Origin of the sequence: Streptomyces sp. NPDC047853, from assembly GCF_043204535.1 — a bacterium.
Classification (GTDB): Bacteria; Actinomycetota; Actinomycetes; order Streptomycetales; family Streptomycetaceae; genus Streptomyces.
This window is the reverse complement of sequence record NZ_JBIDCI010000005.1, coordinates 282,497-397,839: the sequence shown is the minus strand read 5'-3', so window position 1 is coordinate 397,839 and position 115,343 is coordinate 282,497. Positions and strand designations below refer to the sequence as shown.

At 72.6% G+C, this 115,343-nt stretch carries 95 protein-coding genes and 2 tRNA genes (1 of these 97 cut by a window edge); 68 read left to right on the top strand and 29 right to left on the bottom strand.

The features are described from left to right. From ACGF5T_RS13185 to ACGF5T_RS13115, 15 genes are all read left to right on the top strand, one after another. Positions 1-354 carry the 3' end of a rod shape-determining protein gene (locus ACGF5T_RS13185; protein ID WP_030381728.1) on the top strand. Its footprint begins 666 nt before the window's first position, so only the last 354 of its 1,020 coding nucleotides appear in the window; its start codon lies off the left edge, out of view; it ends in the stop codon at positions 352-354. 200 nt (positions 355-554) lie between these two features. Continuing rightward, on the top strand, positions 555-1,607 hold the full coding sequence (mreC, locus tag ACGF5T_RS13180) for a rod shape-determining protein MreC (protein WP_366767800.1): 1,053 nt from the start codon (positions 555-557) through the stop codon (positions 1,605-1,607). A gap of 13 nt (positions 1,608-1,620) precedes the next feature. Then, entirely contained in the window at positions 1,621-2,292 is a 672-nt protein-coding gene (gene mreD, locus ACGF5T_RS13175; protein ID WP_356603385.1) for a rod shape-determining protein MreD, read from the top strand. A 105-nt stretch (positions 2,293-2,397) separates the two neighbouring features. Continuing rightward, positions 2,398-4,689, top strand: coding sequence for a penicillin-binding protein 2 (gene mrdA, locus ACGF5T_RS13170; RefSeq protein ID WP_356603383.1), 2,292 nt, complete (start codon positions 2,398-2,400; stop codon positions 4,687-4,689). After that, positions 4,686-5,885, top strand: a complete 1,200-nt coding sequence (gene rodA, locus ACGF5T_RS13165) for a rod shape-determining protein RodA (protein WP_366767799.1) — start codon at positions 4,686-4,688, stop codon at positions 5,883-5,885. The genes mrdA and rodA overlap by 4 nt, the downstream gene beginning before the upstream one ends. A 108-nt stretch (positions 5,886-5,993) precedes the next feature. Next, complete coding sequence (locus tag ACGF5T_RS13160) at positions 5,994-7,934, top strand: TIGR03960 family B12-binding radical SAM protein (RefSeq protein ID WP_361016432.1); 1,941 nt, start codon at positions 5,994-5,996, stop codon at positions 7,932-7,934. Between the two features lie 228 nt (positions 7,935-8,162). Then, positions 8,163-9,866, top strand: coding sequence for a trypsin-like serine protease (locus tag ACGF5T_RS13155; RefSeq protein ID WP_392887807.1), 1,704 nt, complete (start codon positions 8,163-8,165; stop codon positions 9,864-9,866). Between the two features lie 37 nt (positions 9,867-9,903). Beyond that, positions 9,904-10,980 carry a hypothetical protein gene (locus tag ACGF5T_RS13150; protein ID WP_366767797.1) on the top strand — a complete coding sequence of 359 codons (1,077 nt, stop codon included), beginning with the start codon at positions 9,904-9,906 and terminating at the stop codon, positions 10,978-10,980. 48 nt (positions 10,981-11,028) lie between these two features. After that, the gene (locus ACGF5T_RS13145) at positions 11,029-11,805 is read left to right on the top strand and encodes a TIGR03936 family radical SAM-associated protein (protein ID WP_366767796.1); all 777 of its coding nucleotides are present in this window, start codon (positions 11,029-11,031) and stop codon (positions 11,803-11,805) included. Between the two features lie 274 nt (positions 11,806-12,079). Further along, positions 12,080-16,153: an Rne/Rng family ribonuclease gene (locus ACGF5T_RS13140; RefSeq protein WP_392887804.1), complete on the top strand. Its 4,074-nt coding sequence runs from the start codon at positions 12,080-12,082 to the stop codon at positions 16,151-16,153. Positions 16,154-16,329: 176 nt separating this feature from the next. After that, complete coding sequence (locus ACGF5T_RS13135; protein ID WP_366767794.1) at positions 16,330-17,391, top strand: iron-containing alcohol dehydrogenase family protein; 1,062 nt, start codon at positions 16,330-16,332, stop codon at positions 17,389-17,391. 201 nt (positions 17,392-17,592) lie between these two features. After that, positions 17,593-17,913, top strand: a complete 321-nt coding sequence (gene rplU / locus ACGF5T_RS13130) for a 50S ribosomal protein L21 (protein WP_004931419.1) — start codon at positions 17,593-17,595, stop codon at positions 17,911-17,913. Positions 17,914-17,927: 14 nt separating this feature from the next. Further along, on the top strand, positions 17,928-18,182 hold the full coding sequence (gene rpmA, locus ACGF5T_RS13125) for a 50S ribosomal protein L27 (RefSeq protein WP_003976205.1): 255 nt from the start codon (positions 17,928-17,930) through the stop codon (positions 18,180-18,182). 116 nt (positions 18,183-18,298) lie between these two features. Further along, complete coding sequence (gene obgE, locus ACGF5T_RS13120; protein ID WP_356603356.1) at positions 18,299-19,735, top strand: GTPase ObgE; 1,437 nt, start codon at positions 18,299-18,301, stop codon at positions 19,733-19,735. A gap of 214 nt (positions 19,736-19,949) precedes the next feature. Beyond that, positions 19,950-21,986: a glycosyltransferase family 4 protein gene (locus ACGF5T_RS13115; protein WP_366767793.1), complete on the top strand. Its 2,037-nt coding sequence runs from the start codon at positions 19,950-19,952 to the stop codon at positions 21,984-21,986. A gap of 79 nt (positions 21,987-22,065) precedes the next feature. On the opposite strand, the gene ACGF5T_RS13110 is transcribed toward ACGF5T_RS13115, so the two are convergent. Both ACGF5T_RS13110 and ACGF5T_RS13105 read right to left on the bottom strand, forming a co-directional pair. Further along, positions 22,066-25,629 carry a CDP-glycerol glycerophosphotransferase family protein gene (locus ACGF5T_RS13110; RefSeq protein WP_366767792.1) on the bottom strand — a complete coding sequence of 1,188 codons (3,564 nt, stop codon included), beginning with the start codon at positions 25,627-25,629 and terminating at the stop codon, positions 22,066-22,068. 23 nt (positions 25,630-25,652) lie between these two features. Beyond that, entirely contained in the window at positions 25,653-27,884 is a 2,232-nt protein-coding gene (locus tag ACGF5T_RS13105) for a CDP-glycerol glycerophosphotransferase family protein (protein WP_356603350.1), read from the bottom strand. A 350-nt stretch (positions 27,885-28,234) separates the two neighbouring features. Between ACGF5T_RS13105 and galE the strand changes: the two genes are divergently transcribed. Beyond that, entirely contained in the window at positions 28,235-29,206 is a 972-nt protein-coding gene (gene galE / locus ACGF5T_RS13100) for a UDP-glucose 4-epimerase GalE (protein ID WP_366767791.1), read from the top strand. A gap of 187 nt (positions 29,207-29,393) precedes the next feature. Here galE and ACGF5T_RS13095 read toward each other — a convergent pair whose 3' ends face one another. Then, positions 29,394-31,601: a hypothetical protein gene (locus ACGF5T_RS13095; RefSeq protein WP_366767790.1), complete on the bottom strand. Its 2,208-nt coding sequence runs from the start codon at positions 31,599-31,601 to the stop codon at positions 29,394-29,396. A gap of 207 nt (positions 31,602-31,808) precedes the next feature. Here ACGF5T_RS13095 and proB point away from each other — a divergent pair, with 207 nt between their 5' ends. The 5 genes from proB to ACGF5T_RS13070 all read left to right on the top strand — a co-directional run bounded on the left by proB (position 31,809) and on the right by ACGF5T_RS13070 (position 36,882). Beyond that, the gene (proB, locus tag ACGF5T_RS13090) at positions 31,809-32,915 is read left to right on the top strand and encodes a glutamate 5-kinase (RefSeq protein ID WP_366767809.1); all 1,107 of its coding nucleotides are present in this window, start codon (positions 31,809-31,811) and stop codon (positions 32,913-32,915) included. A gap of 135 nt (positions 32,916-33,050) precedes the next feature. Further along, the gene (locus ACGF5T_RS13085; RefSeq protein ID WP_356603344.1) at positions 33,051-33,596 is read left to right on the top strand and encodes a hypothetical protein; all 546 of its coding nucleotides are present in this window, start codon (positions 33,051-33,053) and stop codon (positions 33,594-33,596) included. Between the two features lie 72 nt (positions 33,597-33,668). Next, positions 33,669-34,955: a glutamate-5-semialdehyde dehydrogenase gene (locus tag ACGF5T_RS13080; protein ID WP_356603342.1), complete on the top strand. Its 1,287-nt coding sequence runs from the start codon at positions 33,669-33,671 to the stop codon at positions 34,953-34,955. A 199-nt stretch (positions 34,956-35,154) separates the two neighbouring features. Beyond that, positions 35,155-35,724 carry a hypothetical protein gene (locus ACGF5T_RS13075; RefSeq protein WP_356603340.1) on the top strand — a complete coding sequence of 190 codons (570 nt, stop codon included), beginning with the start codon at positions 35,155-35,157 and terminating at the stop codon, positions 35,722-35,724. Between the two features lie 87 nt (positions 35,725-35,811). Beyond that, positions 35,812-36,882 (top strand): hypothetical protein, encoded by a 1,071-nt coding sequence (locus ACGF5T_RS13070; protein ID WP_366767788.1) that lies wholly within the window; start codon positions 35,812-35,814, stop codon positions 36,880-36,882. A gap of 28 nt (positions 36,883-36,910) precedes the next feature. Here ACGF5T_RS13070 and ACGF5T_RS13065 read toward each other — a convergent pair whose 3' ends face one another. Next, on the bottom strand, positions 36,911-38,056 hold the full coding sequence (locus ACGF5T_RS13065; protein WP_366767787.1) for a M48 family metallopeptidase: 1,146 nt from the start codon (positions 38,054-38,056) through the stop codon (positions 36,911-36,913). 142 nt (positions 38,057-38,198) lie between these two features. Here ACGF5T_RS13065 and ACGF5T_RS13060 point away from each other — a divergent pair, with 142 nt between their 5' ends. The 9 genes from ACGF5T_RS13060 (at position 38,199) to ACGF5T_RS13020 (ending at position 43,425) form a co-directional block, all read left to right on the top strand. Further along, on the top strand, positions 38,199-38,360 hold the full coding sequence (locus ACGF5T_RS13060) for a hypothetical protein (RefSeq protein ID WP_167355229.1): 162 nt from the start codon (positions 38,199-38,201) through the stop codon (positions 38,358-38,360). A 131-nt stretch (positions 38,361-38,491) separates the two neighbouring features. Further along, positions 38,492-38,659, top strand: a complete 168-nt coding sequence (locus ACGF5T_RS13055; RefSeq protein ID WP_356603334.1) for a hypothetical protein — start codon at positions 38,492-38,494, stop codon at positions 38,657-38,659. 70 nt (positions 38,660-38,729) lie between these two features. Next, on the top strand, positions 38,730-39,440 hold the full coding sequence (gene nadD, locus ACGF5T_RS13050) for a nicotinate-nucleotide adenylyltransferase (protein WP_356603332.1): 711 nt from the start codon (positions 38,730-38,732) through the stop codon (positions 39,438-39,440). Between the two features lie 16 nt (positions 39,441-39,456). Further along, on the top strand, positions 39,457-41,223 hold the full coding sequence (locus ACGF5T_RS13045) for an LCP family protein (protein WP_366767786.1): 1,767 nt from the start codon (positions 39,457-39,459) through the stop codon (positions 41,221-41,223). Positions 41,224-41,307: 84 nt separating this feature from the next. Then, positions 41,308-41,754, top strand: coding sequence for a ribosome silencing factor (rsfS, locus tag ACGF5T_RS13040; RefSeq protein ID WP_356603328.1), 447 nt, complete (start codon positions 41,308-41,310; stop codon positions 41,752-41,754). Then, on the top strand, positions 41,751-42,422 hold the full coding sequence (locus ACGF5T_RS13035) for a histidine phosphatase family protein (protein ID WP_391967974.1): 672 nt from the start codon (positions 41,751-41,753) through the stop codon (positions 42,420-42,422). Before rsfS ends, ACGF5T_RS13035 begins: the two co-directional genes overlap by 4 nt. A gap of 121 nt (positions 42,423-42,543) precedes the next feature. After that, positions 42,544-42,616: transfer RNA gene (locus ACGF5T_RS13030), tRNA-Ala, on the top strand. Positions 42,617-43,053: 437 nt separating this feature from the next. Next, complete coding sequence (locus ACGF5T_RS13025) at positions 43,054-43,227, top strand: hypothetical protein (RefSeq protein WP_004001335.1); 174 nt, start codon at positions 43,054-43,056, stop codon at positions 43,225-43,227. A gap of 125 nt (positions 43,228-43,352) precedes the next feature. Next, positions 43,353-43,425 (top strand) — tRNA-Ala (locus ACGF5T_RS13020). Positions 43,426-43,477: 52 nt separating this feature from the next. Here the strand turns inward: ACGF5T_RS13020 and ACGF5T_RS13015 are convergent. Next, positions 43,478-45,091 (bottom strand): NADH-ubiquinone oxidoreductase-F iron-sulfur binding region domain-containing protein, encoded by a 1,614-nt coding sequence (locus tag ACGF5T_RS13015; protein ID WP_366767785.1) that lies wholly within the window; start codon positions 45,089-45,091, stop codon positions 43,478-43,480. Next, positions 45,088-46,344 (bottom strand): cytochrome b/b6 domain-containing protein, encoded by a 1,257-nt coding sequence (locus ACGF5T_RS13010; protein WP_366767784.1) that lies wholly within the window; start codon positions 46,342-46,344, stop codon positions 45,088-45,090. Before ACGF5T_RS13010 ends, ACGF5T_RS13015 begins: the two co-directional genes overlap by 4 nt. 516 nt (positions 46,345-46,860) lie before the next feature. On the opposite strand from ACGF5T_RS13010, the gene leuS reads away from it, so the two are divergent. The 9 genes from leuS to holA all read left to right on the top strand — a co-directional run bounded on the left by leuS (position 46,861) and on the right by holA (position 58,983). Continuing rightward, positions 46,861-49,761, top strand: coding sequence for a leucine--tRNA ligase (leuS, locus tag ACGF5T_RS13005; RefSeq protein WP_356603322.1), 2,901 nt, complete (start codon positions 46,861-46,863; stop codon positions 49,759-49,761). Positions 49,762-50,013: 252 nt separating this feature from the next. Beyond that, positions 50,014-50,745, top strand: a complete 732-nt coding sequence (locus ACGF5T_RS13000) for a hypothetical protein (RefSeq protein WP_356603320.1) — start codon at positions 50,014-50,016, stop codon at positions 50,743-50,745. Positions 50,746-50,817: 72 nt separating this feature from the next. Continuing rightward, positions 50,818-51,663 (top strand): DegV family protein, encoded by an 846-nt coding sequence (locus ACGF5T_RS12995; protein WP_356603318.1) that lies wholly within the window; start codon positions 50,818-50,820, stop codon positions 51,661-51,663. Between the two features lie 111 nt (positions 51,664-51,774). After that, the gene (locus ACGF5T_RS12990) at positions 51,775-52,953 is read left to right on the top strand and encodes a ComEA family DNA-binding protein (protein WP_366767783.1); all 1,179 of its coding nucleotides are present in this window, start codon (positions 51,775-51,777) and stop codon (positions 52,951-52,953) included. Then, positions 52,950-55,655 (top strand): ComEC/Rec2 family competence protein, encoded by a 2,706-nt coding sequence (locus ACGF5T_RS12985; RefSeq protein WP_366767782.1) that lies wholly within the window; start codon positions 52,950-52,952, stop codon positions 55,653-55,655. Before ACGF5T_RS12990 ends, ACGF5T_RS12985 begins: the two co-directional genes overlap by 4 nt. 4 nt (positions 55,656-55,659) lie before the next feature. Then, positions 55,660-56,487, top strand: coding sequence for an arylamine N-acetyltransferase (locus ACGF5T_RS12980; RefSeq protein WP_366767781.1), 828 nt, complete (start codon positions 55,660-55,662; stop codon positions 56,485-56,487). 249 nt (positions 56,488-56,736) lie between these two features. Continuing rightward, positions 56,737-57,618, top strand: coding sequence for a YceI family protein (locus tag ACGF5T_RS12975; RefSeq protein ID WP_356603310.1), 882 nt, complete (start codon positions 56,737-56,739; stop codon positions 57,616-57,618). A gap of 42 nt (positions 57,619-57,660) precedes the next feature. Beyond that, positions 57,661-57,906 carry a hypothetical protein gene (locus ACGF5T_RS12970; RefSeq protein WP_356603308.1) on the top strand — a complete coding sequence of 82 codons (246 nt, stop codon included), beginning with the start codon at positions 57,661-57,663 and terminating at the stop codon, positions 57,904-57,906. Between the two features lie 87 nt (positions 57,907-57,993). After that, positions 57,994-58,983 carry a DNA polymerase III subunit delta gene (gene holA / locus ACGF5T_RS12965; RefSeq protein ID WP_356603306.1) on the top strand — a complete coding sequence of 330 codons (990 nt, stop codon included), beginning with the start codon at positions 57,994-57,996 and terminating at the stop codon, positions 58,981-58,983. 335 nt (positions 58,984-59,318) lie between these two features. Here holA and rpsT read toward each other — a convergent pair whose 3' ends face one another. Continuing rightward, on the bottom strand, positions 59,319-59,585 hold the full coding sequence (gene rpsT / locus ACGF5T_RS12960; protein WP_356603304.1) for a 30S ribosomal protein S20: 267 nt from the start codon (positions 59,583-59,585) through the stop codon (positions 59,319-59,321). Positions 59,586-59,905: 320 nt separating this feature from the next. On the opposite strand from rpsT, the gene lepA reads away from it, so the two are divergent. The 4 genes from lepA to hemW all read left to right on the top strand — a co-directional run bounded on the left by lepA (position 59,906) and on the right by hemW (position 67,981). Beyond that, positions 59,906-61,774 carry a translation elongation factor 4 gene (gene lepA / locus ACGF5T_RS12955; RefSeq protein ID WP_356603303.1) on the top strand — a complete coding sequence of 623 codons (1,869 nt, stop codon included), beginning with the start codon at positions 59,906-59,908 and terminating at the stop codon, positions 61,772-61,774. A gap of 297 nt (positions 61,775-62,071) precedes the next feature. Further along, positions 62,072-63,949, top strand: coding sequence for an AMP-dependent synthetase/ligase (locus tag ACGF5T_RS12950; RefSeq protein ID WP_356603301.1), 1,878 nt, complete (start codon positions 62,072-62,074; stop codon positions 63,947-63,949). Between the two features lie 284 nt (positions 63,950-64,233). Beyond that, complete coding sequence (locus tag ACGF5T_RS12945) at positions 64,234-66,708, top strand: SpoIIE family protein phosphatase (RefSeq protein WP_366767780.1); 2,475 nt, start codon at positions 64,234-64,236, stop codon at positions 66,706-66,708. 40 nt (positions 66,709-66,748) lie between these two features. Further along, positions 66,749-67,981, top strand: coding sequence for a radical SAM family heme chaperone HemW (gene hemW / locus ACGF5T_RS12940; protein WP_356603297.1), 1,233 nt, complete (start codon positions 66,749-66,751; stop codon positions 67,979-67,981). 57 nt (positions 67,982-68,038) lie between these two features. Here the strand turns inward: hemW and ACGF5T_RS12935 are convergent, their stop codons facing one another. Continuing rightward, positions 68,039-68,839: a DUF3097 domain-containing protein gene (locus tag ACGF5T_RS12935; RefSeq protein WP_356603295.1), complete on the bottom strand. Its 801-nt coding sequence runs from the start codon at positions 68,837-68,839 to the stop codon at positions 68,039-68,041. Between the two features lie 34 nt (positions 68,840-68,873). Beyond that, positions 68,874-69,608, bottom strand: coding sequence for an MBL fold metallo-hydrolase (locus tag ACGF5T_RS12930; protein ID WP_366767779.1), 735 nt, complete (start codon positions 69,606-69,608; stop codon positions 68,874-68,876). Positions 69,609-69,770: 162 nt separating this feature from the next. Between ACGF5T_RS12930 and hrcA the strand changes: the two genes are divergently transcribed. The 4 genes from hrcA (at position 69,771) to ACGF5T_RS12910 (ending at position 73,864) form a co-directional block, all read left to right on the top strand. Then, positions 69,771-70,787, top strand: a complete 1,017-nt coding sequence (gene hrcA / locus ACGF5T_RS12925; protein WP_356603291.1) for a heat-inducible transcriptional repressor HrcA — start codon at positions 69,771-69,773, stop codon at positions 70,785-70,787. Next, positions 70,788-71,924, top strand: coding sequence for a molecular chaperone DnaJ (dnaJ, locus tag ACGF5T_RS12920; protein WP_356603290.1), 1,137 nt, complete (start codon positions 70,788-70,790; stop codon positions 71,922-71,924). A gap of 99 nt (positions 71,925-72,023) precedes the next feature. After that, positions 72,024-73,118, top strand: coding sequence for a nitronate monooxygenase (locus tag ACGF5T_RS12915; RefSeq protein ID WP_356603288.1), 1,095 nt, complete (start codon positions 72,024-72,026; stop codon positions 73,116-73,118). Beyond that, positions 73,115-73,864 (top strand): 16S rRNA (uracil(1498)-N(3))-methyltransferase, encoded by a 750-nt coding sequence (locus tag ACGF5T_RS12910; protein WP_366767778.1) that lies wholly within the window; start codon positions 73,115-73,117, stop codon positions 73,862-73,864. The genes ACGF5T_RS12915 and ACGF5T_RS12910 overlap by 4 nt, the downstream gene beginning before the upstream one ends. A 37-nt stretch (positions 73,865-73,901) precedes the next feature. On the opposite strand, the gene ACGF5T_RS12905 is transcribed toward ACGF5T_RS12910, so the two are convergent. After that, complete coding sequence (locus tag ACGF5T_RS12905) at positions 73,902-74,258, bottom strand: hypothetical protein (RefSeq protein ID WP_356603284.1); 357 nt, start codon at positions 74,256-74,258, stop codon at positions 73,902-73,904. Between the two features lie 73 nt (positions 74,259-74,331). Here ACGF5T_RS12905 and ACGF5T_RS12900 point away from each other — a divergent pair, with 73 nt between their 5' ends. The 5 genes from ACGF5T_RS12900 (at position 74,332) to ACGF5T_RS12880 (ending at position 80,513) form a co-directional block, all read left to right on the top strand. Then, positions 74,332-74,847, top strand: coding sequence for a hypothetical protein (locus ACGF5T_RS12900; RefSeq protein ID WP_356603282.1), 516 nt, complete (start codon positions 74,332-74,334; stop codon positions 74,845-74,847). Positions 74,848-74,920: 73 nt separating this feature from the next. Continuing rightward, complete coding sequence (locus ACGF5T_RS12895) at positions 74,921-78,121, top strand: S41 family peptidase (protein ID WP_366767777.1); 3,201 nt, start codon at positions 74,921-74,923, stop codon at positions 78,119-78,121. A gap of 107 nt (positions 78,122-78,228) precedes the next feature. After that, positions 78,229-78,582, top strand: a complete 354-nt coding sequence (locus ACGF5T_RS12890; protein WP_361014464.1) for a histidine triad nucleotide-binding protein — start codon at positions 78,229-78,231, stop codon at positions 78,580-78,582. 6 nt (positions 78,583-78,588) lie between these two features. Then, positions 78,589-79,494, top strand: a complete 906-nt coding sequence (locus ACGF5T_RS12885; RefSeq protein ID WP_361014467.1) for a ribonuclease Z — start codon at positions 78,589-78,591, stop codon at positions 79,492-79,494. Positions 79,495-79,514: 20 nt separating this feature from the next. Continuing rightward, positions 79,515-80,513 (top strand): adenosine deaminase, encoded by a 999-nt coding sequence (locus tag ACGF5T_RS12880; RefSeq protein WP_361014470.1) that lies wholly within the window; start codon positions 79,515-79,517, stop codon positions 80,511-80,513. Between the two features lie 3 nt (positions 80,514-80,516). Here ACGF5T_RS12880 and ACGF5T_RS12875 read toward each other — a convergent pair whose 3' ends face one another. Further along, positions 80,517-81,866 carry an MFS transporter gene (locus tag ACGF5T_RS12875; RefSeq protein WP_356603272.1) on the bottom strand — a complete coding sequence of 450 codons (1,350 nt, stop codon included), beginning with the start codon at positions 81,864-81,866 and terminating at the stop codon, positions 80,517-80,519. 465 nt (positions 81,867-82,331) lie between these two features. On the opposite strand from ACGF5T_RS12875, the gene ACGF5T_RS12870 reads away from it, so the two are divergent. Next, the gene (locus tag ACGF5T_RS12870) at positions 82,332-83,462 is read left to right on the top strand and encodes a PfkB family carbohydrate kinase (RefSeq protein ID WP_366767808.1); all 1,131 of its coding nucleotides are present in this window, start codon (positions 82,332-82,334) and stop codon (positions 83,460-83,462) included. A 22-nt stretch (positions 83,463-83,484) separates the two neighbouring features. Here ACGF5T_RS12870 and era read toward each other — a convergent pair whose 3' ends face one another. The 9 genes from era to ACGF5T_RS12825 form a co-directional block, all read right to left on the bottom strand. Beyond that, positions 83,485-84,438, bottom strand: a complete 954-nt coding sequence (gene era, locus ACGF5T_RS12865) for a GTPase Era (protein WP_361014476.1) — start codon at positions 84,436-84,438, stop codon at positions 83,485-83,487. A gap of 65 nt (positions 84,439-84,503) precedes the next feature. Next, positions 84,504-84,857: a cytidine deaminase gene (locus tag ACGF5T_RS12860; protein ID WP_356603268.1), complete on the bottom strand. Its 354-nt coding sequence runs from the start codon at positions 84,855-84,857 to the stop codon at positions 84,504-84,506. Between the two features lie 80 nt (positions 84,858-84,937). Further along, positions 84,938-85,297, bottom strand: a complete 360-nt coding sequence (locus ACGF5T_RS12855) for an MmcQ/YjbR family DNA-binding protein (protein WP_366767776.1) — start codon at positions 85,295-85,297, stop codon at positions 84,938-84,940. Next, entirely contained in the window at positions 85,294-86,598 is a 1,305-nt protein-coding gene (locus tag ACGF5T_RS12850; protein WP_361014481.1) for a hemolysin family protein, read from the bottom strand. Before ACGF5T_RS12850 ends, ACGF5T_RS12855 begins: the two co-directional genes overlap by 4 nt. Next, complete coding sequence (gene ybeY / locus ACGF5T_RS12845) at positions 86,595-87,092, bottom strand: rRNA maturation RNase YbeY (protein ID WP_356603262.1); 498 nt, start codon at positions 87,090-87,092, stop codon at positions 86,595-86,597. The genes ACGF5T_RS12850 and ybeY overlap by 4 nt, the downstream gene beginning before the upstream one ends. A 12-nt stretch (positions 87,093-87,104) precedes the next feature. Beyond that, positions 87,105-88,184, bottom strand: a complete 1,080-nt coding sequence (locus tag ACGF5T_RS12840) for a PhoH family protein (protein WP_356603260.1) — start codon at positions 88,182-88,184, stop codon at positions 87,105-87,107. 106 nt (positions 88,185-88,290) lie between these two features. Next, positions 88,291-89,616 (bottom strand): GH1 family beta-glucosidase, encoded by a 1,326-nt coding sequence (locus ACGF5T_RS12835; protein WP_356603258.1) that lies wholly within the window; start codon positions 89,614-89,616, stop codon positions 88,291-88,293. Positions 89,617-89,661: 45 nt separating this feature from the next. Beyond that, positions 89,662-89,928: a protealysin inhibitor emfourin gene (locus ACGF5T_RS12830; RefSeq protein WP_356603256.1), complete on the bottom strand. Its 267-nt coding sequence runs from the start codon at positions 89,926-89,928 to the stop codon at positions 89,662-89,664. A gap of 21 nt (positions 89,929-89,949) precedes the next feature. Continuing rightward, entirely contained in the window at positions 89,950-91,020 is a 1,071-nt protein-coding gene (locus ACGF5T_RS12825; protein WP_356603254.1) for a M4 family metallopeptidase, read from the bottom strand. Positions 91,021-91,365: 345 nt separating this feature from the next. Here ACGF5T_RS12825 and leuA point away from each other — a divergent pair, with 345 nt between their 5' ends. Then, positions 91,366-93,087, top strand: a complete 1,722-nt coding sequence (leuA, locus tag ACGF5T_RS12820; RefSeq protein ID WP_356603252.1) for a 2-isopropylmalate synthase — start codon at positions 91,366-91,368, stop codon at positions 93,085-93,087. A gap of 184 nt (positions 93,088-93,271) precedes the next feature. Next, positions 93,272-93,967 (top strand): TerB family tellurite resistance protein, encoded by a 696-nt coding sequence (locus ACGF5T_RS12815; protein WP_356603250.1) that lies wholly within the window; start codon positions 93,272-93,274, stop codon positions 93,965-93,967. A 58-nt stretch (positions 93,968-94,025) separates the two neighbouring features. Here the strand turns inward: ACGF5T_RS12815 and ACGF5T_RS12810 are convergent, their stop codons facing one another. Further along, positions 94,026-94,571: a GNAT family N-acetyltransferase gene (locus tag ACGF5T_RS12810; protein ID WP_356603949.1), complete on the bottom strand. Its 546-nt coding sequence runs from the start codon at positions 94,569-94,571 to the stop codon at positions 94,026-94,028. 257 nt (positions 94,572-94,828) lie between these two features. Here ACGF5T_RS12810 and ACGF5T_RS12805 point away from each other — a divergent pair, with 257 nt between their 5' ends. The 9 genes from ACGF5T_RS12805 (at position 94,829) to ACGF5T_RS12765 (ending at position 105,858) form a co-directional block, all read left to right on the top strand. Then, positions 94,829-95,599 (top strand): SCO2525 family SAM-dependent methyltransferase, encoded by a 771-nt coding sequence (locus ACGF5T_RS12805; protein ID WP_356603248.1) that lies wholly within the window; start codon positions 94,829-94,831, stop codon positions 95,597-95,599. Between the two features lie 55 nt (positions 95,600-95,654). Then, a complete protein-coding gene (locus ACGF5T_RS12800) occupies positions 95,655-97,499 on the top strand; it encodes an SCO2524 family protein (protein ID WP_356603246.1) in 1,845 nt (614 codons plus the stop codon). A 2-nt stretch (positions 97,500-97,501) separates the two neighbouring features. Continuing rightward, positions 97,502-98,419 carry an SCO2523 family variant P-loop protein gene (locus ACGF5T_RS12795; RefSeq protein ID WP_361014654.1) on the top strand — a complete coding sequence of 306 codons (918 nt, stop codon included), beginning with the start codon at positions 97,502-97,504 and terminating at the stop codon, positions 98,417-98,419. Then, positions 98,416-99,381, top strand: coding sequence for an SCO2522 family protein (locus ACGF5T_RS12790; protein WP_366769291.1), 966 nt, complete (start codon positions 98,416-98,418; stop codon positions 99,379-99,381). The genes ACGF5T_RS12795 and ACGF5T_RS12790 overlap by 4 nt, the downstream gene beginning before the upstream one ends. A 1-nt stretch (position 99,382) precedes the next feature. Next, a complete protein-coding gene (locus ACGF5T_RS12785; protein ID WP_356603243.1) occupies positions 99,383-100,363 on the top strand; it encodes an SCO2521 family protein in 981 nt (326 codons plus the stop codon). Between the two features lie 70 nt (positions 100,364-100,433). After that, the gene (locus tag ACGF5T_RS12780; protein WP_356603242.1) at positions 100,434-101,549 is read left to right on the top strand and encodes a hypothetical protein; all 1,116 of its coding nucleotides are present in this window, start codon (positions 100,434-100,436) and stop codon (positions 101,547-101,549) included. A gap of 235 nt (positions 101,550-101,784) precedes the next feature. Then, entirely contained in the window at positions 101,785-103,824 is a 2,040-nt protein-coding gene (locus tag ACGF5T_RS12775; protein ID WP_361014495.1) for an MMPL family transporter, read from the top strand. Positions 103,825-103,942: 118 nt separating this feature from the next. After that, entirely contained in the window at positions 103,943-105,184 is a 1,242-nt protein-coding gene (locus ACGF5T_RS12770; protein ID WP_356603945.1) for a histidine kinase, read from the top strand. Further along, positions 105,181-105,858: a response regulator transcription factor gene (locus ACGF5T_RS12765; RefSeq protein WP_356603238.1), complete on the top strand. Its 678-nt coding sequence runs from the start codon at positions 105,181-105,183 to the stop codon at positions 105,856-105,858. Before ACGF5T_RS12770 ends, ACGF5T_RS12765 begins: the two co-directional genes overlap by 4 nt. Here ACGF5T_RS12765 and ACGF5T_RS12760 read toward each other — a convergent pair. The 4 genes from ACGF5T_RS12760 to ACGF5T_RS12745 form a co-directional block, all read right to left on the bottom strand. Next, positions 105,846-107,336 (bottom strand): alpha/beta hydrolase, encoded by a 1,491-nt coding sequence (locus tag ACGF5T_RS12760; protein WP_356603236.1) that lies wholly within the window; start codon positions 107,334-107,336, stop codon positions 105,846-105,848. The genes ACGF5T_RS12765 and ACGF5T_RS12760 overlap by 13 nt on opposite strands. Positions 107,337-107,438: 102 nt before the next feature. Then, entirely contained in the window at positions 107,439-107,918 is a 480-nt protein-coding gene (locus tag ACGF5T_RS12755) for a cupin domain-containing protein (protein WP_356603234.1), read from the bottom strand. 806 nt (positions 107,919-108,724) lie between these two features. Then, positions 108,725-109,036, bottom strand: coding sequence for a DUF397 domain-containing protein (locus ACGF5T_RS12750; protein ID WP_356603232.1), 312 nt, complete (start codon positions 109,034-109,036; stop codon positions 108,725-108,727). Beyond that, entirely contained in the window at positions 109,018-109,851 is an 834-nt protein-coding gene (locus ACGF5T_RS12745; RefSeq protein ID WP_356603230.1) for a helix-turn-helix transcriptional regulator, read from the bottom strand. Before ACGF5T_RS12745 ends, ACGF5T_RS12750 begins: the two co-directional genes overlap by 19 nt. A gap of 115 nt (positions 109,852-109,966) precedes the next feature. On the opposite strand from ACGF5T_RS12745, the gene ACGF5T_RS12740 reads away from it, so the two are divergent. The 4 genes from ACGF5T_RS12740 to ACGF5T_RS12725 are packed head-to-tail and all read left to right on the top strand — an operon-like array spanning position 109,967 to position 112,062. Beyond that, positions 109,967-110,173, top strand: a complete 207-nt coding sequence (locus ACGF5T_RS12740; RefSeq protein ID WP_356603228.1) for a hypothetical protein — start codon at positions 109,967-109,969, stop codon at positions 110,171-110,173. Then, positions 110,170-110,388 (top strand): hypothetical protein, encoded by a 219-nt coding sequence (locus tag ACGF5T_RS12735; RefSeq protein ID WP_356603226.1) that lies wholly within the window; start codon positions 110,170-110,172, stop codon positions 110,386-110,388. Before ACGF5T_RS12740 ends, ACGF5T_RS12735 begins: the two co-directional genes overlap by 4 nt. A gap of 22 nt (positions 110,389-110,410) precedes the next feature. Then, complete coding sequence (gene recO / locus ACGF5T_RS12730) at positions 110,411-111,160, top strand: DNA repair protein RecO (RefSeq protein ID WP_356603224.1); 750 nt, start codon at positions 110,411-110,413, stop codon at positions 111,158-111,160. A 32-nt stretch (positions 111,161-111,192) separates the two neighbouring features. Beyond that, positions 111,193-112,062: an isoprenyl transferase gene (locus ACGF5T_RS12725; protein WP_356603222.1), complete on the top strand. Its 870-nt coding sequence runs from the start codon at positions 111,193-111,195 to the stop codon at positions 112,060-112,062. Between the two features lie 60 nt (positions 112,063-112,122). On the opposite strand, the gene ACGF5T_RS12720 is transcribed toward ACGF5T_RS12725, so the two are convergent. Genes ACGF5T_RS12720 through ACGF5T_RS12705 form a run of 4 tightly spaced genes read right to left on the bottom strand, consistent with a single transcriptional unit; the run spans position 112,123 to position 115,329 of the window. Further along, positions 112,123-112,542, bottom strand: a complete 420-nt coding sequence (locus ACGF5T_RS12720) for a Fur family transcriptional regulator (protein ID WP_356603220.1) — start codon at positions 112,540-112,542, stop codon at positions 112,123-112,125. Between the two features lie 59 nt (positions 112,543-112,601). Beyond that, the gene (locus tag ACGF5T_RS12715; RefSeq protein ID WP_356603218.1) at positions 112,602-113,504 is read right to left on the bottom strand and encodes a metal ABC transporter permease; all 903 of its coding nucleotides are present in this window, start codon (positions 113,502-113,504) and stop codon (positions 112,602-112,604) included. Beyond that, on the bottom strand, positions 113,504-114,271 hold the full coding sequence (locus tag ACGF5T_RS12710) for a metal ABC transporter ATP-binding protein (protein ID WP_356603216.1): 768 nt from the start codon (positions 114,269-114,271) through the stop codon (positions 113,504-113,506). Before ACGF5T_RS12710 ends, ACGF5T_RS12715 begins: the two co-directional genes overlap by 1 nt. A gap of 38 nt (positions 114,272-114,309) precedes the next feature. Next, positions 114,310-115,329 carry a metal ABC transporter substrate-binding protein gene (locus ACGF5T_RS12705; protein ID WP_361014512.1) on the bottom strand — a complete coding sequence of 340 codons (1,020 nt, stop codon included), beginning with the start codon at positions 115,327-115,329 and terminating at the stop codon, positions 114,310-114,312. Positions 115,330-115,343 lie beyond the last annotated feature (14 nt).

Sequence of the window (115,343 nt, the reverse complement as noted above, 5' to 3'; positions counted from 1 at the left end):
CACACCGAAATCCGCGGCCGGGACCTCGTCTCCGGGCTGCCCAAGACCGTCGTCATCTCCGCCGCCGAAGTGCGCAAGGCGATCGAGGAGCCGGTCAACGCGATCGTCGACGCCGTCAAGACCACCCTCGACAAGTGTCCGCCGGAGCTGTCCGGCGACATCATGGACCGGGGCATCGTCCTGACCGGCGGCGGCGCGCTGCTGCGCGGGCTCGACGAGCGGCTGCGCCGGGAGACCGGGATGCCGATCCACATCGCCGAGGACCCGCTGGACAGCGTGGCGCTCGGCTCCGGCAAGTGCGTCGAGGAGTTCGAGGCGCTCCAGCAGGTGCTGGACGCCCAGCCCCGCAGATGACGTAACGCTTCGGTTCCGCCGTACGAGACGATCTCCTCTCGTGCGGCGGATCGTTGATATAGAGGCTTCAGTACACAAGCACGGCGAGTGCGGCGCGACCGCCCCGAGCACCGCACCCACCGAGACATCTGAATTCCTGAACACCGCCACGTAAATTCGGAGATTCCCGAATTTCGACGAGGAAGGCACGGCCGCCGCACGTGAGGGACACGAAAGAGAGCCGGCTGCTCCTGGTGCTGCTGATCGCCATCGCGTTCGCACTGATCACGGTGGACATCCGCGGCGGGGAGGACTCACCGGTCGACGGTGCCCGGCAGGCCGCGGCCTCGGTCTTCGGCCCGATCGAGAACGGGGTCTCCTCAGCCGTCGACCCGGTCGGCAACGCGGTCTCCGCGGTCCGCGACTCCGGCGACCGCCACGACCGGCTCGCCGCGCTGGAGACGCAGAACGCGGCCCTGAAGGCGAAACTCGGCAGCGACGAGCGCGGCCGCAGCCGTCTGAAGCAGTTCGACAAGATGCTCGGACTCGCCGGCGCCGGCCAGTACGGCATCAAGGGCGCCCAGGTCATCGCCATAGGAGCCGCCCAGGGCTTCTCCTGGACCGTCACCATCGACGTCGGCGCGAACGACGGCATCAAGCGCGACATGACCGTCCTCAACGGCGACGGTCTGGTGGGGCGGGTGACCACCGTCGGCCCCAACAGCGCCACCGTGCTGCTCGCCAACGACCCCGACTTCACCGTCGGCACCCGCATGGAGGCCGGCGACGAACTCGGCTTCGCCTCGGGCCAGGGCGGGCGCCCGCTGCGCGTCGAACTCCTCAACGGCAAGGCCGACGTCAAGAAGGGCGACCGGCTGGTGACCTTCGGGTCCCAGGCCGACAAGCCGTTCGTGCCGGGCGTCCCCGTCGGCATCGTCTCCCGCGTCGACCCCTCCGGCGGCGACCTGACCCGCATCCTCGACGTCACGCCGTTCGTCAGCTTCACCAAGCTCGACATCGTCGGCGTCGTCGTCCAGGCCCCCCAGAAGGACCCGCGCGACACGGTGCTCCCGGAGAAGAAGCAGCCGAAGCCCACGCCGACCGTCACGGTGACCGTGACCCCCGGAGCCGACCCCGAAGGCCAGGCCCAGGACGGTCAGGCCCCAGACGGCCAGACGCAGGACGGCCAGACGCAGGACGGCCAGACGCAGGACGGCCAGGCCCAAGACGGCGGGACCGGGCAGAACCAGCAGTCCGAGCAGACCGAGCAGTAGGAGTTCTCACCCCATGCGCGTCAACCGGATCCTGCTGTCCGCCTCCCTGGTCGTCGTCGCCCTGGTGCTCCAGGTGAGCGTCCTCGCCCGCCTGCACCTGCCCGGCGCCGTCCCCGACCTGCTCCTGCTCACCGTCCTCGGCCTCGCCCTGGTCTACGGCCACGTCGGCGGCGCCCTCGTCGGCTTCGGCGCCGGACTCCTCGCCGACCTCGCCCCGCCCGCCGACCACGCCGCCGGCCGCTACGCCCTGGTGCTCTGCGTCATCGGCTACCTCGCCGGCCTCGCCAAGCCGGAGAACGGCCGGCTCAGGTCCGCCACCGGGCCCATGGTCGTCGTGGTCGTCGCCGCCCTCGGCACCACCCTGCTCTACGCCGGCGTCGGCGCCCTCGTCGGTGACACCGCCGCCCGCCACGTCGGCCTGCCCAGCCTGCTGTTCACGGCGGCCCTCTACGACCTGCTGCTCGCGCCCTTCGTCGTCCCCGGCATCATGGCCCTCGCCAGACGCGCCGAGAACGACCCGCTGGCCGAGGCCGGCTCCGCAGGCCAGAAGCCCGACATCTCCTCCGGCTGGCTCTCCGGAGGCACCGGGCTGCGCATCGGCAACCAGCGCAACGGACTGCGGGTGAAGGCGGCCCGGGCCCGGGTGGCCCGCGCCGGACGCATCAAGGGGGTCAAGCGACTGTGAGGACGCGGCAGCACACGACCAGCACACGGGGCCAGGGGGAGGCGGCAGCAGTGACGAACGCCCACCCGTCGCCCACCGCCACCCCGAACGGAACGGGCCGCGCCCATGACTAACATCCCCGAGACCGGCCGCAGCACCCGCGTCCAGATCCGGCTCGTCGTCATCCAGGTCCTGGTCCTCTCCCTCCTCGGCACCCTCGGCGGCCGGCTCTGGTACCTCCAGATCCGCCAGGGCGACGAGTACGCCAAGGAGGCCTCCGGCAACCACGTCCAGCAGGTCGTCCAGCCCGCGCCCCGCGGCTCCATCCTGGACGCGCGTGGCGTGGCGCTCGCCGACAACGAGACCCGGCTCGTGGTCTCCGCCTCCCGCACCGACCTGCTGAAGATGAAGGACGACGGCGAGGCCGTCCTCACCAAGCTCGCCGGCGTCCTCGGCATGAAGCCCAAGGACGTCATGGACAAGGTCCGGCTCTGCGACGCCGAGACCCCCCAGCCCTGCTGGAACGGTTCGCCCTACCAGCCCATCCCCGTCACCGACGAGGCCACCGCCAAGCAGGCCCTCCAGATCCGCGAGCGCGCCGAGGACTTCCCCGGCATCACCGCCGAACCCATGGCCGTACGCCGCTACGCGAGCCCCGGCAAGGCCAACACCGGACAGGTCCTCGGCTACCTCTCCCCGGTCACCGACGAGGAGATCGAGAAGGCCAAGGACACCGACTCGCCCTTCCTCCGCTCCGACCAGGTCGGCCGCTCCGGCATCGAGCGCCAGTACGACAAGGCGCTGCGCGGCAAGGCCGGCGTCACCCGCTACGAGGTCGACAACCTCGGCCGCGTCATCGGCGAGGCCGAGTCCGACCCCGGCGTGCCCGGCTCCAACCTCGTCACCAGCATCGACGCCCGCGTCCAGCGCGTCGCCGAGTACGAGCTGAACGAGGCGATGAAGGCCGCGCGCAAGGAGATGGACCGCAACACCAACCGGCTCTACGAGGCCGACGCCGGCGCCGTCGTGGTGATGGAGGCCAAGACCGGCCGCGTCGTCGCCATGGCCTCCAACCCGACGTACGACCCCAACGCCTGGGTCGGCGGCATCTCCGCCAAGGACTACAAGAAGCTCACCGGCAAGGAGTCCAACTACCCGCTGCTCAACCGGGCCACCCAGGGCCAGGCGGCCCCCGGCTCGATCTTCAAGGTGGTCTCCTCGTCCGCCGCCGTGGAGGCCGGCTACGACTTCGACGGCGGTTACGACTGCTCCAGCTCGTACTCCGTCGGCGGCCAGGTCTTCAAGAACTTCGAGTCCGCCAGCTACGGCTCCATCAGCATCGGCCGCGCCCTGGAACTCTCCTGCGACACCGTCTACTACCGCCTCGCCCACGAGGAGTGGAAGAAGGACGGCGGCACCAACCCCAAGAAGCCGAACGACTACTTCTACAAGGCCGCCCACCAGTTCGGCCTCGGCAAGGAGACCGGCATCGACCTCCCCAACGAGGTCACCGGCCGCGTCCCCGACCGCCAGTGGAAGCAGGACTACTGGGAGGCCAACAAGGACGCCTGGTGCAAGACGGGCAAGAAGGACGGCTCCTACGTCGAGAAGCTCGCCTACGAAGGCTGCCTCGAAGGCAACAAGATGCGCGCCGGTGACGCCATCAACTACTCCATCGGCCAGGGCGACACCCTCGTCACCCCCATCCAGATGGCCACCATCTACGGAGCCATCGCCAACGGCGGCACGCTGTACGACCCCACCATCGGCAAGGCGGTCATCAGCCCCGACGGCAAGCACGTCGACGAGATCGAGCCCAAGGCGCACGGCAAGCTGCCCATAAGCAAGACCACGCTCGCCAAGATGGACGACGCCCTCGAAGGCGTCGCCACCCGCGGCACCGCCGCCTGGCGGTTCGGCGGCTGGCCCCAGGACAAGATCCCGATGCACGCCAAGACCGGCACCGCCGAGGTCCACGGCAAGCAGACCACCTCCTGGTTCGCCACCTACACCGACGACTACGCGATCGTCATGACGATCTCCCAGGGCGGCACCGGCTCCGGCGCCTCGGGCCCCGCCGTCCGCAACATCTACGACGCGCTCTACGGCGTCTCGGACGAGGGCGACATCGACCAGAAGAAGGCGCTGCTGCCCCGGCCGCAGGCGAAGCTGCCGACGATCAAGGCGGACGGCACCATCCCCGCCCCGAAGATGTCCAAGGACGCCGTCAAGGACCTGCTGCCGGAGAAGAAGGCCTCCCCCGAGGACGAGTACGCCCCCGTCGAGGAACAGCAGCAGGGAACGACCCCGCCGACGCAGACCGGCGACAACCGCGCCACCCGCCGCCACCGGCGGCGCGGCGGCGGTGGCCGGCGCGGCGGGACGGGCGCCAGCGGAAGTCGGAGGACGCGCGCATGACCGGAGCCAACAGCTTCCAGGTCTCCGGGTACGGACCCAAGAAGGCCGGATGGACCCGGCTCTTCGCCCGGGACTCCCTCGCCCGGCGACTCGACTGGCCGATACTGCTGGCCGCCGTCGCCCTCTCCCTGATGGGCTCCCTGCTCGTCTACTCGGCCACCCGCAACCGCACCGAGCTGAACCAGGGCGACCCGTACTACTTCCTCACCCGGCACCTGCTGAACACCGGCATCGGGCTCGCCCTGATGGTCGGCGTCGTCTGGATCGGACACCGTGCCCTGCGCACCGCCGTACCGCTGCTGTACGGCGCGTCCGTCTTCCTGATCCTGCTGGTGCTCACCCCGCTCGGCTCCACGATCAACGGCGCCCACTCCTGGATCAAGCTCCCCGGCGGCTTCTCCCTCCAGCCCTCGGAGTTCGTGAAGATCACGATCATCCTGGGCATGGCGATGCTGCTGGCCGCCCGCGTCGACGCGGGGGACCGGCCGCACCCGGACCAGCGGACCGTGCTCCAGGCTCTCGGCCTCGCCACCGTGCCGATGCTGATCGTGATGCTCATGCCGGACCTCGGGTCGGTCATGGTCATGGTCATCATCGTGCTGGGCGTGCTGCTCGCCTCCGGAGCCAGCAACCGGTGGATCTTCGGCCTGCTCGGCGCCGGGACCGCCGGCGCGCTCGCGGTCTGGCAGCTCGGCATCCTGGACGACTACCAGATCGCCCGCTTCGCCGCCTTCGCCAACCCGGAACTCGACCCCGCCGGCGTCGGCTACAACACCAACCAGGCACGCATCGCCATCGGCTCCGGCGGCCTGACCGGCTCCGGCCTCTTCCACGGCTCGCAGACCACCGGCCAGTTCGTACCGGAACAGCAGACCGACTTCGTCTTCACCGTCGCCGGTGAGGAACTGGGCTTCCTCGGCGCCGGGCTCATCGTCGTCCTGCTCGGCGTGGTCCTGTGGCGCGCCTGCCGGATCGCCCGCGACACCACCGACCTGTACGGGACGGTCGTCGCCGCCGGGATCGTCGCCTGGTTCGCCTTCCAGACCTTCGAGAACATCGGCATGACGCTCGGCATCATGCCGGTCACCGGCCTGCCCCTGCCCTTCGTCTCCTACGGCGGCTCCTCCATGTTCGCCGTGTGGATAGCGGTGGGGCTCCTCCAGTCGATCACCGTGCAGAGACCCATGTCCGCCTAGCCGGGGAGACCCGGGGGACGGGCGGTGCGGGCAACGAGCGGTAAGGGGGACCGTCCAGCCGGGTTAGGCTGGATGGTCCCCCTTGTCAGCACACGAAGGTTCCGTGAGATGCCTGCCGAAGCCGCCGAGTCTGTGTCTTCCGTGTTTCCGCAGCTCGAAGCGCTGCTCCCGCATGTGCAGAAGCCGATCCAGTACGTCGGCGGAGAGCTCAACTCCACGGTCAAGGACTGGGAATCCTGCGACGTCCGCTGGGCTCTGATGTACCCGGACGCCTACGAGGTCGGTCTGCCCAACCAGGGCGTCATGATCCTCTACGAGGTACTCAACGAGCAGCAGGGCGTCCTCGCCGAGCGCACGTACAGCGTGTGGCCGGACCTGGAGGCGCTGATGCGGGAGCACTCCGTCCCGCAGTTCACCGTGGACGGTCACCGCCCCGTGGGCGCCTTCGACGTGTTCGGCCTCTCCTTCTCCACGGAGCTGGGCTACACGAACATGCTGACCGCCCTCGACCTGGCCGGCATCCCGCTGGAGGCCAAGGACCGCGGCATCGACGACCCGGTCGTCCTGGCCGGCGGCCACGCGGCCTTCAACCCCGAGCCGATCGCCGACTTCATCGACTGCGCGGTCATCGGCGACGGCGAGCAGGCCGTCCTGGAGATCACCGCCATCATCCGCGCCTGGAAGGCCGAGGGCCGCCCCGGCGGCCGCGAGGAGCTCCTCCTGCGCCTGGCGAGGACCGGCGGGGTGTACGTCCCCGGTTTCTACGACGTCGAGTACCTCCCCGACGGCCGTATCGCCCGCGTCGTCCCCAACCGCTCGGGCGTGCCGTGGCGTGTCTCCAAGCACACCGTCATGGACCTCGACGAGTGGCCCTACCCCAAGCAGCCCCTCGTGCCGCTGGCCGAGACCGTCCACGAGCGCATGTCGGTGGAGATCTTCCGCGGCTGCACCCGCGGCTGCCGCTTCTGCCAGGCCGGCATGATCACCCGCCCGGTGCGCGAGCGCTCCATCACCGGCATCGGCGACATGGTCGAGAAGGGCCTGAAGGCCACCGGCTTCGAGGAGGTCGGCCTCCTCTCCCTCTCCTCCGCGGACCACTCGGAGATCGCCGACGTCGCCAAGGGCCTCGCGGACCGGTACGAGGAGGACAAGATCGGCCTGTCCCTCCCCTCCACCCGCGTCGACGCCTTCAACATCGACCTGGCCAACGAGCTGACCCGCAACGGCCGCCGCTCGGGCCTCACCTTCGCCCCCGAGGGCGGCTCCGAGCGCATCCGCAAGGTCATCAACAAGATGGTCTCGGAGGAGGACCTGATCCGCACCGTCGCCACCGCCTACGGCAACGGCTGGCGCCAGGTGAAGCTGTACTTCATGTGCGGCCTGCCGACCGAGACCGACGACGACGTCCTCCAGATCGCCGACATGGCCACCCGCGTGATCCAGAAGGGCCGCGAGGTCTCCGGCTCCAACGACATCCGCTGCACCGTCTCGATCGGCGGCTTCGTCCCCAAGCCCCACACCCCCTTCCAGTGGGCCCCGCAGCTCTCCTCCGAGGAGACCGACGCCCGCCTGCAGAAGCTCCGCGACAAGATCCGCGGCGACAAGAAGTACGGCCGTTCCATCGGCTTCCGCTACCACGACGGCAAGCCCGGCATCATCGAGGGCCTCCTCTCCCGCGGCGACCGCCGCATGAGCGCCGTCATCCGCGCCGTCTACGAGGACGGCGGCCGCTTCGACGGCTGGCGCGAGCACTTCTCCTACGACCGCTGGACGGCCTGCGCCGACAAGGCCCTGGAGCCCTTCGGCGTCGACGTCGACTGGTACACCACCCGTGAGCGCGGCTACGAGGAGGTCCTGCCCTGGGACCACCTCGACTCCGGCCTCGACAAGGAGTGGCTCTGGGAGGACTGGCAGGACGCCCTCGACGAGACCGAGGTCGACGACTGCCGCTGGACCCCGTGCTTCGACTGCGGGGTGTGCCCCGCGATGGACACGGAGATCCAGATCGGTCCGACCGGCAAGAAGCTGCTGCCGTTGACGGTCAAGTAACGGCGGGTGGAGTGCAGGTGACGTACGTCATGCCCCGGGTGTGACGTACTGTCAGTTTGGGTGGTTCGTCCCGTGGACGGATCATGAAGCACGGTCTTAGATGGCCGCGGGGGCGGGTATCGGGTGTTCTTCGCCGACGTGGGGCGAAGAACACGGCCCGGCATGTGAAGAGCACTCGGCGTACCGCAACCTTCGAGCCAGTTCCCGAGACCGACTCCTAGGATCGCCATGAACGTACGCACGACCGCTTCACGCCCGCGCCGGCTCAGACGGGCAGCCGTGCTGCTCGGCGCGGTGCCGCTGTTCCTGAGCCTCACGCCTGCGCAGGCTCTGGTCGGCCGGCCCTCGACCGACGCCGACCTGGGCTTCACCGCCCGGCTGGTGGTCGGTGACCACCAGCGGGGCTGCTCGGGCTCGCTGGTCTCGCCCGAGTGGGTGCTCACGACCGCCAGTTGCTTCGCCGAGAACCCGGCCGCCGACCTCTCCGTCCCGGCCGGTGCGCCCCGGCTGAAGACCGTCGCGACCGTGGGCGGGGTGCAGAGGGCCGTCCTGGAGCTCCGCCCGCACGGCGAGCGCGACCTGGTGCTGGCCCGCCTGGCGCAGCCCGTGCGCGGGGTGGCCCCCGTCGCCCTCGCCACCGCGGCGCCCGTCGCCGGGCAGGACCTCACCGTCGCCGGTCATGGTCGCACCGCGACCGAGTGGGTGCCGCTCGACCGGCACACCGGCACCTTCGCCGTCACCGCCGTCGACGGCGCCGACCTGGCCCTGAGCGGCAAGGACGGCGCCTCGGTCTGCCAGGGCGACGCGGGCGGCCCCGTCCTGCGGACCGTCGACGGCCGCCCCGCGCTCGTCGCGGTCAGCAGCCGTTCGAACCAGGTGGGCTGCTTCGGTGTCGACTCCGCGGAGGGCACCTCCGCCGGCGCGGTCGCCGCGCGCGTCGACGACGTCCGCGACTGGGTCGCCCGGAACGCCGTGAGGACCCCCGCCGCCGACTTCGACGGAGACGGCCGGGGCGACGTGGGTGTGCTCTACGACTACGGTCAGGGCACCGACGGGACCAACCGCACCGCCCTGTGGACGCTGACCAGCAACGGCACCGGCTTCGGCAGCCCCGTGCGCGTGTGGGACAGCGCCACGGGAGGCAGCTGGAACTGGAGCCGGTCCAAGGCGTTCACCGGCGACTTCGACGGTGACGGCGACGGCGACGTCGGCGTGCTCTACGACTACGGCCGCCAGAGCGACGGGACCAACCGCACCGCGCTGTGGACGTTGACCAGCAGCGGCACCGGCTTCGGCAGGCCCGTGAAGGTCTGGGACAGCGCGGGGTCGATCAGCTGGGAGTGGAGCCGGTCCAAGGTGGTCACCGGCGACTTCGACGGGGACGGCCGGGACGACGTGGGCGTGCTGTACGGCAACGGCGCGGGGAGCGACGGGACCAACCGCACCGCGCTGTGGACGTTGACCAGCAGCGGCACCGGCTTCGGCAGGCCCGAGAAGGTCTGGGACAGCGCCGGCACCATCAGCTGGGACTGGGAGCGGTCCAAGGTGACGTCGGGTGACTTCGACGGTGACGGTCGCACTGATGTGGGCGTGCTGTACGGCAACGGTCAGGGCACCGACGGGTCGAACCGGACGGCGCTGTGGACGCTGACGAGCAGCGGTGCCGGGTTCGGTGCGCCGGTGCGCCGGTGGGACAGTGCGGGGTCGATCAGCTGGGACTGGGAGCGGTCCAAGGTGACGTCGGGTGACTTCGACGGTGACGGCCGCACTGACGTGGGCGTGCTGTACGACAACGGTCAGGGCACCGACGGTGCCAACCGGACGGCGCTGTGGACGCTGACGAGCAGCGGTGCCGGATTCGGTGCGCCGGTGCGCCGGTGGGACAGCGCCGCCGGCGGCAGCTGGACCTGGTCCCGCAGCGAACTCACCTGACCGCATCCGGACGGCGCGTTCCGGCGTCTGTTCCGGTATGGACCTCGAGAAGCGGCCGCAGGGCCGCCCGCAGGAGCCGCCGCGGCGATCGGACCCGGAAGGGTGCGTCGCCGCGGCGATCCGCGTTCCGGTGCGGATCGTGGCCCTCGTGCTGGTCGTGCCGGTGCGGCTGGTGTGGGACGCGCTCGTCGTCGCCGGGCGGGTCCTGCGGGACACGGTGCTGCGTCCCGTCGGGCGGGCGTTGGCGTGGCTGGGGTGGGCCGTCTTCGTGTGGCCGCTGGTCGGGCTGTGGCGCCATGTCCTCGTGCCGCTCGCCACGGGCGTGGGACGGCTGGGCAACGTACTCCTCGTGGTGCCCGCGGTGTGGCTGTACCGGCGGGTGCTGACGCCGGTCGGGCAGGCGCTCGCCTGGTTCTTCACCCGGGTGGGCGCGGTGCTCGCGGCGATCGGGCGCGGTCTGTACGCCGGTCTGGCATGGCTCGCGCGGTACCTGGTCGCCGTTCCGGCGGTGTGGCTGTACCGGTGGGTGCTCACCCCGGTCGGGCAGGCGCTCGCCTGGTGCGGCAAGGGGCTGCTCTGGTGCGGCAGGCAGGTGGCGCGGGGCGTGGGGCTGGCCGCCACCGGGGTCGGGTTCCTCCTGTACTGGACCGTACGGGTGCTGCTGGTGCTGCCGGCCCTCGCCGTGTGGCGGTGGGTGCTCGCACCGGTCGGCCGGGTGCTGGCGGTCGTCGGCAGGGAGGTCCGGGACGCCCTCGGCCATGCCTGGCGGATCGCGGGGTACGTGTCCCTCGCCGTCGGGCGGTTCCTCGCCGCCCTCGTGCGGTGGACCGTCGTCGCTCCGGCGCGCTGGGCGTACCGGAGCGTCCTGACCCCGGTGGGGCACGCGGTGCGGGACGCCGTCCTGCGGCCCCTCGCCGAGGCCTCGCGCGGCGCCGGGCGGGCGACCCGGCGGGCGCTCGCCTCCGCCCGGCTGACCGTACGGCAGGCCAGGGCCGACGTGCGGCGGGCGCTCTTCGGGGAGCCCACGCGGGCTCGGCCGGTGGCCCGGCGGGAACCATCCGTCGCCGAGGCACGTACTCTTGGTAGTAGTACGACCGCTCTCACGAAGGACTGAACGACACTGGGCAAGCGACAGCCCGAAGGCCCGCCGCCCGTACCCGCGGTGCAGCGCATCCGACTGCGTTACACCAAGCGCGGCCGCCTCCGGTTCACCAGCCACCGTGACTTCCAGCGCGCCTTCGAGCGTGCGCTGCGCCGAGCCGAGGTGCCCATGGCGTACTCGGCGGGGTTCACGCCGCATCCGAAGGTGTCGTACGCCAATGCCGCACCCACCGGCACGGGCAGCGAGGCGGAGTACCTGGAGATCGCGCTCACCGCAGCGCGTGACCCGGAGCAGCTCAGACTGCTCCTCGACGAGTCGCTCCCCACCGGGCTCGACATCGTCGAGGCGGTCGAGGCCCGGACCTCCGGGCTCGCCGACCGGCTGACGGCTTCCGTGTGGGAGCTGCGGCTGGACGGTGTGGAGGCCGCGGACGCCGATCGCGCCGTGGCGGCTTTCAACTCGGCCGAGGCCGTCGAGGTCCAGCGCAGGACGAAGAACGGCGTCCGTACCTTCGACGCCCGTTCCGCCGTCGTGCACCTCGAGACCGCCACCACGCACGGTTCACCGGCTGATAGGCCGACCGACCAGCCCTGTGCGATACTGCGGCTGGTTGTTCGGCACGTGACGCCTGCCGTACGACCCGACGACGTCCTGTCCGGTCTTCGCGCCGTGGCCGACCTGGCGCCGCCGGTCCCCGCAGCGGTGACCAGGCTGGCGCAGGGGCTGCTCGATGAAGAGACCGGTGCGGTGACCGACCCGCTCGCGCCCGACCGCGAGGCAGAAGTGCCCGAGCCGCAACCGGCCGCCGCTTCCGCCGCCGCGACGGCGTCGGCGTAAGGAAGGTTCCGCGTAGGGACGGGCGTCGTAGCGCCGCCCTGGAACTCGGGAGCCACCTGGGTCGGGCAGCGCACCCACCACAAGACTTTCGCCAGGCCGTGCACGACAAGGGGTACGGAACCGGCGAGACAAGACACGGAGAGCTCCCGAGTGGCGCCCGCGCCCCGGACGGCGGCGACCGCGCATCGCGCGAGCCGCGGACGTCACCGGCGGTCGACGAGGTCGATGCCGGTCCAGGCGCGGCGCCCGGGAGCCTGACGGGAGAAACCCCCGCATGCTCGAACCGACCGAACCCACCGGGTCCGCGACCACCTCGACGGACACCGAGTCGAACACCCCCAGCGACACCCTGCCGCCGCGTCGACGGCGCAGGGCCGCCTCCCGGCCGGCGGGGCCGCCGTCCGGTGCCGAGGCGCCGGCGGAGACCGTCACCGCGACCGCGGTGACCGGCCCGGCCGACGAGGCCGAGGAGACGGACGAGACGGTGGCCGAGGAGACCCCGGCTGCCGAGACGGCCCCCGAGCCCGCGCCCGCGGCTCGCCCGCGACGCCGTGCCGTGCGCCGTGCCTCCGCGCCCGCCGGAACTCCGGCGGCGGAGGAGGCGGCCGAGACCGTCGTTCCGGCCTCCCCCGTGGCCGAGGCTCCCGTGCGGGCCGAGGCCGCCGCCGAGCCGGTCGAGGAGGCCGCGCCGCGTCGTGGTCGTCGCCGTGCCACGCGCAGTGTGACCTCGTCCGGTGACTCGGCCGTGGCGGAGGTGTCGGCCGCCGGGGCCGCCGAGGCTCCCGTGCAGGCCGAGCCCGCCGCCGAGCCCGTCGAGGACGCCGCGCCGCGTCGTGGTCGTCGCCGTGCCACGCGCAGTGTGACCTCGCCCAGTGAGCCGGCCGCGGCGGAGGTGTCCTCCGCTCAGGTGTCGGACGCCGGGGCCGCCGAGGCTCCCGTGCAGGCCGAGCCCGCCGCCGAGCCCGTCGAGGACGCCGCGCCGCGTCGCGGTCGTCGTCGTGCCACGCGCCGCGAGGCCGCCGCGACCGTCGATGCCGGTACCGAGACCGTCGAGTCCGCCCCGGCCGCCGAGACGCCGGCCGAGGCCGCCGCGCCCGCCGAGCCCGTCGAGGACGCCGCGCCGCGCCGAGCGCGCCGCCGGTCTACCCGCAAGGCCGCCTCCGGTTTCGCCGCGCCCGCGCAGAGCACCGGGGCGTCCGACGAGGACGACGCTCCCAAGCGTCCGTCGCGTCCCGCCGTGGCCGTGTTCCAGGCGCCCGTCTTCGCCGAACCCAGGTTCCAGACGCCCGAGCGGGCCGCGGCCGAGGCCGCCGCCGAGGCGGCCGGATCCGTTCCGGCGCAGGCGCCCGAGGAGACCGAGGAGTTCCCGGAGGAGCAGTCCGCCGGGTCGCGTCGCCGCCGCAAGCGTCGGGGCGCCGCCGCCGAGGAGGCCGCCGAGGAGCGGGCCACCGCCGCCGTCACGCAGGACGAGCCGGAGGCCGAGACTGAGACGGACGCCGACTCCGACGCCGACGAGTCGGACGAGGACCACGACGACGCCGACGGCTCCGAGGAGTCCGGCTCCCGCCGTCGCAGGCGCCGGGGCGGCCGTCGCCGTCGCCGGGGCGACTCCGCCGACGGTGACGCCGGCGAGTCCGACGACGCCGAGCACACCGGCGGTGAGCAGGCCGTCCAGGACGCCGAGGACACCGAGGAGCAGGTCGAGGAGGACGCCGAGGAGGACGAGGACGTCTCCGGGGAGAGCGGCGGCTCCAGCAGCAGCCGTCGTCGCCGTCGGCGCCGCCGCCGTGCCGGGGACGCCTCCGGCGAGGGTGACGCGTCGACCGACGACCCCGAGCGCACCGTCGTCAAGGTCCGCGAGCCCCGGCCCCCGCGGGAGAAGAGCGAGCCGTCCGACGAGGTGCAGTCCATCAAGGGCTCCACCCGCCTGGAGGCCAAGAAGCAGCGCCGCCGGGAAGGCCGCGAGCAGGGCCGCCGACGCGTTCCGATCATCACCGAGGCCGAGTTCCTGGCCCGCCGCGAGGCCGTCGAGCGCGTCATGGTCGTCCGCCAGCACGGCGAGCGCACCCAGATCGGCGTCCTGGAGGACGGCGTGCTCGTCGAGCACTACGTCAACAAGGAGCAGGCCACCTCGTACGTCGGCAACGTCTACCTCGGCAAGGTGCAGAACGTGCTGCCGTCGATGGAGGCCGCCTTCATCGACATCGGCAAGGGCCGCAACGCCGTGCTGTACGCCGGCGAGGTCAACTTCGAGGCGCTGGGCATGGCCAACGGCCCGCGCCGCATCGAGTCCGCCCTCAAGTCCGGCCAGTCGGTCCTCGTGCAGGTCACCAAGGACCCGATCGGCCACAAGGGCGCCCGTCTGACAAGCCAGGTCTCGCTGCCCGGCCGCTACCTGGTGTACGTGCCCGAGGGCTCGATGACCGGCATCAGCCGCAAGCTGCCCGACACCGAGCGGTCCCGGCTGAAGACCATCCTCAAGAAGATCGTCCCCGAGGACGCGGGCGTCATCGTGCGCACCGCCGCCGAGGGCGCGAGCGAGGAGGAGCTGCGCCGCGACGTCGAGCGGCTCCAGGGCCAGTGGGAGGACATCCAGAAGAAGGCCAAGGGCGGCGGCAGCTCCAACGCCCCCACGCTGCTCTACGGCGAGCCGGACATGACCGTCCGGGTCGTGCGCGACATCTTCAACGAGGACTTCTCCAAGGTCGTCGTCAGCGGTGACGACGCCTGGCAGACCATCCACGGCTACGTGTCGCACGTGGCGCCGGACCTCGCCGACCGGCTGTCCAAGTGGACCAGTGAGGTCGACGTCTTCGCCACCTACCGGATCGACGAGCAGCTCGCCAAGGCGCTGGACCGCAAGGTCTGGCTGCCCAGCGGCGGTTCGCTGGTGATCGACCGGACCGAGGCGATGATCGTCGTCGACGTCAACACCGGCAAGTTCACCGGTCAGGGCGGCAACCTCGAGGAGACGGTCACCAGGAACAACCTGGAGGCGGCCGAGGAGATCGTGCGCCAGCTCAGGCTGCGCGACCTCGGCGGCATCATCGTCATCGACTTCATCGACATGGTGCTGGAGTCCAACCGGGACCTGGTGCTGCGGCGCCTGCTGGAGTGCCTGGGCCGGGACCGTACGAAGCACCAGGTCGCCGAGGTGACCTCGCTGGGCCTGGTGCAGATGACCCGCAAGCGGGTCGGCCAGGGGCTGCTGGAGTCGTTCTCGGAGACCTGCGTCCACTGCAACGGCCGCGGTGTCATCGTCCACCTGGACCAGCCGACCTCGGCCGCCGGCGGCGGAGGCGGCAGCAAGCGCCGCAAGCGGGCGCGGGCCGGAGCCGACCAGCCGCACGAGCACGAGCACCTGGCCGGCGTCGAGACCGGCCCCACGGCGGAGCAGGAGGCGGACGCCGAGTCGGAGGCCGAGGTCGCCGCCGAGGTGGCCGAGCCGGTCGCGCTCCCCGCCCCCGAGTTCGTCCCGGACGAGGAGCTGTACAGCAGCGCCGCCGAGGCCGAGGCCGCCGCCACACGCGGTCGTGGCCGGCGTCGCGCGAGCCGGCGGGCGTCGGCTCCCGCGGGTGCCCCGAAGGCGAAGGGCGAGGCCCGGCGCGCCGAGGCACCGACGGCGCAGGACGTCACGGCCGAGGAGGAGGCCGAGCGTCCCGTCGTCCAGGAGCCGGCCGCCGAGATCCTGGCCGAGCCCGCGGCCGTCGAGGACGCGGTCTCGGGTGCTCCGGCCCCGGCCGCCACCGAGGCCCCGGCCGCCGAGGAGGCCGCGCCCAAGGGCCGTACCCGTCGTCGGGCCACCCGGAAGGTGTCCGCGCCGGCCGGTTCGCCCGCGGGTGCCGAGGCCGCCGTGGTGACGGTGTCCGAGGCCGTCCCCGTCGAGCAGGTTCCGCAGCCGGAGCCGGCGGCGGAGGCCCCGGTGGCCGCCGAGGCGGACGCGGAGAGTGCCGCCCCGGCCCGTCCGCGGCGTCGGGCCGTGCGCAAGCCCACCACGTCCACCGCGTCCGAGGAGACGGCCGTCATGGTCGTCCCGTCGGGCCCGGCGGAGGAGTCGGCGGAGCAGGCACCGGCGGAGCAGGCCCCGGAGGCGGAGGCCGCCGACGAGGCCGCCCCCGCCAAGAAGGCGGCGGCCCGCAAGACGGCCAAGAAGACGACGGCGAAGAAGGCCGCCACCAAGAAGACCGCGGCCAAGAAGACGACGACGGCGAAGAAGGCCACGGCCAAGAAGGCGGCCAAGACGACGACCGCCAAGAAGGCCACGGCCAAGAAGGCGACGTCGAAGAAGACCGCGGCCGCCGCCCAGCAGGCGCCGTCCTCGGTCACGGCCGCCACCGACGAGGGCTGATCCGGCCCCTGTCGCCGAGCGTCTGGTCCCGTCCGTCCGGAATCCGCCAGGATTCCGGTGCGGGCGGGACCACACGTTTCTCCGGGCCCGTCCGGGCGCATCATCACCGGACAGCCGTGCCACGGCCCGGCCCGCCCCGACCCGCCCCTACTCGTCCCCGCGAGGAGCGCGATCACGTGCCGGTACTGACGAGGCTCATCCCCTCGCCGCTCGTCGTGGACATCCGGCCGGGCGCCCTGGACGACCTGGCGGGTGTCCTCGCGGACCAGCGGATCTCCCAGTCCGGGAGGCTCGCCGTGGCGATCAGCGACGGCTCGGGCGCCCGTCTGCGCCGGCGGCTGGCGCCGTCCCTTCCGGGCGCCGACTGGTTCGAGGTCGGCGGCGGCACGATCGACGACGCCGTGCGGCTGGCCGACGGGATGAAGTCCGGCCGCTACGACGCCGTCGTCGGTCTGGGCGGCGGCAAGGTCATCGACTGCGCCAAGTTCGCCGCCGCGCGCGTGGGCCTGCCCATGGTCGCCGTGGCCACCAACCTCTCCCACGACGGCATCTGTTCGCCGGTGTCGATACTCGACAACGACGCCGGCCGCGGTTCCTACGGGGTGCCGACGCCGATCGCGCTCGTCGTCGACCTCGCGGTGATCCGCGAGGCGCCGATCCGGTTCGTGCGCTCGGGGATCGGCGACGCCGTGTCCAACATCTCCGCGGTCGCCGACTGGGAGCTGGCCCACCGGGTGAACGGTGAGAAGGTCGACGGCCTCGCCGCCGCCCTGGCCCGCCAGGCCGGCGAGGCCGTGCTGCGGCACCCCGGCGGTTGCGGGGACGACGGGTTCCTGACGGTGCTGACCGAGGGACTCGTGCTGTCCGGGCTCGCCATGACCATCGCCGGGCACACCCGCCCCTCCTCCGGCGCCTGCCACGAGATCAGCCACGCGCTCGACCTGCTGTACCCGAGGCGTGCGGCGAGCCACGGTGAGCAGGTCGGCATCGGCGCCGCCTTCGCGACGTACCTGCGGGGCGACCACGAGGGGGCCCTGCTGATGGCCGGGACGCTGCGCCGCCACGGGCTGCCGGTGGTGGCCCGGGAGATCGGGTTCGGCGACGACGAGTTCGTACGGGCCGTGGAGTTCGCCCCGCAGACCCGGCCCGGGCGGTTCACGGTCCTGGAGCACCTGGACCTGTCGGCGGCGCGGGCCGGGGAGGCGTACGCGGAGTACGTCGCGGCGGTCGCCGGGTGAGGCGCGGAGCCCGGTTTGACCCCTGTCGTGCGGCCCCGTAATCTTGACCGTCGGCGTGTCGACTGACGCGTCACATCCCCGTAAACCTCATTCCTTCCGGATGCGGGCCCCCTCGGGCCCCGACCGGGAGAGGCCGTCCGCGTGTGTCACCGGGTGGCTGGACTGCGGGGGTGCCGTTCTGAGCGAGAGAGTGAGATCCGCGTGTACGCCATCGTGCGCAGCGGTGGCCGCCAGCACAAGGTTGCTGTCGGTGACATCGTTGAGGTTGACAAGATTTCCACCGCCAAGGTCGGCGACACGGTCGAGCTCTCGACCCTGCTCGTCGTCGACGGCGACGCTGTGACCAGCGACCCGTGGGTGCTGGCCGGCATCAAGGTCCAGGCCGAGGTCGTGGACCACCACAAGGGCCAGAAGATCGACATTCTGCGCTACAAGAACAAGACCGGCTACCGCCGTCGTCAGGGCCACCGCCAGCAGTACACGGCGATCAAGGTCACTGAGATCCCCGCGGCTGCGAAGTAAGGGACTGAGGAGACATGGCACACAAGAAGGGCGCATCGTCCACCCGGAACGGTCGCGACTCGAATGCCCAGCGGCTCGGCGTGAAGCGCTTCGGCGGTCAGGCCGTCAACGCGGGTGAGATCCTGGTCCGCCAGCGCGGCACCCACTTCCACCCGGGTGCGGGCGTCGGCCGCGGCGGCGACGACACGCTGTTCGCCCTGCAGGCCGGTGCGGTGCAGTTCGGCACCCACCGTGGCCGCAAGGTCGTGAACATCGTTCCGGTCGCCTGATCGGAAACTTTCGCGAGGCGGGCCTCACTTCCCCCAGGGGAAGCGGGTCCGCCTTTCGCGTGTTACGCAAGAGACAATCCGTAGTAAGCAGTAACTGGTAACTGGAGGCACATCCCATGACCACCTTCGTGGACCGCGTCGAGCTGCATGTCGCCGCGGGTAACGGAGGCCACGGCTGTGCCTCCGTCCACCGTGAGAAGTTCAAGCCGCTCGGCGGCCCGGACGGCGGCAACGGCGGCCGTGGCGGCGACGTGATCCTCACCGTCGACCAGTCGGTGACCACGCTCCTCGAGTACCACCACTCCCCGCACCGCAAGGCCACCAACGGCAAGCCCGGCGAGGGCGGCAGCCGCTCCGGAAAGGACGGCCAGGACCTCGTCCTCCCCGTGCCCGACGGCACCGTGGTCCTCGACGGGGCGGGCAACGTGCTGGCCGACCTGGTCGGGCAGGGCACCTCGTACGTCGCCGCGCAGGGCGGCCGGGGCGGCCTCGGCAACGCGGCGCTCGCCTCCGCGCGGCGCAAGGCGCCCGGCTTCGCGCTCCTCGGCGTCCCCGGTGACGTCCTGGACATCCAGCTGGAGCTGAAGACCGTCGCCGACGTGGCGCTGGTCGGCTACCCGAGCGCCGGCAAGTCCTCGCTGATCTCCGTGCTGAGCGCGGCCAAGCCGAAGATCGCCGACTACCCCTTCACGACGCTCGTGCCGAACCTGGGCGTGGTGACGGCCGGCGCGACCGTCTACACCGTCGCCGACGTCCCCGGCCTGATCCCCGGCGCCAGCCAGGGCAAGGGCCTCGGCCTGGAGTTCCTGCGGCACGTGGAGCGGTGCAGCGTGCTGGTGCACGTCCTGGACACGGCGACGCTGGAGTCCGACCGCGACCCGGTCTCCGACCTGGACATCATCGAGGCGGAGCTGCGCGAGTACGGCGGGCTGGAGAACCGGCCCCGCATCGTCGTCCTCAACAAGATCGACGTGCCCGACGGCAAGGACCTCGCCGAGATGGTCCGGCCGGACCTGGAGGCGCGCGGCTACCGCGTCTTCGAGGTGTCGGCGGTGGCCCACATGGGTCTGAAGGAGCTGTCCTTCGCGCTGGCCGAGCTGGTGGCCGGGGCGCGCGCCGCCCGGCCCAAGGAGGAGGCGACCCGGATCGTCATCCGGCCCAAGGCCGTGGACGACGCCGGTTTCACCGTCACCCGCGAGGAGGACGGCCTGTTCCGGGTGCGCGGCGAGAAGCCCGAACGCTGGGTGCGCCAGACCGACTTCAGCAACGACGAGGCCGTCGGCTACCTCGCCGACCGGCTCAACCGCCTCGGTGTCGAGGACCGGCTGATGAAGGCGGGCGCCCGCAGCGGCGACGGCGTGGCCATCGGCCCCGAGGACAACGCGGTCGTCTTCGACTGGGAGCCGTCGGTGACGGCCGGCGCCGAGATGCTCGGCCGCCGCGGCGAGGACCACCGCTTCGAGGCACCCCGCCCGGCCGCCCAGCGCCGCCGGGACCGGGACGCCGAACGGGACGAGGCACAGCAGGAGTTCGACGGTTTCGAGCCGTTCTGACCCCACCGCGGCAGCACCGCGCACCGCCGCCCGTGGAACCGCGGTTCCGCGGGCGGCATCTTGCTGTGCACAGGGTTACACGGGTGTGTCGGGGCCGTGATCTGCTCTACAACAACCATGTGTACGTTGTGAGAAGGATGTGGCCACCCGTGCGTGGCCAGGGGCGGGGGGACGGCCCGACCAGCCGCTCCCGGGAGCAGAGAGAAGCCGCAAAGTGAAGATCGCATTCCTCGTTCGGGACCTGTGCCACATGGGGGGCGTGGTCAGCGCCACGCAGAACCTCGCGGGGGCGCTGGCCGAGCGGCACGACGTCGAGATCGTGGCGCTGCGCAAGGTGCGCGACGAGTCGTACTTCCCGCTGGACCCGCGGGTGAAGGTGCGGGCGCTCACCGACATGCGGCCGCACTCCCCGGTGTCCGACGTGGACAACCCGCTGTCCGACAAGTTCCCGCTGATCTACCCGCTCAACGACGGTGCGAAGACGCCGGTGGTGAGCCGGCTCGCGGAGCTGCGGCTGCTGGAGTACTTCGACACCACCGACGCCGACGTCGTCGTCAGCTCCAGCCCGCGCAACACGATCATGCTGGCGCAGGCGCCCGGTGACTTCCTGAAGGTCACCCAGGAGCACTCGATGCCCGCCATCTACGCCACGGACATCAAACAGCGCCTCTTCCCGGCCTACCGGCACCTGCACGCCCTCACGGCGCTCACCCCGGAAGAGGTCGCCTCGCTCGCCCGGCAGGTGCCCGCGGTGCGCAACCGCCTGGCGGTGATGCCCAACTGCGTGCCCGCCTCCACGATCCGCTCCAGCGGCACCAACAAGGTGGTGGTCTCCGCCGGCCACCTGACCGACAACAAGAACCACGCCCTGCTGATCGAGGCCTTCGCCAAGGTCCACGCCGTCGCCCCGGAGTGGACCCTGCGCATCTACGGACACGGCGCCGAGAAGAAGAAGCTGCGGGCCCGCATCGAGGAACTGGGGCTGTCCAACAGCATCCTGCTGATGGGCCAGACCTCGCCCGTCACCCCGGAGTTCGGCAAGGCCTCGATCTTCGTCCTGCCCTCCAAGCGGGAGGCGTTCGGCAACGTCCTCGTCGAGGCGATGGCCGCCGGACTGCCCGTCGTCGCCACGGACGCCGACCACGGGCCGCGCAACATCCTCACCCACGGCGAGGACGGGCTGATCGTCCCGCGCGGCGACGTGGAGGCGATGGCCGACGCGATCCGACGCCTGGTCCAGGACGACGAACTGCGCCTGAAGATGGCCGCCGCCGGCATCCGCAACGCCGAGCGCTTCCACGAGCGGGCCAGCCGGGAACGTTTCGAGGCCATCCTCGAGGAGGCCTTCGCCCGCAAGGAGCTGCCCCGCCACGCCACCGCCCGGGTGGACCGGCAGGGCTCGGTCCACGTCGCCGTGGGCACGCTGCCGCCGAGCGCCGGGCAGGCCGAGCTGGTCCTGCGCAAGGGCGCCGGCGGCGCGGAGCACCGCTTCCCGTTCTCCGCCGAGGGCGACGCCGTCGTGCCCTGGGACGCCGGGGTGCCCCACGGCACCTGGGAGCTGGCCCTGGCCGCCCGCGGGGGAGAGCGCGAGGTGGCGCTGACCACCGACGGCTACGGGTGCGACACCCGGGACCTGCTCGCCGTGGAACTGCCGCGCGCGCAGGGGCCGTCCCTCGCGCTGCTGCTGCCGCACCTGCACGAGGACGGCGGGCTGCGGCTGCGCAGCGCGCTGCGTGACGTCCACGCCGAGGTCGGCCCGGTCAGGGTCGACGAGCGGACCATCGCCGTACGGGCCGAACTGTGGGGCGCGCGGCCCGCCGCGGGCGCTGTGGTGGAGGCCGTGCACCGCCGGGACAAGGAGCGGGTGCTGACCTTCCCGCTGCGCGACGAGGGCGACGGCTGGGTGGCCGTGGACCTGGACTGCGCCACGCTGGTGCGCGAGCACGGCGAAGGCGACGAGCAGGAAGTCATCTGGGACCTGTCGCTGCGCACGGCGCCCGACGCGCCCCGGGTGCAACTGGCCAAGCTGGGCACCGACGTGCTCGCGCCGATCGACGTGTTCACCTTCCCCCGTCCGGTGATCAGCGAGTCGGTGGCCGCCCCGCCGACCGTGCTCACCCGCGCGATGCGCAAGTCCCGCCGGGCGCTGGGCCAGACGCCCGTCCCGCTGCCGCCCACCCGCCGGCGCACCGAGCTGCGGCCCTACTTCACGGCCGCCTGCCAGCTCGCGGTGAAGACCGTGCGCCTCTGAGCAGCCGACGGCGGAAGGGGGCGGGCCCGGAGGAAGATGTTCCTCCGGGCCCGCCCCCTTGTGCCGTCACCGCAGCGGGTCAGCCCTCCCGGGCCTGCTCCAGCATCCGGTCCACGACCCGCGCGGACGCGTTGCCGTCGTCCAGGTCGCAGAACAGGTGGTGGAAGCGGTCGAACCGCTCCTGGTACTCCACCCGCACCTGATTGATGTCCCGGATCGCGTCGACCAGCTCCTTGGAGTTGTCGATCAGCGGGCCGGGGGAGTCCTGCTCGAAGTCGAAGTAGAACCCGCGCAGCGTGTCCCGGTAGTGCTCCAGGTCGTACGTGAAGAACAGCATCGGCCGCTTGAGGTGCGCGTAGTCGAACATCACCGACGAGTAGTCCGTGATCATGATGTCCGCCGCGATGTAGAGGTCGACGATGTCCGGGTACTCCGAGGCGTCCCACACGAACCCGTTGCCCGCGCCCGGCACCGCGTCCACCACGTTGGAGTGGCGGCGGATCAGCAGCACGTGGTCGTCGCCCAGGCGCCGCTGGGCGTCCTCGAGGTCGATGCGCAGGTCGAACAGGTACTGCCCGGCGCTGTGCGACTGGTCGTCGCGCCAGGTCGGCGCGTACAGCACGACCTTCTTGCCCTCGGGCAGGCCGAGCGCCTTCCTCACCCGCGCCGTGATCGCGTCCCGGTCGGCGGTGTACAGGTAGTCGTTGCGGGGGTAGCCCGCCTCCTGGATCTCACCGTCGTAGGAGAACGCCCGCTTCAGGATCGGCGTGCTGAAGCGGTTGGAGGACACCAGCAGGCTCCACTGCTTGGCCTCCAGCGCCAGCTTCTCCTGGTAGCGCCGGTCGAAGTGGAGCGTGTCGATGTCGTGCCCGATCTTCTTCAGCATCGTGCCGTGCCAGGTCTGCACGATCGACTGGCCGGGGCGGCGCACGATCCAGTCGGGAAGGTGGCCGTTGGTGACGATGTAGCGGCTGGAGGCCAGCGCCTCGTACCACTCCCTGCCCCACATCCGGACCGTCTCGATCCCGTCCGGCAGGTTGACCTGGCCGTCACGGACCGCCCACAGGTGCTTCAGGTCCGCGCCGCGCCGCACCAGCTCCTCGTACATCGCACGCGGGCTGTCCGAGAACTGCTTGCCGTTGTAGCTCAGGTAGAAGACCTGGTCCTTGAGCGGCTGCTGGAACAGCGGCTCGTACACCGTCCGGCGCAGCTCCTTCTGGCGGTACGGGCCGCGCTCCAGGTCGCTCAGCTCGGAGCGGGCGTTGAGCTGCGGGAAGTCGCCCCAGCGGTTCTCCAGCCAGTAGCGGCGGCCGCCGAGTTCGGCCTGGACCGGGAACGAGTCGGCGGCCAGCCGGTCGGTGACGAAGGGCACGTCGGGCACGCCCTCCTCGTCGGGACGCAGGAAGAGGTTCCAGCGGCCGGCCCGCAGCGGGACGTCGCCCGCGCCGCCGAGGCGGGAGGGGTCGAAGGACACCTCGAAGCGCCCGCCGTCGAGCCACCGGGTCTCGACGAAGCGCTCCTCGTAGCGGTTGCGCGGCTTGAGCAGGAAGCGGGAACCGGACAGCCGCGGGTCGGCATGGCCGGTGAGGGCGATCCTGCCGTCGCGCACCGTGGCGGTGTCGATCACCGCGCGGCGGGTGCGGCCGGAGAACTTCAGGAACCCGGTGTGGCCCGCCACCACGGCCAGCTCCACCAGGTGCGACTGGGTGCCGAGGGAGGACGGCAGCGCGAACTCCGCGTCGGCCAGGCCCTCCTGCATCACGGTGCCGAAGCGGCGCTCCGTGCCCGTCGGGCCGGTCGCGACCAGCACCGTGGACCAGGTCCGCTTCTCCGGCTGCGCCTTCTCGTCGACGCCCTCGTGGAAGACCAGCGCCACGTCCGCGACCGGCACCTCGACCGAGAAGGCCTGCCCGGAGCCCGCGCGGTCCACGGTGACGGGGTACTCGAGGGTCTCGGCGCCCTTCTGGTTCTTGACCCGCAGGACCACCTGCTCGTCCGCCGCGAGGGGCTCGCGGATCTCACCGGTGACCTTGATCCGGTCGCCCTCCAGGGAGCGGCCGGTGATCAGGGCGCGGACCTTCTCGATCCGCAGCTTCAGCGCGCCGCGCTCCACGGCGGGCAGCATCCGGAAGTCCGGGCTCAGCCACTGGTACGGCGGGAAGTTGCAGGCCGCGCCGCCGCTGGAGTGGACCGCGTGGCGTCGCACCAGACCGGAGGCGAAGATGCCCAGGCCCACGTGCCACACGGCCTCCTGCCACTCACCGCCCTTGCGGAACCGGGCGGGGTCGATGGTGACCTCCCAGCCGGCCCAGTCGTAGTTGTAGCGGTCCTGGCCGGAGTCGGTGGTGACCTCGGGGCGCGGCAGGTTGCGGGCCGGCAGCAGGATGCGGCGGCGGGAGCGGTCCTTGCGCAGCTGGAGGACCTTGACCGAGGCCTTGCGGGTCGGCAGGTCGATCTTGTCGATCCACGCGTTGCCGGACAGCACGAGCTTGCCGCCGACCCAGCTCACCTCCTGCAGCGGCGCCCGCATGTTCAGGTGCTGGTCGATGCGGAGCGCCTCCTTGGGCAGGTGCAGGTCGGCACCTTCCAGGGAGGGCCAGGAGGCGTACTTGCGGACCAGGCCGCTGACCTCGGGGGTCTCCCGGCGGCGCTGGCCGGCCAGCAGGGCGATCAGCTCCTCCGTCTGGTGCTTGCGCACCAGCAGCCACTGCACGCGCAGCTCGGCCGGGAGGTCCATGACGAGCTTGGGGTCGATGCTGTCGAGGAAGCGGTTCGCCGAGCGCAGGAACTCGGCCCGGTACTCCTCGTCGCCGTCCGGCACCACGTTGAGGAAGAGCCGCAGGTCGTCGCGGAGGACACGGGTGTCGTACTCGCGCTTGAGGCGGGCGTAGGTCTCGCCGGGCTGCTCGGCGAGGAAGGCGCTGATCTCCATCACGGAGGTCACCCGGTCGCGCACGCCCGCCGGGTCGGTGCGCCGCTGGGTGATCGACGGGGCGGACTCGCCCTCGCGCAGGCGCCAGTAGTAGCAGGGCTCCGAGATGACGTCGACGCTCTCGGCCAGGTAGTGGGCCCGCATGGTGACCGGGGTGTCCTCGTACAGCCGGCCCTCGGGGAAGGCGAAGCCGTTCTTCTCCCAGAAGGTGCGGCGGAAGACCTTGTTGCAGGCGATGCGGTCGGCGACCAGCTTGGCGTACCGGGATATGTGGGTGCCCACCCGGGCCTCGCCGGCCAGCATCCGCATCAGCGGCACCTGCCAGGACTTCTCGCCCTTGAGGTGGAAGACGTTGCCGGTGGCGAAGTCGGAGCCGCTCTCGTCGAGGCTGCCGACCATGAGCCGGTAGGCGTCCGGCGGTATCAGGTCGTCGCTGTCGACGAAGGTCAGGAACTCGGACTCGGGCGCGAGGTGGGCCATGCCCGTGTTGCGGGCGGCGCCGAGGCCGCCGTTCTCCTTGCGTATGAGCTTGAAGCGGGGGTCGCGGGAGGCGTACTCCTCGGCGATGGCGGCGGAGCCGTCGGGTGAACCGTCGTCCACCATCAGGACCTCGAAGTCACGGAAGGTCTGTGCCGCGAGCGAGTCCAGACAGGCGGGGAGGTAACGCTCCACGTCGTAGATGGGGACGATGACACTGAGCCGAGGGGCCATGGCTTGGTGATCTCCTTTCGGGGTCAGGCCCGCTCGACCAGTTCGAGAGCCTGGGCGGGGGTCGGGGCGTGGGGGCGTTCGTCGAACGGGACGAAGGGCAGCGTGGTCTCGTCACCGAGGAAGACGCGTCGCACGACGCGTTCGGCTGCGTGTCCGTCGTCGAATTCGCAGAAACGCCGGCGGAAGGCGTCCCGGCGCTCGGTCGTCTCCCGGCTGTCGTGGTCACCCGAGGCGAGCAGCCGCAGCAGCTCCGTCTGGGAGGTGGCCACCGCGCCGGGCGGTTCCTGGAGGAGGTCGAAGTAGGTGCCGCGCACGGCCGAGTAGACGTCCCAGTCGGGGACGTAGCTGATGATCGGGCGGTCCAGCACGGCGTAGTCGAACATCGCCGAGGAGTAGTCCGTGATCAGGGCGTCCGCGGCGAGGTACAGCTCCTCCACCTTGGCGTGCCCGGACACGTCGACGATCCGGCCGGTGCGGCGCAGCTCGGCGGTGTGCGGGGAGTTGCCGTAGAAGTAGTGACCGCGCACCAGCAGGGTCACGTCCGGGCCCAGCTCGTCGGCGAACCGGCCCAGGTCCAGCGGCGGGGTGAAGCCGGGCTGGTACTCGCGGTGCGTCGGCATGTACAGGAAGGCCCGGGAGCCGTCGGCCAGCCCGAGCGCCGCGCGTGCCGCGCGCACGTCCTCGGACGTGGCGTTCACCAGGACGTCGTTGCGCGGGTAGCCGGTCTCCAGCGTGGTGTACGAGCAGGGGTAGACCCGCTCCCAGATCACGGAGGAGAACCGGTTGGAGCTGACGCTGTAGTCCCAGCGGTCGCACCGCTCCAGGAGCTTCTCGAAGTCCATGTCGGTGGAGGCCGGGTACTTCTGCTGGTCCAGGCCCATGGTCTTCAGCGGGGTGCCGTGGTGGGTCTGCACGTGGATCTGGCCCTCGCGCTTGACCACGGAGTCGGCGAAGTTCACGTTGTTCACGAGGTACTTGGCGCGGGCGAGTGCCGCCCAGTACTCGCGCGAGCCCACGCGCACGACCCGCACGCCCTTGGGCACCTGGGCCGCGTTCTCCGCGCGGACCGCCCACACGCGGCGCATGTGCGGGGCCTGCCGGGCGAGTTCGGCGTCGATGGCGGCGGGGTTGCAGGAGACGCTGCGGCTCCAGTAGGCGGAGAACAGCACCAGGTTCTCGTCCAGCGGCAGCCTGAGCTGCGACTGGTAGAAGGCGCCCATCGCGCTGCGCTTGGAGCGGTTGAGCGCGGTGCGGGTGCGGGTCCTGACCCGCTGGCGGAGCTTCACAGCCGCGAGCGCGCTCACCATGGTGGTGTACGCGTCCCGCTCCAGCATCCCGTACTTGTGACCGCGGCCACCGCCCGGCCGGGTGAAGCCCTTGGGCACCCGGGCGCGGTAGTCGGCGGCGGCACGGTGGAAGAACTCGGCCCGCGCGTTCTGCGGCAGGCGGCCCGGGCGCTCCAGGACGGTCAGGTAGTGATCGACCATCTTGCGGAACAACGGGCCGCGCCACCGGGCGAGTTCCTCGTGCGCGTCGAGGAAGTCGAAGACGCGGCGGTACTGGTCGAAGACGTCGAAGTGCTTGCGGCTCACCGTCTTGAGGATGTTGCCGCCCTCGCGGCGCTGCCGGTAGCGCACGCAGACGCGGTCCAGCACGGCGATCCGCTCGGCGCTGATCAGCGAGCAGAACGTCCAGGGGGCGTCCTCGTAGTACCCGGGCGGGAAGGTGAGCCCGGTGCGGGTGATGAAGTCCCGCCGGTAGGCCTTGTTCCAGACGATCTGCAGCAGGTCGAGCAGTTCGGGCCGCTCGGCGAGGGAGAAGACGTCCGGTCCCTCCTCCTTGAGCAGCTCGGCCCGGAGGTTCGGGCGCACCCTGCCGTCCCAGTAGGTGCGGGTGTAGTCGAAGACGAGGATCTCGGGACGGTCCGTGGCCTCGAGCCGGTCGCGAATGGCCGACAACGCGCCGTCGGACAACGTGTCGTCACTGTCCAGGAACAACACGTAATCGCCCGTGGCCTTTTCCAGCCCGGCGTTGCGCGCGCGACCCAGACCCACGTTTTCCGTGAGGTGAATCACATGAATCCGGGAGTCGCGTTTCGCGTACTCGTCGAGAATGGCCCCAGACTCGTCCGGCGAACAGTCGTCGACCGCGATGATCTCGAAGTCCGTGCAGTCCTGTCCGAGTACGGAGTCGAGGCACTCGGGCAGATAGCCCTGCACCTTGTACACGGGGACGACGAGAGAGAGTTTGGGCATCCTTACAACCTGTTCCGAGAACTGACCAGGGGACCGCGAGCCGGGGCCGGGGCCGGAACACGTTCCCGGCGCCGTGGGGGCCTGGAGCGCGCCGCCGCATCAGCGTAAAGGATTCACGCGAAGTTTCCGCTGGCACGGTAGTCGGACAGTCCGTGCCCGGCCACCACGGGAATTGCCCGGTGGTGGGCGCCGGAAACGCTCGCTTCACGGCGGCTGGAGAACTTCCTCACATTCGGCCCCCCTGTCCTCTTTATCGACTTCCGTCGGCTTCCGTCCCTTGTGCCCGACTCGATTTTCGGAGGCGCACGGACGAGTCTGCATCCAGGGACGAAGACCTGGGAGGCATGAGGATGAGCTGGCTGGTCACGGGTGGCGCCGGGTACATCGGCGCGCATGTGGTGCGCGCTCTGGTCGACGGCGGTGAACGCGTGGCCGTCTACGACGACCTGTCCACCGGCAGCGCGGACCGGGTGCCCGAAGGGGTGCCGCTGGTGGTCGGCAGCGTGCTCGACCGGGCCGCCCTGGAGGGCGCGTTTCGTGACCATGCTGTGACAGGCGTGGTGCACATCGCGGCCAAGAAGCAGGTGGGTGAGTCGGTGGAGCGGCCGCTCCACTACTACCGGGAGAACGTGACGGGTCTGCAGACCCTCCTGGAGGCCATGACGTCGACCGGCGTCGACCGCCTCGTCTTCTCCTCCTCCGCCGCCGTCTACGGCATGCCCGACGTGGAGCTCGTCACGGAGGACACCCCCTGCCTGCCGATGAGCCCCTACGGCGAGACCAAGCTGATCGGTGAGTGGCTGATCGGCGCCGCCGCCCGGGCGCACGGCATCCGCGCGGCGTCGCTGCGCTACTTCAACGTCGCGGGCGCCGCCGCCCCCGAGCTGTCCGACTCCGGCGTCTTCAACCTCATCCCCATGGTCTTCGAGCGGCTGGAGGCGGGCGAGGCCCCGCGCGTCTTCGGCGACGACTACGCCACGCCCGACGGCACCTGCGTGCGGGACTACATCCACGTACGGGACATCGCCGCCGCCCACCTGGCGGCGGCCCGGCGCCTCGGTGACGCTCCGGAGGGCACCTCGCTCGTCCTGAACATCGGCCGGGGCGAGGGCAGTTCGGTCCGGGAGATGGTGGACCGCATCCTCAAGGTCACCGGCCGGGAGGACCTCGCCCCGCGGGTGACCGAGCGCCGCCCCGGCGACCCGGCCCGCGTCGTCGCCTCCGCCGCCCGCGCCCACGCGGAACTCGGCTGGTCGGCGCGGTACGGCCTGGACGACATGATCGACTCGGCCTGGCAGGGCTGGTGCCACCGGCACGGCTGACGTGGGCGTCCGGCGGCCGCCGGACCGTGCCGGCGGCGTGCTGGGCGTCGGCCCGGTCGTGTCCCACCCGGATGCGCGGCCCCGGGTCCGGCTGACCCGCGACGGCCGCGATGACGCACGACGACGTGCCCCGCCCCGTTCGCGGGGCGGGGCACGTCGCCGTAGGGCTCCGTCCGCCGGGCGGGTGTCAGGGGCGGCGGCCCCGCGGGTCCGGTGCGACGGAGGTGGAGAGGGCTCCGGCGTGCCGCCGCGGGGCGGGGAGCGGCAGCTCCGCGGACGTCCGCTCCGCCATCCGCGCCCGGTGCTCCCCGGCCGTCGCGCACAGCGCCCGTACGGCCCCGGCGAAGCGCTCCTGGGACGGCGGCTCGGCCGGCCCCAGCAGCCGCAGGGCCAACTCGGCCCGCGCCCCGGCCAGTTCGTCCAGCTCCGGATGCCGGACCGCCTCCAGCAGCGCCGGCACCCCGGACGCGTCCGGGGTCAGCACGGTCGCCGCCGCCACCGTCGGGAACGACTTGCGGAACACGTCCTCGGCCAGCCCGCTGGTGTTGGCCACGGCGTACGGCTTGCCGCTCGCGAGGAAGTCGCTGATCACGCTGGACACGTCGCTGATCAGCAGATCGGCCTGGTTGAAGCAGACGTACAGCGGCGGCCGGGCGTCCGTGACGACCTGGTGCTCCCAGGCCGGCAGCGAGGCCCGGTACGCCTCCTCCCAGGCGGCCGTCGCCCGCGCCACCGCCCCCGCCCGCCCCGGCTCCGGCGCCGGCCGGGGCAGCATCCGCTCCGCCTGGTCGGCGGCCGACCGGAAGCCGGCCGCGACGAGCCCGTCCAGCTCCGCCGTCCGCCGGGTCAGCTCGGCCGCCGCCGACGCGTCCGGCCGGGGCCCGCCCCGCTCCCGGCCGGCCGCCCGCACCAGCTCCCGGATGCGCAGATCGGCGGCGCGCGCCCGCGGATCGACCGACCCCGTCAGCGGATGCGGCTTGTACAGCAGCCGCACCCCCGGGTCCGCGAGCAGCGCCCGTACGAGGTTCTCGCCGGCCTCGACGACCGACGTGTTGCCGGGGTTGCCGTCCCAGCCCTCCCAGGTCGGCGCGTACAGGACCGTCGTGTACGCGCCGGGCGCGGGCGGCCCCGCGTACGGCGCCACGGCGTCCAGCTGCGGGCGGCCGATCTCCACCACGTCCTTGTCCTCCACGCCGACCTCCGCCAGCGCGTACCGCTCGCGCGCCGCCGGGCCGGCCACCCACACCTCGTCGTACGCCTTCGCGTACGGGTTGCACGAGGACAGCTTGTCGCTCTCCCCGTGGTTGACGAAGGCGTGCTTGATCGTGGGGATGCGCAGGACCTGCGAGGTCTTCCCGGAGTTGGAGGGGTGCAGCAGGACCCGGAGCGTGGAGTGCTCCAGGCGCATCAGCGTGGACACCCGGGGCAGGCACACGACCGGGATGTCGGTCGCCGCGATCCGCTGCACCATGTGCCGTTCCCGCAGCACGATCAGCGGCCGCCCGTCCAGCCGGGCCAGCGGCTCCAGCCACATGTTCGCCTGGTACGCGGAGGAGGCCCCGCCCGAGAAGTACAGGCCGACGGTGGGCCGGTACGCCGCGAGCCACGCCTCGAACCAGTCGAGCACCTCCTGCTCGCCCGCCGGCCGACGCCCCGGCAGCAACCGCAGCAGCAGCGCGCCCAGGCCCGCCAGCGCCGCCGTCAGGGACAGCGCGAGACCGGCCGCGCCGCAGACCGGGGCATCGGTGGCCGTCGTGGCGAGCAGACCGGCCGTCGCGGGCAGCCCGAAGGCCGCCAGGCGGTGCCCGGGACGGCGCAGCAGCAGCGGGGGAGCCGGCGTCAGGCGCAGTGCGGAGGTGTCGATGTTCCGGGTGACCACGGGCAGCGTGCGGGTGCGCCGTACCAGGACCGACACCGCCTGGATCGCCCAGTGCAGCCCGTAGAAGGCGAGCAGACCGGCGACCAGCGGGGCGTACACCGTCTCCCGGTGCTGCTCGCCGAGTCGCAGCAGTCCCACCACGAGCAGCAGGTCCCGCAGCACGTGCCGCACGGTGACGTCCACGTGCGACTTGGCGAACAGGGACACCATGCCCCGCTGCCACCGGTACAGCACGCCCTCGGCGGCCAGGGAACCGGCGGTCGCGGCGAGCAGCAGGGGCACGTGCGGCAGCAGCGCGCCCACGGCCTGCGCGACGAAGGCGGCCGCCGGCACGCACAGGACGAGCCCCTTCACCACGGTCCGCCGCCCCGGCAGGCCGAAGCGGAGACCGCGGGCCGGGCGGAGACCGCGGGCCAGGCCGAGACCGCGGGGCACGCGGGGGCCGCGGGGCGGGCGGGGGAGACGGCGGCGGGGCAGGGAAAGGGGCACTGCGGTCGCTCCAGGCTCGTCGCACATCGGACGACCGGGTTAACGCCCGGTGGCCGTCCGACGACACGCGCGTGTTGACCGCCCCCTCGACGCGGCGGATCCCGCACCGGGCGTCCACGGCCTGAACCGTGGTGCGGCGCGCGTCGCCCTTCGCGTAGATTGCCTGGCGAGCGCAGGGATCGGCGCGCGTCGACGGGAGAGGCGGACGGGGCCGTGGCAGGGGCAAGGCAGGCCGTGGGCGAGGCCCGCAGGATCGTCGTCAAGGTCGGCTCCTCCTCGCTGACCACCGCGGCGGGCGGCCTGGACGCCGACCGGGTCGACGCGCTCGTCGACGTCCTCGCCAAGGTGCGCGGGGGAGGGGACCGGGAGATCGTCCTCGTCTCCTCCGGCGCCATCGCCGCCGGCCTCGCCCCCCTGGGCCTGCGCCGCCGCCCGAGGGACCTGGCCCGCCAGCAGGCCGCCGCCAGCGTCGGCCAGGGACTCCTGGTCGCCCGCTACACCGCCTCCTTCGCCCGCTACGGCGTACGCGTCGGTCAGGTGCTGCTGACCAGCGACGACATGAGCCGCCGCGCCCACCACCGCAACGCCTCCCGCACCCTCGACAAACTGCTGGCGATGGGCGCCTTCCCGATCGTCAACGAGAACGACACCGTCGCCACCGACGAGATCCGCTTCGGCGACAACGACCGGCTCGCCGCCCTCGTCGCCCACCTGGTCCGCGCCGACCTGCTGGTGCTGCTGTCCGACGTGGACGGCGTGTACGACGGCGACCCGAGCAGGCCGGGCACCTCGCGGATCGCCGAGGTGCGTGCGCCGGCCGACCTCGCGGACGTCGAGATCGGCAGCACGGGCAAGGCCGGCGTCGGCACCGGCGGCATGGTCACCAAGGTCGAGGCGGCCCGCATCGCCGCCGCCGCCGGCATCCCCGTGGTGCTGACCAGCGCGGTGCACGCGGCCGACGCCCTGGTCGGCGGTGACACCGGCACCTGGTTCCACGCCACCGGCAAGCGCTCCGCCGACCGGCTGCTGTGGCTCCAGCACGCCTCCACCCCGCAGGGGGCGCTGGTCCTGGACGACGGTGCGGTGCGCGCGGTCGTCGAGGGCCGCAAGTCGCTGCTGCCGGCCGGGATCGCCGCCGTCGAGGGCGAGTTCGCCGCCGGGGACCCCGTCGAGCTGCGCGACGGCGCGGGGCACGCGGTGGCCCGCGGGCTCGTCAACTTCGACGCCAGGGAGATGCCCCGCCTGATCGGCCGCTCCACCCGCGAACTGGCGCGCGAACTCGGTCCGGCGTACGAACGTGAGGTCGTACACAGGGACGACCTGGTGATCCTGCACCCGTAATGGGTCGAAACGTCCCCGAATCGGCGGTGTACGTTCCGCAAAACCGCCCCGCGATCCTGCGCGGCCTGCTCAACTTTCCTCAGGGACAAGCCCGGCCGACCACCGGGCTGAGCGGTGTGCGTGAAGGAGGCCGTCGTGAGCGGAGTGCGCCCGGGGACGGCGGCGTCCCGCGGTGGTACGGGGTACCGCGGTGGCACCGGCTCCCGCGGTGGGAACACGGCCTCCCGCGGCGGCACCGGCGCCCGTGGGAGCCGCGGCGGACCACGCGCGGCCGGTGAGGAGCGCCCGCTGACCAGCGTCGCGGCCGGCGACCGCCACCGGGGCGAGGAGCCCGAGCACACCCCCCGCCTGTGGCACGTCACCCTCAGCGTCTCCGGCGCCCGCGCCCCGCTCACCGAGGTGCGCCGCGCCCTGGAGCAGCTCGCCCACGACCACCCCTTCCTGCTGACCAGCCGGTACGCCGACGACCACGCGGAGATCCGGTACTGGGAGGAGGCCCGCGACCTGCACGACGCGGCCGCCGTCGCCCTGCGCCTGTGGGGCGAGCACCGGCAGACCGCGGGACTGCCGCCCTGGGAGATCGTCGGCCTGGAGGTCATCGACCGGGCCACCTACCACCAGCGCATCGCCGCCGGGTACGGACCCGCCCCGGCCACCCCGGTCGGGGTGCACCCCTTTTGACGCCGTCCGGGGCATGTCTCGGGGTTTGGGACAGCCGGTGAACGCCCCTGCCCGGCGCACTACGCTTCCCCCATGACCACGCTCTCGCCGTACGACTCGATGTCCCCGGTCACCCGGGCCGCCTACCGGGCCAAGGCCGCCGCGGCCGACCTCGCGCCGCTGCCGCGGGCCGCCAAGGACGACGCGCTGCTCGCCGTCGCGGACGCGCTGGAGGTCCGTACGAGCGAGATCGTCGAGGCCAACGCCCAGGACGTGGCCAAGGCCCGCGCCGCCGGGACCAGCGAGGCCATCATCGACCGGCTGACCCTGACCCCGGAGCGGGTCCGCGCCATCGCCTCCGACGTGCGCGACGTCGCCGCGCTGCCCGACCCGGTCGGCGAGGTCGTGCGCGGCTCCACGCTCCCCAACGGCATCGACCTGCGCCAGGTCCGGGTGCCGCTCGGCGTGGTCGGCATCATCTACGAGGGCCGGCCCAACGTGACGGTCGACGCCGCCGCCCTGTGCCTGAAGTCCGGCAACGCGGTCCTGCTGCGCGGTTCCTCCTCGGCCTACCAGTCCAACACCGCCCTCGTCCGGGTGGTGCGCGACGCCGTGGGCGGGGCCGGACTGCCCGCCGACGCCGTGCAGCTCGTGCCCGGCGAGAGCCGCGACAGCGTGCGCGAGCTGATGCGGGCCCGCGGCCTGGTCGACGTGCTCATCCCGCGCGGCGGCGCCTCGCTGATCAACACGGTCGTCCAGGAGTCCACCGTCCCGGTCATCGAGACCGGCACCGGCAACTGCCACGTCTACGTCGACGCCCAGGCCGACCTCGACATGGCCGTCGACATCCTGATCAACTCCAAGGCGCAGCGCGTCGGCGTCTGCAACGCGGCCGAGACCCTCCTGGTCCACCAGGACATCGCCGCCGACTTCCTCCCCCGCGCGCTGGACGCCCTCGCCGAGGCCGGCGTCACCGTGCACGCCGACGAACGCGTGCTGGCCCACGCCAAGGACTCCAAGGCGACCGTCGTGGAGGCCACGCCGGAGGACTGGGAGACGGAGTACCTGTCGTACGACATCGCCGCGGCGGTCGTCGACTCCCTCGACCGGGCCGTGGAGCACATCCGGCTGTGGACCTCCGGTCACACCGAGGCCATCGTGACGACCTCCCAGCAGGCCGCCCGCCGCTTCACCCAGCTGGTCGATTCCACCACCGTCGCGGTGAACACCTCCACCCGCTTCACCGACGGCGGCCAGTTCGGCTTCGGGGCCGAGATCGGCATCTCCACGCAGAAGCTGCACGCGCGGGGGCCGATGGGGCTGCCGGAACTGACCAGCACCAAGTACATCGTCACCGGTGACGGGCACGTACGGCGCTGAGGGGCCCCCGCCCCACCGACGGGGGCTGCCACGCCGGCCCGGCGTGCGTCGGGCGCGAGCCGCGCCGGGGCGCACGCCGGGGCACGGACGACCGGCGCACGCCCTCGGTGACGTCCTTGCCCCGATCGGGGCATCTCACCCACCGGATGAATTTCCCCGCGGTCTGCCCAAAACGACCCCCCCGGTCTACTCTGGTCCCGTGCCGGAGGACGTGGGGGGTAGGCCGTTCCCTGACGGCTGGGAGCCCGACGACGATCACGACCGCGGGGTGTCGGACGAAGAGTTCGCCTCCGTGGTCTTCGACGAGGACTTCGTGCGGGCGGCCGTGGTGCACGAGCCGACCGCCGTCGAACGCCTCCTGGCCGCCGCGGAGGCCCGGGCCGAGGCCACCGAGGCGGAGGCGGCCCGCCGCGGCCGCAGCAGAGCCGAACGCTACGATGACGGGTACGGCGATTTCGGCCACGACCCCGACCTCGACGACCCGGACGACGACCGGGACCTCCTCGACCGCCCCTACGGCGCTCCTCCCGCCTCCGGGAAACAGGTCCGCTGGCACCGGCCGGTGGCCTGGATGCTCGCCCTGGTGATGGGGATCGGCATGGTCGCGCTGGCCTTCGTGGCCGTCTACCGGGGCGCGTCCTCGGGGGGCGGCACGCGGCAGGTGCCCCCACCCGCCTCCACCGGCCCCGAGCAGGGCGGCACCGCGACGCCCTCGGCCTCCGCCGACTACTCGCAGCCGGCCGTCTCGGTCATTCCGCGCAGCCCCTGACCCACCGCCCGGGGGGACGGGGAACCTGTCCCGTCCTGACCCGTGCCGACGCGTTTACCGGGCGTCCCGGCGACCCACCCTGAAGGTATGGCAGGGCTTGGCGACCCGCCCGGAGGGACGCCCGAGGGCTCCCCCGGAGGCGGAGAGGACGAGTACCGATCCGTCGTCTTCGACGAGTCGTTCGTCCGCGCTGCCCGCCTCCAGGAGTTCTCCGCGCAGGAGCGCATCGCCGACCACACGCCCGCCGTGCGTCGCCGTGCGCCGCTGCGCCGGGCCGGCCTCTCCCGGCAGGCGCTGATCCTCGTCGTGCTGATCGCCGTGGCCTTCGGCACCGCCCTCTACATGGGCGTACGGCACCCCTATCAGAACCCCGGCGACCAGCGGTCCGCCGAGCCGGTGCGGATGACCGTCGTCCCGCTCGCCCCCCAGGGACCGGTGCCGGGCGCGCGGGACCCCGGCCACCTGTACGAGCACAGCCCCGCCGCGCACTTCCGGTCCGCCGCCGAGGGCGTCCCGCTGCCCGGCGCCCGGCGCACCGCGCACTTCTCCGACGACCAGGTGCTCAACGCGCTGACCACCGCCAAGAACTACATCGTCCGCTCGGCGCTCGACCCGGACGTGCTCGCTCGCGGGGAGGTGCGTTCCGTGCGGGTGCTGCTGGACCCGGACCAGCTCGACCAGTTCGACGAGAGCTTCGAGCGGCCCACCGCGGACGGCCGGCACGCGCCCACCGGCTGGCTGGTGCGCTTCGACCCGGGGCGCGCCCGGCTCACCGACGCCGAGATCAGGGTGAAGGGCAGCATACGGATCGCGGAGACGGAGGCGTCCACGCTGGAGGTCACCGCCGACCACACGATGGTCTACCCCCTGCGGCCCGCCGGCGACGACCGGGCCGAGGCATCGCTGTTCACCGTCCGGCGCGAGCTGCAGTTCCGCTTCGACCGGGAGGACCTGCGCCTGCACCAGACGCAGCTCGTCGCCTCCTACGTCCAGGCCGGCCCGCTGTCCTGCGCCGAGGACTCGGCGAACCACCTCCGGCCGCTGCTCGCCGGCCAGAGCGTCAGGACCAGCGCCCCGGCGGGCACCGATCCCTACACCACCGACAACGCCACGGCCCTGTGCGGCACCCTCGCGGCCGGCGCGCAGCCGAAGGTCTGAGGGGTCGGCCGGAGGGTGAGCCGCCCTCTCAGACGCCGTCGCGAGGCGGGCGGCCGTCCGGGCCGCCGTCCGTGCCGCCGGCCCCCTCCGGCCCCTCGGACGGACGGTCGGCGTCCTGGGGCGGCCTCGGCCGGGAGGCCGTGAAGCCGCCGAAGCCCCGCCGCACCCGGTCCCCGAGGTCACCGGCACCGCCGGCGATGTCGCCCACCAGCTTCATCAGGGGGTCCTTCGAGTCGCGCACGTCCGAGGCATAGCTGGACGCCGACTGGCGGAAGGAGTCCCGGACCGAGGTGTCCTTGTCCTCCTCGCGCCGCGCGTAGTGGCCGTCCATGATCCGCTGGTGGTCACGGGACTCGGCCCACTTCTTCAGCTCGGCGGCCCGCACCGTGGTGAACGGGTGGGAACGGGGCAGCACGTTCAGGATCTTCAGCACGGAGTCGCGCAGGTCGCCCCCGGCCTCGTACTCGTCGGCCTGCTCCAGGAACGCGTCCACGTTCATCTCGTGCAGGTGGTTGCCGCCCGCGATCTTCATCAGGCCCCGCATGGAGGCCTGGAGGTCCTGACCGACCAGCAGGCCCGCGCGGTCGGCGGACAGCTCCGACTTGCGGAACCACTCGCGCAGCCCGGTCACGATCGCCATGATCGCCAGGTTCCCCAGCGGGATCCAGGCGACGCGGACCGCGAGGGAGGTCAGGAAGAGCAGGACGGTCCGGTAGACCGAGTGCCCGGACAGCGCGTGCCCGACCTCGTGCCCGACGACCGCCCGCATCTCCTCCTCGTCCAGCAGTTCGACGAGACCCGTGGTGACGACGATGACCGGCTCGTCCAGACCGATGCACATCGCGTTCGGCGTCGGGTCCTGGTTGACGTACATCGGGGGGACCTTCTCCAGGTCCAGGATGTAGCAGGCGTCGCGCAGCATGACGTTCAGATGGGCGAACTGCCGGTCCGAGACCCGGACCGAGTCGGACAGGAACAGCAGCCTCAGGCTCCGCTCGGGCAGCAGCCCGCTGAGCGCCTTGAAGACCGTGTCGAAGCCGCTCAGCTTGCGCAGCGCCACCAGGGCGCTGCGGTCGGCGGGGTGCTCGTACGCGCGCGAGGAGATCCCGGGGAAGCGCCTGCGCTGCCTGCTCGGCACGTGCTCGTGCCCGTTGTGCTGGTGGCCGTCGGACATGTCATCCCCCATGTGCGTGTGTAGCGGCCGGTGCTGCTGGCCGGCCCTTACGAACCCTTGTGCGGCCCTTTGCGCCCCCGGAGCCGAGCCCACCTTAGGCGGAGATACCGTGGACGGGCAGAGCAACGAAGGAGTCCACGTCATGGCGCACACCCCCCACACCGACTGGCTCGCCACGGCGGCGACCGCGGCCGAACAGCAAGGGGCGGGGAATCTGCTCCGGGTGGTGCTGATCGTGATGGTGGTGGGCTGCGTGCTGACCGCGTGGTTCCTGCTGCGGGGGTACAAGCGGAAGGACGACTGAGGGGATCCGAAGGTTCCCCGGACCTCCCCGACCGGTCCCCAACGGCGGAGTCGGCGTGATCGCCCGTGAGACGCCCGCATACGATGAGCCGACGTCTTTATTCCGCCCACACCGGATAGGTCCTGCCGAAGATGAGCTTCCACAGCACCGCTGCCCAGATCGTCACCCTCGCCTCCGAGGGCGGCGAGGAGCACGGCGGCAACCACCAGAGTCTCAGCCCTTACGTCACCGGCATCGGCGCGTTCGTCATCCTGATGCTGCTGCTGTGGATCACCACCCGGTTCAACCGCGACCGCTGAGTGCGGCCGCGGGTCCGGGGACCGTGGGCCCGGCAGGAGCCCTCAGGCCGGGCCGGTAGGGTCTGCACGCATGGGAGAGCAGGACATGCCTACCGGTCCGGCGCACGACACGGCGCACGCTCCGGCGCGTGGCACGCAGAACCGCGCGGCGCCCGCGCGCGCCACCGGCCCGGGCAACGGTCCGTCGCCGTCGGGCAAGCGACGCCTCGGCGTCATGGGCGGCACCTTCGACCCGATCCACCACGGACACCTCGTGGCGGCCAGTGAGGTCGCCGCGCAGTTCCACCTCGACGAGGTGGTGTTCGTGCCCACCGGGCAGCCCTGGCAGAAGAGCCACCGCACGGTCTCCGCGGCCGAGGACCGCTACCTGATGACGGTCGTCGCCACCGTCGAGAACCCCCAGTTCTCGGTCAGCCGCATCGACATCGACCGCGGCGGCCCCACCTACACCGTGGACACCCTGCGCGACCTGGCCGCCCTCAACACGGACGCGGACCTGTTCTTCATCACCGGCGCCGACGCCCTCGCCCAGATCCTCACCTGGCGCGACAGCGAGGAGCTGTTCTCCCTGGCACACTTCATCGGCGTCACCCGGCCCGGCCACACGCTCACGGACGCCGGGCTTCCCAAGGGCGGAGTCTCGCTCGTCGAGGTCCCCGCCCTCGCCATCTCCTCCACGGACTGCCGTGCGAGAGTCGCCAAGGGCGATCCCGTCTGGTACCTGGTGCCGGACGGCGTGGTGCGCTATATCGACAAGCGCCAGCTGTACCGCGGCGAGTGAGCCGAGAGGGGCACCGGTGAACGACGGATACGACGCGGGGTACGGCGGCGACCAGTACGAACTCGTCGGCTACGACGAGTACGGCCGGCCGGTGTACCGCCAGGCCCAGGCGCAGGACCAGGTCCAGGGCGGCCCCGGCGGACAGCAGCCGTACGACCCGTACGCGCAGCAGCAGGCCGGTCAGTACGGTCACCAGCAGGGGCAGTACGGGCAGCAGGGCTACGGCTACGACCCGTACGCCCAGCAGCCCGCCCAGCAGCCGTACGACCCCTACGGCGCCCAGGGCGGCTGGGACACCGGGCAGCAGCCCCCCGCCCCCGGCCACGGCACCTACGACGGCTACGCCACCGGCCCGCGGGAGCAGCCCGCCCACGACCCGTACGGCCGCACCGCCACCAACGGCCCGCAGCCCCGCGTCGCCGAGCAGACCGCCCACATCCCGCAGCAGGCCGGCCCGCGCGGGGAGCCGGAGGCGGACGCCCTCGCCGAGGCCGCCGGGCCCGACCGGGAGTACCGGACCGAGCAGTTCGCCTTCGTCGAGGAGCCCACCGACGACTCCGAGGACGTCATCGACTGGATGAAGTTCACGGAGAACCGCACCGAACGCCGTGAGGAGGCCCGGCGGCGCGCACGCGCGCGGGTCGTCGCCCTGGTCGTCGTCCTGGCGCTGGTCGCGGTCGGCGGCGTCGGCTACCTCTGGTACGCCGGGAAGCTGCCCGGCGCGTCCTCCTCGGACGACCGGACGGGCGGCACGACGGCCGCCGGCGCCCAGAAGCGCGACGTGATCGCCGTCCACCTGCACGACACCAAGGGCGGCGGCACCTCCACCGCGCTGCTCGTCGACAACACCACGACCAAGCAGGGCACCGCCGTACTGGTGCCCAACGCGCTCGCCCTGACCGGCGACGACGGCACCACCACCACGCTCGCCAAGTCCGTCGACGACGACGGTCCCGACGCGACCCGGACCGCGCTCGACTCGGCCCTCGGCACCGACATCGGCGGCACCTGGCGCCTGGACACGCCGTACCTCCAGATCCTCGTCGACCTGGTCGGCAACATCGAGGTCGACACCGACACCGACGTCCCCGACCCGGCGGCCAAGGACAAGGGCGCCGCCCCGCTCGTCCACCAGGGCGAGAACCAGACCCTCAGCGGCAAGGCGGCCGTCGCCTACGCCACCCACCGCGGCTCCGGCGAGCGGGCCGACGCCCAGCTCCAGCGGTTCGGCCAGGTCATGCAGGGGGTGCTGCGCAAGCTCTCCTCCGACCCGCAGGCCGCGACGACCACCATCCAGACGCTCGGGCTGATCCTCGACCCGCCGCTGACCGACCAGGATCTCGGCGCCTTCCTCGCCGGGCTCTCCGATCTGGCCAAGGGCGGCGACTTCAGGACCGCGCTGCTGCCCGTGGGGAGCGACGGCAGGCTCAGCGCCGAGGCGAGCGACAGCATCGTCAAGGACGTCCTCGGCGGCACCGCCAAGAGCCCCGACAAGGACGCGGCCGTCAGCGTCTCCGTGCGCAACGCCACCGGCGTCGAGGACCGCACCGGCAAGGCCCGCGTCGTCCTCCTGAACGGCGGCTTCACCTTCCTGGAGGGCGGCACCGCCTCCGGCACCGAGGCCGCGTCGAAGGTGGTCTACGCGCAGGCCGCCGACAAGGAGAACGCCGTCCAGGTCGCCCAGACCCTGGGCCTGCCCACCGGCTCCGTCACCCAGGGCGAGGTCTCCGCGAACGCGAGGGTCTCGGTCGTCCTCGGGCAGGACTACGAACCGGCGTCCTAGCGGGCGGCGCGGTCGCCGCGTGGGCCACCGTCGGCGGTCGTGAGACCCTTGAGGTCAACCGACCGCCGACCCGAAAGCCAGGCAGTGACCGCGACCGACCGCTCCATCGAACTCATCAACGCCGCCGCCCAGGCGGCAGCCGACAAGCTCGCCCACGACGTCATCGCCTACGACGTCAGCGACGTGCTGTCGATCACGGACGCCTTCCTCCTGGCCTCCGCCCCCAACGACCGCCAGGTCAAGTCGATCGTCGACGAGATCGAGGAGCGGCTCAACAAGCAGCTCGGCGCCAAGCCGGTGCGCCGCGAGGGCGACCGCGAGGCCCGCTGGGTCCTGCTCGACTACGTCGACATCGTCGTCCACGTCCAGCACAGCGAGGAGCGCGTCTTCTACGCCCTGGAGCGGCTCTGGAAGGACTGCCCCGAGCTGGAGCTGCCCGCCGACGCCAAGGGGACCCGCGGCAAGGCGGCGGAGCACGCCGAGCTCAAGGCCGCCGAGGAGGCGACCGACACCGACGGGGACTGGCGGTGAGCGCCACCGGCGAGGTGACCGCCGGCCGGCCCGGCAAGGGCCGGCGCATCATCCTGTGGCGGCACGGCCAGACCTCGTGGAACGTGGAGCGCCGCTTCCAGGGCACCACGGACGTCGAGCTCACCGAGACCGGCGTCGCCCAGGCCCGCCGCGCCGCCCGGCTGCTCGTCGGCCTGCGCCCCGACGCGATCATCGCCTCCGACCTCAAGCGGGCCGCGCACACCGCGGCCGAACTCGCCGCCCTCACCGGCCTGGACGTGACCTTGGAGGAGGGCCTGCGGGAGACCTACGCGGGCGTCTGGCAGGGGCTGACCCACGAGGAGATCATCGCCCGGCACGGTGAGCAGTACGCGGCGTGGAAGCGCGGCGAGCCGGTCCGCCGCGGCGGTGGCGAGCTGGAGACCGAGGTCGCCGACCGCGCCGCGCCCGTGGTGCTCCGCCACGCGGAGAAGCTCACCGAGGACGGCACCCTCGTCGTGGTCAGCCACGGCGGCACGATCCGCACCACCATCGGCCGCCTGCTCGGTCTGGAACCGCACAGCTGGGAGAGCCTCGGAGGGCTGACCAACTGCTGCTGGTCCGTCCTCGGCGAGGGCGCCCGGGGCTGGCGCCTGCTGGAGCACAACGCCGGCACGCTGCCGGAACCGGTGCTCGGCGACGACGACTGAGCCGCCGCGGGCGGGGTCCGGTACCCGGATTTCACTTTCCGGCAGGTCGCAGGCTAAAGTTCTTCTTGTTCGCCCCGCCGAGCGGAGCGAAGGACCACACGGCCGAGCCGGGTGGCAGCAAGGGGCTATAGCTCAGTTGGTAGAGCGCCTGCATGGCATGCAGGAGGTCAGGAGTTCAATTCTCCTTAGCTCCACAGCCCACGGACGAATCCCGTCCCCCTCGGGGGGCGGGATTTTTCGTTCGAGCCCAGCTGAGCACCAGGCGTCCCGCAGGCGTATACCCCTCCGGGACTCCGTGTCCGGACCGGTACTGAGGCGTCGCTGACCGTATTGGCCCGGTCGTGGCAGAATCAAACGGCCGGAAGGGACCGCGGCCCGACGGGAGGGAGTGGCGATGCCTGCGAGCATCCTCGAGGAGGTCGGTCATCTCCTCGGCGGAGCGGTGACACGGAACACGATCACCCGTCTCAGCTGCCCTTCCTGCGGTTCCGGACACGTGGCCCAAGTCCTCGGCGACAACGGCGGGATCTCTTACGTGTGCACGGCCTGCGGCCACAGCTGGAGCTGATCGATGGGTGCACACAGGCGGAAGTGCGACTGGTGCGGCAGCGGCACCCCGATCGTGCGGGACATGGAGCCGGTGAATCCGGACTACCAGTACTGGTGCGAGGAGTGCGCGCGGGCGCTGATCATAAAAGGCGACCCGATCGAGACGTACCGCGAGCTCGAGGGCGAGCCGATCTACGGCCGGCTCCTGGAGGAGCACTGCACACTCAAGCGGTTCTACTCGTTCGTGACGGCCTAGCCGCACACACCAGTGCGGAGCATCTAGTACCAAATCGGACGGAACGGAAACGATTTGGTGTTGGGCCCGGTGGACCGTGTAATGTTGGCGTCGCCGCCGGGGAGACCGGGCGGAGGAAGAAGCAAGGGGCTATAGCTCAGTTGGTAGAGCGCCTGCATGGCATGCAGGAGGTCAGGAGTTCAATTCTCCTTAGCTCCACAGGAAAACCCCCCGGATCATGATCCGGGGGGTTTGTTCGTGTGGCCCGGCCTCAGCGGCCGAGCGCCCGGCGACCCCGGCCCGGGGAGAGGACCGGCAGGTTGGTCCGCGAGGGCGCGGGGAGCTGCCCCCGGGTGTCCTCCTCGATGCGCAGGGCGAGCGCCGGGCAGCGGCGCACCGCGCGGACCGCCTTGGCCTCCGCGAAGCGCGGCACCTCGGCCTGCGCGACCGTCGGGAAGCCGTCGGCGCCGAGCTGGAAGACCTCCGGCAGGATGTCCGCGCACAGGCCGTGGCCCCGGCACAGCGTCCAGTCGACGTAGATCTTCTGACGGCTGGGGCCGTTCTCCGCACCGCCGCCCGGGACGCCCGTAGGGGTCGTCCCGCCCTCGAAGAGCGGCAGGACGCCCTCCACGGGCCGTCCGCAGCCGTTGCCGAGGACATGGGCGGCGAGGTCGTCGGTGAAGGCACTGAGGGTCGACTCCAGGAACATCGCCGAGCCGTCCGGGTGGGAGCAGGCGCCGCGCCGCTTCACGTTCCGCGCGACCTGCTTGACCGCCTCCAGGGCGGCCGGGCCACCGCCGTTCAGGATGTCCTCCAGACCGCGGGCGGCGGCCGGCAGCCCCAGGTAGCAGGGGCCGCACTGGCCCGCGCTCTCCTGCGCCAGCCACTGCGCCACGCGCAGCGACTCGCCCAGCGGGCAGGTGCCCTGACCGATCGGCAGGATCGCGCCCGCGCCGAGCGTGCCGCCCGCCTGTTGCAGGGAGTTGCGGGAGACGATCGCCTCGTCGACGGTCGCCGCGTCGATCCACTTGCCGTGGTAGCCGCCGGTCAGCACGCCCTGCGGCACCGGCGGGGCGCCGGCGAGCTGGAGGACGTAGCGCAACGGCACGCCCGTCGGCACCTCGATCACCATCGGGCGGGCGACCGCGCCGGAGACGGTGAGCATGACGGTGCCCGGCTCGTCGTACAGGCCGGTGTTGCCGTAGCGCTCCGGGCCGATGCGGGCGGCGATCGCCAGCTGGGCGAAGGTCTCGGCGTTGGACAGCAGGGTCGGGGCGCCGCCGACCCCGCTCCTGGAGGCGCTGACCTTGCGGCCGGGCGGCATCGCGGGGCCGCCGTCGATGGAGCGGATCAGGGAGGCGGCCGCGCCGGTGACCATGCGGACCGGGTTGCGCTGTACCCGCGCGCGGAGGGCGGAGCGGCGCCCGTTGTTCAGGCCGCGCTCGGCGAGGGCGGCCTCCATGGAGCGCTGGGTGGACTCCCGGGTGACCCCGATGACCAGCGTGCGCGCGCCCATGGCCTCGGCGCACAGCAGCGCGCCGTCCAGGATCAGGTGCGGGGCGCGGTTGATGAGCACCGTGTCCTTGCGGCAGGCGGGCTCGTCCTCGCTGCCGTTGACGACCACGACCGGCCGCACACCGCGCTTGATCGCCGCCTCGGCGACCGAGCGCAGCTTCTTGTGGAAGGGGAAGCCCGCGCCGCCGCGGCCCAGCAGGTTGATGCGTTCGGACAGCTGGGCGAGCTGTTCGCCGCCCAGCGGTTCGAGCGGCCCGTGCACCTTGAGGTGCATCGGCAGGTCCAGCCGCTCGACAAGGTCGAAGCCCGACGTGAGCTGGGGAAGGCCGACGACGCGGACTTCGGGGACGTCGGGCAGGGCCTCGTTCACTTCAAGCCTCCGGAAGGCGTGTTCCAAGGTTCGCCCGAACCCGGTGCGTCGAAATCGTAGGACGGGTCGTACGGCGTGCCGAAGGCCGTGGGGCCGGAGGGCACGCCGGGGGTCGGTTCAGTGGCGGGACCGCTGTTGTAGGTGTCGTCCGGGTAGTACGTGTCATAGACGGCGTTCGTCTCAGCGGTGTCGTACACGTCACTCGAGCCGTAGCCGGACGCGTCCGGATTGCCGTAGACCGGGATGGTGTGTCCCGTGTCGTTGAGCGGGTCGTAGGCCGAGGGGGGCGCCTCGCCGACCGGCGGGGGCGACGGTATCGGCCAGCTTCCCGAGGTGCTGCCGCCGCCGTCCGCGACCGGCATCGTCTCGGTGGGGCGCATGTCCGGCGGCAGCAGGTCGGGCGTGACCGCGTCGGCCGGCAGCGGCTGCCGCCGGGTGCCGCCGGGGCTGGACACGGCGCGGTAGGCCGCCGCGAAGCCGCCTGCGGGCTCCGGGGACGTGAGCCGCTCCGCGGACGCGTACACCGGCGCGGACCGGGGCCCGGAGGACGCCGGGCCCGCGTACCCCGGCCGTGCGGAGGCGTCGGCCGTGCGGGCCCGGCTCTCCTCCAGCTCCTCCTGGCGCCTGCGCTCGGCGGTCCCGAAGAAGCCGGCGATCCGGTCGGCGACCCGGCGCTTGACCGGGCCGGGCGCCGCGCGCAGGGCCAGCGCCGCCATGACGCCGAGCACGGACAGGCCGTACAGCACCGTGAAGACCGGCTTCGCCGCGCGACCCGCGTAGAGCCCGTGCAGCAGGGCCAGGCACCACGCCGGGTAGGCCAGCATGTGCATGGCGCGCCAGCGGGAGGCCACGGGGGCCGGGGACGCGAAGCGGTTGCGCAGGGCGCCGGTCACGCCCACGAAGATCATGAGCATGCTGGCGAGGGTGCCGAAGCCGATGAGGACGGACCTTCCCCCGAAGGCCTCGTCCTCCGTGGCCAGCAGCCCGAAGGGGATCACCGCGGCGACCCAGGTGGTGTGGGCCAGGGTCAGCTTGACCCCGATGTGCACCAGCAGGAACACGACCGAGGCGACCGCGGTGGTCCGGTGCACCGCCTGCGCCAGGATGCGCTGGCGGGTGTCGAGGACCACCCGGTCCTGGGCGACGAGTCCCCAGATCACGGAACAGCTGAGGAAGACGAGGGAGAGGACGCCGGCGCCGAAGTCGAGGAACTGGGCGAAGGTGTCGTCCATCGTGCTGTCGTTCGTCACCACGACCGGCCTCCCCACGTCAGGGACGTGAGGGGAGGGGGTGAGCTGTCACTGCTGGGGTGGAACGGGGGAGGGTTCATGGGGGCGACTCCGGAGCGGTTCGGGAAAGCGGTCCCGCTGCCGCACTCTAAGTGGCGCCATACCCGCGAGTACGAGGTTTGAGTTATTGCGTTGTTATCAAATGACAATGCGGTCGTTGTGATGTCCCGTTAGTGGTCGTTACGCGAAGTAACCTTTGACCTTGGTTCAGGTTCGCCCGGTGTGCGGGGGCGTGCGCGGGGCGTCCACAGGGCCGTCGCGGCCCGTGCGGCGACTGCGGTACCCTGACGCCATGCGTGCCGTACGCCTTCTGCTTAGCGAGCCGCGCTGATCAGTCCCGACCCCGGCCACAGTCCGGCGGCCGGAATCGGCGCGGCGTCCCCTCCTGTGCGAGGGGATTTTTCATTTCCCGGCCTTCGCCGCCGTAGGTCATGAAGGTCGCAGCCGCTGGCAGAGACGATCGATGGAGCTTTGAGGATCATGAGCGAGACGAACCCCGCGGCGACCGCCCCCGTGTCGGCGGACGCCGCGCCGCACCGCTACACGGCCGCCATGGCCGCCGACATCGAGGCACGCTGGCAGGACTTCTGGGACGCCGAGGGGACGTACGCCGCACCGAACCCCGAGGGCGATCTGGCGGGCGACCCGGAGCTGGTCGCCAAGCCCAAGAAGTTCATCATGGACATGTTCCCGTACCCCTCCGGCGCGGGCCTGCACGTCGGCCACCCCCTGGGCTACATCGCCACCGACGTCTTCGCCCGCTTCCAGCGGATGACCGGCCACAACGTCCTGCACACCCTGGGCTTCGACGCCTTCGGACTGCCCGCCGAGCAGTACGCCGTGCAGACCGGCACGCACCCGCGCGTGTCGACCGAGGCCAACATGAAGAACATGCAGAGCCAGCTGCGCCGGCTGGGTCTGGGCCACGACAAGCGCCGGTCGTTCGCCACGATCGACCCGGAGTACTACAAGTGGACCCAGTGGATCTTCCTGCAGATCTTCAACTCCTGGTACGACGAGGAGGCGCGCAGGGCCCGGCCGATCGCCGAGCTGGTCGCCCTGTTCGAGTCCGGTGAGCGCGCGGTCCCGGGCCACTCCGGCCGGGCGTGGAGCGAGCTGACCGAGGCCGAGCGCGCCGACGTGCTGGGCGGGTTCCGCCTGGCCTACGCCTCCGACGCGCCGGTCAACTGGTGCCCGGGCCTGGGCACCGTGCTGGCCAACGAGGAGGTCACCGCCGACGGTCGCTCCGAGCGCGGCAACTTCCCCGTCTTCAAGTCCAAGCTGCGCCAGTGGAACATGCGCATCACCGCCTACGCCGACCGGCTGCTGGACGACCTGGACGAGCTGGACTGGCCCGAGGCCATCAAGCTGCAGCAGCGCAACTGGATCGGCCGCTCCGAGGGCGCCCGCGTCGACTTCCCCGTCGACGGGGAGCGCATCACCGTCTTCACCACGCGCCCGGACACCCTGTTCGGCGCCACCTACATGGTGCTGGCGCCCGAGCACCCGCTGGTCGAGAAGTTCACCCCGGCCGCCTGGCCCGAGGGCACGCACGACGTGTGGACCGGCGGTCACGCGACCCCGACCGAGGCCGTCGCGGCGTACCGCGCGCAGGCCGCCTCGAAGTCCGACGTGGAGCGGCAGGCCGAGGCCAAGGACAAGACCGGTGTCTTCATCGGCGCGTACGCGACGAACCCGGTCAACGGCGAGCAGGTGCCGGTCTTCATCGCCGACTACGTTCTGATGGGGTACGGAACCGGCGCGATCATGGCCGTCCCGGCGCACGACACCCGCGACTTCGAGTTCGCGCGCGCCTTCGAGCTGCCCATCCGCTGCGTCGTCGAACCGACCGACGGCCGCGGTACGGACACCGCGACGTGGGACGAGGCCTTCGCCTCCTACGACGCGAAGATCGTGAACTCCTCCGGTGCGGACGTCTCCCTGGACGGCCTGGGCGTCGTCGAGGCCAAGGAGCGCGTCACCGAGTGGCTGGAGCGGTCCGGCGCCGGCGAGGGCACCGTCAACTTCCGCCTGCGCGACTGGCTGTTCAGCCGCCAGCGCTACTGGGGCGAGCCCTTCCCGATCGTCTACGACGAGGACGGCATCGCGCACGCCCTGCCCGAGTCGATGCTGCCGCTGGAGCTGCCCGAGGTGGAGGACTACTCCCCGCGGACCTTCGACCCGGACGACGCCGACACCCGGCCCGAGACGCCGCTGTCGCGCAACGACGACTGGGTCCACGTCACCCTGGACCTGGGCGACGGCCGCGGGCCGCGGAAGTACCGGCGCGAGACCAACACCATGCCCAACTGGGCCGGCTCCTGCTGGTACGAGATGCGGTACCTGGACCCGCACAACAGCGAGAAGCTGGTCGACCCGGAGATCGAGAAGTACTGGATGGGCCCCCGTGAGGGTCTGCCGCACGGCGGCGTCGACCTGTACGTCGGCGGTGCCGAACACGCCGTGCTGCACCTGCTGTACGCGCGCTTCTGGTCCAAGGTCCTGTTCGACCTGGGGCACGTCTCCTCGGCGGAGCCGTTCCACAAGCTGTTCAACCAGGGCATGATCCAGGCCTACGTGTACCGGGACAGCCGCGGCATCGCGGTGCCGGCCGCCGAGGTGGAGGAGCGCGACGGCGCCTACTACTACCAGGGCGAGCAGGTCTCCAGGCTGCTGGGCAAGATGGGCAAGTCCCTGAAGAACGCCGTCACCCCGGACGAGATCTGCGCCGAGTACGGCGCCGACACCCTGCGCCTGTACGAGATGGCGATGGGCCCGCTGGACGTCTCCCGTCCGTGGGACACGCGCGCGGTGGTGGGCCAGTTCCGGCTGCTGCAGCGGCTGTGGCGCAACGTCGTCGACGAGAACACCGGCGAGGTGACGGTCGCGGACGTCGCCGAGACCGACGTCGACACGGACACCCTGCGCGCCCTGCACAAGGCCGTTGACGGCGTACGGCAGGACCTGGAGGGCATGCGCTTCAACACCGCCATCGCCAAGGTCACCGAGCTGAACAACCACCTGACGAAGGTGGGCGGCCCGGTCCCGCGCACGGTCGCCGAGCGCCTGGTGCTGCTGGTCGCGCCGCTGGCCCCGCACGTCGCCGAGGAGCTGTGGCGCAGGCTGGGGCACTCCGACTCGGTCGTCCACCAGGACTTCCCGGTCGCCGACCCGGCCTACGTCGTCGACGAGACCGTGACCTGCGTCGTGCAGATCAAGGGCAAGGTCAAGGCGCGGCTGGAGGTCGCTCCGTCGATCTCCGAGGAGGACCTGGAGAAGGCCGCGCTGGCCGACGACAAGGTCGTGGCCGCGCTGGGCGGGGCCGGGATCCGCAAGGTGATCGTGCGGGCGCCGAAGTTGGTGAACATCGTTCCTGCATAGGTGGGAGGGACGGGCGTCCGGGGGGGGATGGACGGCCCCCGGAGCACGGTCGTCCTCCAGGGCACGCGGTTGTCTCCGGGAGGGCACGGGCGTCCCCTAGGGGGCGGTGCGGGCCGGTTCAGGGTCGTGTGCGGGCAGGTTCGGGGTTCCGTCGGAACCCTGGGCCTGCCCCCTGCGTTTACCGTGGAAGAGCGGCGCGGAGAATGCCGCGGCCTGCCGGTGCGCGGGTCGGACGCTCGGAGGAGGAGCTTCGTGGAAGCAGTGATCACGGTATTCGCCCTGCTTTTCGTGCTCGCCCTCGTGCTGGGCGCCTACGCCACGGTGAAGGCCGTCGGCGCGGCCAAGCGCAGCGTGGACCGGGGCATCACCCAGGCCCGGCGCACGGTCGAGGACCACACGCTGCGGGCCAAGTCCCTCGTCCAGACGGGCCCGGCGGGCGAGCTGGCGCAGCTGCGGCTGACACTGCGCACCTCGATGCGGGCCACCCAGGACGCGCTGCACGCGGGCGTGGCCGAGGACGAGTCCCTCAAGGAGTCCCTCGCCCTCTTCGACCGGCTCAGCGCGCACGGGTTCGAACTGGACGGCGAGCTCAGGCGGCTGGAGTCCGATCCGGACCGGGCCACGCTCGCCGAGCGCCTTCCCTCGCTGCGCGAGCGCACCGAGCGCATCGCGCGCTCGGCGGAGTCCCTGCGCTGGGCGGCCCGTGACCGGGCCCGCCGTTTCGCGGACGACGACCTGGACTCACTGAGCGCGCAGATCGACGTCGAGGCCGGAGCCCTGCGGCACTGGACGGAGACGGAGCCCGCCGCCGCGCCGCCCTGGCCCGAGGCCCCGGCCGCCGACGCCCCCGGCGCCCGGCAGAGTTGGCCGCGGACCCCGCAGCCGGAGCCGGCGGAGGAACCCGCGCGGCCCGCCATCGACCCGCCCGGCCCGAGCGCCGTGTACCCCTGGCAGAAGAAGGCCCGTCCGGAGAACACGACCTGATCACAGCCGTGTGGATGCCCGGCCGACGGGCCGGGCTGCCGTACGGGCGCTACGCCAGGTAACCTCCAGCTCATGTCCCGCCATGTCGCGATCGTCACGGATTCAACGGCCTACCTCCCGGCCCGGACGATGGAGCGGCACGGCATCACCGCGGTACCCCTGACCGTCGTCCTGGGCGACCGGGCGCTGGAAGAGGGCACCGAGATCTCGACCCGCTCGCTGGCCCAGGCCCTGCAGAAGCGGCGCCCGGTCACCACCTCCCGCCCCAGCCCCGAACTCTTCGCCGAGACCTACCGACGGATCGCCGAGTCCGGCGTCGACGGCATCGTCTCCCTCCATCTCTCCGCCGAACTCTCCGGTACGCACGACGCGGCCGTCGTCGCCGCGCGCGAGGCGGCGGTACCGGTGCGGGTCGTGGACACCGGGATGATCGCGATGGCCCTCGGATTCTGCGCGCTGGCCGCGGCCGAGGCCGCGGAGGCGGGCGGCACGGTGGACGAGGCGGTCACGGCCGCGGAGAAGCGGGCCGCGGCGACCTCCGCCTACTTCTACGTCGACACCCTCGACTACCTGCGCCGCGGCGGCCGGATCGGTGCGGCCCAGGCCCTGTTCGGCTCCGCGCTCGCGGTGAAACCGCTGTTGCAGCTGGCCGAGGGCCGCATCGAACCTCTGGAGAAGGTACGGACGGCGTCCAGGGCCATCGCCCGGCTGGAGGAGATCGTCGCCGACCGGGCGGGTACCGCGCCCGTCGACATCGCCGTCCACCATCTCGCCGCCCCCGACCGGGCCTCGGCCCTGGCGGACCGCCTGCGCAAGCGGGTGCCGGGGCTGGCCGACCTGCATGTGAGCGAGGTCGGGGCGGTGATCGGGGCGCACACGGGCCCCGGGCTGCTGGGGGTCGTGGTCTCGTCGCGCTGAACGGGCGCCGCGTCACCCGTACGGGTGGCGGAGTTGTCCACAACGCGGTGGTCGTCCCCGGGAATTGACCAAGATCAACGCGGTGGTGCCGGGGTGCCCGATCCTCGTCGCATGGCTCTCCGATCATCACGCTCACGCACGGCGACCGCGGCCAGTGGCCCGGGCCGTGGCCCCGCATCCGACGGCCGGCAGCGCGACCGCCGCTCCTCCGGCCGCCTGCGCGACCGCCGTCCGTCCGGCTCCGACGTCCACACCCGTTCCGAATCCGGGTCCCTCTCCGGCGGCCGGGGAGGACAGATGCGCCGGCACGCGCAGGCGGAGGAGGTGCGCCTGCGCGCCGAGGCACTCTTCGCCGAACGCCCCGTGCGGCGGGGCGAGTCGGGGAAGGGGCCGCCCTCGTCCCGGGGCCGTGATCTCGGACACCCGCGGGTGGACGCAGACAGTGAAGGGCCGCGGAGGGAAGCCGCCGGGAGCGAGGAGGAGGCGGCACATCGCGCCGCCGACACCCCTGCGGTGACCTGGCGGGACCGGGCGGGGCAGGCACTGCGGGAGCGCATGCCGGTGTGGTTGCAGACCCGGTGCGCGCTGGAGCGGCGCAGCGTGGCCGCGCTCACGGTGCTGCTCGTCATCGCGTCGGTCTTCGCCGTGCAGCACTTCTGGACGGGCCGCACCCAGCCGGTCCCGGCGCCCGAGACCGTGCGCGAGGCCGCGGTGTACGGCGCTTCGGCGGGGGGCGGGGTGGCGGGGAGCGGGACGGCCGAGGGCGAGGCGGGCGGGGACGGCTCCACGGCCGGTACGCACCGGGGCTCCGCCGTGGCCGGGGCCACCGTCGGCGCCGAGATCGTGGTGGACGTCGGGGGGAAGGTCCGCAAGCCCGGGGTCCACCGCCTGCCGGCCGGCTCACGGGTGGCGGACGCCCTCCGTGCCGCCGGAGGGGTCCGGCCCGGCGCCGGGACCGACGGGCTGAACCGGGCCCGCTTCCTCGTGGACGGCGAGCAGGTGGTCGTCGGCGCTCCCGCGACCGGGACGGTCCCGGGTGGATCAGGCGGGGCGGGCGGGTCGGCCGCGGCGGGCGGGCTCGCGGGAGCGGGCCCCGTCGCACCGATCTCCCTCAACATGGCGACCGCCGACCAGCTCGACACCCTGCCCGGTGTCGGCCCCGTGCTGGCCCAACACATCATCGACTACCGCACCCGGCACGGCGGTTTCCGCTCGGTGGACGAACTGCGCGAGGTCAACGGCATCGGTGAGCGTCGCTTCGCCGACCTGCGAAACCTCGTGCGGCCATGAGGACGGAGGCGACGACCCCTGGCAGCGCCGAGGTGCCCGGCGAACGGACGGCACCGCCGCGCGCGGCCGTGCACGCCGCTTCCGGGCATCGGCTCGGTGCCGCCCACCCCCGCCAGGAAGGGCCCACGGACCTGCGGCTGGTGCCGCCCGCGCTGGGGGCCTGGGCGACGGCGGCGGTGATGCTCGACGCACCGCCCGGGTGGGCCGTCGCGGTCGTGACCGGTGCGCTTCTCCTGGCCGGGGTACTGCTGCTGAGGTCGCGCAGGCACCGCCCGGCGCGCGGACGGCCGTACGCGTCGCTCGCCGCCCTGCTCCTGTGCGTCACCGCTGCCGCCGCCTCGGCCGCACTGCACGGCGCGGATCTGCGCCGGGGGCCGGTACCGGCGCTGGCACGGCAGTACGCCACCGTCACCGCCGAGGTGGAGGTCACCGCGGATCCCCGCCTCACCCGGCCCCGCGTCCGGGGAAACCGGGCCGTGCCGCCCACCGTGCTGATCGAGGGCGAGGTACGCCGGCTGACGCAGGCGGGCGGAGCGGAGGTCGTGACCCGGACACCGGTTCTGGTGCTCGTCGACGTGGGGGAGGCAGCGGGTGCACCTGGAGCACCTGCGGTGTCCGGTAGGCCGGACGCACCCGGAGCACCGGTGGCGTCCGGAGAGCCGGAGACACCCGGAGGGACTTCGAGCCGCCCCCTCCCGGGCGTCCCGGACGACTCGCCTGCCTCCCGTGCCGGGCCCGGCGCCGCACACTGGCTGGGGCTGCTGCCCACCACGCGGCTCCGCGTCACCGCCCGGGCGGCACCCCCGAGGGCGGCCGGCGACCGCATCGCCGCCGTGCTGCGGGTACGGGGCGGGCGGGAGGCCCCGGAGGTCGTGGCCGAGCCGTCGGGAGCGCAGCGGCTGGCCGGACGGCTGCGGGCGGGACTGCGGGAGGCCACCGACGGCCTGCCGGAGGACGCCCGGGCCCTGCTGCCCGGCCTGGTCGTCGGGGACACCTCGCGTATCACGCCGGAGCTGGAGGAGGCGTTCAAGGAGACCGACCTCGCGCACACGCTGGCGGTGTCGGGGGCCAACTTCACGATCGTGCTCGCCCTGCTGCTCGGCCCGCCCGGACTGGCCCAGCGCAGCGAGCGCCGAGGCCTGGCGCCCCGGCTCGGGATCTCCCTGCGAACCACCGCGCTGCTCGGCGGGGCCCTCGCACTCGGCTTCGTCGTCGTCTGCCGGCCCGACCCGAGCGTGCTGCGGGCCGCGGCCTGCGGGGCCGTCGCCCTGCTCGCGCTGGCCACCGGGCGCCGCAGGTCGCTGCTCCCCGCGCTGGCGACGGCCGTGCTGCTGCTCGTGTTGTACGACCCGTGGCTCGCCCGCAGCTACGGATTCCTGCTCTCCGTGCTGGCCACCGGGGCGCTGCTCACGCTCGCCCCCCGGTGGAGCGCGGCGCTGCGCCGGCGCCGGGTCCCCCCTCGGCTCGCCGAGGCGCTGGCCGCCGCGGGTGCGGCACAGGCCCTGTGCGCGCCGGTCGTCGCCGTGCTGTCGGCGCGGGTGAGTCTGGTGGCGGTCCCCTGCAACCTGCTCGTGGAGTTCGCGGTCGCGCCGGCCACGGTGCTGGGTTTCGCGGCGCTGGCGACGGCCCCGGTGGCGATGCCGGTGGCCCGCGGTCTGGCCTGGTGCGGGAGCTGGCCCGCCGAGTGGATCGCGGGGATCGCCCGTACGGGGGCCGCGCTGCCCGGCGCGGGAGTCGACTGGCCGGGTAGTTGGACCGGGGCGGCGCTGCTCGCCCTCGCCACGGTGGGCGTGCTCCTGGTCGGCCGGCGACTGCTCAGGCACCCCTGGTGGTGCGGCGTCTGCGCGGTGCTCCTGATGCTGGTGGTGGTCAGGCCGCCCCCGCTGGCCCGGGTGATCACGGGGTGGCCTCCGCCGGACTGGCGGATGGTGATGTGCGACGTGGGGCAGGGCGACGCCATGGTGCTCGCGGCGGGCGAGGGCACGGGCGTGGTCGTGGACGCCGGACCGGACCCGGCGCTGGTCGACCACTGCCTGCGCTCGCTCGGCATCACCCGCGTCCCGCTCGTGGTGCTGACCCACTTCCACGCCGACCACGTCGCGGGACTGGCCGGGGTGTTGCGGGGGCGTGCCGTGGGCGCCATCGAGACCACCGCGCTCGAGGAGCCCGCGGAGCAGGCCGAGTCCGTCCGCAGACAGGCGGCGGCACGACGGATCCCGATGCGGCACGCCGCCGCCGGGCAGCAGCGAAGGGCGGGCCCGTTGTCCTGGCAGGTGGTGTGGCCGCCACCGCCCCCCTCGCCGAGCGCCGGGCCGGGTGCCGCGACGAGCGCGGTGGAGCCCAACGACGCCAGTGTCACCCTCCTGGTGCGGACGGCGGGGCTGCGTCTGCTGCTGCTCGGCGACCTGGAGCCGCCGGCCCAGCAGGAGCTGGCGAACTCACCGGTGGCAGCGGCGCTGGCAGGCGTCGACGTGCTCAAGGTGGCGCACCACGGCTCGGCCCACCAGGATCCCGGCCTCATGAGAAGGGTCGCCCCACGGCTGGCGCTCATCAGCTGCGGCGCGGACAACACCTACGGGCACCCGGCCCCCGCCACCGTCGCGGCGCTGCACGCCCGGGGCACGATGGTGCTGCGCACGGACCGGGACGGGGCGCTGGCGGTCACCGGCACAGGTGACGCCCTGCGGGTGGCGGGAGACTGAGGGCATGGATTCAGCACAGGTCGATGCCTACCTCCGCCGACTCGGAGTCGCGTACCCGGCGTGGCCCACCGCCGACGCCCTGCGTGAGCTGCAGGCGCGCCATCTGCGGACGGTGCCCTTCGAGAACCTCTCCGTCCACCTCGGTGAGGAGATCGTGCTGGAGGAGGAGCGGCTCCTGGACAAGGTGGTGGGCGCGCGCCGGGGCGGGTTCTGCTACGAACTCAACGGCCTCTTCGGCGCGCTGCTGACGGCGCTCGGGTACGAGGTCACCCTGCTCGCGGCGAGGGTGTACGGGGACGGCGGCCGGCTCGGCGTCCCCTACGACCATCTGGCGCTGCTGGTGCGGTCGGTGGACGCCGGCGACTGGCTGGCCGACGTCGGGTTCGGGGCGCACAGCCACGGCCCGCTGGCCTTCGCGGAGCGGGGCGAGCAGGAGGACCCCGGCGGCACGTTCCGGGTGGCCGAGGCGGGGCCGGACGCCGCGGGGGTGCGCGGCGACCACGACTCGGCCCGGGCGGCCGACCTGGACGTGTCGCAGGACGGGAAGCCCGTGTACCGCCTGGAGCTGCGCCCTCGGGTGCTCGGCGACTTCGTGTCCGGTGCGTGGTGGCACAGCACTTCGCCGCAGTCGCACTTCCTCCAGGCGCCGGTCTGCTCGATGCTCACGGAGGACGGAGGGAGGATCACGATCAGTGGCCGCAGGTTCGTGTCGACGACCGTCGACGGGCGCCGGGAGGAGACCGGGCTGACGACGGACGAGGAGGTGCTCGCCGCGTACCGGGACCGGTTCGGCATCGAACTGGACCGGGTGCCCACCGCGCGCCGACCGTGAGCAGCGGTCATCACGTCCTCCACGGAACCGCGTCCGACCGTTCGAACCGCTCCAACCGCCCCATTCGACCCACGGCGTACACACGGGCCACACAGGGTCCACTCGGGCGTAGTCAGGCGTACTCGTGCCTACTGCCTGCACATACGCCGGTTTCCCGTGATGTGGGTCCGTGTTGCCTCGAAAGCCCCATCAGTGATCGAATGTTGCTTCGTCAACGAATTTTCGCACGTCGCGCAGAGGGTGTCGCAGATGATCGGCCGCTGGCTGGAGAGCCGAACGAGGCGGATGGAACGGACGGGTCCTCTGGCGGCGGTGCGGATCCCGCCGAGCGCGGGAGTGCTGAGCTGCCGGGTGCTCGACCCCGTCGACGAACCGGTGCCGCACGCGGAGTTCACGGTGAGCGACACCATGGGGCGCAAGGTGGTCGGTGGCGGCACGGACCCCTTCGGGTCGTTCGTGGCGACGGTGCCGGCGGGGGAGTACCGGCTCGCGGTGTCCGCCGAGGGCTACACGCCGTACCGGGCGTCCGCGACGGTCACCGAGGACACGCTGGCCACCATCGGCGACGTGACCCTGCAGGTGGCCCAGCCGCCGGAGCTGCCCGCGCCGGGCGACTGGGAGATCGAGCCGGCGCACTCCTCGATAGCCTTCACGGCCCGGCACATCGGGCTGGCCCGGATCCACGGCCGGTTCAACTCCTTCGCGGGCGCGGTGCGGATCGCGGACGACATGGCGCAGTCGGCGATGCACGTGGTGATCGACGCGGCGTCCATCGACACCAACGTGAAGATGCGCGACGACCATCTGAGGTCGGCGGACTTCCTGGATGTGCAGCGCTTCCCGACCCTGGAGTTCTACGGCGACCGCTTCACGCACCGGGGCGGCAACCGGTGGGCCGTTACGGGGGCGCTGTCGCTGCACGGCGTGACGCGCACGGTCACGCTGGACTCGGAGTACCTGGGTCTCGGCCACGGGATGGAGGGCGAGGTGCGGGCGGCCTGCCGTGCCACGACCGAGCTGCACCGCGACGACTTCACGGTGAGCTGGCAGACGATGCTGGCGCGCGGCATCGCCGTGGTCGGGCCCAGCATCCGGATCGACCTCGACGTGCAGATCGTGCCCAAGGGCTGACCGGGCGGTCGGCGTGGAGCGGGGTGCCGGACAATGGCTCCCGTGAGCGATGTGAGACATGTGCTGGTGCTGCCGGACCGCGACGCCGCGGAGGAGGCGGCCCAGGCGCTGGGGGAGCGTTTCGGGCTCGACGAGGAACCCCAGCTGGTCCGGGACGCCCTGGCCGGCGAGGACGACGCCGAGGACGCCCAGTGGCTCGTGGTCCTGCGCGACGAGAGGGAGCGGCTGGACCCCGCGGTGCTCGACGAGTTCGCGGGGGAGTGGGAGGGCTGGCGCGAGGAGCCCTGACCCGGCCCTGACCCCGGACCCGGACCCGGACCCGGGAGGGGCGCCGCCCGGGGACCGTTGTCAGTGGTGCGTGCGATGCTTGTCGCGATGGCCAGGAAGACTGCGAACGACGACCCTCTCGCCCCGGTGACCCTTGCCGTGGGCCAGGAGGACCTCCTGCTCGACCGTGCCCTGCAGGAGGTGGTGGCCGCCGCGAAGGCCGCCGACGCAGACACGGACGTACGCGACCTGACGCCCGACCAGCTGCAGCCCGGCACTCTCGCCGAGCTGACCAGCCCCTCGCTCTTCGCCGAGCGCAAGGTCGTGGCCGTACGCAACGCGCAGGACCTGTCCGCCGACACGGTCAAGGACGTCAAGGCCTACCTCGGCGCACCGGCCGAGGAGATCACCCTCGTCCTGTTGCACGCGGGCGGAGCCAAGGGCAAGGGCCTGCTGGACGCCGCACGCAAGGCGGGCGCGCGTGAGGTGGCGTGCGCCAAGATGACGAAGCCGGCGGACCGGCTGGCCTTCGTGCGGGCGGAGTTCCGCACCGCCGGGCGGTCGGCCACCCCCGAGGCGTGCCAGGCGCTGGTCGACGCGATCGGCAGCGACCTGCGGGAACTGGCCTCGGCGGTCTCCCAGCTGACCGCCGACATGGAGGGGACGATCGACGAGGCGGTCGTCGGGCGGTACTACACCGGGCGGGCCGAGGCCTCCAGCTTCACGGTCGCCGACCGGGCGGTCGAGGGACGGGCGGCGGAGGCCCTGGAGGCGCTGCGCTGGTCGCTCGCGACCGGGGTGGCGCCGGTGTTGATCACCAGCGCGCTGGCCCAGGGAGTGCGGGCGATCGGCAAGCTGTCCTCCGCCCGCGGCGGACGCCCCGCCGACCTCGCCCGCGAGCTGGGGATGCCGCCGTGGAAGATCGACCGGGTCCGGCAGCAGATGCGCGGCTGGACACCGGACGGTGTCTCCGTGGCCCTGCGCGCGGTGGCCGAGGCGGACGCGGGAGTCAAGGGCAGCGGGGACGACCCCGAGTACGCCCTGGAGAAGTGCGTGGTGATCATCGCCCGGGCAGCGCGTTCCCGGGGACGGTCGTAGAGCGCGGTCCCAGGTCCGTACCCCGGGTCTGTTCCTGGGTCTGTCCCGTCGGTGACCGCGGGTTTCTGTGGTCGGTGACCCCCCCGGGTCTGTCCCGTCGGTGACCCCGGGTCTCTGCCGTCCGTGCCCCGGGGCTGTCCCCCCCCGAGCCGGAGCAGACCGAAGGCCCCGGTCTCCGTCCTGGGGAAGGACGGCCACCGGGGCCTCGGGATCAAGCTCGGGGGTCCATGCCCGCGTGGCGAACGCAGGCCGCGCATGGACCCTGGGTGCCGGACGGGAGCGGATGAGAGAGGGCCCGCTCTGGGTCCTTCCGGCGATCAGACCAGATAAGGGGTTCAGCCCTTGAGGGCGCCGACCTTCTGCGCCAGCGCCGACTTCTTGTTGGCGGCCTGGTTCTTGTGGATGACGCCCTTGGAGACGGCCTTGTCGAGCTGGCGCGCAGCGACGCGCTGGTACTCGGTGGCCTTCTCGACGTCACCCGCGGCAGCGGCCTCACGGGCCTTGCGGACCGCGGTCTTCAGAGAGGACTTGACGGCCTTGTTGCGCAGCCGGGCCTTCTCGTTGGTCTTGTTCCGCTTGATCTGGGACTTGATGTTCGCCACGAATGAGCCTTTGCAGGTTCAGGCACGAGGCCGCGAAGGGCCCGTACCGGTGATTTCTTGAAGGAGTGCCTCGTGCTGAGAGGGCAAGAGACACAGCCCCTCACACTACCAGCGGCCGGCAGGCCGACCCAAACCCGCCCGCCGCCCGCCCGCCGCCCGCCCCCGGACCGGGCCGCGGCCGTCTCCCGCCACCGTCCCCACCGCCGCCGGACCCGCTCCCAGACCCACCCCGGCTCCCCACCCGTGGGACGATGGAGGCTACGTATAGATCCGACCCGAGACCGCAGACACTGCGGACGCCTCAAGAATCAGGACCCTGCGTGCCCGCGATCCCTAGCCATGTGCCCGAGCCGAGCCGTACCGACCCGTCGCTGATCCGCAACTTCTGCATCATCGCGCACATCGACCACGGCAAGTCCACGCTCGCCGACCGGATGCTCCAGCTGACCGGTGTCGTCGAGCAGCGGCAGATGCGCGCCCAGTACCTCGACCGCATGGACATCGAGCGCGAGCGCGGCATCACGATCAAGTCCCAGGCGGTGCGTCTGCCGTGGGCTCCCACCCACGACAAGACCGACACGCACATCCTCAACATGATCGACACCCCGGGGCACGTCGACTTCACCTACGAGGTCTCGCGGTCGCTGGCCGCGTGCGAGGGCACCATCCTCCTCGTCGACGCCGCCCAGGGCATCGAGGCCCAGACCCTCGCCAACCTCTACCTGGCGATGGAGAACGACCTCACGATCATCCCCGTGCTGAACAAGATCGACCTGCCGGCCGCGCAGCCCGAGAAGTTCGCCGAGGAACTCGCCAACCTGGTCGGCTGCGACCCCGCCGACGTGCTCAAGGTCTCCGCGAAGACCGGGCTCGGCGTCGACGTGCTGCTGGACAAGGTCGTCGCCGAGGTCCCGGCCCCGGTCGGCGTCAAGGACGCCCCGGCCCGCGCGATGATCTTCGACTCCGTCTACGACTCGTACCGCGGTGTCGTGACGTACGTCCGTGTCATCGACGGCCAGCTCAACAAGCGCGAGCGGATCCGGATGATGTCCACCGGCGCCACGCACGAGCTGCTGGAGATCGGCACGAACTCGCCGGAGATGCTCGCCGCCGACGGTCTCGGCGTCGGCGAGGTGGGCTACCTGATCACCGGCGTGAAGGACGTCCGCCAGTCCAAGGTCGGTGACACCGTCACCAGCCAGCACAAGGGTGCCGAGCAGGCACTCGGCGGCTACAAGGACCCGCGGCCGATGGTCTTCTCCGGCCTGTATCCGCTGGACGGCTCGGACTACCCCGAGCTGCGCGAGGCGCTGGACAAGCTCCAGCTCAACGACGCGGCCCTGGTCTACGAGCCCGAGACCTCCGCGGCCCTCGGCTTCGGTTTCCGCGTCGGCTTCCTCGGCCTGCTGCACCTCGACGTGATCCGCGAGCGGCTGGAGCGCGAGTTCGGGCTCGACCTGATCGCCACCGCGCCCAACGTGGTCTACCGCGTGATCATGGAGGACGGCACCGAGCACACCGTCACCAACCCGAGCGAGTTCCCCGAAGGCAAGATCAACGAGGTGTACGAGCCGGTCGTGCGCGCCACGATCCTGGCGCCGACCGAGTTCATCGGCTCGATCATGGAGCTGTGCCAGACCCGGCGCGGCACCCTGCTCGGCATGGACTATCTCTCCGAGGACCGGGTGGAGATCCGCTACACCCTGCCCCTCGCCGAGATCGTCTTCGACTTCTTCGACCAGCTCAAGTCGAAGACGCGGGGCTACGCCTCGCTGGACTACGAGCCCACCGGCGAGCAGACCTCCAGCCTGGTCAAGGTCGACATCCTGCTGCACGGCGACAAGGTGGACGCCTTCTCGGCGATCACCCACAAGGACGCCGCGTACGCGTACGGGGTGCGGCTCGTGGCCAAGCTGCGCGAGCTGATCCCGCGGCAGGCCTTCGAGGTGCCCATCCAGGCCGCCATCGGCTCCCGCGTGATCGCCCGCGAGACCATCCGCGCCATCCGCAAGGACGTCCTCGCCAAGTGCTACGGCGGTGACATCTCGCGTAAGCGGAAGCTGCTGGAGAAGCAGAAGGAAGGCAAGAAGCGGATGAAGATGGTGGGTTCCGTGGAGGTTCCGCAGGAGGCCTTCATCGCGGTCCTGTCCAGTGATGACAGCGCGGGATCGGGCAAGGGCAAGAAGTAACCGCGCCATACCGCGGCGCCGTACGCCGAGTCCGGGCAAAACGGCCGTGGAGGGGCCCGTCGTGCGAAAGTGCGGCGGGTCCCTTCGCATGTCACGGGCGGGCATCTGTAGGAAGTGACAGGGTGCGGAGTCTTACGCCGGGGCCGGTCGCCCCTTAATGTGATGCCTGCCCCTTAGTTACTCGTGAGTTAAACAAGTGATCGGGCACCTGCCCGAGCCGCTGCCCAGCACCGCCCGAGAGTGAAAATCCAGCCGCACCTGAGCAAGCCGCACCGACGCGGGCCCACGGAGGATGTCGTGAGCGACACACAGACACTGATCGAGAACCGTCCGCCCTCCGTGGCGGGACTCTTCCTGGAGCGGGTGGCGGCCACGCCGGACGCCGAGGCGTACCGCTATCCGGTGCCGTCGTCCTCGGGTGAGGGGCCGGACGACTGGAAGTCGCTGACCTGGGGCGAGGCCGCCGAGCGGGTCTATGCGATCGCGGCCGGACTGATCGAACTCGGTGTGCAGCCCGAGCAGCGCGTGGCCCTCGCCTCCTCCACCCGGCTGGAGTGGATCCTCGCCGACCTCGGCATCATGTGCGCGGGCGCCGCGACGACCACCGTCTATCCGCAGACCAACGCCGAGGAGTCGGCGTACATCCTCTCCGACTCCGAGAGCCGGGTCCTGATCGCGGAGGACGCCTCCCAGCTCGCCAAGGCGAGGGACAAGCGCGGCGAGCTGCCCGAGCTGACCCACGTCGTGGTGGTCGACGCGACCGGCGCCGACACCGCCGAGGACTGGGTGCTGACCCTCGACGACCTGGAGCGCCGGGGCGCCGCCCGCCTGGAGGCGGACCCGGAGCTGGTCAAGAAGCGGGTGGGCGCGCTCACCAAGGACCAGCTCGCCACCCTCATCTACACCTCCGGCACGACCGGCCGGCCCAAGGGAGTGCGCCTCCCGCACGACAACTGGTCGTACATGGCGAAGGCGATCGCCGCGACCGGCCTGGTCAGCCCGGACGACGTGCAGTACCTGTGGCTGCCGCTCGCGCACGTCTTCGGCAAGGTGCTCACCTCCGGCCAGATCGAGGCCGGTCACGTCACGGCCGTCGACGGCCGCGTCGACAAGATCATCGAGAATCTGCCGGTCGTGCAGCCGACCTACATGGCGGCCGTCCCGCGCATCTTCGAGAAGGTCTACAACGGCGTGGCCGCCAAGGCCCGGGCCGGCGGCGGAGCCAAGTACAAGATCTTCCAGTGGGCCGCCGGGGTCGCCCGCGAGTACGCGAAGGTCACGCAGGACAACTTCAAGCGCACCGGCACCGCGAGCGCTCCGGCCGGGCTGCGTGCCAAGCACGCCGTCGCCGACAAGCTCGTCTACGCCAAGATCCGCGAGGCCTTCGGCGGCCGCCTGCGCGCCTGCGTCTCCGGCTCGGCCGCCCTCGCCCCGGAGATCGGCTTCTTCTTCGCCGGCGCCGGCATCCACATCCTGGAGGGGTACGGCCTCACCGAGTCCTCCGCCGCGTCCTTCGTCAACCCCGGTGAGGCCTACCGCACCGGCACGGTCGGCAAGCCGCTGCCCGGCACCGAGGTGCGCATCGCGGACGACGGCGAGATCCTGCTGCGCGGCCCCGGCATCATGGAGGGCTACCACCAGCTGCCCGAGAAGACCGCCGAGGTGCTGGAGAGCGACGGCTGGTTCCACACCGGGGACATCGGCGAACTCTCGCCCGACGGCTACCTGCGCATCACCGACCGCAAGAAGGACCTGATCAAGACCTCCGGCGGCAAGTACATCGCGCCGGCCGAGGTCGAGGGCCAGTTCAAGGCGGTCTGCCCCTACGTCTCCAACATCCTGGTCCACGGCGCCGACCGGAACTTCTGCACCGCGCTCATCGCCCTCGACGAGATCGCGATCACGCAGTGGGCCAAGGAGAACGGCCTGGAGGGCAAGGCCTACGCCGAGATCGTCGCCGCGCCCGTGACCGTGGAGATGGTCGACGGGTACGTCAAGCAGCTCAACGAGGGCCTGCAGCGCTGGCAGACCGTCAAGAAGTTCCGTCTGCTGCCCCGCGACCTCGACGTCGAGCACGGGGAGATCACCCCCAGCCTGAAGCTGAAGCGGCCGGTCGTGGAGCGGGAGTACAAGCACCTGATCGAGGAGATGTACGAGGGCTCCCGGGAGGCGTAGCGGGGGCGTGGCGAGGGCGCAGCGGGGGGCGGTCGCCGAGATCCGCCCGGCCGCTGCCCGCACCTCTCCGTCTTCGGGCCGCCCCCGGGCCGCCCCCGGGCCGCCCCCGGGCCGTCTTCTGGTCGTCTTCTGGTCGTCTTCGGGCCATTTTCGGGCGTTCGCCTAGCACGGTTCTCACTCGCGGCGGCCCACTTCGGTAACTCGGCGCTTATGGACGGGTCCGGTCTGTCACTCTGTCGGCATCGACTGCGAAGTACTCGCACGAACTGCCCGGGGAGCCGTCCATGGGGGCCATTCCGACGCAACGGGAGACCGTCTCCCACGCCGGCGGGGTGCCGGCGCACACCGCCGAGGCATCGGACCGGGGGTGCGCGCTGGCGCACGTGACCCTGCTCGGAAGCTCCCTGGCGCCGGGCGCGGCCCGCGCGATGGTGCGGGACGCGCTGGCCGACTGGTCCGCGCTCGGCCTGCCCGGGACGGGCCGGCTGACGGAGCACCTCGTCGCCGACGCCCTGGTGGCGGTCAGCGAGCTGGTCACCAACGCCGTCGTCCACGCCGGCACCGACGTCGAGGTGGTCTGCCGGCTGGAGGAGACGGGCACCCTCGTCGTCGAGGCCACGGACCACCACCCCTCCCGCGCGCCCAGGGGCGGCAACCACGAGACACCGCAGGAGATCGCGGAGTACGGGCGCGGCCTGCGGCTCGTCGCCGCGCTCTCCGAGGCCTGGGGCATCACGTACCGGCCGGGGACCAAGACGGTGTGGGCACGGCTGCCGGCGGCCGGCACCGACGTCACCGAGCAGACCGAGGCGTACGCCGGGGGCCGGCGGTGGCGGCGCGGCGGGTCGCCGGTCGCGGAAGCGGCGGGGGAGAGGCCCGGGGGCGCGGAGGGCGGGACGGCCCCGGAAGGCGCAGCGACCGGGGACGGAGCCGACGGCACGCTCTCTCCGCACGGCACACACGCCCCGTACCCCCCGCACAACGGGAACGGCTCCGGCGGTGCGGACGGCTGGGACCTCTCGGTCGTCGCGAGCGGTCCGGGCGTCGCGAGCGGTCCGGTCGTCCCGCCCGGTCCGAACGTCCCGCCCGGTCCGAACGTCCCGAGCGGCCCGGGCGGTCCGGGCGGCCCGGGCGGTTCCGGCGGTCCGGCCGGTCCTGGGACCCCGGACGATCCGGAATGCCCGGGTGATCTCCCGCCGGATCCGGGGTCGGGCCCGTCCCGTCCGCGATCCTCACCGGGTGAGCCGATCCGGATCGGTCCGTCCGGCACAGAAGGTGCCGCGCCCGACCCGAAGGACGTCCTGCCCGGCCCGGCTCCGACGGCACCGGAGGAAGGACCGGAGCACCCGGGACGCGAGGAGGACGCCGACCGGGCGGAGGCCCCGCAGTGGCCGTTCTGGTGGGACGTGGAGGCGGCCACCGGACCGCGTGGCCTGCGCGACCGGGAGTGGCTGGGACACGGCGCCCTGTCCTTCCTCGCCGAGGCCTCCGACCTCCTGGCCGGTCAGCTCGACGAGGACCTCGTCGCCTCCCTCACCGGCCAGCTGATCGTGCCGCGGCTCGCCGACTGGTGCGCCGTGTGGCTGGAGGACGAGTCCCTGGGCCGGGGAGCGTGGAGCGACGACCCCGGCTCGGCCGTCGGAGCGCGGCTGGCCCGCGTCTGGCACGGCAGCGAGAGCCACATCGAGGAGCTGCGCCGGGTCCTGGAGAAGGACCCGCCCCGCCCGCGCGACCCCTGGCGCTCCGGACCCGTCGACCACCCCTGGCCCGCGGAGGGGCTCGGCCCGGACGGCACGCAGGGCGCCGCGCTCGCCTACCGGCTGGTCGCGGGCGGCCGGCCGCTGGGCACCCTCGTCATCGGGCGGTCCGGCACCTCCCGCTTCCCCGACGAGATCAGCGGCCTCGTCGAGGATCTCAGCCGCCGCGTGGCGCTCGCCATCGGCGCCGCCCGCCAGTACGCCCGGCAGGCCACCATCAGCGCCGTCCTGCAGCGCGGCCTGCTGCCCGGTGCCGTCGCCGAGATCCCCGGCGTGCGCAGCGCCCTGGTCTACGAACCGTGCGACAAGGGCGGCCCCAGCGGCGACTTCTACGACCTCTTCCCGGCGGGCGACGGCCGCTGGTGCTTCGCCGTAGGCGACGTCCAGGGCAAGGGCCCCGAGGCCGCCGTCGTCATCGGGCTCGCCCGGCCCTGGCTACGGCTGCTGGCCCGCGAGGGGTACGGCGTCCCCGACGTCCTCGACCGCCTCAACCAGCTGCTCCTCGACGACGCCACCGAGGCCGCCGAAGCCGCCGCGCGCGCCCTGGTCGCCGTCGGCGGCCGTCCGGTTGCCCCGGGCGACGGACCGCAGACCCGCTTCCTGTCCCTCCTCTACGGCGAGCTGGTTCCGTTCGAGGGCGGCGTGCGCTGCACCCTGGCCTCCGCCGGGCACCCGCTGCCCCTGCTCCTCGGGCCCGACGGCACCGTCCGCGCGGTGGCACAGCCGCAGACGCTGCTCGGGGTCGTCGAGGACGCGACGTACACCAGCGAGACCTTCGACCTGGGCTCCGGGGACACCCTGCTGTGCGTCACGGACGGGGTCACCGAGCGGCGCAGCGGCTCCCGCCAGTTCGACGACGGGGACGGTCTTGCGGCGGCGCTCGCCGGGTGCGCGGGGCTCGACGCGGGCCTGGTCGCGGAGCGCATCAGGCGGCTGGTGCACGAGTTCGGGGCCCGGCCCCCGGAGGACGATCTGGCGCTGCTGGTGCTCCAGGCGGAGTGACGGCCCGGGGCACGAGGCGGGGTGCGGGACAATGGAACGCATGCCCTCCGCACTGCCCGACGGCGAACCCGTCCCCTCCGACGGCGCCCTCCCGGCGTCCGCGCTCGCCGCCGCCGCCGACCGCCCCCTCGGTTTCTACCTGCACGTCCCGTACTGCGCGACCCGCTGCGGATACTGCGACTTCAACACCTACACCGCCACCGAGCTGCGCGGCACCGGCGGCGTCCTCGCCTCCCGGGACAACTACGCCGAGACACTCGTCGACGAGGTCCGCCTCGCCCGCAAGGTGCTCGGCGACGACCCCCGCGAGGTCCGCACGGTCTTCGTCGGCGGCGGTACGCCCACCCTGCTGGCCGCCGACGACCTGGTCCGGATGCTGGGGGCGATCCGCGACGAGTTCGGTCTCGCCGCGGACGCGGAGGTGACGACGGAGGCCAACCCCGAGTCGGTCGACCCGGCCTACCTCACCACCCTGCGGGAGGGCGGCTTCAACCGGGTCTCCTTCGGCATGCAGAGCGCCCGGCAGCACGTCCTGAAGGTGCTGGACCGCACCCACACCCCGGGCCGCCCGGAGGCGTGCGTCGCCGAGGCCCGCGCGGCCGGCTTCGACCACGTCAACCTGGACCTGATCTACGGCACGCCCGGCGAGTCCGACGACGACTGGCGCGCGACCCTCGACGCCGCGCTCGGCGCCGGACCCGACCACGTCTCCGCGTACGCCCTGATCGTCGAGGAGGGCACCCAGCTGGCCCGCCGCATCCGGCGCGGCGAGGTCCCGATGACCGACGACGACGTGCACGCCGACCGGTACCTGATCGCGGAGGAGCGGCTGTCGGCGGCGGGCTTCGACTGGTACGAGGTGTCGAACTGGGCCGCCTCGGACGCGGGGCGCTGCCTCCACAACGAGCTGTACTGGCGGGGCGCCGACTGGTGGGGCGCCGGCCCGGGCGCGCACTCGCACGTGGGCGGCGTGCGCTGGTGGAACGTGAAGCACCCGGGGGCGTACGCGGCCGCGCTGGCGGAGGGGCGGTCGCCGGGAGCCGGACGGGAGATCCTCACGGACGAGGACCGGCGCGTCGAGCGCATCCTGCTGGAGCTGCGGCTGCGGGAAGGCGTCCCGCTGTCGCTGCTGCGCGAGGCGGGGCTCGCGGCGTCGCGGCGGGCACTGTCCGACGGACTGCTCCAGGCGGCGCCGTACGAAGCGGGGAGCGCGGTGCTCACGCTGCGGGGCCGGCTGCTGGCGGACGCGGTGGTGCGGGACCTGGTGGACTGACGGGGCTCTCCTCGCCCCCGCCGCGGGAGTGCCGAGTCCGCCGGCTGGGCGAGGGCGTCACGCCGTCACGAAGTCGATCAACTCCTCGACCCGCCCCAGCAACTCCGGCTCCAGGTCCTTGTAGGAGCCCACCCGCGCCAGGATCGCCTGCCACACCGCCCCGGTGTTCTCCGACGGCCACCCCAGCGCCCGGCACACCCCCGTCTTCCAGTCCTGTCCGCGCGGCACCCGGGGCCAGGCGTCGATGCCGACCGACGCCGGCTTCACCGCCTCCCAGATGTCGATGTACGGGTGGCCCACCACCAGCGCGTGCTCGCTCGTCACGTCCTGCGCGATCCGCCACTCCTTCGACCCGGGCACCAGGTGGTCCACCAGGACCCCCAGCCGCGCGTCCGGCCCCGGAGCGAACTCGGCGACGATCGACGGCAGGTCGTCCACGCCCCCCAGGTACTCGACCACGACGCCCTCGACGCGCAGGTCGTCGCCCCACACCTTCTCGACCAGCTCGGCGTCGTGCCGCCCCTCGACGTAGATCCGCCCCGCGCGGGCCACCCGGGCGCGCGCCCCGGGGACGGCGACCGAACCGGACGCCGTGCGGGCGGGCCGTACCGGACCGGACGACGGGCGCACCAGGGTCACCACGCGCCCCTCCAGCAGGAAGCCGCGCGGCTCCATCGGGAAGGCCCGGCGCTTGCCGAAGCGGTCCTCCAGGGTCACCGTGCCCGCCTCGCAGCCGGTCACCGCACCGCAGAATCCGGTGCCGGGCTCCTCGACCACCAGGCCGGGGTCGGCCGGGACCTCCGGTACCGGCTGCGACTTCTTCCACGGAGGGGTCAGGTCGGCGGAGTACTGGCGCATTCTCAGGACGATACGAGGAATCCGCCGTCCGTGATCAGCGCGACACGCCGAAGCGCGCGGCCAGCGCGTCCCGTTGGGACCGGACGAACGCCGCGTCCACCACCGCTCCGTGGCCGGGCACGTACAGCGCGTCCGGACCGCCCAGGGCGAGCAGCCGGTCCAGGGCGGCCGGCCAGCGCGAGGGCACGGCGTCCGGGCCCGCCTGCGGTTCGCCGGACTCCTCGACCAGGTCGCCGCAGAACACGACCGGCGGATCACCCGGCACCAGCACCGCGAGGTCCTGGCCGGTGTGCCCCGGCCCCACGTCGGCCAGCAGCACCCGCCGGCCGTCGCCCAGGTCGAGCGGGTACACGCCGTCGACCTCGCGGTGGACGCGGACGAGCGCGTCGACCGCGTCCTCGGCCGCCCCCGCGTCCAGCCCCTCCGCCACCGCGTCCGCGCGCAGCGCCTCCCGCCCCTGTCCGCCCCGCGCGAACACCGCGCCGACGCCCGCCGCGCCGTGGACCTCCGCGCCCGCGAACGCCGCCGCGCCGAAGACGTGGTCGAAGTGCGGGTGGGTCAGCGCGAGATGCGTCACACGGTGGCCGGCGAGCCGCCGTGCCTGCGCACGCACCCGGGCGCCCTCCCCGAGGCTCGAGCCGGTGTCCACGACCAGCGCCGCGCCCGCGCCGACGACCAGCCCCGCCGTGCAGTCCCACACCGGCAGCCGGCACCGGCCCACCCCCTCGGCCAGCCGCTCCCATCCCAGGTCTTCCCAAGTCACCGTCACGACGGCGACGCTAGCGGTGCGGCACCCGCGCGCACGGCGGCGCGGCCCCGGCCTTGCCGGGGGCGTACCCCACGGCCGTACACTGGGCCGGGGAAGTCTGGCACTCGTCCACGGTGAGTGCCAGGAGGAACACCGGGCGGACGACTTCTGGAGGTGTGCGCGATGCTCAGTGAACGCAGGCTGAAGGTGCTGCGCGCCATCGTCCAGGACTACGTCGGCACCGAGGAGCCGGTCGGCTCCAAGGCCCTCACCGAACGGCACAACCTCGGCGTCTCCCCGGCCACCGTGCGCAATGACATGGCGGCCCTGGAGGACGAGGGGTTCATCGCCCAGCCGCACACCAGCGCCGGGCGCATCCCCACCGACAAGGGCTACCGGCTCTTCGTCGACAAGCTGGCCGGCGTCAAGCCGATGACCGCGCCCGAGCGGCGTGCCATCCAGAACTTCCTGGAGGGTGCCGTCGACCTCGACGACGTGGTGGCCCGTACGGTGCGGCTGCTCGCGCAGCTGACCCGGCAGGTCGCCGTCGTGCAGTACCCCTCGCTGACCCGCTCGACCGTGCGGCACGTGGAGCTGCTGGCGCTGGCGCCCGCGCGGCTGATGCTGGTGCTGATCACGGACACCGGGCGGGTCGAGCAGCGGATGGTCGACTGCCCGGCGCCGTTCGGGGAGTCGTCCCTGGCGGACCTGCGCGCGCGGCTCAACAGCCGGGTCGCGGGCCGCCGTTTCACGGACGTGCCGAGCCTGGTCGAGGATCTCCCCGAGGCCTTCGAGGCCGAGGATCGCGGTACGGTCTCCACCGTGCTCTCCACCCTGCTGGAGACGCTGGTCGAGGAGAACGAGGAGCGGCTCATGATCGGCGGCACCGCCAATCTGACCCGCTTCGGGCACGACTTCCCCTTGGTGATCCGACCCGTCCTCGAGGCGCTGGAGGAGCAGGTCGTGCTCCTCAAGCTGCTCGGCGAGGCGAAGGATCCGGGCGTGACCGTCCGTATCGGTCACGAGAACGCCCACGAGGGACTCAACTCCACGTCCGTCGTGTCGGTGGGCTACGGTTCGGGCGGCGAGGCGGTTGCCAAGCTCGGCGTGGTCGGACCGACCCGCATGGACTACCCGGGAACGATGGGAGCGGTACGCGCAGTGGCACGGTACGTCGGACAGATCCTGGCGGAGTCTTAGGTGGCCACGGACTACTACGCCGTACTCGGCGTGCGCCGCGACGCTTCCCAGGACGAGATCAAGAAGGCGTTCCGGAGGCTCGCCCGCGAGCTGCACCCGGACGTCAACCCCGATCCGAAGACCCAGGAGCGGTTCAAGGAGATCAACGCCGCCTACGAGGTGCTCTCGGACCCGCAGAAGAAGCAGGTCTACGACCTCGGGGGCGACCCCCTCTCGCAGGCCGCCGGCGGTGGCGCGGGCGGCTTCGGCGCGGGTGGCTTCGGGAACTTCTCGGACATCATGGACGCGTTCTTCGGTACGGCATCGCAGCGCGGACCGCGCTCGCGCACCCGCCGGGGCCAGGACGCGATGATCCGCATCGAGATCGAGCTGGACGAGGCCGCCTTCGGCACGACCAAGGACATCCAGGTCGACACGGCCGTCGTCTGCAACACCTGCAACGGCGAGGGCGCGGCCCCCGGCACCTCGGCCCAGACCTGTGACATGTGCCGCGGCCGCGGTGAGGTCTCGCAGGTCACCCGGTCCTTCCTGGGCCAGGTCATGACCTCCCGGCCCTGCCCCCAGTGCCAGGGCTTCGGCACCGTGGTCCCGACCCCGTGCCCGGAGTGCGCGGGCGACGGCCGGGTGCGCTCCCGGCGCACGCTGACCGTGAAGATCCCGGCCGGCGTCGACAACGGCACGCGGATCCAGCTCGCGGGCGAGGGCGAGGTCGGCCCCGGCGGCGGCCCCGCCGGCGACCTGTACGTCGAGATCCACGAGCTGCCGCACTCGACCTTCCAGCGCCGCGGCGACGACCTGCACTGCACGGTCACCATCCCGATGACGGCGGCGGCCCTCGGCACCAAGGTGCCGCTGGAGACCCTCGACGGCATGGAGGAGGTCGACATCCGCCCGGGCACCCAGTCCGGCCAGTCGATCCCGCTGCACGGCCGAGGCGTCACCCACCTGCGCGGCGGCGGCCGGGGCGACCTCATCGTCCACGTCGAGGTCACCACGCCCACCAAGCTCGACGCCGAGCAGGAGCGCGTCCTGCGCGAGCTGGCCCAGCTGCGGGGCGAGGAGCGCCCGCTGGGGCAGTTCCAGCCGGGTCAGCAGGGGCTGTTCTCCCGTCTGAAGGACGCCTTCAACGGGCGCTGACGCGAGGGTCGCCAGGGGCTCCGCGGTGCGGATGCTCCTGGCGTATGCCGACGGAAGCCCGGATTCGGACTTGTTCAAAGGACGTGACAACATGCCGTCATGTCCTCCGCACTGACCGATCTCTTCCCCTACCCGATCGTGCAGGCGCCCATGGCGGGCGGCGTCTCCGTGCCGCAGCTCGCCGCCGCGGTCTGCGAGGCGGGAGGGCTGGGCTTCCTGGCCGCCGGGTACAAGACCGCGGACGGGATGTACGAGGAGATCAAGCAGCTGCGGGGACTGACGGGCCGCCCCTTCGGCGTCAACCTCTTCATGCCGCAGCCGGAGACGGCCGACCCCGCCGCCGTCGGCGTCTACGCCCACCAGCTCGCCGGTGAGGCCGCCTGGTACGAGACGGAGCTGGGCGACCCCGACAGCGGCCGCGACGACGGCTACGACACCAAGCTCGCGGTGCTGCTGGACAACCCGGTGCCGGTGGTGTCGTTCCACTTCGGCGTCCCGAGCCGCGAGGTCGTCGACTCCCTGCACCGTGTCGGCACCTTCGCCCTGGTCGCGGCGACCACCGCGGAGGAGGCCAGGGCCGTCGAGCGGTCCGGCGCCGACGCGGTGATCGCGCAGGGCGCCGAAGCCGGCGGACACCAGGGCACCCACCGCGACCACGTGGAGACGGGCGGCACCGGCACCGGGCTGCTGTCCCTGGTCGCCCAGGTCCGGGAGGCGGTGAGCCTGCCCGTCGTCGCCGCCGGCGGCATCATGCGCGGCGGTCAGATCGCCGCGGTCCTCGCCGCGGGCGCGAGCGCCGCCCAGCTGGGCACCGCCTTCCTCGCCACCCCCGAGTCCGGCGCGCACGCCCTGCACAAGCAGGCCCTGACCAACCCCCTGTTCGTCCGCACCGAACTGACCCGGGCCTTCTCCGGCCGCCCCGCCCGCGGCCTGGTCAACCGCTTCCTGCGCGAGCACGGCGCCTACGCCCCCGCCGCCTACCCGGACGTCCACCACCTCACCGCGCCGCTGCGCAAGGCCGCGGCGAAGGCGGGCGACGCGCAGGGCATGGCGCTGTGGGCCGGACAGGGCCACCGGATGGCCCGGGAACTGCCCGCCGGGCAGCTGGTGGAGGTGCTGGTGGCCGAACTCGCCGCCGCCGGGACAGCGTTGTCAGGCTGGTCGGGCTTCATGTCGGGAGGTACGGGCCGATGACGGCACCGGTGTTCGTGGTCGACTCGCTCGGGCCGGGGGACCTGCCGGGCGGGGAGTACGTCCTGGGCGGCCCCGAGGGACGGCACGCCGTCTCCGTGAAGCGGCTGCGGACCGGCGAGGACGTCGTCCTCACCGACGGACGCGGACGCTGGGCCGAGGGCGTGGTGCGGGCCGCCGAGGGCAAGGACCGCCTCGTCGTCGGCGGACTGGAACCCGTCCACGAGGAGCCCGAGGAGCGGCCCCGCCTCACCGTCGTGCAGGCCCTGCCCAAGGGCGACCGCGGTGAGCTGGCCGTCGAGACGATGACGGAGGTCGGTGTCGACGCGATCGTGCCGTGGGCGGCGTCCCGCTGCATCACCCAGTGGAAGGGCGAGCGCGGCCTGAAGGCGCTCGGCAAGTGGCGGGCGACGGCCCGGGAGGCCGGCAAGCAGTCCCGCCGGGTCCGCTTCCCCGAGGTCGCGGACGCGGCGACGAGCAAGCAGGTTGCCTCACTTCTGGCCGACGCCGACTTCGCCGCCGTACTCCACGAGAGCGGCGACGAGCCCCTGGCGGTAGCCGAACTCCCCGCCTCCGGCGACATCGTGCTGGTCGTCGGCCCCGAAGGGGGCGTGTCCCCCGAGGAGTTGGCACTCTTCGCCGAAGCGGGCGCCAAGCCCTACCGCCTGGGCCGCAGCGTCCTGCGCACCTCCACCGCCGGTACCGCGGCGACCGCCGTCCTGCTGGCCCGCACCGGCCGCTGGTCCTGACGGCCGCCGGTCTCCCTCAGTCGCCGCGCGATCCCCGTCAGCCGTCCGCCGCGCGGGCGGCGGCGACCGCCGGGAACAGGTCCCAGCCGTCCAGGTCCGCGGAGCGGCCGAGCAGCCCGCGCCGGGCCGCCTCGTCGACGAAGGCCCGTACGACCCCGGGTTCGTGCAGGTTGAGCGCCTCGTCGCCCAGGGCCACGCAACCCGAGGGCAGGAACCCGTCGGGGACGAACCGGTCCGCGCCGCCCCGGAACAGCAGGCGGGTGCACGTCCCGCCGCGGGAGAGGGTGAGCACCTCCTGGCAGGGGCCCGCGACGCTGTGCCGGTGACGCACCGACCACACGTAGGGGGCCGTCCCGTCCACGACGAGTCTCCTGATCCGACCACCACCGCCCATCCGCCCCACGGTAGTGCCGAGTGGCCGTATGCGCCCTACCGTTCGGGCCCGCCGCGGTGGCACCCTGCCTTCCATGGGGGCATCGAGGCGAATCCGGCGCGTGGCTCCGGTGGTCGTCGGCGCGGTCGTCGCCGTCGCCGGCGTGGGCGCGTGCGACCCGGGCGGGCTCAGTTCCGCGTCCGTGGCGTACACCACCGACCAGACCGTGACACGCGAACTGCAGCGGCAGAAGGCACAGGTGCGGTGGCTCACCTGCACCGCCTCCTACGGGGACGACGGCTCCACCGCGTCGGCGGGCGAGGACACCGTCGCCTCGGTCGACTGCAAGGGCAAGACCGACGACGGGAAGGACATCACCGTCGACGGCGAGGTCACCCGGGTCGTCAACGGCGCCTGCGTGCGCGGCGACCTGACCGCGAAGGTGGGCGGCAAGAAGTGGTTCCGGGTCGAAGGGCTCGGCAACTGCGACGCCACCAGCGCCCCGCCCGCGGGCCGGCCCGACCCGCAGGGGCCCGGGCCCACGGTCACCGTCACCCGGACCATCTGGTGCCCGGACGACCCGCACTGCCGTCCGGTGCAGGGCAAGTAGTCCCCGGCCGGCGGCGCCCGGCAAGTGATCCGAACCTCTGTCGGCGGACGGCACCCCTGCATAGGGTGAGGGGGTGACACAGCCCGCAGCGTCTGCCTACCTCCGTTTTCCGCACCCGCACGGCGAGTTGGTCGCCTTCACCGCCGAGGACGACGTGTGGCTCGCGCCGCTCGACGGCGGCCGGGCCTGGCGGGTCAGCGCCGACAACGTGCCGGTGAACCACCCGCGCGTCTCGCCCGACGGCACCACGGTCGCCTGGACCTCCACCCGGGACGGCGCCCCCGAGGTGCACATCGCCCCCGTCGACGGCGGCCCCGCCCGGCGCATCACCCACTGGGGCAGCGTCAGGACCCAGGTCCGCGGCTGGACCCCGGACGGGGAGGTCCTCGCCCTCAGCAGCCACGGGCAGGCCAGCCTGCGCCGCTCCTGGGCCCGCGCCGTCCCGCTCGACGGCGGACCGGCCACCGTCCTGCCCTACGGGCCCGTCGGCGACGTCGCACACGGCCCGCACACCGTGCTGCTGTCCGCGTCGATGGGCCGCGAGGCCGCCTGGTGGAAGCGCTACCGGGGCGGCACGGCGGGCAAGCTGTGGATCGACGCCGAGGACGACGGCGAGTTCGTACGGCTCCACAGCGACCTCGACGGAAACATCGAGTACCCCTTCTGGGTCGGCGAGCGCATCGCGTTCCTCTCCGACCACGAGGGCACCGGCGCCCTCTACTCCTCCCTCGCCGACGGCTCCGACCTGCGCCGCCACACCCCGCTCGGGGGCTTCTACGCCCGGCACGCGGCCACCGACGGCACCCGTGTCGTCTGGTCCAGCGCCGGCGAGCTGTGGACGCTGGACGACCTGGACGGGGCCGAGCCGCGCCGGCTGGAGATCCGGCTCGGCGGTGCGCGCGTCGACCTCCAGGCCCACCCGGTGAACGCGGCCCGCTGGTTCGGCTCCGCGTCCCCCGACCACACCGCGCGCGGCAGCGCCGTCGCCGTCCGCGGGGGAGTGCACTGGGTCACCCACCGCTCGGGACCCGCCCGCGCGCTGGCCGCGCAGCCCGGCGTACGGACCCGGCTGCCGCGCGCCTTCCGCGCCGACGGCGAGGAGTGGGTGGTGTGGGTGACGGACGCCGAGGGCGACGACGCCCTGGAGTTCGCGCCCGCCACCGGGCTCGCGCCGGGCGCCACCGCGCGGCGCATCGCCGCCGGGCAGCTCGGCCGGGTGCTCGCCCTCGCCATGGCGCCCGACGGCAGCCGGGCCGCCGTCGCCTCGCACGACGGACGGGTCCTGCTCGTCGAACGGGAGACCGGCGAGGTCCGCGAGGTCGACCGCAGCGACGACGGCGACGCCTCGGGGCTGGTCTTCTCGCCCGACTCCGCCTGGCTCGCCTGGTCCCACCCCGGCCCCGACCCGCTGCGCCGGCTCAAGCTCGCCAACACCACCGACCTGTCGGTCTCCGAGGCGACCCCGCTGCGCTTCAAGGACTACGCGCCGGCCTTCACCCTGGACGGCAAGCACCTCGCCTTCCTCTCCACCCGTTCCTTCGACCCGGTCTACGACGAGCACGTCTTCGACCTGGCCTTCGTCGAGGGCGCCCGCCCGTACCTGATCACCCTCGCCGCGACCACCCCCTCGCCCTTCGGCCCGCAGCGCCACGGCCGCGCCTTCGAGACCCCGGACCGGGACGAGACCCCCGACAGCGAGGGCATCCCGACCACCCGGATCGACATCGAGGGCCTCGCCGACCGCATCGTGCCCTTCCCGGTCGAGGCCGCCCGCTACTCCGGGCTGCGCGCCGCCAAGGACGGCGTGCTGTGGCTGCGCCACCCGGTCACCGGCGTCCTCGGCGCCTCCCGCGCCACCCCGGACGACCCCGGCCCGCACACCGAGCTGGAGCGCTACGACCTGGTCCAGCAGCGCGTCGAGCACCTGGCCGGGGACGCCGACCACTTCGAGGTGAGCGGCGACGGCAAGCGGGTGCTGCTGTGGACCGACGGACGCCTCAAGGTCGTGCCGAGCGACCGGCGGGCCTCCGGCGACGAGGACAGCGACACCAACATCACCGTCGACCTCGGCCGCGTCCGGCAGACCGTCGACCCGGCCGCCGAGTGGCGGCAGATGTTCGACGAGACCGGCCGCATCATGCGGGACCACTTCTGGCGGCCCGACATGAACGGCGTCGACTGGGACGGCGTCCTGGACCGCTACCGGCCCGTCCTGGACCGCCTCGCCACCCACGACGACCTGGTCGACCTCCTGTGGGAGGTGCACGGCGAACTCGGCACCTCGCACGCCTACGTCACCCCGCGCGGCGGCCACGGCTCCGGCGCCCGGCAGGGCCTGCTCGGCGCCGACCTCTCCCGCCACGAGGACGGCACCTGGCGCATCGACCGCGTGCTGCCCTCGGAGACCTCCGACCCCGAGGCCCGCTCCCCGCTCGCCGCGCCCGGTGTCGCCGTGCGCGCGGGGGACGCGATCGTCGCGGTCGCCGGACAGCCCGTGGACCCGGTCACCGGGCCGAACCCGCTGCTCGTCGGCACCGCGGGCAAGCCGGTCGAGCTGACCCTCTCCCCCTCCGGTGGCGGCGAACCGCGGCACGCCGTCGTCGTCCCCCTCGCCGACGAGGAGCCCCTGCGCTACCACGCCTGGGTCGCCGACCGCCGCGCCTACGTCCACGAGCGCTCCGACGGCCGGCTCGGCTACCTCCACGTGCCCGACATGGTCGGCGCCGGCTGGGCCCAGCTCCACCGCGACCTGCGCGTCGAGGTGGTCCGGGAGGGCCTGGTCGTCGACGTCCGGGAGAACCGCGGCGGGCACACCTCCCAGCTCGTCGTCGAGAAGCTGGCCCGGCGGATCGTCGGCTGGGACCTGCCGCGCGGCATGCGTCCGTCGAGCTACCCGCTGGACGCGCCCCGCGGACCGGTCGTCGCCGTCGCCAACGAGTTCTCCGGCTCCGACGGCGACATCGTCAACGCCGCGATCAAGGCCCTCGGCATCGGCCCGGTCGTCGGCACCCGCACGTGGGGCGGCGTCATCGGCATCGACAGCCGCTACCGGCTGGTCGACGGCACGCTGATCACCCAGCCCAAGTACGCCTTCTGGCTGGAGGGCTACGGCTGGGGCGTGGAGAACCACGGCGTCGACCCCGACGTCGAGGTCCCGCAGCGCCCCCAGGACCACGCGGCGGGCCGCGACCCCCAGCTGGACGAGGCGATCAGGCTGGCGCTGGAGGCACTGGAGTCGGCACCGGCGAAGACGCCGCCGGACCTGCCGACCTGAGCCGACCCGAGGGGCGCGGGGAACCGCGCCCCTCGGCCCCGACGGAGCCGCACCCGAGCGACTAGCATGCCCCGTACCATCCCACCAGCGAAAAGGAGCGCATGCGCATGGCGGGCGAACCACAGGACGACTGCCTGTTCTGCAAGATCGTCGCAGGCCAGATCCCCGCGACGATCGTCCGCGAGACGGACACGACCGTCGCCTTCCGGGACATCAACCCCCAGGCGCCCACGCACGTCCTGGTGATCCCCAAGGCCCACTACCGGGACGCGGGCGCGCTCGCCGCCGGCGCTCCGGAACTGGCGGCGGACGTCCTGCGCGAGACCCAGGCGGTCGCGGACCAGGAGAAGCTCGACAGCCACCGCACCATCTTCAACACCGGCAGCGGTGCCGGCCAGACCGTCTGGCACGCCCACGCCCACGTCCTCGGCGGCCGCGGCCTCGAATGGCCCCCCGGATAGGCAGCCGTGTCCGTACGTGAACTGGTGGTCCTCGGCACCGCCAGCCAGGTCCCCACCCGCCACCGCAACCACAACGGCTACCTGCTGCGCTGGGACGGCGAGGGCATCCTGTTCGACCCCGGCGAGGGCACGCAGCGCCAGATGCTGCGCGCCGGGGTCGCCGCCCACGACCTGAACCGGATCTGCGTCACGCACTTCCACGGCGACCACAGCCTCGGCCTCGCCGGCGTCATCCAGCGCGTCAACCTCGACCGGGTGCCGCACGAGGTCACCGCCCACTACCCGCGCTCCGGGCAGCGCTTCTTCGACCGCCTGCGGTACGCCACCGCCTACCGCGAGACGGTCGCGCTCACCGAGTCCCCGGTCGACACCGACGGGCCCCTGGCGGTCACCCCCGCCTACACCCTGGACGCCCGCAGGCTCTCCCACCCCGTCGAGTCGTACGGCTACCGCCTCACCGAGCCCGACGGCCTGCGCATGCTGCCGGACCGCCTGGCCGCGCACGGCATCAAGGGCCCCGACGTCGGCCGCATCCAGCGCGAGGGCTCACTGAACGGCGTGCCGCTCGACGAGGTCAGCGAGGTCCGCCGGGGCCAGCGGTTCGCGTTCGTCATGGACACCCGGCTCTGCGCGGGCGTGCACGCGCTCGCCGAGGACTGCGACCTGCTGGTCATCGAGTCGACCTTCCTCGACGAGGACGAGACCCTCGCCGGCGACCACGGCCACCTGACCGCCGGCCAGGCGGCCCGGGCCGCCCGGGACGCGGGCGTACGGCACCTGGTGCTCACCCACTTCAGCCAGCGCTACGCGGACCCCGGGGAGTTCGAGCGGCAGGCGCGGGCGGCCGGCTACGAGGGCGAGCTGACCGTGGCCCACGACCTGCTCCGCGTCCCGGTTCCGAAACGTCGGTGAAACCGCCGTACGATGCTCTGATGCCCCTGCCCAAAGCTGAACTGCACCTCCACATCGAAGGCACCCTGGAGCCCGAGCTGGCTTTCGAGCTGGCCGCCCGCAACGGCGTCTCCCTGTCGTACGCGGACACGGACGCCCTGCGCGAGGCGTACCGCTTCGAGGACCTCCAGTCCTTCCTGAACCTGTACTACGAACTCATGGCCGTCCTGCGCACCGAACGGGACTTCGAGGACCTCGCCGACGCCTACCTCGCCCGCGCCGCCGCGCAGGGCGTGCGGCACGCGGAGATCTTCTTCGACCCGCAGGCGCACCTGGTCCGGGGCGTGGAGATGGGCACGGTCGTGGAGGGGCTGTGGCGGGCACTGGGCCGCAGCCGGGAGCGGCACGGCGTCTCCACCCGGCTGATCATGTGCTTCCTGCGCGACGAGTCCGCCGAGTCGGCCCTGCGGACCCTCGACGCCGCGAAGCCGTACCTCGACCGGATCACCGGCGTCGGCCTGGACTCGGCCGAGGTGGGCCACCCGCCGGTGAAGTTCCGCGAGGTGTACGAGGCCGCCGCCGCCCTCGGGCTGCGCCGGGTCGCGCACGCGGGTGAGGAGGGGCCGCCGGAGTACGTCACCGAGGCCCTGGACGTCCTCGGCGTCGAGCGGATCGACCACGGCCTGCGCTGCGTGGAGGACCCGGCGCTGGTCGAGCGGCTGGTGCGCGACCGCGTCCCGCTGACCCTGTGCCCGCTGTCCAACGTGCGGCTGCGGACGGTCGACACCCTCGCCGACCACCCGCTGCCCGCCCTGCTGGACGCCGGGCTGATGTGCACCGTCAACTCCGACGACCCGGCCTACTTCGGCGGCTACGCGGGCGACAACTTCGACGCCGTGCGGCAGGCGCTCGGCCTCACCGAGGACCGGCTGCGGGAGCTGGCCCGCAACTCCTTCCTCGCCTCCTTCCTGGAGGACGACGAGGAGCTGCGGGCGAGCTACCTCGCCGAGGTCGAGGCCTACGCGTTCCCGGCGGCGTAGGGCTCAGCCCGCCCCGGGCCCCGGTGCGGCCGCCGCCTGCCGGGGTCCCGCCGTGTCGTAGGCACCCCGGACCGGGACGGCCGGTGCGTCGACGGTGATCTCCACGACCGGCTGCTCCGGGGCACCGACCTCGGGCACGGCCCCGCTCGGCGTGCCGGTGGCGGCGGCGACCAGGGCGGCCGGGGTGCCACCGCGACGGCGGATCGCGCCGGGCAGCAGCGGGCGCCCGCCGGTGTGCAGGGCGACGGCGGTCATCGGCGCGGCCACCACGAGCAGCAGGGCGGCGAGGACCAGGCCCATCCCCGGGTATCCGGCCTGCGCGGACAGCACACTGCCGGTCAGCGGACCGGCCGCCGTGCCCAGCGAGGACGCCGACCCGACGAGCACCGCCCAGCGGCCCCGCGGATCGAGCGAGGCGGCCAGGCCGATCAGGTACGACAGCACGACCGGGTACAGCGTGTTCCAGGCGATCTCCCCGGCCGCGAAGGTCGTGGGAGTGGTCGCGGACGCGGTCAGGGCGATGCACCCGGCGATGACCACCGTCCCCGCCCCGACGGGCATCGCGCGTCCCAGCCGCGGCCCGAGCGCGCCGGCCGCCAGCACGCCGAGCAGCCCCGCGCCGAGGGCGACGGCGAACACGACGCCGAGGGCGGCGTCACCGAGCCCGGCCTGCGTGAGGCCGATCCGGCCGCTGACGCCCCACAGGGAGTTCTGCGCCAGGGACCAGCACAGCACGGCCGTGGCGAGGACCGGCCCCGAGCGGCGACCCGGGAGCGGGGAGGTGGTCCCGGTGCCGTGGGCGGCCGGGGCCGCGGCCTCCGGTCCCGGCAGTCGGCCGGTCAGCGGCCACACCGCGAGCGCGGTCAGGGCGATCGCGGCCAGCGGCAGGCCGTGCGCCCGGCCGAGGTGGGGAACCGTCAGGTACACCGCGCCGGCCAGCGCGGAGACGGTCAGCAGGCCCAGCGTGGAGGCCCGGTGCGGGTCCCTCTCCGCCGCGATCCGGGTCGCGGCGACGGTCATGGCCGTACCGGAGCCGAGGCCGCCCAGCACCGCGCCGGCCACGACGGCGGGGACGGCCGTGGTGAGCGAGGCGGCGCCGTAGCCGAGGAAGGCCAGGGCGAGCCCGAGACGGGCCGGTGTCCGGGCGCCGAGCCGCTGCATCCGGGAGGCGAGCAGGAAGCCGGCGGTCGCCGAACTCAGCAGCAGGGCACTGCCGACGGCACCCGCCTGCGTGGCGGTCAGCGGCAGTCCGGTGTCGAGTCTGCCGACGGTGGTGGGCAGCAGATACGGAGGAAGGTACCCGGCCGTGAAGAGGGCGACGAGGGGCCAGGGGGCAGTGCGGGGGGCGAACACGGGCGTTCCCAGGGCGTGCGAAAGGGACTCGGGAGAGGAGGGGGGCGACGCCCGTCGACGGACAGTGCGCGCGGGCAATTTGTATCAAGCGCGAGGAGGCGTGAAACAGGCGAGGGGGTGTGTTCTGGATCACATGCGCGTTTACGGCCATCAGAGCCGGGTAGGAGAGATCGCCGCCGTCGGTGCACCGCCTGGTCGTCGAGCGGATCCACCGCCTCCGTACCGGGCCTGACCACGCGTCACCGCGAGGGCCCGGCCCCTCGTGACCCGCCGTCAGCCGTGCCTCCCGCGGCACCGGCCCGGACGCCGCGGGGTTGTCGGTGGTGTGGTGCACACTGGCGGGGTCCGCACCATGCCAGGGAGCGCACCGTGACAGCGTCCACCGTGTCCACCGTGTCCACCGCGTCCACCGCGTCCACCGCGTCCGACGTACCCGCCATGCCCACCGTGCCCGCCGTGCCCGTCATGCCGACCGACGGGAGAACGCACCGCCACGTCCCCGCCGAGGGGCACCACCACCCCCAGGTCGATCCCCTCGCCGCCCTGCGCACCCCGCAGGACCCGCCCTGGGACGTGTACCTGACCGGCACCGTCTTCCTCGACGTCGTGTTCACGGGGCTCGACTCCGCCCCGGTGCGCGGCACCGAGTCCTGGGCGCGGGGGATGGGATCGAGCCCGGGCGGCATCGCCAACATGGCGACCGCGCTGGCCCGCCTGGGCCTGCGCACCTCGCTGGCCGCGGCCTTCGGCGACGACCACTACGGCGACTACTGCTGGGACGCCCTCGCCCAGGGCGAGGGCATCGACCTGAGCCCCTCGCGCACCGTGCCCGGCTGGCACTCGCCGGTGACGGTCTCGATGGCCTACGAGGGGGAACGCACGATGGTCTCCCACGGCCACGAGCCGCCCCCCGAGGAGCCGTCCCCCGAGTGCCCGCCCCGCGCGCGTGCCGCCGTCGCCTCCCTGACGCCCGGTGTCCGCGCCCCCTGGATCGCCCAGGCCGCCGCGCGCGGCACCCGCGTCTTCGCCGACGTCGGCTGGGACGACACCGGCGCCTGGGACCTGGCCAGGCTGCCGGACCTCGCGCACTGCGAGGCCTTCCTGCCGAACGCGGAGGAGGCCATGCGCTACACCCGCACCGACTGCCCCCGCGAGGCCGCGCACGCCCTGACCGAGCACGTGCCGCTCGCCGTGGTCACCCTCGGCGCGGACGGCGCCTACGCGGTGGACCGGCGGACGGGGGAGAGCGCCGAGGTCCCGGCCATCGAGGTGGAGGCCCTGGACCCCACCGGCGCGGGGGACGTCTTCGTCGCCGGGTTCGTCACCGGGACGCTGGCCGGCTGGCCACTGGCCGACCGGCTGGCCTTCGCCGGCCTCACCGCCGCCCTCTCCGTCCAGGAGTTCGGCGGCTCCCTGTCGGCGCCCGGCTGGTGCGAGATCGCGACCTGGTGGCGCAAGGTCCAGTCCGTGGCGGGCCAGGACCCGGCGGCCCTGCGCCGCTACGCGTTCCTCGCGGACCTGGTCCCGGACGACCTGGTGGCGCCCTGGCCCCTGCGCCGCGCCGTACCGACCATCGGCTTCCGCCGCCCGGCCTGACCGAACGGGCGGCGGGACCGGTTCAGAAGCCGAGGCGGCGCAGTTGCTTCGGGTCGCGCTGCCAGTCCTTGGCGACCTTGACGTGCAGGTCCAGGAAGACGGGCGTGCCGAGCAGCGCCTCGATCTGCTGGCGGGACTTGATGCCGACGTCCTTCAGGCGCTTGCCCTTGGGGCCGATGATGATGCCCTTCTGGCTGGGGCGCTCGATGTAGACGTTGGCGTGGATGTCCAGGAGCGGCTTGTCGGCGGGCCGGTCCTCGCGCGGGAGCATCTCCTCGACGACCACCGCGATGGAGTGCGGCAGCTCGTCCCGGACGCCCTCCAGCGCGGCCTCCCGGATCAGCTCGGCGACCATGACCTGCTCGGGCTCGTCGGTCAGGTCGCCCTCGGGGTAGAGCGCGGGGCCCTCGGGCATCAGCGGGGTCAGCAGGTCCGCGAGCAGGTCCACCTGCTGGTTCGCGGTGGCCGACACCGGGACGATCTCCGCCCAGGTGATGCCCAGCTCCTGGCCCAGCTGATCGATGGCGATCAGCTGCTCGGCCAGGGTCTTGGAGTCCACCAGGTCCGTCTTCGTGACGATCGCGACCTTCGGGGTCTTCCTGATCGCCGCCAGCTCCTTGGCGATGAAGCGGTCACCGGGACCCAGCTTCTCGTTCGCCGGCAGGCAGAAACCGATGACGTCCACCTCGGCCCACGTCGTCCGCACGACGTCGTTGAGCCGCTCGCCCAGCAGCGTGCGCGGCTTGTGCAGGCCCGGGGTGTCCACCAGGATGAGCTGGGCGTCCTCCCGGTGCACGATGCCCCGCACGGTGTGCCGGGTGGTCTGCGGACGGTTCGAGGTGATCGCCACCTTCTGCCCGACCAGAGCGTTCGTGAGGGTGGACTTGCCCGCGTTGGGGCGGCCCACGAAGCAGGCGAAGCCGGCCCGGTGAACAGCCTCGGCCGGTTCTTCGGATGACTGGGTACGAACGCTCATGGCGCCCATTGTCCCTGATCCCCGGAGCCCCGCCGCACCACGGTCGCCCGTCGGGCCGGCGACGGTCAGCCCGCGCTCACCGTGTCACGGACCGTGCCGTCCGGCGCGGCGACCAGGACCGGCGTCCCGGGGCCGCCCAGGTCCGAGACGGCCGCCCGGTCCTCGTCCGACACCGACTCCGCCGCGGTCACCACGGCCGCCGCCTCCAGCGACTTCGCGCCGGACGCCACCGCCATCGCCACCGCCGTGCGCAGCGCGCTGAGCCGCAGCGAGTCGAGCGCGACGGTGCCGGCGACGTACGTACGGCCGGTCTCGTCCCGTACGGCGGCCCCCTCGGGCACACCGTTGCGGGCCCGCGCGGAACGGGCCAGGGTGACGATCTTGCGGTCCTCGGGGTCGAGGGCGGGAGTCTCGGTCATGGGGTGAGCATACGGAGCGCCGCCGGCCACCGCGCCGGTCACCCCGCCCCCCGCGGACACCACCGCGCGGCGGACGGCGCTCAGGGACGGTCGAGGCGGAGCCGGTCCGCGCGCGGCAGTCCGGCGACGACCAGGTCGTACGAGTCCTCCACCAGTTCCCGGACGAGCCGGTCCGGGAGGCCGCCGTCCGCGGTCACCGTGTTCCAGTGCCGCTTGTTCATGTGCCAGCCCGGGACGACCAGCCCCGGGTGGTCGGCGCGCAGCCGCAGCGCGTCGTCCGGGTCGCACTTGAGATTGACCGTGAGCGGGCGCGCGTCCAGCGAGGACAGCGCGAACATCTTGCCCTGCACCTTGAAGACCGAGGTCTCCGCGCCGAAGGGGAAGTCCTCCACCGCCGCGTCGAAGGACAGGCACAGCGCGCGCAGCCGGCCGGGGGTCATTCCGACGCACCCTCCGCGACGGGCCTCGCCGCGTTCACCGGCTCCACCAGCACCGTCACGATCTTGTTCCGGCGGCCCGCCGCGGCCTCCGCCGTCAGCCGCAGCTCACGGCCGTCGGGCAGCTCCACCATCGACGAGGCGCCGGCGATCGGCACCCGGCCGAGCGCCTTCGCCAGCAGACCGCCCACCGTCTCCACGTCCTCGTCGTCGAACTCCTCCAGGCCGTACAGCTCGCCCAGGTCGCCGATGTCGAGGCGGGCGGTGACCCGGAAGCGGTCCTCGCCCAGCTCCTCGACGGGCGGCAGCTCCCGGTCGTACTCGTCGGTGATCTCGCCGACGATCTCCTCCAGGATGTCCTCGATGGTGACGATGCCGGCCGTGCCGCCGTACTCGTCGATCACCACGGCGACGTGGTTGCGCTCCTTCTGCATCTCGCGCAGCAGGTCACCGGCGTTCTTGGTGTCGGGCACGAAGAACGCCGGCCGCATCGCCGTGGACACCAGGTCGCTCTCCGCGTCCCGGCTGATGTGCGTCCGGCGGACCAGGTCCTTCAGGTACACGATGCCGACGATGTCGTCCTCGCTGTCCCCGGTCACCGGTATCCGCGAGAAACCCGAGCGCAGGGCGAGGGTGAGGGCCTGGCGGATGGTCTTGTAGCGCTCGATGACGACGAGGTCGGTCCGCGGGACCATGACCTCCCGCACCAGGGTGTCGCCCAGCTCGAACACCGAGTGCACCATGCGGCGCTCCTCGGCCTCGATCAGCGACTCCTTCTCGGCGTAGTCGACCAGCGCGCGCAGCTCCGCCTCGGAGGCGAAGGGGCCGCGGCGGAAGCCCTTGCCCGGGGTGAGCGCGTTGCCGATGAGGATGAGCAGCGACGGGATCGGGCCCATGATCCGGGCCAGCGGCACCAGGACGTACGCCGCCGCCGTCGCCGTGTTCATGGGGTGCTGCCGGCCGATGGTGCGCGGGGAGACCCCGACGGCGACGTACGAGACGAGCACCATCACCGCGATGGCGATCACCAGCGCCTCGCCGGTGCCGTCGAACTGCTTCAGGCAGGCGTACGTGACCAGCGCCGCGGCCGCCATCTCGCAGGCGACCCGGACCAGCAGGGCCACGTTCAGATAGCGCGTCGGGTCGGCGGCGACCTTGGCGAGCTTCGCGCTGCCGCGCCGCCCGGACCGTACCGCCTCCTCGGCGCGGAAGCTGGAGACCCGGGCGAGCCCCGCCTCCGCGCACGCGGCGAGCCAGGCGACCACGACCAGGGCGACCGCGCCCGCGATCAGGGGGAGGCTCATGAGACGGTCGGGGCCGGGGACGGGCCGGTCAGACCCTTCTCCGCACGCCAGCCGTCCACGATGGCCGCCTGGAGACCGAACATCTCGGCCTTCTCGTCCGGCTCCTCGTGGTCGTAGCCGAGCAGGTGTAGCACCCCGTGGACGGTGAGGAGCTGGAGCTCCTCGTCCATGGAGTGCTGCGTCGCCGCCTCGGTGCCCTGCTTCTCGGCGACCTCGGGGCAGAGCACGATGTCACCGAGCAGCCCCTGCGGCGGCTCGTCCTCGTCCTTGGCCGGCGGACGCAGCTCGTCCATCGGGAAGGACATGACATCCGTCGGCCCCGGCAGGTCCATCCACTGGATGTGGAGCTGCTCCATGGCGTCGGCGTCCACGACGATCACCGAAAGCTCGGAGAGCGGGTGGATGCGCATCCGCGCGAGCGCGTAGCGGGCGATGTCGAGGATCGCCTGCTCGTCGACCTCGGTTCCGGACTCGTTGTTGACGTCGATCGACATGGTCGTGCTGGTCTACTTCCCCTTGGCCTCGGCACCGCTTCTCGGTGTCCGGCCGCCGTTGTGGCCGCCGTTCTCGGTGCCGTTCCTGCTGTCGTACTGCTCGTACGCGTCGACGATACGGCCCACCAGCTTGTGCCGGACGACGTCCTGGGACGACAGCCGGGAGAAGTGGACGTCGTCCACGCCCTCCAGGATGTCCTGCACCTGCTTGAGACCCGACTTCGTCCCGCCGGGCAGGTCGACCTGCGTCACGTCACCCGTGATCACGATCTTCGACTCGAAGCCGAGCCGGGTGAGGAACATCTTCATCTGCTCGGGGCTGGTGTTCTGCGCCTCGTCCAGGATGATGAAGGCGTCATTGAGCGTTCTGCCCCTCATGTACGCCAGCGGCGCGACCTCGATCGTGCCCGCGGCCATCAGGCGCGGGATCGAGTCGGGGTCGAGCATGTCGTGCAGCGCGTCGTACAGCGGACGCAGGTACGGGTCGATCTTCTCGTAGAGCGTGCCCGGCAGGAAGCCGAGCCGCTCGCCGGCCTCGACCGCCGGGCGGGTCAGGATGATGCGGTTGACCTGCTTGGACTGCAGGGCCTGCACCGCCTTGGCCATCGCCAGGTAGGTCTTGCCGGTGCCCGCGGGGCCGATGCCGAAGACGATGGTGTGCTTGTCGATCGCGTCGACGTACCGCTTCTGGTTCAGCGTCTTGGGGCGGATCGTGCGGCCTCGCGAGGACAGGATGTTCTGCGTGAGCACCTCGGCCGGGGTCTCCTGGCCGTCGCTCTCCCCGTTCTCGCTCGCCTTGAGCATGGCGATCGAGCGTTCCACTGCGTCCTCCGTCATCGGCTGCCCCGTGCGGAGCACCAGCATCATCTCGTCGAAAACGCGCTGGACCAGGGCGACGTCATGGGTGTCGCCGACCGCGCTGATCTCGTTTCCCCGGACGTGGATGTCGGCCGCCGGGAAGGCCTTCTCGATCACGCGCAGGAGGGAGTCGCCGGACCCCAGCACGGTCACCATGGGGTGCTGGGCGGGGACGGTGAACTGTGCTCTCGCCTTCCCCTGCGCGGGAGAGTGAGCTGAGGGTGTCTGAGTCATGGGCCGGCGCTCTAGGCCTGCAAGTCCTCCTCTGCGGCGTACGCCGCGTGACGGGCGGGTCTGATGCTTCCAGCGTACGACTCCCCGCCGACAGCGCCGAGGTGTTTTATCCGACCGGCGCCCGCTGCGCCCGCAGCACCTCCCGGAACCAGGCGTACGAGGCCTTGGGCGTGCGCTCCAGCGTCGCGAAGTCCACGTGCACCAGGCCGAACCGGCGCGCGTACCCCTCCGCCCACTCGAAGTTGTCGAGCAGCGACCACACGAAGTAGCCGCGCACGTCCACGCCGGCCGCCACGGCCCGGTGCAGCGCGCGGACGTGCCCGTCCAGGTAGGCGATGCGGTCCTGGTCGTCGAGCCCCTCGTAGGAGCAGCCGTTCTCGGTGATCACGACCGGCGGGAGGCGGTCGCCGTAGCGCTCGCGGAGGCCGGTGAGCAGCTCCGTCAGCCCCTCGGGCACGACGGGCCAGCCGAAGTCGGTCACCGGCCTGCCCTCGATCGCGCGCACCGAGAAGGGCAGCTCCGCGGGGAGCGTCAGGCCACCGAACCCGGTCTGGGCACCCTGCGGGGCGCCCACCCGGGCGGGCGCGTAGTAGTTCACGCCGTACCGGTCCAGCGGCTCGGCGATGATCTCCAGGTCGGCGTCGACCCGGCGCGCGCCGCCCGGCATCAGCTCCGCGATGCCCTCCGGGTACCGCCCGGTCAGCAGCGGGTCGCTGAACAGGCGGTTCAGGAGGAGGTCGTAGAAGTCCGCCGCCTCCCGATCGGCCGGGTCGTCCGACGCCGGCCAGGTCGGCCCGTGCGAGTTGGCGACCCCGATCTCCGCGGCGCCCGCCGCGCGCAGGGCCCGTACCGCCAGGCCGTGCGCGAGCAGCTGGTGGTGGGCCGCCGGGAGGGCGTCGAACAGCAGCGTCCTGCCGGGGGCGTGGGTGCCCAGAGCATGGCCCAGCAGGGTGTGCTCGGCCGGTTCGTTCAGCGTGATCCACCTGCCGACGCGATCGCCGAGCCGGTCCGCGACCCGCGTCACGTACTGGGCGAACCGCGACGCCGTGTCCCGCTCCAGCCAGTCCAGCCCCACCGGCAGGTCCCAGTGGAAGAGGGTCGGCACCGGCCGGACGCCCGCCGCGCACAGCTCGTCGACGAGGCGGTCGTAGAAGTCGAGGCCGCCCGGGGAGTTCACCCGCGGCCAGGAGACCGAGAAGCGGTACGCGTCCACGCCCAGGTCCGCCAGCAGCGCCACGTCCTCGCGGTAGCGGTGGTAGTGGTCGCAGGCCACGGCCGCGGTGGAGCCGTCCTTCACCCGTCCGGGCTCGGCGGTGAAGACGTCCCACACGGACGGCTCCCGCAGCCGGGCCGCGCCCTCGATCTGGTGCGCCGAGGTCGACACGCCCCACAGGAAACCGTCCGGGAACCGGGGTATCGGTTGCGTCGCCATGCGCGGATCATCCGCAGCGCCGGTGAGCGAAGTCAACGACCGTGCTCACGCCCCTTCCTTCAGCACCCGCGAGATCAGCCTGCGCTGCTCGTCCGTCAGCCGGGGATCGGCGGCGTACACCGTCCTGCCGTCCACGGTGATCTGGTAGCTGAACCCGTCCGGCACCCCGACGGGCGGCGTGCTCCGCCCGGCGGCCGCGGCCCGTTCCGCCAGGGCGTGCCACTCGTCCGCGTCGGCCCGTCCCGCGGTGTCGACCTCCGCGTGGCGTTCGATGCCCGCGAAGCCTCCTGTGCGCCTCACCTGAATCCGCATGGGTCCGTGTCTAGTACGGAACTACAGGGTGCGCACCCCGACCTGTTCCCAGCCCTTGCGGACCGCCTCCAGCTCCTCGGCGTCGCCGTAGCGCTCCCGGGCGGCCTTCACCGTCAGCGCCGCGAAGTCCGTGAACAGCGCGTCCTGCGCCAGTTCCCCGCCGGTCAGCACGTCGTACCAGACCTGCCCGGCCCGCTCCCAGGCGTGCCCGCCGAGCGTGGTGGCCGCCAGGTAGAAGGCGTGGTTGGGGATGCCGGAGTTGATGTGGACGCCGCCGTTGTCGCGGCCGGTGCGCACGAAGTCGTCCATCGTCGCGGGCTGCGGGTCCTTGCCGAGCACGTCGTCGTCGTACGCGGTGCCCGGCGCCTTCATGGAGCGCAGCGCCACCCCCGTCACGCGCGGGGCGAGCAGCCCGGCGCCGATCAGCCAGTCGGCCTCGGCGGCGGTCTGGCCGAGCGAGTACTGCTTGACGAGGGAGCCGAAGACGTCGGACACCGACTCGTTGAGGGCGCCGGGCTGCCCGTAGTAGGTCAGGTTGGCGGTGTGCTGGGTGACGCCGTGGGCCAGCTCGTGGCCGATGATGTCCAGGGAGATGGTGAAGTCGAGGAAGATCTCCCCGTCCCCGTCGCCGAAGACCATCTGCTCGCCGTTCCAGAAGGCGTTGTTGTACTCGCGGTCGTAGTGCACCGTCGCGTCCAGCGGCAGTCCGCCGCCGTCGACGGAGTCGCGCCCGTAGGCCTTCAGGAAGTGCTCGAAGGTGGCGCCGAGGCCCGCGTAGGCGCGGTTGACGGTGGCGTCCTTGCCGGGCTCCTCGCCCTCGCCGCGCACCTTCCTGCCGGGCAGGTCGGTGCCGTGCCGGGCGTCGAAGACCGTCCGGTGCGGCTTCCCGGGTTCGGCGCCGGCGCGCGCGGTGACCGTGGGGGCGCCGATGACCGTGGTCAGCCGGCGGTGGGTGCGCTCGAAGGCGTCGCGCTGGAGCGTCCTGCGAGCGGGTCCGGCGAGCACCGGGTCCTCGTGCTGGGCGAGCTTGTCGAGGACGTGGGGCGGCACGATGGTGCAGAAGACGGGCTCGAAGCCCCCGTGGGTCGTCATGACCGGCACCCTCGCACTGAGTGACCCACCTGTCACCACCCGCAACCATGATTGGTGAAAACCGGGACCAATGCGCCCCTTCGGTCGCCGGTGAGTGGTATACGGCACTTTTTGTCCCTATTCCCTCACCGTTCCCCTCCGTGGTCCCGCATACTGATACGCACCCGCGTGACCGGCGTGGCTCGGCTAAGGTGCTGGGCATCATGCGTTTCGGGCTGCTTCTCCTTAGCTGCCGCGGCGAGGGCCTGTAGAGGCCGACTCCCTCCCCGCGGAGCTTGGTGGTGCGCGTCGGCCGTCTCTCTGGACACGCGGACACCGCGGACATCACGAGGAGCCCACGCCAACATGGCCAACCGCCAGCAGCCCAGTTCCATGCCGATCACCAAGTACCGCGGCTACGAGCAGGTCGACCTCCCCGACCGCACCTGGCCCCGGCAGCGCGTCACCACCGCCCCCCGCTGGCTCTCCACCGACCTGCGCGACGGCAACCAGGCGCTGATCGACCCGATGTCGCCCTCCCGCAAGCGCGCGATGTTCGACCTGCTGGTCAAGATGGGCTACAAGGAGATCGAGGTCGGCTTCCCCGCCTCCGGCCAGACCGACTTCGACTTCGTGCGCTCGATCATCGAGGACCCGGGCGCCATCCCGGACGACGTGACGATCTCCGTGCTGACGCAGGCCCGTGAGGACCTGATCGAGCGCACGGTGGAGTCCCTGAAGGGCGCCAGGCGGGCCACCGTCCACCTGTACAACGCGACCGCCCCGGTCTTCCGCAGGGTCGTCTTCCGCGGCTCCCGGGACGACATCAAGCAGATCGCCGTCGACGGCACCCGGCTGGTCATGGAGTACGCCGAGAAGCTGCTGGGCCCCGAGACGGAGTTCGGCTACCAGTACAGCCCCGAGATCTTCACCGACACCGAGCTGGACTTCGCCCTGGAGGTCTGCGAGGCGGTGATGGACACCTACCAGCCCGGCCCCGGCCGCGAGATCATCCTCAACCTGCCCGCCACCGTGGAGCGTTCCACGCCGTCCACGCACGCGGACCGCTTCGAGTGGATGGGCCGCAAGCTCTCCCGCCGCGAGTACGTCTGCCTGTCCGTCCACCCGCACAACGACCGCGGCACGGCGGTGGCGGCGGCCGAACTGGCGCTGATGGCCGGCGCCGACCGCGTCGAGGGCTGCCTGTTCGGGCAGGGCGAGCGCACCGGCAACGTCGACCTGGTCACCCTGGGCATGAACCTGTTCTCGCAGGGCGTCGACCCGCAGATCGACTTCTCCGACATCGACGAGATCCGTCGTACGTGGGAGTACTGCAACCAGATGGAGGTCCACCCGCGCCACCCGTACGTGGGCGACCTGGTCTACACGTCCTTCTCCGGCTCCCACCAGGACGCCATCAAGAAGGGCTTCGACGCCATGGAGGCCGACGCGGCCGCGAAGGGCGTCACCGTCGACGACATCGAGTGGGCCGTGCCCTACCTGCCGATCGACCCCAAGGACGTCGGCCGCTCCTACGAGGCCGTCATCCGCGTCAACTCGCAGTCCGGCAAGGGCGGCATCGCGTACGTCCTGAAGAACGACCACAAGCTGGACCTGCCCCGCCGGATGCAGATCGAGTTCTCCAAGCTGATCCAGGCCAAGACGGACGCCGAGGGCGGCGAGATCACGCCCACCGCCATCTGGGACGTCTTCCAGGACGAGTACCTGCCCAACCCGGACAACCCCTGGGGCCGCGTCCAGGTCGCCAACGGCCAGACCACCACCGACCGCGACGGCGTCGACACCCTCACCGTCGAGGCCACGGTCGACGGTCAGGAGACCACGCTGGTCGGCACCGGCAACGGCCCGATCTCGGCGTTCTTCCACGCCCTGCAGGGCGTCGGCATCGACGTACGCCTGCTGGACTACCAGGAGCACACGATGAGCGAGGGCGCCTCCGCGCAGGCCGCCTCCTACATCGAGTGCGCCATCGGCGACAAGGTGCTGTGGGGCATCGGAATCGACGCGAACACCACGCGCGCCTCGCTGAAGGCGGTCGTCTCCGCCGTCAACCGCGCCACCCGCTGACCAGCCGAATCGGTGATCACCGGTCCCGCCCGCCGTTCTCCGGCGGGCGGGACCGGGTCGGATACCGGCCAACTCCGTGTGCAGGTCACGGAAAGGTCTCCTCCGGGGTACTGACTCCACGACGGTGATGTGGCTAACATCACGCCAGCGCGACGATGCTGTCGCGCGGTTACGGAGGTGCGACGTGCTGCCTGGACGGGAACGAAACGGCCGAACTGTCCGGCTGCCGCGCATCCTGGGCACGCGCACCGCGTGGACGCCCGTCGGGGACGGCGAGTTCTTCTGCCCGGGCTGCGGTGGCGACCGCAACTACCAGCGGCTCACCGGCCGCCGCCGCTTCACCCTGCTCGGCGTGCCCGTGCTGCCGCGCGGCGAGTCCGCGCCCACCGTCGAGTGCGCGGCCTGCCGCCGCCACTACGGCACCGACGTCCTCGACCACCCGACCACCACCCGCTTCTCCGCGATGCTCCGCGACGCCGTGCACACCGTCGCCCTCGCCGTCCTGGCCGCGGGCGGCGCCTGCTCGCGCACGTCGCTGGAGACGGCCGCCGTCGCGGTGCGCGCGGCCGGCTTCGAGGACTGCACCGAGGACCAGCTGGGCGCGCTCGTCGAGGCGCTGGAGGCGGACACCGGCCGGGTCCACGGCGAGCCCTGCGTGCCCGGCCTCGCCATAGAACTCCACGAGGCCCTGGGCCCCCTCGCCCCCCACCTGGCCACCGTCGGCCGCGAGTCCATCCTCCTCCAGGGCGCCCGCATCGCCCTGGCCGACGGCCCCTACACCCCCGCCGAACGCGACGCGCTGGCCACGGTGGGCGCGGCGCTCACCCTCTGCTCGGACGACGTGACCCGCCTGCTGGAGTCGGCGGGCACGCCGTCCTGACCGCCCCCCGTCGGTGGGCCGGCGGCCCCGGTGCCGGAGCGGTCCGGAGCGAGAGGGGCTAGTCCGTCAGATCCAGGCGCATGATCTGGCGGTGCATGCCCGGGCCGAAGTAGTCCGGGCGCAGACCGCCGTCGGGCTCCTCCGGGCGGAAGCCGAGCCCCCGGTAGAGGAAGATGGCGGCGAGGTTGGCGGGCTCCACGGTCAGGCGCACCACCCGGATGCCGTCCCGGCGCAGCCGGTCCAGCACCTCCCTCATCAGCTCCCGGCCCAGCCCGTGGCGCCGGCGGTCCTGCGTCACGCACAGGCCGAGTATCCAGCTGTCCGCGCCCAGCGCCCGGGTGGCCGCGAGCACGTAGCCGCGCAGCCGGCCCGTGCCGTCGTCCAGCACCAGGAAGTGTTCCTCGTACATGTCGAAGAGCTGGCGCAGGAGGAAGCCGGGGTAGGCGAACTCCTGGAAGACCTCCTCGTCGAGCCGCCGCAGTTCGGGCAGGTCGGGCTCCCGGGCCGTGCGCAGGACCAGCGGCGGGTCGTCGCAGCGACGAGGGCTGGGATCCGTGAGCCGGTCGAGGCGGTCCAGGGAACGTTCCAGCGGTTCGGCGGTCATGCAACCCCCAGTCAGGACGTGCGAGGTCAACTCGACGGATGCGATGTTCATTCGCCAGGGGTACGCGGCTTCGTATGGCGGCCATCGATCCCTTCTGGCTAGAGTGAGCTTCCAACTGGGCTCGTGCAAGGGCGAGTTAGGGTGTGCGTCAGTGCGCCCGACGTGCGCCCGGCGGACGAGGTCTGGCGTGTTCCCGGCTGTCTCGACCTGTCCTGGTGGCCTACCGTGCACGGCACTGGGGCTTGTCCGGAATTCACATGGAACGCGGCAGGGTGACTATGGATCGCAACGCCGACGCACCTTGGTCGAAGTTCGATCCCGAGGTGTACGTCGACAACAACTACCGGACGCCGCTCGAAGTGGACCGGCTGATCGTCCGGTTGATGCGCGAGCACTTCGGCCGCTGCTTCTCCCGGGGCGTGCCCGATTCGGTGCGGGGCGTCGACGTCGGTGCCGGGGCGAATCTCTATCCCGCCCTCTCCATGCTCCCGTGGTGCGAGAAGATCCTCCTGCTGGAATTCGCGCGTCCGAATGTCGAATACCTGGAGCGGCAGGTCTCCTCCGGGGGTTTCGACACGGCGTGGGACGCGTTCTGGGACGTACTGAGCGAGGCCCCCGCCTACGCCGCCGTCGAGCCGAGGAGCCGGTTCGGCGAGATCGTCCGGGTGGAGCGGGGCAACCTGTTCGACCTCGACGGACACCGGCGCTGGGACATGGGGACCATGTTCTTCGTCGCCGACTCCATGTCCGAGTGCCCGGACGAGTTCAAGCGGGGTGTGCGCTGCTTCATGAACGCCCTCGGCGCGGGTGCGCCGTTCGCCGCCGCGTTCATGAAGGAGTCGGTCGGCTACCGCGTCGGCGAACACGACTATCCGGCCTACCGGGTGAACGAGGACCGGGCCAGGGAAAGCCTCGAACCCTTCACCACGGAGCTGGAGATCCACGATCTGCACCACGTGGTGCGGCCGGGACACGAGGGAATCCTTCTCGCCCTCGGGCGGCGCAATTCGGAGGTTGCCGTCCCCTAGGAAAGGGGACCATGCTGAACACAGGGCAACGGGGTCTGTACGAGGGGTGCGGGGAATGCAGATCAAGCCACGCCAGCACATGCTGGAGATCTGGCAGGCCATGGCCCGTCATTCGTTCGAGGACGGGAAACTCGTCCGGGGGGACACCGACGGGCTGAGCAGCGTCGCGGACGCCGAGCGCCTGCTCTGTCTGCTGTACCCGGCCACCGAGGTTCCCGCCTTCCGCCTGGACCAGCCCGACACCACCGAACGCGACGTGCTGCGCGCCCTCGACCGGATCGGCAGCCGGCTGGAGATCCCGCCCAACCTGATCACCGCGCTGACCCAGTTCATGCGCACGCACACCGGCACCGACGACAGCCCCACCTTCGCGGGCGGACACTACTTCCGGCCCGCCGAACCCGACGGCGAGATCACCCACGAGCAGAGCCAGTTGGGCGTGGTCGACTCCTACTCCATGTCCGTCACGCTCTGCCTCGCCACCCTCGGATTCCTCAAGGTCTACGAGGGCACCACGACCCGTCCCGAGGTGCTCCGGGCGATCGCCGAGCTGAGGGACGCCACCAACGCCCGGCTGACCGCCGCCATGGTCAGCCTCCTGCGCTCCTTCACCGTCAACGTCTTCGACGCGGAGTCCGAGCAGGGCAAGCGGCTCATCCAGGTCGTCGGACAGGGCAGACAGTCCGACCGGGCCGTCCTCCAGCAGTTCTCCCGCAAGTTACGCCCGCTGCGCGCCACCATCATCGAGAGCCTGACCCGGGGCATCCAGGTCGACGAGGGCATCCGCGACGAGAGCCAGCTCTTCGAGTGCGGCTGGGCCTGGGGCATCGTCAAGGACGCGCCGACCGTCACCGACCTCGACGTCCAGGTCCACGGGCAGCCCGACGGCATCGCCGACCGGCTGCCCTACGTGTACTTCACGGTCGTCGCCCTCGACGGCATCCAGGACCTGTTCTCCGACCGCACCCTCACCCTCGGGCTGCTCGACGCCGACCAGCAGAAGCTGGCCGAGGCGCTGCGCCTGCGCTGGGAACTCAGCCAGCAGTACTGGTCCGCGATCGCCCGCTTCGGCGCCGAGCGCTGGCCCCTGGAGGACCTGCCCTGGCAGACCACCGGCCTGCGCCTGGAGTCCGAGTACTTCTCCCTGACCGTCGCGGCGATCCTCGTCCACGACCTGATCCGCCGGAAGGCGACCGACGACGACCTCACCCGTACCGTCGCCGTCATGGAACGCCTCGCCGACCGGGGCCGGGTCACCAGCCGGATGACCAAGGACGACCCCACCATCAGGCTGCACACCCCCGGCGTCACCATGCCGCTCGCCGGGTCCGAGCACTCCGGCGGGGTCCTCCTGTGGCGGATGACCGACTACTCGGCCCAGCTCCTCAAGCGGATCATCCAACTGGCCACGCTCTCGCGGAACATCGGCGCGCAGGACCGGCTGCTGCGCCTGGCCGAGCAGGCCTTCGAGCACCTGTGGGCCCGGCGCATCGACGACGAGGACGGTGCCGGTCTCTGGGACGACGTCCGGTCCGTCTACCCCGACGCGCGCACCGCCGGCCTGCGCATGTCCTGGAGCATCACCGAGCGCGTCACCGAGTGCCTCGTCGCCGCCCGCAACCTCTACGAGCAGCAGCCCATCCGCAGTCCGGAACTGGCCGAGCTGGCCCGCGAACTGCTCAGCGAGGCCACCCACCTGTTCGGCAAGGAACAGCTGGAGGCGTCCGCCGCCCCCGACGGCAGCCGGGCCCGGGCCATGCGCAGCATCGAGAGCCGCCTCGACCACGCCCGCGGCCTGGTCGACGAACGCCCCGCCACCGCCTTCGCGCTGGCCCTCCCCGTCCTGCAGGAACTCGACACCCTGGCCCAGGCCAGGGGAGCCGCCGCGCAGGAGGTGTGAGCGTGCTCGTCTTCGCCGCCTCCGACAAAGGAGGCACCGGGCGTTCGGTGACCAGCGCCAACCTGGCCTACCAGCGCGCCCTCACCGGCGATCACGTGGCCTACGTGGACTTCGACTTCGGCTCGCCCACCGCCGCCGCCGTCTTCGACGTGCCCGGCGCCGTGCGCGGCACCGAGGAACGCGGCCTGCACTCCTACCTGGAGGGCGACACCGCCGAGCCGGCCAGGATCGACGTCTGGCGCCAGACCGAACACCCCCTGCTGCGGGCCCGGCCCAACCAGTCCGGCCGGCTCGTCCTGTTCCCCGGCGACGCCGGCGGCGGCGAGTTCGCCACCGGCGAGGAGACCCTGGAGCGGTGCGTCGACCTGCTGCTGCGGCTCAACGGCGAGTTCGACATCACCGTCGTCGACCTCAGCGCGGGCCGCAGCTACGCCGTCGACATGGCCCTCGCGGCCACCGCCCATCCCCGGATGCGCCACGTCCCCTTCCGCTGGCTCGTCTTCCACCGCTGGACGCGCCAGCACGTGATCGCCGCCTCCGGCCTCGTCCACGCGGCCCACGGCATCATCGGCGGCGGCGTCGACCGGGGCCACGACGAGGACGTCCTGCGCGCCGCGATCCGCTTCGTACGCGCGGCCGTACCCGACCCCGAGTCGCCGCTGTGGTCCCAGGGCTCGCCCGCCCAGGCCGCCTGGATGCAGGCCTGCGACGAGGCGCTGCGCCGGCTCGCCGCGGAGCACCGCATCGGCGACAGCGTGGTGCTCGGCGTCGTACCGCTGGAGCCGATACTCCAGTGGCGCGAACAGCTGATCACCGAGGAGGACGTGCTCTCCACCCAGATCGCCAACAAGGAGACCCTCGAAGCGCTGGAGGAGATCGCCCGGCGGCTCACCGACGACTCGCACTGGGGGCGGCCGTGACGGACGAGGTGTTCCGGGAGACCGCCGCCGAGCCGCGCACCCAGTCGGTGCCGCTCGCGCACCTCTCGCTGGAGCTGGGCCACCTGTACATGGAGGACTTCGAGGCCGGGCCCGCCCGCCTGCGCCGGCACTTCGCCGAGGTACGCCCCTGGGTGGAGGCGGCCCGCACCGCCGCCACCGCCCGGGCCGGCGGAAAACGCGCCCGAATCAGCACCTGCTTCCTCATCGACGACTACTTCACCCGCTTCTCCACCCCCGCCGACGTCGTGCCCATGCTGCTCGCGGAGGCCGAGCGGGCGGGGCTGGCCATCGACTACCTGGCCCGCGAGTCCGGCTGCGCCGTCACCGGCAAGGTGCCCGTCGCCGAGGCGGTGGCCGGGCGCATCGTCGAGTCGCCGCCCCCCGGCAGCCACGGCCTGCGTCCGCCCGCCGCGCAGACCGGCTGGCTGGCCAACGGCGAGCGCAGCCCCGTCGCCCGCGCCCCGCAGGCGATGAAGCGCGCCACCCCCTGGCAGCCGCCCCGGGAGACCGCCGCCCGCCACCACTCCGTCTTCCTCGACGTCGAGCTGTGGAGCGACGACGCCGACGGGCACCGCACCTGGTCCTGCCCCTTCCTCGCGGCCGTGTGGCAGCTCGCCCGCCTCGGACTGCTGCGCAACGAGGGCGACGCCGTCCTCGTCCCCCAGCCGCACACCGGCACCGGCTTCCCGGACGACTGGGACGACCTGCCCGCCCTGCTCCGGCTGGACGACCGCGCGGACCCCTTCGCCGCCTACCGGACCTGCTCGGTGCTGCCCACCCGGTTCCTCCCCGTCGAGCACGCGGTCCGCGTGATCCTCGACCAGATCGAGGTCGACCCCGGAGCGCTGGCCCAGGTCGCCGAACGCTCCGGCCGGGAGCGTGTGCCCGTCCCCGACTCGGTCGCCGACCGCGTCTCCTACGTCTACTACGCGGGGCCGTGACGTGGCGCCGCGGCAGCGCACTCCGGGCGGGGACCTCGTCTGCGGCGAGGTCCGCACCTGCCTGCTGCCCGCCCGGCAGGCCCTGGACATCCGGTCCGCCGCCCAGCTCCTGGCCCTGCGCGCCGACGAACGGGTCCTGCTCTCCGAGCGCCCGGGCCTCTACGCGCGTTCCCCCGACACCCTGACCGGCGTCGACTGCCCGCTGCCCAGCGCCAACGGCGCCCGCGTCCGCGCGGTCGGCACCGTCGCCGCACGCGCCGCGCTCACCGAGGGGCGCCTGCTGCAGACCTCCGCCCGCTTCCGGGCACCCGCCTCGGGCCCGGACCAGCGGCGGCCGTGGGGCGAGTACCTGGTGCGGCCCGGCGTGGTCGAACCGCTGGGGAAGCTCCCCCTGGAGGCGGTCGCGCAGGGCGTGCTCGACGGCGCACTCCACGGGGACCTGGACGTCGGGGTGATAGCCGACGGGCTGCTCACCCGGCTGCTGCGCCACCCGCTCCTCGACCAGCGTCCGCCCTTCCGGTCCCGCCCGACCCGGTTGCGCTGGGTGGCCCTGCCCGCCGGACCGGGCGAGGGCCCCACCATCGAGCGCTTCACCCTCGCCGAGGACGAACTGCGCACCGTACGGCTCCGGGTGCCCGAGGGCACCGACGGCGCCGACCTCGCCGTCCTCTGCGACGACCTCGCCCTGCACGACTGGCTCCTCACCACCGTGGTCCGCATGTTCGACGGCCTCCGGCTGGGCCAGGGAGCCGCCGAGGACGCGGGCGCCGTCGTCCGGGCGCTGCGCCCGGCCGTCGACCACCTGCTGCACCTGTGGATGCCCGCGGCCCGGGTGGCCGGGGACCTGGCCCCGCTGTGGGACCCGCTCGAGGAGCGGCCCGGCTTCAGCCGGCAGTGGCGGGCCCTGGTGCAGCGCATCCGCGACCAGCTCACCCTGCACGCCATTCCCTCAGCCCACCGGGAGGTGGAGTCGGTCCCCTGACCGGCGCCGGCGCCTCCCACGCACATCCCCGCCCCGATCCGACGCGCATCCCAACGGGGGGAGAAGCGAGATGAGCACGGCACAGTCACCCCGCCCCGACGACACGGCCCGCACACGGGACCCGGCGGACCCGAGAGGGGAGTCGCCCTGGGCCCGCATGCTGCTGGTCGCCCTGGTCGTCGGCGCCCTGTTCTGGAGTGTCACGGCGCTGCTGAGCCCCGAGGACGGCACGCTGCGGCAGTTCGCGGCCGCCGTGCTCTGCGCCGGCGCCGCCCTGGCCGTCCAGTACCTCCTCGGCCCGGCCCCCCTCCCGGACGGCGTGCGGCTGGAGGAGCACACCCGCCGGGTGGAGAGCGCCCTGGCCGAGAACACCGCCGCCGTCCGGGAGGGCCTGACCCGGTACGACGACGAGTTACGGACCGGCCTGACCCGGCACACCGAGGACGTGAAGCAGCTGGTCGAGCGCCACGTCACGCAGGCGGACCACCGGTCGGCGGACTCCTACCCGCCGCTGGACCGGGCCCGCATCGACAGCGTGCCCGACCTGGCCAAGGGCTTCGCCGACGTGCTGCTGCCCGACCCGTCGATCCTGCACACCTTCGTCCACCTGGAGATGACCCGGGTGGTCGGCCACATGGCGGACCTCACCAACCAGAGCGCCGAGTGCCCCGGCGAGAACCACGACTGGATGCTCACCCTCACCCGGGCCGCCGAGCACTCCATCTGTGCCACCAGCACCTCCGTCGACCGGGAGTTCTGGAACAGCGAACCCGCCGGACGCTACCTGGACGCGCAGCAGGAGGCCATCGACGAGCAGGGCGTCTCGGTGCGCCGGCTGTTCCTGCTGGAGAGCGCCCGGGAGCTGGACGACCGGCTGCTGAGACTGTGCGAGGAGCAGGAACTGCGGCGCATCGACGTCCGGGTGGCCGTCCTGCCCGAACTGCCCCCGCACCTCCAGCGCGGCACCACCAACGACTTCATCCTCTACGACGAGGAGGTGTCGTTCGAGATCGAGCAGGACCTGCGCGACGTCAACGTCCGGACCCGGCTCACCGCGCGCCAGGACTACGTGCGGGACCGGCTGAAGCGCTTCAAGGAGCTGTGGGACGCCGGCATGGGCCTGCGCGAGCTGGAGGTGCGGGTCGACGCCGAGGAGGACGGCAACTGGATGGTCGACCGGGCCTGACCGCCCGCCCCCCGTACTCCCCGGGGAGCAGAAGCGGCCGGGTGTCACCCCGGGCAGTAGCCGCGGACTCGCCCTCACGTCCGACGCGACACCGCCCCGCCGCCGGAAGTCTGGACAGCGAACCGGACATCCAGCGGAGGGAGCCCGTCAGATGGGGGCCGTCAGAACAAGCGGTGAGGCAGGGACGGCGGGTGGGGGGCGGCGCAGGCCGGCGGGCGGGAGGCGGCGCCGGGCCGTGCCCTGGCTGGTGCTCGGGCTGTGGATCGCCGTACTGGCCGTCGCCGCACCGTTCGCCTCGAAACTGTCGGACGTCCAGCGCGACCGGCCCGTCGACTACCTGCCGGCGAGCGCCGACTCGACGCAGGTCGCCGAGATCCAGGACCGGCTGCCGGGCGGCGGGGCCACCGAGATGGTCGTCGTCTACCACCGCGACGCCGGTCTGACCGCCGCCGACAAGGCCACCGCCGCCGGCCAGATCGACGAGATCGCGGGCGCGCACGAACTGACGGTCCGCCCCACCGGCATCCCGTCCGAGGACGGCACCACCCTCATGTACCCGGTGATCAGCACCGAACCCGGCCAGGACGAGGAGGCCCGCGACGCGCTGGTCGACGCCGTACGGGACGTCGCCCGGGGCGGCGACGGGCTGAGTGTCGAGGTCGGCGGTGAGGGGGCGCTGGCCACGGACGCCGCCGAGGTCTACAACTCGCTCGACGGCCCGCTGCTCTACACGACCGCCGCCGTCGTCGCCCTGCTGCTGATCCTCATCTACCGCAGCCCCTTCCTCTGGCTGGTCCCGCTCGCCGTCGCCGGGATCGCCGACTACCTGTCGATGGGCGTCGCCTACGGCCTCAACCAGTGGTTCGGCACCTCGGTCTCCGGCCAGAGCACCGGCATCATGACCATCCTCGTCTTCGGCGTCGGCACCGACTACGCGCTGCTGCTGGTCTCCCGCTACCGCGAGGAACTGCGCCGCGTCGAACGCCCCCACGACGCCATGCTCGCCGCCCTGCGCGGCTGCGGACCGGCCGTGCTCGCCTCCTCCGGCACCGTCGCCGCCGGACTGCTGTGCCTGCTCGCCGCCGACCTCAACTCCAGCCGGGGCATGGGCCCGCTCGGCACCGTCGGCGTGCTGTGCGCGCTGGCCGCGATGCTCACGCTGCTGCCCGCGCTCCTGGTCCTGCTGGGCCGCCGCGTCTTCTGGCCGCTCGTCCCCCGCTACGGCAGCACGCCCAGGGCCCGCAGGTCGCTGCTGGCCGCGGTGGGCGGCTTCGCCGAACGCCGGCCCCGTGCCGTGCTCGTGGGCGGCGCCGTCCTGCTCGGCGCGCTGGCGCTCGGCTCGTTCAACCTGCCCGGCTCCCTCAAGCAGGAGGACTCCTTCACCAGCAGGCCCGACGCCATCGCCGCGATGGAGACCCTCGCCGCCGCCTACCCGGAGCGCGGCACCCAGCCCATCGCCGTCATGGCCCCCACCGACCGCGCCGACGCCGCCCTCGCCGCCGCCCGCGACACCCCCGGCGTCGACAGCGCGGAGAAGGGCCGCGAGGGCGGCGGTTGGACGGAACTGACCGTACTGGCCTCCGCCCCGCCCCAGTCGGCGGCCGAGACCGCCACCATCGAGGCCCTGCGCGACCGGCTCGACGGCTCCTACGTCGGCGGCCCCAGCGCGCAGCAGATCGACCTGGAGGCCACCAACGCCCGGGACACCGCCCTCGTGGTGCCGCTCGTGCTGCTCTCGGTCCTGCTGATCCTCGTGGCCCTGCTGCGGTCCCTGGTCGCGCCGCTGATCCTGGTCGCCGCCGTCGTCGCCGTGTGGGGCGCGGCCCTCGGCATCGGCGGCCTCGTCTTCGGCCCGCTGTTCGGCTTCGAGGGCACCGACCCGGGCCTGGGCCTGCTGTCGTTCGTCTTCCTCGTCGCGCTCGGCGTGGACTACGGCATCTTCCTGATGCACCGCATGCGCGAGGAGTCCCTGCGCGGCGCCGAACCCACGCGGGCCGCGCTCACCGCGCTGCGCACCACGGGCGGGGTCATCGCCTCCGCCGGGCTGGTCCTCGCGGCGACCTTCGCGGTGCTCACCAACATGCCGATGGTGCAACTGGTCGAGCTGGGCTTCGTCATCGCGGTCGGCGTCCTCCTCGACACCTTCCTCGTCCGCACCTACCTGGTCACCAGCGCGAGCGTCCTCCTGCGGCGCCGGGTGTGGTGGCCCGGCCGGCTCTCCCGGGCCCCCGGCGACCCGGCGCCGGCCGGGGAGCGGGAGACCGTCGGCGTCTGAGGCGCACCACGACCGGAGCGCGCCCCTCCCCTCCCGGAGGGGCGCGCCCGTCGCGGAGGATGGACCCGTGCACGCACCCACCGCGAACGCGTCCGGGCCCCGCCTCGGCGAGCGGATCATGGCCGTGATCAACCGCGACCCCCGCACCGCCCCGCACGGCACCCGCAACGACGCCGTGCTCGCCGCGGTCCTGCTCGCCGCGGCGGCCTGCCTGGCCTTGTTCACGGACGAGGGCCGCCGCCCGGACGCGGCGGGCTGGGCGCTGCTGGTCGCCGCGCACGTCCCGATCGTGTGGCGGCGCCGGCACCCGCTGCTGGTGCTCGCGGCGGTGGTGGTCCTGGTCGGGCCGTACCACGCCCTGGACAACAACCACGCCGCGCCCGGCCCCGCCTCCTACGTCGCGCTCTACACGCTCGCCGTCACCGGCCGCCCCCTGCGCACGATCCTGACCGGTGTCGCGGTCCTCACCTTCTCCGTGAGCATCATGCTGACCGTCGACACCCACCAGGCCGTCGAACTGCTCCGGATCTCCGGCTGGGTGGTCGCCATCCTCTTCGCCGGCGTCGACGTCCGCTACTACCGCCAGTACGTCGCCGCCATCGTCGAACGTGCCGAGCGCGCCGAACGCACCCGCGAGGAGGAGGCCCGGCGCCGCGTCGCCGAGGAACGCCTGCGCGTCGCCCGGGACCTGCACGACCTGCTGGCCCACAGCATCACCCTCATCGGCGTGCAGACCTCGGTCGCCGCCCACGTGCTGACCGCCGACCCCGACCGCCTGGACCGGGCCACGGTCGCCAAGGCCCTCGACGACATCGCCGAGACCTGCCGCTCCGCGCGCGGTGAGCTGCGGACCACGCTGGAGGTCCTGCGGGAGCAGGACGCGCCCGACGCGCGCGGCCCCCTGCCCGGACTGCACGGACTGCCCGACCTCGTGGAGGCCGCCCGGCTCGCCGGAGCCCGGGCCGAGCTGTCGGTGGACGCCGGCACCGTCCCGCCCGCGGTCGGCGCCGCCGCCTACCGCATCGTGCAGGAGGCGCTGACCAACGCCGTACGCCACGCGGGCCCCGAACCGTCCGTCCGCGTCGAGGTGCGCGGCGAGCGGGGCGCCCTGCGCCTGTCCGTGACGGACGACGGCGCCGGCACCGACGACCCCGCAGCAGCCCCCGCCCTCGACGGCGCCCCCGGTTTCGGCCTCGTCGGCATGCGTGAACGGGCCCGCAGCGTGGGTGGCACACTCGACGCCGGGCCGAGGGCCGGGGGCGCCGGCGGCTTCGAGGTGACGGCGCTCCTGCCGACCCCCGCGACTCCCTCGGCGCCCGCCGCCCCCCTGATGCCCGCGACCCCGGAGAGAGACGGATGACCATACGCGTGCTGCTCGCGGACGACCAGAACCTCGTCCGCGCCGCGTTCGCCCTGCTCGTCGCGTCGGCCCCCGACATGGAGGTCGTCGGCGAGGCGGGCACCGGCCGCCAGGCCGTGGAACGGGCCCGCTCCGAACGCGCCGACCTTGTCGTCATGGACATCCGCATGCCCGACCTGGACGGCATCGAGGCGACCCGGCTCATCGCGGCGGACGAGGACCTCGCGGGCGTGAAGGTGCTGGTCCTCACCACCTACGACACCGACGACAACATCGTGGAGGCGCTCCGTGCGGGCGCCTCCGGCTTCCTGGTGAAGGACACGCGGCCCGCCGAACTCCTCGACGCCATCCGCACGGTGACGGCCGGCGACGCGCTGCTGTCACCGGGCCCGACGGCCCGGCTGATCGAACGCTTCCTGCGCAGCCCCGCCACGCCGGCGGCGGGCGGAGCGGGCCCCGACTGCCTGTCGGACCGCGAGCGCCAGGTGCTCACCCTGGTCGCCCGCGGCCTCACCAACACGGAGATCGCCGACTCCCTCGGACTGAGCCCACTGACCGCGAAGACCCACGTCAGCCGCATCATGGGCAAGCTGGGGGCGCGGGACCGGGCGCAACTGGTGATCGTGGGCTACGAGTCGGGGCTGGTGACGCCGGGTACCGGTCAGCGGCAGTAGGCGTCCGTGCCCGGCCGCTGCCCGGTCGCCAGGAAGCGGGAGGCGGTCTCGTCGCCGCAGGCGTTGCCGTTGGCGAGGTAGGGGTTGTGGCCGGTGGAGTCCACGGTGACCAGGACCGCGCGCCGGCCGAGCGCCTCCCGCATCTTCAGGGCGCCGGCGAGCGGGGTGGCGACGTCCCGCTCGTTGGAGAGCAGCATGATGTTGGACGGCCCCTCGTCGGTGATCCGCACCGGCGCCTCGCGCTGCGGGTACGGCCAGGCGGCGCACAGCATGGCGTTGCGGGGCATCCCGGCGGTGAGCGGGTACTTGGCGCGGCTCTCGGCGACGCCCTTCTCGTACACGGCCTGCGACGTGGGCCAGGCCACGTCGTTGCAGAGCGTCCCGGCCCCCACGGCGGTGACGTTCTGGAGCACGGCCTCGGGCGGTGCCTGGGGCGCGGACGGCAGCGTGCCCTCCTGGGCGGCCCGCATCAGCCGGGCGAGCGTCGGGTAGCGGCTGGGGGAGTAGAGGCTGTCCAGCATGGTCTGGCGCAGCACGTTACCGTTCAGCTCCTCGGGGTTGGCGCCGGGCCAGGGGATCGGTTCGCGGTCGAGCCGGGCGGCGAGCCGCAGCATCATCGGCCGCACGTCGGCGGCCCTGCGCGCCAGCCGGTCCGGGTTGCCCGGCTCGGCGGCCCAGGCCGCGAAGTGCGGGAAGCTGTCCTCGACGCCCTGCTCGTGCGCGGCCAGCCAGGCGCGGTTGACGCGGGCCGGGTCCGGGTCGTCGACGCTGTCCAGCAGGACGCGGTCGGTGCGGTGCGGGAACTTCTGCGCGTACACCGCCCCCACGTACGTCCCGTACGACGTCCCCCATGCGGAGATCCGCCGCTCGCCGAGCGCGGCCCGCAGGAGGTCGATGTCGCGGGCCTCGTTCGCCGTGCTGAGGTGCTTGATCAGCTCGCCGCCGTTGCGGGCGCAGGCGTCCGCCGTGCGGCGGGCGGTGGCCATGGCCTCGTCCACCGAGCCGTCGGGGGAGGGCCAGGGGCGGAGCCGGGAGGTGGCGAGGTCGGCGTGTTCCAGGCCGCAGTCGACGGAGGTGGACGGGGCGAGTCCGCGCGGCGCGAACCCGATGAGGTCGTAGGTGTCACGGACGTCCTGGGGCAGCTTCCGTCCCTTTCCCGAGGGGTCGTTCAGGCTGGAGCCGCCGGGGCCGCCCGCGATGAGCAGGAGCACTCCGCGCCGGGCGTCCGGGTTCTCGCTCGGGATGCGCGAGACGGCGATGTCGATGCGGGGGCCGTCCGGATCGGCGTGGTCCATGGGGACCCGGAGGGTGGCGCACTGCTGACGGGGGTCGAGACCGGTGCCCTGGCAGGCGGTCCAGACGAGGGGCTCGGCGGGGCGCGAGGCGGCGGAGGCGGTCACCGGCGCGGTGATGCCGAGGAGGGCCGTGGACACGCCGACGACGGCGGCGTTGCGGAGGGTGCGGGTGCGCTGCGTCATGCGACGAGCCTCGCGGATGTCCAGGGCCCTCCCCATCCGGGCAACAACCCGAAAAGCAGGGGGGATTACCCCAGGAAGGACCCTCCGGGTTCTCCCCGACCCTCACAGGAAGAAGCTGTCGTGCTTCACCTGGAACTCCCTCAGCTCCTCGCCGCCGCGCTGCGCGAACTCGGCCACGTGCTCGAAGTACTCCTCGCGCGGGGCGCCCGGTGAGAAGAGCATCAGCATGGAGACCGGGTCGTCGCTGTCGTTCTTGAAGGCGTGCAGTCCGCCGACCGGCACGTACAGGAAGTCGCCCGGGCGGCCGGTGACCCAGCGCTCGCCGTCGTACAGCTTCAGTTCGCCCGACAGGACGTAGAAGGACTCCGAGATGCTCCGGTGGAAGTGCGTCCTGGCGCCCGGCGCCCTGGGGCCCATGTCCACCTTGTACAGCCCGAACTCCCCGCCGGTGGAGGCGTGGCTCGCGAGGTAGTGGGTCTTCGTGCCGCCGGGGGAGACGATGTCCGGCGGGGTGTCGGCACCCCTGAACACGGCGTTGATCTCGCCCTTCTCGCCGAGGTAGCGCGGCTCCGGGTACGACATGGGTGCCCCTCTCTCCGTGGGTGTCCGGGCCACTCTCCCCGACGGAGGGCACTTCGGGCATCGTCCGCAAGATCGAAGGGGCGGGCCGTGGGGCGTAGGTCCGAGGGACCGCCCGCCGGAGGAGTGGCCGTGGGGCCGCCCGCTTCCTCGCCAGTGTCGTGCCTCCGCGACCCGAGTAAAGGGCGCTGCGCGTCGCCTTCGGCGATCGGCCTGCGGCCGACCCTTGACTCGGCCCGCTCCGGCACTAGGGAGAAGCGAGCGGGCGGCCCGGGGAAAGCGGGTGCCCGGGTACGACGGTCCCTTACGTCGGCTGCCCGGTCCCCGGCGTACGGGGCGCACTCGCGCCTCGCCTGCACGCTGGGCCGGCTCAGCGGCTTGCGGGGAGTGGGGTGGGCGGTCCATGCGCGCGCAGGCCGGGTGGCGGCACGCCGCGTCGCCCGGCGGCCGCCGGTGAGTCGAAGGGAGGGGGAGTCCCGGGGGAGGGGTCTGCGAAAGCGTGAACACTTTGCTGCGAAGTGTTCACGCTTTCGCGGGGGTGGTCGGGCGGAGCGGTCCCGTCGCAGTGGTGGAAGTGGCGCCACCTCCCACCACCCACCACCCGCCGTTCGCCGCCGAGACGGCCTGGCGTGCAGGCGAGGCGCGAGCGCGTACCGTCGGCGCCGGGTGCGGGGTGGCGGACGGTTGACCGTGAACCCGGTTCGGCCACCCGTCTTTCCGGGCCGCTCGCTCGCTTCTCCCTCGTGCCGGAGCGGGCCGAGTCAAGGGTCGGCCGCAGGCCGATCGCCGAAGGCGACGCGCAGCGCCCTTTACTCGGGTCGCGGAGGCACGACACTGGCAAGGAAGCGGGCGGCCCCCACGGTGCGTACGAACTCCGTCCAGGCGACCGACCCGACGACGATCACCGGTCCGCCGGCCACCTTGCTGTCCCGGACCGGTACGACGCCCACGACTCCGTCGGCGACCTCGACGCAATTGCCTCCATCGCCGTTGCTGTAGCTGCTCCTGCGCCAGCGGGCGGCGCCCGGGAAGGCGCACGCGACCTCGACGCAGCTGCCGCCCTCGCCATTGCTGTAGCTGCTTTTCGTCCAGCGGGCGTTGGTCAGGTCGTACTCGCGCATCGTCTGAAGTCCTCCGCCGCCGACTCGATCAGGGCCAGGGACGCCTCCGGCGACACCGTGGCGACCCTGAGCAGATCGTATGCGCGCTGCGCCCGCTTCACCACGGCTGGATCGTCCACCAGCGTCCCGGAGAACGAGGTCTCTGTATAGGCGACCGGAGGAGCGTCCTGAAACTCCATGAGCTGCAGCATCCCGCCCATGGCCGCATGCGCTCCCGTCTCGTACGGCAGGACCGCCACCACGGCCGTGCGCTCCCGCACCAGCCGTGCGATGTGGGTCAGTTGGGCGGCCATCGCCAGGCGGCTGCCCACCGGGATGCGCAGCACGTTCTCGTGAAGCGTCACCCAATACTCGGGCCTTGTAGCGTCGTCGAGGATCAGCGACCGCTCCAGTCGGGCGGCGACGATCTCGTCGACGTAGGCGTCGGACTGGAACGGATTCGCGGCGATGGTGACCGCGCGTGCGTACTCCTTCGTCTGCAGCAGCCCCGGTACGACCGTCGGCGCGAACTCGCAGATCCGCGTCGCCAGTCGTTCCAGCTCCACAACACCCGCAAAGTAATCCGCGTACCCCGGTTCATCAATCAACTTCCTGCACAGCCGCTCGAAAATACCGTCGGTTTGCAGTACCCCGTCAATCCGCTGGGCCACATCCAGCTGCGGCTTGCGAATTGCCTGTTCGAACTGGCCGATGTAACCCCCCGACACGAATACCCTTGCGCCCAGCTCGACTTGAGTGATTCCGGCGTCCTCGCGGCGGCGTTTCAGTTCCGCTCCGAAGAACTCCCACGCCGCTTGCCGTGAACCGTTGGCCATAACCAACCCCCCGCCACTGAACCCCACTTGTAGTGCACAGACTCCCTCCGAGTGTAGTCACGGCACGTCATTCTGGGGATGTGAAGAGTGAAACCGTAAAGGGAAGGGGAACACGGTGAAGGCACCACACTCGGCGCCCTGCGTCGAAGAAGCGGAGGACTCGGTGAAAGAATTGCGCGCGGCGCTCGCGAAGGCCGGAATTACTCTCCCGTCGCTCGGGCTCGACCCGGTGAGTCTTGCGCGAGAGGCACCCTGTCCGCTCGTCGAATTGGGCCGGTGCTCCGTCGAGACCGCCAGGCGGCTCGCGGCGGCCCTGCGATGACGACGCCGCCCGTGGGGACCTATGCCGTCGACACCCGCAGCGGACGGGTCGGCGTCGTCATGGGGTACGAGGGCCCGTACGTCCAGATGCGCCCGTACGGCGGGGGGCGCGAGTGGGACGCCGAGCCGGGTGAGGTGCGCCACGCCACTCCGTCCGAGCGGCTCAGCGCGGCGACGGCGTACACCAACGCCCGAAGCCGTGGCGAGGTGCCTTGAAGCATGCGCGAGAATGGTCCGCATGAGTCTGTTCCGCGACGACGGCATCGTGCTGCGCACCCAGAAGCTGGGTGAGGCGGACCGGATCATCACCTTGCTCACACGCGGTCACGGACGCGTACGCGCCGTGGCGCGCGGGGTGCGGCGGACGAAGTCGAAGTTCGGGGCGCGGCTGGAGCCGTTCTCCCACGTGGACGTGCAGTTCTTCGCCAGGGGCAGCGAGCTGGTCGGGCGCGGGCTGCCGCTGTGCACGCAGAGCGAGACCATCGCGCCGTACGGCGGCGGGATCGTCACCGACTACGCGCGGTACACGGCGGGGACCGCCATGCTGGAGACGGCCGAGCGGTTCACCGACCACGAGGGGGAGCCGGCGGTGCAGCAGTACCTGCTGCTGGTCGGTGCCCTGCGGACCCTCGCCCGGGGCGAGCACGCGCCGAACCTGGTCCTCGACGCGTTCCTGCTGCGCTCCCTCGCGGTCAACGGGTACGCCCCCACCTTCGGGGACTGCGCGAAGTGCGGCATGCCCGGTCCGAACCGGTTCTTCTCGGTCGGCTCGGGCGGCACCGTCTGCGCCGACTGCCGGGTGCCCGGCAGCGTCGTACCCTCGCCGCAGGCCCTGGAGCTGCTCGGAGCGCTGCTCGCGGGAGACTGGGGGACGGCGGACGCGTGCGAGTCGCGGTACGTCAGGGAGGGGAGCGGGCTGGTGTCCGCGTACCTGCACTGGCATCTGGAGCGCGGCCTGCGCTCCCTGCGCTACGTCGAGAAGTCCTAGAAGAGCAGTCGGTACGAGGAGACGAGAGACACATGGCCGTACGCGGGATCCTGGGGCGTCAGCGCCGGGACTACAGGACGCCGGAGCCGCACCCGTCCGGCGCGCGGCCCCCGAGGCTCGGTGAGCTGGTACCGGAGCATGTGGCGATCGTCATGGACGGCAACGGGCGCTGGGCCAAGGAGCGCGGGCTGCCGCGCACCGAGGGGCACAAGGTCGGTGCCGAGCGGGTGCTGGACGTGCTCCAGGGCGGCATCGAGATGGGCGTGCGGAACATCTCCCTGTACGCCTTCTCCACCGAGAACTGGAAGCGGTCACCGGACGAGGTGCGCTTCCTGATGAACTTCAACCGGGACTTCATCCGCAAGACCCGCGACCAGCTCGACGAGCTGGGCATCCGCGTCCGCTGGGTGGGCCGGATGCCCAAGCTGTGGAAGTCGGTCGCCAAGGAACTCCAGGTCGCCCAGGAGCAGACCAAGGGCAACGACCGGCTCACCCTGTACTTCTGCATGAACTACGGCGGGCGCGCCGAGATCGCCGACGCGGCGCAGGCCCTCGCCGAGGACGTGCGGGCCGGACGGCTCGACCCGTCGAAGGTCAACGAGAAGACGCTCGCGAAGTACCTGTACTACCCGGACATGCCGGACGTGGACCTGTTCCTGCGGCCGAGCGGTGAGCAGCGCACGTCCAACTACCTGCTGTGGCAGAGCGCGTACGCCGAGATGGTGTTCCAGGACGTGCTGTGGCCCGACTTCGACCGGCGGGACCTGTGGCGGGCCTGCCTGGAGTTCGCCTCCCGGGACCGTCGCTTCGGCGGCGCGATCCCGAACGAGGAGCTGTTGGCCATGGAGGGCCGGCCGGAAGGTTCCAGCCTGTCCGGGGGTGCCCCCTCCGGGGGAGTCTGAGGACGAGGCCGGTCAGGCCGACGAAGAGGGGGGCGGGGCGAAGCCCCCGCCCCCACCGGCTCAGCCGCCGGAGGCACCCGCGCAGTCGGCGCACGTGCCGAAGATCTCCACCGTGTGCGCCACGTTGACGTAGCCGTGCTCGGCGGCGATGGCCTCCGCCCACTTCTCCACGGCGGGGCCCTCGACCTCGACCGCCTTGCCGCAGGTGCGGCAGACCAGGTGGTGGTGGTGGTCGTCGCTGGAGCAGCGGCGGTAGACGGACTCGCCGTCGGCGGTGCGCAGGACGTCGACCTCGCCGGCGTCGGCGAGGGACTGCAGGGTGCGGTAGACCGTGGTGAGCCCGACGGAGTCGCCCTTGTGCTTGAGCATGTCGTGAAGCTCCTGAGCGCTGCGGAACTCCTCGACCTCCTGGAGGGCCGCCGACACGGCGGCCCGCTGCCGGGTGGCACGTCCCTTCACGGGCGGTCCAGCGGTCGTCACCGGTTCCTCCTCACATCTGCGGCTTGCCGGGCCATTGTGCCAGCCCGGCCGGGCGGCAGTCAGACGCCGAACTCGTCGCCGGCCCCCCGGGTGGCTGGAATCTTGCATTCCGTCGGATCGCCGGAGGGCTCCGCCGCGGCGGCCGCCCGCGCGCGTCGCCGGGCCAGCGGCACGGCCAGCGCGGTCAGCAGCACGAACGCTCCGATGGTGAGCAGCACGATGGTCGCGCCGGGCGGCACGTCCTGGTAGTACGAGGTGACCGTGCCGCCGATGGTCACGCTGACGCCGATGGCCACGGCCACGGCGAAGGTGGCGGCGAAGCTGCGGGTGAGCTGCTGGGCGGCGGCCACCGGGACCACCATCAGCGCCGACACCAGCAGCAGTCCGACCACGCGCATCGCGACCGTCACGGTCACGGCGGCGGTGACGGCGGTGAGCAGGTTCAGCGCCCGCACCGGCAGGCCGGTGACCCGGGCGAACTCCTCGTCCTGGCTGACCGCGAAGAGCTGGCGGCGCAGGCCGACGGTGACGAGGACCACGAAGGCGGCCAGCAGGCAGATCGCCGTGACGTCCGACTCGGAGACCGTCGAGAGGGAGCCGAAGAGGTACGAGGTGAGGTTGGCGTTGGAACCCGTCGGCGCGAGGTTGATGAACATCACGCCGCCCGCCATGCCGCCGTAGAAGAGCATGGCGAGGGCGATGTCGCCGCGGGTCCTGCCGTACCAGCGGATCAGCTCCATGAGGACCGCGCCGAGCACGGACACCAGGGTGGCCATCCACACCGGGGACCAGGTGAGCAGGAAGCCGAGGCCGACGCCGGTCATGGCCACGTGGCCGATGCCGTCGCCCATGAGGGCCTGGCGGCGCTGGACCAGGTAGATGCCGACGGCGGGGGCGGTGATGCCGACCAGGACGGCCGCCAGCAGCGCCCGCTGCATGAAGGCGTAGTTCAGGATTTCCATCAGCTCAGCAGTCCCGTGCGGATCGGTTCGGCGCCCGCCGGTGCGTGCGGGTGGACGTGGTCGTGGCCGGGCAGCGCGTGCTGGCCGACCGCCTTCGGCGGCGGGCCGTCGTGCAGCACGCAGCCGTCGCGGAGCACCACCGCGCGGTCGATCAACGGCTCCAGGGGGCCCAGTTCGTGCAGGACGAGCAGGACGGTGGTGCCGGCGGCGACCTGCTCGCGCAGGGTGTCGGCCAGGACCTGCTGACTGGCCAGGTCGACGCCGGCCATCGGCTCGTCCATGATCAGCAGCTCGGGTTCGGCGGCGAGCGCGCGGGCGATCAGGACCCGCTGGTGCTGGCCGCCGGAGAGGGCGTCCACGGAGTCCTTGGCGCGGTCCGCCATGCCGACCAGGTCGAGGGCCCGGCGTACGGCCTCGTGGTCGGCCTTGCGCAGGATGCCGAAGCGGGCCCGGGAGAGGCGGCCCGAGGAGACGACCTCGGTCACCGTCGCGGGGACGCCGCCCGCGGCCGTGGTGCGCTGCGGGACGTAACCCACGCGCGCCCAGGCGCGGAAGCGGCGCCGCGGGGTGCCGAACAGCTCGACCTCCCCGGCGGTGACCGGCACCTGGCCGATGACGGTGCGCACGGCCGTGGACTTGCCCGAGCCGTTGGCGCCGAGCAGTGCGACGACCTCGCCGCGGCGCACGGTGAGGTCGATGCCGCGCAGGACGGGGCGGGAGCCGAGTTCGGCACGGACGCCGCGCAGCGAGATGACGGGCTCGGTCATGCCACCCTCCGGTTGATCGCTCTGGACCGTCTGGTCGGTCACTTGGTGCCCAGGGCCGCCTGGAGGGCCTTGAGGTTGGCTTCCATGACCTGGAAGTAGTCGTCGCCGCGGGACTTCTCGGTGATGCCCTCGACCGGGTCGAGGACGTCCGTCTTCAGCCGGGCGTCCCGGGCGACCGTCTTCGCGGTCTCGTCGCTGACCAGCGTCTCGTAGAAGATCGTGGAGACGCCGTCGGCCTGGGCCGTCCTCGCGAGTTCCTTGACCCGGGCGGCGCTGGGCTCGGCCTCGGGGCTGAGGCCGCTGATGGCCTCCTCGGTGAGGCCGTAGCGCTCGGCGAGGTAGCCGAAGGCGGCGTGCGTGGTGACGAAGGTCCTGGTCTTCGTGTCCTTCAGCCCGGTCTCGAACGTCGTGTTCAGGTCGCCGAGCTTCGCGACCAGGGCCTCGGTGTTCTTCTTGTAGTCCGCGGCGTGGTCCGGGTCGGCCTTCTCGAAGGCCTTGCCGACGCCCTCGGCGACCTCGGCGTACTTGACCGGGTCGAGCCAGATGTGGGGGTCCTTGCCGCCCTCGCCGTGGTCGTGGCCGTGCTCCTCCCCGGCGTGCTCCTCCTCGGCGTGCTCGCCCTCCGCGTGCTCGTGCCCGTGCTCGTCCGCGTGGCCGCCGACCTCGGCGCCGTGCTCCTCCAGGGAGGTCAGCGTCGCCGCGTCGATCTTCGTCTTGGCGCCGGACTGGGCGATGGCCTCGTCGGCGGAGGGCTGGAGGCCCTTGAGGAAGAGCGCGGCGTCCGTCTCCTCGAGCTGGGCGCGCTGCTTGGCGCTGATCTCCAGGTCGTGCGGCTCCTGGCCGGGCTGGGTCAGACTGGTCACGCTGACGTGGTCGCCGCCGATCTGCTCGGCGAGGAAGGCCATCGGGTAGAACGACGCGACGACGTCGAACTTGTCGGTGTTGCCGGGCTTGCCCGCCGCCGAGCCGTCGCTGGAGCAGGCGGAGAGGGTCCCGAGGCCGAGCGCGGCGGCCGCGGTGACTGCTATGCCGGATATGCGGCGTCGTCGTACGTTCATGACACTCATTTTCA

Bases quoted from the DNA above. Each gene is read 5' to 3' on its own strand.
- mreD (WP_356603385.1), top strand. From the start codon at position 1,621: ATGCGCGTCAACCGGATCCTGCTGTCCGCCTCCCTGGTCGTCGTCGCC.
- mrdA (WP_356603383.1), top strand. From the start codon at position 2,398: ATGACTAACATCCCCGAGACCGGCCGCAGCACCCGCGTCCAGATCCGG.
- rodA (WP_366767799.1), top strand. From the start codon at position 4,686: ATGACCGGAGCCAACAGCTTCCAGGTCTCCGGGTACGGACCCAAGAAG.
- ACGF5T_RS13160 (WP_361016432.1), top strand. From the start codon at position 5,994: ATGCCTGCCGAAGCCGCCGAGTCTGTGTCTTCCGTGTTTCCGCAGCTC.
- ACGF5T_RS13155 (WP_392887807.1), top strand. From the start codon at position 8,163: ATGAACGTACGCACGACCGCTTCACGCCCGCGCCGGCTCAGACGGGCA.
- ACGF5T_RS13150 (WP_366767797.1), top strand. From the start codon at position 9,904: ATGGACCTCGAGAAGCGGCCGCAGGGCCGCCCGCAGGAGCCGCCGCGG.
- ACGF5T_RS13140 (WP_392887804.1), top strand. From the start codon at position 12,080: ATGCTCGAACCGACCGAACCCACCGGGTCCGCGACCACCTCGACGGAC.
- rpmA (WP_003976205.1), top strand. From the start codon at position 17,928: ATGGCACACAAGAAGGGCGCATCGTCCACCCGGAACGGTCGCGACTCG.
- obgE (WP_356603356.1), top strand. From the start codon at position 18,299: ATGACCACCTTCGTGGACCGCGTCGAGCTGCATGTCGCCGCGGGTAAC.
- ACGF5T_RS13110 (WP_366767792.1), bottom strand. From the start codon at position 25,629: ATGGCCCCTCGGCTCAGTGTCATCGTCCCCATCTACGACGTGGAGCGT.
- ACGF5T_RS13105 (WP_356603350.1), bottom strand. From the start codon at position 27,884: ATGCCCAAACTCTCTCTCGTCGTCCCCGTGTACAAGGTGCAGGGCTAT.
- galE (WP_366767791.1), top strand. From the start codon at position 28,235: ATGAGCTGGCTGGTCACGGGTGGCGCCGGGTACATCGGCGCGCATGTG.
- ACGF5T_RS13095 (WP_366767790.1), bottom strand. From the start codon at position 31,601: ATGTGCGACGAGCCTGGAGCGACCGCAGTGCCCCTTTCCCTGCCCCGC.
- ACGF5T_RS13080 (WP_356603342.1), top strand. From the start codon at position 33,669: ATGACCACGCTCTCGCCGTACGACTCGATGTCCCCGGTCACCCGGGCC.
- ACGF5T_RS13070 (WP_366767788.1), top strand. From the start codon at position 35,812: ATGGCAGGGCTTGGCGACCCGCCCGGAGGGACGCCCGAGGGCTCCCCC.
- ACGF5T_RS13065 (WP_366767787.1), bottom strand. From the start codon at position 38,056: ATGTCCGACGGCCACCAGCACAACGGGCACGAGCACGTGCCGAGCAGG.
- ACGF5T_RS13060 (WP_167355229.1), top strand. From the start codon at position 38,199: ATGGCGCACACCCCCCACACCGACTGGCTCGCCACGGCGGCGACCGCG.
- ACGF5T_RS13055 (WP_356603334.1), top strand. From the start codon at position 38,492: ATGAGCTTCCACAGCACCGCTGCCCAGATCGTCACCCTCGCCTCCGAG.
- nadD (WP_356603332.1), top strand. From the start codon at position 38,730: ATGGGAGAGCAGGACATGCCTACCGGTCCGGCGCACGACACGGCGCAC.
- ACGF5T_RS13025 (WP_004001335.1), top strand. From the start codon at position 43,054: ATGGAGCCGGTGAATCCGGACTACCAGTACTGGTGCGAGGAGTGCGCG.
- leuS (WP_356603322.1), top strand. From the start codon at position 46,861: ATGAGCGAGACGAACCCCGCGGCGACCGCCCCCGTGTCGGCGGACGCC.
- ACGF5T_RS12995 (WP_356603318.1), top strand. From the start codon at position 50,818: ATGTCCCGCCATGTCGCGATCGTCACGGATTCAACGGCCTACCTCCCG.
- ACGF5T_RS12990 (WP_366767783.1), top strand. From the start codon at position 51,775: ATGGCTCTCCGATCATCACGCTCACGCACGGCGACCGCGGCCAGTGGC.
- ACGF5T_RS12985 (WP_366767782.1), top strand. From the start codon at position 52,950: ATGAGGACGGAGGCGACGACCCCTGGCAGCGCCGAGGTGCCCGGCGAA.
- ACGF5T_RS12980 (WP_366767781.1), top strand. From the start codon at position 55,660: ATGGATTCAGCACAGGTCGATGCCTACCTCCGCCGACTCGGAGTCGCG.
- ACGF5T_RS12975 (WP_356603310.1), top strand. From the start codon at position 56,737: ATGATCGGCCGCTGGCTGGAGAGCCGAACGAGGCGGATGGAACGGACG.
- holA (WP_356603306.1), top strand. From the start codon at position 57,994: ATGGCCAGGAAGACTGCGAACGACGACCCTCTCGCCCCGGTGACCCTT.
- ACGF5T_RS12945 (WP_366767780.1), top strand. From the start codon at position 64,234: ATGGGGGCCATTCCGACGCAACGGGAGACCGTCTCCCACGCCGGCGGG.
- hemW (WP_356603297.1), top strand. From the start codon at position 66,749: ATGCCCTCCGCACTGCCCGACGGCGAACCCGTCCCCTCCGACGGCGCC.
- ACGF5T_RS12935 (WP_356603295.1), bottom strand. From the start codon at position 68,839: ATGCGCCAGTACTCCGCCGACCTGACCCCTCCGTGGAAGAAGTCGCAG.
- hrcA (WP_356603291.1), top strand. From the start codon at position 69,771: ATGCTCAGTGAACGCAGGCTGAAGGTGCTGCGCGCCATCGTCCAGGAC.
- ACGF5T_RS12915 (WP_356603288.1), top strand. From the start codon at position 72,024: ATGTCCTCCGCACTGACCGATCTCTTCCCCTACCCGATCGTGCAGGCG.
- ACGF5T_RS12910 (WP_366767778.1), top strand. From the start codon at position 73,115: ATGACGGCACCGGTGTTCGTGGTCGACTCGCTCGGGCCGGGGGACCTG.
- ACGF5T_RS12905 (WP_356603284.1), bottom strand. From the start codon at position 74,258: ATGGGCGGTGGTGGTCGGATCAGGAGACTCGTCGTGGACGGGACGGCC.
- ACGF5T_RS12900 (WP_356603282.1), top strand. From the start codon at position 74,332: ATGGGGGCATCGAGGCGAATCCGGCGCGTGGCTCCGGTGGTCGTCGGC.
- ACGF5T_RS12890 (WP_361014464.1), top strand. From the start codon at position 78,229: ATGGCGGGCGAACCACAGGACGACTGCCTGTTCTGCAAGATCGTCGCA.
- ACGF5T_RS12880 (WP_361014470.1), top strand. From the start codon at position 79,515: ATGCCCCTGCCCAAAGCTGAACTGCACCTCCACATCGAAGGCACCCTG.
- ACGF5T_RS12870 (WP_366767808.1), top strand. From the start codon at position 82,332: ATGCCGACCGACGGGAGAACGCACCGCCACGTCCCCGCCGAGGGGCAC.
- era (WP_361014476.1), bottom strand. From the start codon at position 84,438: ATGAGCGTTCGTACCCAGTCATCCGAAGAACCGGCCGAGGCTGTTCAC.
- ACGF5T_RS12860 (WP_356603268.1), bottom strand. From the start codon at position 84,857: ATGACCGAGACTCCCGCCCTCGACCCCGAGGACCGCAAGATCGTCACC.
- ACGF5T_RS12855 (WP_366767776.1), bottom strand. From the start codon at position 85,297: ATGACCCCCGGCCGGCTGCGCGCGCTGTGCCTGTCCTTCGACGCGGCG.
- ACGF5T_RS12850 (WP_361014481.1), bottom strand. From the start codon at position 86,598: ATGAGCCTCCCCCTGATCGCGGGCGCGGTCGCCCTGGTCGTGGTCGCC.
- ybeY (WP_356603262.1), bottom strand. From the start codon at position 87,092: ATGTCGATCGACGTCAACAACGAGTCCGGAACCGAGGTCGACGAGCAG.
- ACGF5T_RS12840 (WP_356603260.1), bottom strand. From the start codon at position 88,184: ATGACTCAGACACCCTCAGCTCACTCTCCCGCGCAGGGGAAGGCGAGA.
- ACGF5T_RS12835 (WP_356603258.1), bottom strand. From the start codon at position 89,616: ATGGCGACGCAACCGATACCCCGGTTCCCGGACGGTTTCCTGTGGGGC.
- ACGF5T_RS12830 (WP_356603256.1), bottom strand. From the start codon at position 89,928: ATGCGGATTCAGGTGAGGCGCACAGGAGGCTTCGCGGGCATCGAACGC.
- ACGF5T_RS12825 (WP_356603254.1), bottom strand. From the start codon at position 91,020: ATGACGACCCACGGGGGCTTCGAGCCCGTCTTCTGCACCATCGTGCCG.
- leuA (WP_356603252.1), top strand. From the start codon at position 91,366: ATGGCCAACCGCCAGCAGCCCAGTTCCATGCCGATCACCAAGTACCGC.
- ACGF5T_RS12810 (WP_356603949.1), bottom strand. From the start codon at position 94,571: ATGACCGCCGAACCGCTGGAACGTTCCCTGGACCGCCTCGACCGGCTC.
- ACGF5T_RS12805 (WP_356603248.1), top strand. From the start codon at position 94,829: ATGGAACGCGGCAGGGTGACTATGGATCGCAACGCCGACGCACCTTGG.
- ACGF5T_RS12800 (WP_356603246.1), top strand. From the start codon at position 95,655: ATGCAGATCAAGCCACGCCAGCACATGCTGGAGATCTGGCAGGCCATG.
- ACGF5T_RS12780 (WP_356603242.1), top strand. From the start codon at position 100,434: ATGAGCACGGCACAGTCACCCCGCCCCGACGACACGGCCCGCACACGG.
- ACGF5T_RS12770 (WP_356603945.1), top strand. From the start codon at position 103,943: ATGGCCGTGATCAACCGCGACCCCCGCACCGCCCCGCACGGCACCCGC.
- ACGF5T_RS12765 (WP_356603238.1), top strand. From the start codon at position 105,181: ATGACCATACGCGTGCTGCTCGCGGACGACCAGAACCTCGTCCGCGCC.
- ACGF5T_RS12760 (WP_356603236.1), bottom strand. From the start codon at position 107,336: ATGACGCAGCGCACCCGCACCCTCCGCAACGCCGCCGTCGTCGGCGTG.
- ACGF5T_RS12755 (WP_356603234.1), bottom strand. From the start codon at position 107,918: ATGTCGTACCCGGAGCCGCGCTACCTCGGCGAGAAGGGCGAGATCAAC.
- ACGF5T_RS12750 (WP_356603232.1), bottom strand. From the start codon at position 109,036: ATGCGCGAGTACGACCTGACCAACGCCCGCTGGACGAAAAGCAGCTAC.
- ACGF5T_RS12745 (WP_356603230.1), bottom strand. From the start codon at position 109,851: ATGGCCAACGGTTCACGGCAAGCGGCGTGGGAGTTCTTCGGAGCGGAA.
- ACGF5T_RS12735 (WP_356603226.1), top strand. From the start codon at position 110,170: ATGACGACGCCGCCCGTGGGGACCTATGCCGTCGACACCCGCAGCGGA.
- recO (WP_356603224.1), top strand. From the start codon at position 110,411: ATGAGTCTGTTCCGCGACGACGGCATCGTGCTGCGCACCCAGAAGCTG.
- ACGF5T_RS12725 (WP_356603222.1), top strand. From the start codon at position 111,193: ATGGCCGTACGCGGGATCCTGGGGCGTCAGCGCCGGGACTACAGGACG.
- ACGF5T_RS12715 (WP_356603218.1), bottom strand. From the start codon at position 113,504: ATGGAAATCCTGAACTACGCCTTCATGCAGCGGGCGCTGCTGGCGGCC.
- ACGF5T_RS12710 (WP_356603216.1), bottom strand. From the start codon at position 114,271: ATGACCGAGCCCGTCATCTCGCTGCGCGGCGTCCGTGCCGAACTCGGC.
- ACGF5T_RS12705 (WP_361014512.1), bottom strand. From the start codon at position 115,329: ATGAACGTACGACGACGCCGCATATCCGGCATAGCAGTCACCGCGGCC.